Below are 111,511 nucleotides of genomic sequence, written 5' to 3'. Positions count from 1 at the left end.
CGAAGGTCAGCTGCGAGAGCCGCGGCCGGGTCGTGGTGTGGACGTTCGGGATCAGGCTCTGGACCAGTGGCAGCACGGTCGCGGAGCCGATCAGCAGGGTCTCTTCCCGGCCGCGGACGTAGAGCAGCCGATCGGTGAAGACGTGGCCGCGGTCCATGTCGGCGGCGAGTTGGATCTCGTCGATGGCCACGAAGGCCACGTCGAGGTCGCGGGGCATCGCCTCGATGGTGCAGATCCAGTAGCGCGGCCGGTCCGGCTTGATCTTCTCCTCGCCCGTGACCAGCGCGACCTTCTCGGGGCCGACCTTGGCGACGACGCGCAGGTAGACCTCCCGGGCGAGGAGCCGCAGGGGCAGCCCGATCATCCCGGTCGGGTGCGCGAGCATCCGTTCGATCGCGAGATGCGTCTTGCCGGTGTTTGTTGGCCCGAGGACCGCCGTGACGCCGCGGGCGCGGACGTCACGGGGCAGCGAGCGGCTGGGCGTGGGGCGGAGCAGCGCGTCGATGGTCGGCGGTTCCTTCGGACGGGAAGGCCGTCGCGGCGCCGTCGCGGCGCGGGCGGGAGGAGGCTGGGTCGGCCGGTCGCGTCAGGGACGATAGGGCCGAAGCGGTCCGCCTTCATATGGGATGCCGCCGCCGCCAGGTCCAACCTGCGGCACGATCTGCGGATAGATGTCGATCTGCGTCGTGGGCGTCCCCGGCTGGGGTGCGACATCGGCGCAGAGCGTATCGGGAATCGCCACGAGGGGGCCGCGGCGCGGTGCGCGGTGCTCGACGACCTCGGCCGACGAGAAGGCGTCGCCGCCGCAGCTCGACCCTGCCGTGCCGGCGGTCAGCGGCTGCGCGGCGGCCGCTCCCGGGAGCGCAACCGAGGCAAGGGCGATTCGGAGAAGAAACTGGCGCATCGGCGCATTATCGCCCGGACCATGAAGATTCTTGAAAACCCATGAGGGTTCACGTCCGGGACCGCGGCAGACCGAGATAGCCGAACACCGCCTGCAGGACGCGGTTCGCCAGGGCATCGCCATCCCGCTCGCCGCGCTCGCCCGCGGCATCGACCATGCCCCGCACGAGCGCGAAGAGGTCGCCCGCGGCCGTCTCGGGGTCCGTCGGCGGATCGGCGCGGAGGCGCGTCGGCAGCACCCGCAGCGTGGCCGTCAGGTCCCGGGCGACGTCGCCCAGGATGTCGGCGAGCTGGAGCCGACTCTCCTCGCGGTCGAGCAACAGCGCGAGACGCGGCCGCGCCAACTGGTGGGCGACGCAGGCCCGGACGATCCGGGAAAGCCCGTCCTCCGAGGTCGGTGCGCCCTGCGCGGCCCGCACGGCCTCGATCAGCAGGCGGGTCTCCCGCGCCACCAGGGCCGCGGTCAGGGCCTCCTTGCTGGGGAAGTACTGGTAGACCGAGCCGATCGATACGCCCGCCCGCTCGGCGACGGCGTTGGTCGTGTACCCGTCGAGGCCGCGCTCCTCCAGAACGCGAGCCGCGCCCTCCAGGATGGTCCGAACCGTCTCGGCGGAGCGCGATTGCCCCGGACTTTTCCGGGGCTTGAGCACCGGCCGGCGCGCCCGCGACGCCGTCATGAATGCGAGTTCACCGCCGCCCCGGCCAGCGGCACCATGGCGGCGTTCCGACAGACCCATGGAGCGTAGAACCCCATGTCCGACACGACCTTCGACACCAAGCTCACCGTCTTCATGCTGGTGAAGACATCCCCTGACTGGCTCGCCATGCCGATCGACGATCGCTTCGCGCGGTTGCGCGAGGCTTTCGAGCCGATCCTGCGCCGTCACGCCGACGCCGTGCGGCTCCGCTTCTACGACGCCGAGTTCTACACCGCCCGGCTGACCGACCTCTGGGTCTGGGAGGCCGCCGACCACCACGCCTACGAACTCGTCGTCGAGGCCCTGCGCGAGACGGCGTTCTGGGACCGCTGGTTCTCGATCGTCGAGATCATACCGGCGGTGGAGAACGCTTACGCAACGCATTACGGTCAGGCCCCGCTGGCGGCCTGACCAGCCGACGCGGGTGACTCAGTCCACCCCCTCGACCAGGACCACCTCGCCGATGCCCGCCGGCCGGCGCTTCTCGATCGCCGCCTGATACTCTGGCGAGAAATAATAGGCCCGCGCCGCCTCGTAGGACTCGAACTCCAGGACGACGTTGCGCGGCCGGGCCTCGCCTTCCAGCGCCTCGCTGCGCCCGCCGCGCACGAGGGGCGTGCAGCCGTACTTGCGCATGGCCTCGGAGGCCATGGCGGCGTACGCCTTGTATGTGTCCGGGTCGGTGACCGTCATCCGGACGATGATGTAGCCCTTCGGCACTGGCTGACCTCCCTGGCGCGGCTGCCGCGCCGGGCGGGAGTGCCGGGAAAAAGGCTTCCGGTCAAAGGCCTCTATTGCTCGGGCAGGCTTGCCTGCGCGACGTTCGCGGAACCGGCTCCCGCCGTCCCCACCGTGCTGCCCTGGGTCCAGCGCGTCGCCTCGATGATGTTGGTGCCGATCGTGGTGAGCACCGAGATGCGGAGCGGGATCAGGACACGCGTCCCCTCGACGGGTGCGAGCCAGACCGACATCTCGCGGTTCTCCTCCATGAACTTCACCCCCGGCCGGTCCGGGCGGTGGCCGGCCACCGCCTGGTAGCGGGCCGTGCAGACGAGGACCGGGCCGGCATAGCCCGGCTTCTGCACCGGGCGGGTTTCGGCGTAGCTCAGTACCACGTTGAAGCGGGTCGCGCCGTCGAAGACCGGAAGGGTCCGGTTGCAGTTCTCCGGGTCCAGCGGCTCGCCGCGCCCCTGGGTGGGCATCAGCAGGGCGCTGACCGGATCGATGATGCCGCGCTTGTTGGCGGCCGTGACCGGCACGCGGTCCTGCATGTCGACGAGGGGCGGGGTGATCTCGGCCTGCACCACGTTCCCACGCGCCAGCGCCATGCGCACGGCGATCCCGGAACTCGCGGTGTGCGTCGCGATGGAGAAAGCACCCGGCTGCGGCGCCGCCGCGAAGGTTCCGGAGGCCCGGGCCGAGCCCTTGCCGCCGGTGATCGCGCCGACGAGCCCGGTGAGCACCGCCGACACGTCCATCACGTAGCGGTCGCGCTCGAAGGCCCCGGCCAGGCGCGCGGTGCCGATCGGCAGGCCCGCGAGGTTGATGCCGTAATCGACCGCGACAGTCGCGGGCGCCGCCGCCGCCGACTTCGAACGCGGCCGGCGCGTGCCGGCATCGGCCGGTCCCGCGAGAGCGGCGACGGCGAGGAGGCTGCCGGCGAGGCGCCCGATCCCGGGCTTCGTCACAGGCTTGATCATCCGACGGACGGGCGTGGCGCTCATGATCCGGATCGCATCCCAGGACAGGCGGTCCAAGATACCCTCTCGAACGCGCCCTCTCGAACACACCCGCTCGGCGGCATCCCCTCGACGCCCGAAGCAGGGAGAGGCACCTTCCTGCGGGTGAAAGAAGGCTATATCCCGGCATCGTGGTTAACAGACCGTTGGGCGGCCGGGCGGCGCGTCCGTCGGCCGGCACCTTGACGGGGCACGCCTCCGTCGCCTATAGGCTCGCGCCTTCAACAGGACTCCGCCGGACCTGGAACACGCACTGGGCGTTGCCCGATGCGACGATGATCGCGCCGGTCGCGACCAGGTCCTCCTTGAGCGGAACGAGACGGGATCGTAAGTCATCATGGCGCGCCGCTGCGAACTCACCGGCAAGGCCGTTCAGGTCGGCCACCTCGTGAGCCACTCGAACCACAAGACCAAGTGCCGGTTCCTGCCGAACCTGTGCAACGTCACCCTGCAGTCCGACGCGCTGGGCAAGCGCGTCCGCCTGCGGGTCACCGCGCACGCCCTGCGCTCGGTGGAGCACCGCGGCGGCCTCGACGCCTTCCTGATCAAGGCCGGCGAGGGCGACCTGTCTCAGACCGCCCGCCTCCTGAAGCGCGAGATCCACAAGAAGCTCGCCGAGACCCCGGCCGTCGCGGCCTGAGTCTTCGCGCTTCACCGTTCTTGACCGGATGGTTTCAACCGCCGTGGCCATGAAGGCCGCGGCGGTTTTACGCGCGTATGCGGCAGACATGCCAGTCCAGGCAATCCAAAGCTCGGCCGCAGGCTGCCGTCAATTTCCGGCTGATGTCCCTGCGTCGTCTTTGCGAGCGGAGCGAAGCAATCCAGGCGGCGCCACGCTGACAAGCCCCGCGCTGCCCTGGGTCACTTCGCTGCGCTCGTGATGACGGAGGGGGCTTCGACGTCCAAGCTGCGAACACGGATCGTCTATTGCGCGCGGCAGAGCGGGACCTGATTACCGCCGCCCGCTCGCCCCGCGCAGCATCCGGCCCGTCGGGGCCGCGTCGCCGTTCTCCTCGAACAGTTCGGCCAGCTTCTCGGTCATCGCCCCGCCGAGTTCCTCGGCGTCGATGATCGTCACGGCGCGGCGGTAATACCGCGTCACGTCGTGGCCGATCCCGATGGCGAGGAGTTCCACCGGCGAGCGGGTCTCGATCTCCTCGATCATCCAGCGCAGGTGCCGCTCCAGGTAGTTGCCGGCATTCACCGACAGGGTCGAATCGTCCACCGGGGCGCCGTCCGAGATCACCATCAGGATCTTGCGCTGCTCCGGCCGCCCGAGCAGGCGCTTGTGCGCCCAGTCCAGCGCCTCGCCGTCGATGTTCTCCTTGAGCAGTCCCTCGCGCATCATCAGCCCGAGATTCTTCCGCGCCCGCCGCCAGGGGGCGTCCGCCGACTTGTAGACGATGTGGCGCAGGTCGTTCAGGCGACCCGGATTCGGCGGCTTGCCGGCGGCGAGCCACGCCTCGCGGCTCTGGCCCCCCTTCCAGGCCCGGGTGGTGAAGCCCAGGATCTCCACCTTCACGCCGCAGCGCTCCAGCGTCCGCGCCAGGATGTCGGCGCAGGTCGCCGCCACGGTGATCGGCCGGCCGCGCATCGAGCCCGAATTGTCGAGGAGCAGCGTGACGACCGTGTCGCGGAAGTTCGTGTCCTTCTCCTGCTTGAAGGAGAGGGGCTGGTAGGGGTCGATGACCACGCGGACCAACCGGGCCGGATCGAGCTGGCCCTCTTCCAGGTCGAAATCCCAGGCGCGATTCTGCTGGGCGAGTAGGCGCCGCTGCAGCCGGTTGGCGAGGCGGCCGACCACGCCCTGCAGATGGGAGAGCTGCTTGTCGAGGTAGGAGCGAAGGCGCGACAGCTCCTCGGCGTCGCACAATTCCTCGGCGTGGATCACCTCGTCGAACCGGCCGTTGAAGACCTTGTACTCCGGCCCGCGCGCTTCGTTGCCCTGCTTCTGCGGCGGGCGCGACGCTTCCGAAGCCTCCTCGGATTCCGCATCCTCGGCCTCTTCCGGCAATTCGCCCGACGGCGCGTCGGCGGATTCCTGTGCGCCCTCCTCGATCTCGTCGGAGGCCTCCTCGGAGGTCTCGATCTCGGCGCGCTCGCCCTGGCTCTTCTCCTCCGAATCGCCTTCGCTCGGGTTCTGCTCGTCGTCCTGGGCGTCGTTCTCGTCGTCGTTCTCGTCGTCCTCGGCGTCGAACGGCGTCTCGTCCGACATGTCCAGCGACGTGAGCAGCTCGCGCACCGAGCGGGCGAACTTGCGCTGGTCCTCGATCGAGCCGATCAGCCCGTCGAGGTTCTTGCCGGCCTTGGCCTCGATATGCTCGCGCCACAGCTCGACGATCTTGGTGGCGGCCTCGGGCGGCTTCTGACCGGTCAGGCGCTCACGCACCATCAGGGCGACGGCGTCCTCCATCGGGGCGTCGGCCCGGTCGGTGATGGTCTCGTACTTGCCGCCGCGGTGGTAGCGGTCCTCCAGCATCGCCGTGATGTTGCTGGCGACGCCCGCCATCCGGCGGGAGCCGATCGCCTCGACCCGGGCCTGCTCGACTGCGTCGTAGACCGCGCGGGCGGGGGCGTTCTCGGGGGCGAGGCGGCGGTGGACGGCGACGTCGTGGCAGCCGAGGCGCAGCGCCATGGCGTCGGCGTTGCCGCGCAGCACCGCGACGTCCTGCGCCGACAGCTTGCGTGGGGGCTCGGGCAGGCGAGCCTTGTCGCCGGTGAGCGCCGGCCGGTCGGTCGCGTAGGTGACCTCGACCTCGGAACGCCGGGCGATGGCGCGCAGGCACCCGGCCACGGAGCGCTTGAGGGGCTCGGCCACGGGTTCGCGGCGCTCGCCGGGCTTGCGGTTGGAGATGGACATCAGCGCTACCGGTCGTCCTCGAACGCGAAGGGGCGGTTCAGGATCTCGTCCCAGCTGTAGGGACAGTCCGCGGGCAGGGTTTTGGGCGACGGCTTCATCTGCCGGGCCGCTCCGAGGCGGCTGAGACGGAACGCGTCGTGCCGGATCTCGTCGAGGCTCGCCTTCAAGCCCGGACTCTTCCGCATCTGTATGAGGGCGCGCTCCCGATGCTCGGCGATGCTGAGAGCCCAGCTGCGGCTCCGCCGCGCCGGTTGATGATCCCATTTCAGCATGTGCAGAAGGATGATCTCGACTGCGCTCTGGAGCCGGTAAGACTCGCTCAGGCCCACGTCGCTCAGCTCCTCGGCGATATTGTCGAGGTCGAGGGCGTCCACCCGGCCGGCGCGGAGCAGCGCCACCTGCTCCTGGACCCAGGTGTAGAGATCGTCCGCATAGCGCGTCCGCACCCGTGCGTGCGCAGGCGCCTGAGCGTCCTCGCGCGTCGGGGTCGGATGCGCCATCGCGTCCTCCATGCGGGTCAGCTCAGCGCGACGTTCACCGCGCTCTCGGGCAGTTCCTTGCCGAAGGCGCGCTGGTAGAATTCGGCCACCAGCGTCCGCTCCAGCTCGTCGCACTTGTTGAGGAAGGTCACCCGGAAGGCGAACCCGATATCCTTGAAGATGTCGGCGTTCTCGGCCCAGGTGATCACCGTGCGCGGGCTCATGACGGTGGAGAGGTCGCCGTTCATGAAGGCGTTGCGGGTGAGATCCGCCACGCGCACCATCCGGTTGACGATGTCGCGGCCCTGGTCGCCCCGGTAATGGATCGCCTTGGACAGCACGATGTCGACCTCGCGGTCGTGCGGCAGGTAGTTCAGGGTCGTGACGATCGACCAGCGATCCATCTGGCCCTGGTTGATCTGCTGGGTGCCGTGATAGAGGCCCGACGTGTCGCCCAGCCCCACCGTGTTGGCGGTGGCGAACAGCCGGAAGGCCGGGTGCGGGCGGATCACGCGCTTCTGGTCCAGCAGCGTCAGGCGGCCCGACAGCTCCAGCACCCGCTGGATCACGAACATCACGTCCGGCCGGCCGGCATCGTATTCGTCGAAGACGAGGGCCACGTTGTTCTGCAGCGCCCAGGGCAGGATGCCGTCCTGGAAGGCCGTCACCTGCTTGCCGTCCCGCAGGACGATGGCGTCCTTGCCGACCAGGTCGATGCGGGAGACGTGGCTGTCGAGGTTGATGCGGATGCACGGCCAGTTCAGCCGGGCGGCGACCTGCTCGATATGGGTCGACTTGCCGGTGCCGTGATAGCCGGTGACCATCACGCGGCGGTTGCGGGCGAAGCCGGCCAGGATGGCCAACGTCGTCTCCCGGTCGAAGATGTAGTCCGGATCGAGATCGGGAACGTGTTCCTCGGGTTCGGCATAGGCCGGGACCTGAAGGTCGAGATCGATGCCGAAGACCTCGCGGACGGAAACGGTGCGGTCGGGCAGCGCGGCGGGCGTATCGTCAGAGAGCATTCGGAACCTCGTGAGGCGCGGGCGCTCCACTTCCAAGAGTGAAGCATCCGCGCGGAAGAACGTCGAGCCGGGCCTCCGCGGCGGGGCGGCGCCATCCTTAAACGGCCGGGCGCCGGGGCGCCACCGACAGGCACAGCCTCCATATAGGGTGTCGCCGCGCGGTTTCCCCTATCCTGATACCAGTCCGGCCTGCATCCTTCGTGCCGTTCAGCAGAGGCCGGCCCCGCGCAGCACGTCGTGGGCGCGGATGATGTCGCGCAGCCGCTCCTCGAACGAGCGGTCGCCCCCATTGGCGTCGGGGTGGAAGCGCTTCACCAGCGCCTTGTACTGCGCCTTGATGGCGGCCGTGTCCGCGCCGTCCTCCAGCCCCATGACGTCGAGGGCGCGGCGCACCGCGGCCGAGTGTCGAGGCTTCTGCGGCTCCGGCTGGCGGGCACGCCGGCGCGCGTCGCCCACGCCCTCGCCGCGCAGGATGCCCAGCGGGTCGACATAGGCCCAGTCCCGCGGCGGCTCGTCGGCCGGCTTGGCCTCGCCCGCCCGGTTCACGCCCATCGCCCAGGTCGGCCGGTGCCCGATGATCGCGTCCTTCTGGTAGGCCTGCACGGCGGCATCGTTCATGCCGTCGAAGTAATTGTAGGTGGCGTTGTAGGCGCGGACATGGTCGATGCAGAAGCGCCAGTACTGACCTTCCGCCTTCCGGCCCTTCGGCGCCCGATGCAGGCCCGGCTGGGTGCAGCCCGGGCTCTCGCAGACCGCCTCGGCCGCAGCCGAGGCCTTCGGCTCGTCGCAGGATGGTTTGATCCGGATGCTGTCGAACAGGCGCGAGTTGAGATCCATGACGGGCCGATTATGAGGGGGCGGACCTGAGACACAAGGGCACTGGGCCTGATGACGCATGCGCGAGATCGGGCTTGACGGATGGCAGGGATGCGACGCGATGGCTGACGGTGCAAACGGGAACGGCACGCTCCGGGATTGGATGGAAGCGCGATTGCGGGAGCAGCTCGCGCCGGCGCGCCTCGACGTGATCGACGAGTCGCATCTGCATGCCGGACATGCCGGGGCACGGCCGGGCGGCGAGACCCATTACCGGCTCGACATCGTCGCGGCGGCGTTCGAGGGCAAGAGCCGCGTGGAGCGGCACCGGCTGGTGAACGCGTTGCTCGATGACGCGTTCAAGCGGGGACTTCACGCCCTCGCCCTGCGCGCGCGCACACCCGCCGAGGCCGCCTGAACCGCGAACGCCGCGTCGGCGGGGAGGCGGTCCGGGTCTTGGTCCGGAAGAGGGTTCGGGAGGCGTCGCCGGCCCTGCGCGCAGGCAGCACCGTGGGCGGCGGCGTACGCAAGCGCGTTGCTCGCCACCGGGTCGCCCGATCGCGCTTGTGGGGACTTGGCGGGTCGGCGGCCCGCGCCAGGCGCGGAGACAGGAACCGGGATATGGCCATGGGGACCCCGATCTGCATCCGCCTGACCGCCGGCCTCGTGCCGGATGGGCGGACACGCCCTGTGCACACCACCGGGGTCGGGAGGCCGCCATGTCCCTGCGGGTGACGCCGCGCATCGCCATCGACGAGGCCGAGATCGACCTGTCCTTCATGCGCGCCTCGGGCGCGGGCGGCCAGAACGTCAACAAGGTCGAGACGGCGGTTCAGCTCCGCTGGGCCGTGCTCGCGTCGGCGTCCGTGGATGACCGGGTCAAGGCGAATCTGGTGCGGCTCGCCGGGCGGCGGATGACCAAGGACGGCGTCCTGGTGCTCAGCGGGCAGCGGCACCGGACCCAGGAGCGCAATCGCGCCGACGTCCTCCAGCGCCTCGTCGACCTCGTTGCCGAGGCCGCCAAGCCGCCCCCGCCGATCCGCCGCCCGACGAAGCCCACGCGGGGTTCGCAGGAGCGGCGCATCGGCGCCAAGAAGAACCGCGCCACGATCAAGCAGGGCCGCGGCAGCATCCGGGATTCCGACGGCTGACCCGGGCGGTCGAAGCGGTCGCTCAGTGGATCGCGTCGATGATCGCGGCCTTCGGGCTGGCATCCGGGGCCGGCGAGGAGCCCGCCACGAGGGTGCTGCCGGGCTTGGCGATCGTCAGCACGATCGCGATCAGGGCCAGGATGGCGGCCAGCGCCGCGGGAAACAGGAAGGCCGATTCGCCGTAGCGGATGTCCAGCAGACCGCCCACTACCGCGCCGGTGGTGAGCCCGGCCCAGAGGGGCGCCTGGATCCAGAACGACGGGGCGACCGTGCCGAGCAGAAGGTTGGCGCAGCCGGTGCCGAAACGGACGACCGCACCGGTGACGTAGGTCAGAGCGAGGGAGCGGCCGCCGTCGTCCTGCAGTGTCGCGTTCTGGAGCCCCAGGGCCAGGACGATCGGGTAGGCGTGCAGCGGATAGGCGAAGGTGCCCCAGGGCATCAGCAGGCCGCCCGCGAGCAGCAGCGCCTGGAGCGTCAGCAGGACGGCGAGGCGCCAGCGGCCGACCCAGGCGGCGATCAGCGTGCCCAGGAAGGCGCCGAAGCAGAAGATGCTGATGGTGCTGGCAACCCGGGTGACATTCTCCCAGTCGCCATTGGACACCGCGACGCCGAAGCGCGTGGTGTTGCCGGACATGAACGACATGAACAGCTGCGAGAATTCCAGGAACCCGATGGAATCGGCGCAGCCCGCGAGTGCGGCCAGTGCGATCGCGAAGGGGATTCGGGTTCGGGGATCGGCCGGGAACGACTTGTCGGCAGGCGGTTCGGGCTTCCGCTCCGACGCCCCGCCGCCCGTCCTGTTGCCGTAATCCGCCATGCTGATCCCCCGATCGAGCGGCCACGCCTGTCGCGGCCGACTGACAATGGACGAACAGCCCAGCGGTTTCATGCCGCTGTGCGGCGCAACACAACGACGCGGCCCGGCACAGGCCGGCCGGCCTCGCGCCGGACTGACGCGGGTTGCAGGGTCAGGACGTCCAGTCCGGAGCGCGCGGCGGTCGCGGCGATGTACCCGTCCGCGTGGGCGTAGCGTCCGTCCTCACCGAGGATCGACCCGACGCCGTCGTGGGACTGTACCGTGACGGCGGCGAGTCCGCCGGGCCGCAGGACCCGGCCGATCTCCCCCAGAAGGGGACCGAGATCCGCCACGTAGATCAGGACGTCGGCGGCGAGGCAGAGATCGGCGGAGCCTGCAGGGATCTCGGACAGGACGTGCGTGAGATCGCCCGCGATCAGGCGGTCGTAGAGCGGGCGGCCCTGCCAGGATTTGGCCCGCGCCAGCGCCAGCATCCCGGGCGACAGATCGATCCCGACGAGATGGTCGATCCGGTCCCGCAGGGCGGCGCCCATCAGGCCGGTGCCGCATCCGAGGTCGAGGGCGACCGTGAAGCTCGGCGGGACCGGCGGCAGGGCGTCGCGGACGAGCCGCGGGCCGACATAGCCCAGGCCGTCCACGAGATGACGCTCGAAGCGCGGTGCGTAGCCGTCGAACAGAGCCCTGACATGGGCAGCCGAGAGGGCCGGGAGGCCGTCGCTGACGCCCAGGCGGACGAGGTGGGGGCGCACGCCCAGCGTGTCGTCGGGGTCGCAGTCGAGGGCGCGGGCGTAGGCGCGCGCCGCGGCACCCAGGGCCGCCGGATCGGCGCCGGCTGCGGCCAGCCCCTCCCGCGCCCGGCCCAGGAGCAGCCAGGCCGGTGCGTAGCGCGGGGCGATCTCCAGGGCCTGCTCCGCGAGGTCGGCGGCCACGGCATGGTCGCCCTCGGCCAGACAGGCCTCCGCGTATCGGTAGCGGCGGTCGGCGAGGAGGTCGCCGGAACTGAGCTGCGAGGCCATGCGTCTGCCGGATCGGGGGCGCCTATATACCGGGGCCACCGGCGGATTCCACCGGCAGCACGGACCCGATGCCGATACGAGCCAGCGATCTCCTCACCCTGACCCGCGAGGGTCTCTACTGCCCTCTCGGCCGATTCCACGTCGATCCGACCTGGCCGGTGGAGCGCGCGCTGATCACGCACGGCCATGCCGATCATGCCCGGTCGGGCCACGGCCACGTCCTGGCGACCCCCGAGACCCTGCGGATCATGGCGGTGCGCTACGGCGCGGATTTCTGCCGCCAGCGGCAGGAAGCACAACTCGGCGAGCCGATCCGCATCGGTGACGTCACCGTCCGCTTCGCGCCCGCCGGCCACGTCCTCGGCTCGGCGCAGATCGCCATCGAGCGGGAGGGCGTACGCGTGGTCGTCTCGGGCGACTACAAGCGCGCGCCGGATCCGACCTGTCTGCCCTTCGAGGTGGTGCCCTGCGACGTGTTCATCACCGAAGCGACCTTCGGGCTTCCAGTCTTCACGCATCCCGACACGCGGGGCGAGGTCCGCAAGCTCCTCGACTCGGTGTCACTGTTCCCGGAGCGGGCGCACATCGTCGGCGCCTACGCCCTCGGCAAGGCGCAGCGGGTGATGGCGCTGCTGCGCGAGGAGGGCTGGGACCGGCCGATCCACCTGCACGGGGCGATGGAGAAGCTGACCGCCCTCTACAAGGACGAGGGCCTGCCCCTCGGCGACACGCCGAAGGTGGTGGCCGCCGAGCGCAAGGACCTGCACGGGGCGATCGTGATCTGCCCGCCCTCGTCGATCCAGGACCTGTGGTCGCGGAAATTTCCCGATCCCGTGACCTGCTTCGCCTCGGGCTGGATGCGGGTGCGCGCGCGCGCGCGCCAGAAGGGCGTCGAGCTGCCGCTGGTGATCTCCGACCATTCCGACTGGCCGGACCTGTGCCGCACCATCCGCGACACCGGCGCCGAGGAGGTCTGGGTGACGCACGGGCAGGAGGACGCGCTGGTCCACTGGTGCGGGACGCAGGGCATCAAGGCGAAGCCGCTGCACCTGCTGGGCTATGGCGACGACGGCGAAGCCGAGCCGGGCGCCGCAGAGGCGGGTTCCGGGACGGAGGCGGCGGCGTGAACGACTTCGCCAAGCTCCTCGACCGCCTCGCCTACGAGCCCCGCCGCAACGCCAAGCTGCGGATGCTCCAGGATTTCTTTGCGCGCACGCCCGATCCCGAGAGGGGCTACGCGCTGGGCGCCATGACCGGCACGCTGAGCTTTCGCGAGGCCAAGCCGGCGCTGATCCGCGGGCTGGTGGAGGAGCGGATCGATCCGGTGCTGTTCCGGCTGTCGCACAATTACGTCGGCGACCTCGCCGAGACCACGGCGCTGATCTGGCCGGGGCCGATGGAGGCACCGCGGGAGCCGGGCTCCGGCCACAACAACCCGCCGCCGCATGTCCCGACCCTGGCGGAGGTCGTCGAGACGCTGGCGACCATCCCCAAGCGCGAACTGCCCCGCCATCTCGCGGACTGGCTCGACGCCCTCGACGAGACCGGGCGCTGGGCGCTCCTGAAGCTCGTTACCGGCAACCTGCGGGTCGGTGTCTCGGCGCGGCTCGCCAAGACTGCGGTGGGCGCACTGGGCGGCCACGAGGCCGACGCGGTGGAGGAGGTCTGGCACGGTCTGACGCCGCCCTTCGAGACCCTGTTCGCCTGGGTCGAGGGCCGGGCCGAGCGCCCCGAGACCCTCAACCCCGCCCCGTTCCGACCGCCGATGCTGTCGCATCCGATCGAGGAGGAGGCCGATCTCGAGAAGCTGGAGCCCGACGCCTTCTCGGCCGAGTGGAAGTGGGACGGCATCCGTGTCCAGCTCGTCGGCGGCCGCGACCGGGCGGGGGTGCAGGTCGGAAAGATCTATTCCCGCACCGGCGAGGACATCACCGGGGCGTTCCCGGATCTCGCCGAGGCCATCACCTTCACCGGGTCGCTGGACGGCGAACTGCTGATCCTCCGAGAGCGACGCGTGCAGAGCTTCAACGTGCTCCAGCAGCGCCTGAACCGGAAGGCCGTGACGGGGAAGCTCCTGGAGGAGTTTCCGGCCCACGTGCGGGCCTACGACCTCCTCACGCTGGAGGGCGACGACCTGCGCGTAGAGCCTTTCGCAGCCCGGCGGCAGAAGCTGGAGGCCCTGGTCACGCGCCTCGACCACGCGCGGATCGACATCTCTCCGCTGGTGCCCTTCGCCGACTGGGAGGCGCTGGCGGCCGCCCGGGCGGATCCGGCGTCGGTGGGCGCCGGCGCGGATGCGGACGCCATCGAGGGCGTGATGCTCAAGCGCCTGAACAGCCCCTACCTCCCGGGCAGGCCCAAGGGGCCGTGGTGGAAGTGGAAGCGCGAGCCGCACATCGTCGATGCCGTGATGATGTACGCCCAGCGCGGGCACGGGAAGCGCTCGTCCTTCTACTCGGACTACACGTTCGGGGTCTGGCGGGAGGCCCCCGAGGGCGGGGACGAGCTGGTGCCGGTGGGCAAGGCCTATCACGGCTTCACCGATGCCGAGCTCGCCAAGCTCGACCGCTACGTCCGCAACAACACCACCAAGCGCTTCGGCCCGGTGCGCGAGGTCGCCCACGGCCGCGAGGCCGGCCTCGTGCTGGAGATCGCCTTCGAGGGCGTGCAGCGCTCGACCCGGCACAAATCGGGGGTGGCGATGCGTTTCCCCAGGGTCAGCCGCATCCGCTGGGACAAGCCGCCGTCGGAGGCCGACCGGATCGACGTGCTGGAACGCATCCTCGCCCGGGGCGAGCGCGAGATCGCCCCGGGGACGACGCCGATGGAGACGACCGCATGAGACAGGGCAGGATCGGTCCGGTCGAGGCGCTCGCCTCCGGCGCGGTGGCGCGCCACGCGAGCGGGCGCCTGACCATTGCGACGCCGGGACAGGGATTTACGGATTTCACCGCGGCGGTGGCGGATTTCGTCCGCGGCAGCGGAATCCGGGACGGCCTCGTCACGGTGTTCTGCCGGCACACCTCGGCGTCGCTCACCATCCAGGAAAATGCCGACCCCGACGTCCAGACCGATCTGATGACCGCGCTGGACGGGTTCGCGCCGCGGCATGCCGGTTACGTCCATGGCGTCGAGGGACCGGACGACATGCCGGCCCATATCCGCACCCTGGTCACCGATTCGGCGCTCACCGTCCCGCTGGTCGAAGGCCGCCTCGCGCTCGGCACGTGGCAGGGGATCTATCTGATCGAGCACCGCGACCGGCCGCACCGGCGGGAGATCGTCCTGAGTGCGATCGGCGCGTGACGCCGCCGAAGGCCCGTTCGGCCGACCTCTTGCCATCGACCCGACGGCGCGATCAGCAACATGCGGCTACACACCGCCGGTTAACCATATCGGGCGCTTATGCCTCTCCGTGGGATCGCCTCTCGTGCCGGTCCCGCGGACGGAGACCCCGATGAGCCTTTTCACCGCGCTCTCGAACTCGATATCCGGCGCCTCGGCGCAGTCGCTGGCCCTGAACAACATCTCGGGGAACATCGCCAACACCCAGACGGCGGGCTTCAAGTCCACCGAGACGAGCTTCGCCGACATGCTGGCCCAGACCGAGGGCGGCACCCAGCCGGCCGGCGGTGTGCTGTCGAGCACGCGCAACAGCCTCAACATCCAGGGCACGGTGCAGTCGACCGGCGTGTCGACCAACCTCGCCATCTCGGGCAACGGCTACTTCATCGTCCGGGAGAATAGCGGGACGCCCCAGAGCCCGAGCTTCACTGGTGAGACCGGCTACACCCGGCGCGGCGACTTCGCTCCGGACGCGAACGGCTATCTCACCAATGGCGCGGGCTACTACCTGTTCGCCGGCCCCTCGGCGAGTGCCCCCGTCCAGGTCCCGACCGGCACCAACACCCTGTCGGGCCTCACGGTCTCGCCGGCCGGCACGCTCACGGGCACGGCCGCGGACGGCAGTTCCGTGGCGCTGGGCTCGCTGACGCTGGCGCAGTTCGGCATGCAGGACAACCTCGCCTCCCTCGACGGCGGCACCTACGTGGCCACGGGCAAATCGGGCACGCCGAGCTACGGCCTCAACGGCGCGACCATCGCGGCCGGCTCCGTGGAGCAGTCGAATGCCGGGATCTCGGACCAGTTCTCGAAGATGATCGAGACACAGCAGGCCTACACGGCCAACACCAAGGTCATGAGCACCACCGACCAGATGCTTCAGGACGCCATCGCGATGTACACCTGAGGCGGCGCGAAGCCGTCACAGGAACTTCAGCGGGTCCTTCTCGGGCGGGGGCGGCGCCACGTCGGCGCGGTTCCACCAGCCGCCGCCCAGCGCCACGAACAGCGCCGCCGTGTCGGCGTACTGGGTGGCGCGCGCCGCCGCCGAGGTCACCAGCGCGGAGAGATAGCCCTGCTGGGCGATCAGGACCTGCGAGGAGGTGATCGCCCCGGCCGTGTACTGCTTGCGGATCAGCGCAAGGCTCTGGTTCGTGGCGCTGACCGCCGCGTCGGCCGCGGCCACGGCCTTCGCGTCGGCCTGGAGCGCGCGCAGCGCGTCGGCGACGTTCTGGAAGGCGGTGATCACGGTCGCCTTGTACTGCGCCTGGGCCTGCGTCAGCGATTCCTCAGCGGCGCGCTGGCGCCGGAACAGGGTGCCGGCATCGAAGATCGGGGCCGTCGCCTGCCCGATGATCGTAAAGAACGCCGCCCCCGGATTGGCGACCTGGGCGATCCGCGTGGCGCTGGATCCACCGGTCGCGGTCAGGCTGAACTGCGGCAGCCGGTTGGCCACCGCGACGCCGACACCGGCGCTCGCCTGCTGAACCAGGGCCTCCGCCGCCTTCACGTCGGGGCGCTGCTGCACGAGCCGCGAAGGCAGGCTCACCGGCAGCCTGGTCGGCAGCCGGAGCGCGGAGAGGTCGAAGGTCTCGGGGATCTCGTCCGACGGCAGGCGCCCTGCCAGCGCGGTCAGAAGGTTGCGCTGCTGGGCGAGCTGCTTCTCCAGGGGGGGCAGCAGCTGCTGCGACAGCGCCAGGGCCGCTTGCTGCTGCACCACGTCGGCCCCGGCGATCTGCCCGAGGGAGAGCTGCTTGTTGTAGAGCTGCAGGACCTCGGTCTGCGCCTGGATCACCTTGCGGGTCGCGTCGATCTGCGCCCGGAGCGAAGCCTCCTGGATCGCGGCGGCGACGACGTTGGCCGTGAGGCTGAGATAGGCTGCCTCCAGCTGAAAGCGCTGGTTCTCGGTGGTGGCCTCCAGGGTTTCGATCTGCCGGCGGTTTCCGCCGAACACGTCCGGATTGTAGGAAACCACCGCCTGCGGCGTGGACAGGCTGTAGAGGAACTGGTTCTGGTTGTTGAGGGGCGATTGCAGGTCGAGCCCCGGCGCCAGGGCGCCCTGGATCTGCGGGGTCGCGGTCAGGCTCGGGTAGAGCGTGCCCTTCTGGGCGAGCACGTTCTGCTGCGCCACCCGCAGCGAGGCCTGGGCGGCCTCAAGGTTCGGATTGTTGGCCAACGCCTGCTCGACGAGGCGGTTCAGCGCCTTCGAGTGGAACAGGGTCCACCATTGGCCGGGAATGTCGGCGCCGGAGACGAGGCTCTGATCGGCCGAGCCGCCCTGCCGGGTGCGGATCTTGTCGGCCGCCGAGGGGTTCTGCAGCGGCTCCCGGGTGTAGCGGCCGACCGGCGGATCCTCGGGCGGCACGTAGTTAGGGCCGACCGCGCAGGCCGACAGGGACAGCGAGGCCGCCAGCACAGCGGCTGCCCGTCCGCACCGGTTCGGCGCAAAGCTCACCATACCGCCCTCGAAAACCTGACCCTGGTAGAGCGGGTCGGCGCGCAACCAAGTCAATCCAGCTGTCCCGCGGTTGTGCGCGCGGAGCGGGCGTTGTGGCGGCCCTGCAACGCGCCGGAAGCGTCCCATGAACCGGATCACGCGGCGGCCCGATGCTCGGTGCGCGCCCGTGCGTCCGGGTTCGGCTGGCGCCGGGAGAACAGGGAGATCAGCACCGGGACAACCACCAGGATCAGGTTCGGCGCCAGGATGATGCCGCCGACCACCACGAGAGCCAGCGGCTTCTGCACCTGCGAGCCGATCCCGGTGGAGACGGCGGCCGGCAGAAGGCCGACGCAGGCGGCGACGCAGGTCATCATCACCGGGCGCATCCGCACCACGGCGGCCTGCCAAACCGCCTCCTGGCGCCGCCAGCCCTCCTCGAGGAGCTGGTTGTAGTAGGCGAGCAGGATCACGCCCTCCATGGTCGAGATGCCGAACAGCGCGATGAAGCCGATCGCCGCCGAGATCGAGAAGGGCGTGCCGGTCAGCGCCAGGGCGAAGATGCCGCCGATCATCGCCATCGGGATCACCGACAGGGTCAGCAGCATGTCGGCCACCGAGGAGAAGTTGATGAACAGGAGCAGCGCGATCAGCAGCAGCGTGAGCGGCACGACGAGGCTGAGCCGGGCCGCCGCCTCCTTCAGGTTGGTGAACTGCCCGACCCATTCGAGCCGGTAGCCGGGGGGCAGGTCCACCGCCTCGGCAACCTTCCGCTGCGCCTCGATGACGGCGCTGCCGAGGTCGCGGCCGCGCACCGAGAACTTTACTGGAATGTAGCGCTCCTGGTCCTCGCGGTAGATGAACGAGGCGCCGGAGACGAGGTCGACGTCGGCGATCTCGGAGAGCGGCACCTGGATCACGCCGCCATTCGGATTCTGGGCGCCGACCGCGATGTTGCGGATGCCCGCCAGCGACGAGCGGTACTCCTTGGCGAGCCGCACCCGCATGGGGAAGTGGCGATCCGAGCCGTACTCGTAGAGGTCGCCCGCGGTCTGGCCGCCGATCGCAGCCTGGATCGTGGTGTTCACGTCGCCGATCGACAGGCCGTAGCGCGCGGCCTTGTGGCGGTCGACGTCGATCCGCACCGTCGGCTGGCCCAGCGACTCGAACACCGAGAGGTCGGTGATGCCCTGGACCGAGCCCAAGGCCGCCTTCACGGCGTTGGCGGTCTTGGTGAGCTGGGCGAGGTCGTTGCCGTAGATCTTGACCGAGTTCTCGCCCTTCACGCCGGAGGCGGCCTCCTGGACGTTGTCCTCGATATACTGAGAGAAGTTGAACTCGATGCCGGGGAACTCTGATGCGAGCTGCTTGCTCAGGTTCTGGATCAGCGTGTCCTTGTCGAGCCCCTTCCGCCACTGGTCGATGGGCTTGAGCGGCGCCAGGATCTCGACGTTGAAGAAGCCGGTGGCGTCGGTGCCGTCGTTCGGCCGGCCCTGGTGCGACAGGACGGTGGTGACCTCCGGGACCTCCTGGAAGATCTTGCGCATGCGCTGGACGTAGGCGTTGCCGGCCTCCAGCGAGATCGAGGACGGCATCGTGCCGCGCACGTAGAGGTTGCCTTCCTCGAGCCGCGGCAGGAACTCGAGGCCGAGGTTGCGCGCCACGAGTCCCGAGACGAGCAGGATCGCCAGCATCACGGCGAGCGACAGGATCCGGTTGCGCAGGCCGAAAGCCAGGATGCGCTCGTGGCCGATGCGCAGGAGCCGGACGATCAGGGTGTCGCGCTCCTCCAATTTCTTCGGCAGGATCAGCGCGGAGAGGGCGGGCGAGACCGTGAAGGTCGCGAGCAGGCCGCCGAGCAGCGCGTACGCGTAGGTCTTGGCCATCGGGCCGAAGATGTGGCCCTCGACGCCGGTCATCGTGAACAGCGGCAGGAAGCCGACGATGATGATCGTTGCCGAGAAGAAGATCGCGCGGTTCACCTCGTGGCCGGCGATCGCGATGGTGCCGAGCCGGCCCGTCAGCCCGGCGGGCGGCGCCTCGCCCTTCACGTGGTCGGGCTCGGCGATGTGGCGGAACACGTTCTCGACCATGATCACGGTGGCGTCGACGATCAGGCCGAAATCGATGGCGCCCAGCGACAGGAGGTTCGCCGAATCGCCGCGCACCACCAGGATCAGGATCGCGAAGCCGAGCGCGAACGGGATCGTCGCCGCCACGATGATCGCGCTGGTGAGCGAGCCGAGGAACAGCCACTGCACCACGAAGACCAGAACCACGCCGAAGACGAGGTTGTGCATCACCGTGTGCGTCGTGGTGTGGATCAGGCCCGACCGGTCGTAGATCCGCTCGATCTTCACGTCCGGCGGCAGGACCGTGGAGCTGTTGATCTTGTCGATCTCGGCCTCGACCCGCTCCAGGGTCGGCAGGCTCTTGCCGCCGCGGGACATCAGCACGATGCCCTCCACGATGTCGGGCTGATCGTCGTGACCGACGATGCCGAGCCGCGGCGCGTTCGACACGCGCACCTCCGCCACGTCCCGCACCAGCACCGGGGTGCCGTTGACGAGGCTGATCATCGTGTCCTTGATGTCGTCCATGTCGCGGATCAGGCCGATGCCGCGCACCACTGCCGATTGCTGGCCGACGTTGAGGGTCTGGCCGCCGACGTTGATCGAGGCGTTGTTCAGCGCCGTGGTCAGCTGGACCAGGGTCAGGCCCTGGGCCTGGAGACGGTTCAGGTCGACCGCAACCTCGTACTCCTTGGCCTTTCCGCCGAAGGCCGTGACGTCGACGACGCCGGGGATCGCCTTGAACCGGCGCTGCAGCACCCAGTCCTGCAGGGTCTTCATGTCCATGGGCGAGTAGCCCGCCGGACCGACGAGCTTGTAGCGCATGATCTCGCCCACCGGGCTCGTCGGCGAGATCTGCGGCGTGGCGCCGTTGGGCAGGGTCGGCGCCTGCGACAGGCGGTTGAGCACCCGCTGCAGCGCTTCCTCGTACGTGTACTCGTAGTTGAACTGGACCTTCACGTCGGACAGGCCGAACAGGGAGATCGTCCGGACCACCTGGGCGTTCGGGATGCCGGCGAGCGCCACCTCCAGGGGGATGGTGATGTAGCGCTCGATCTCGTCGGCGGACTGACCCGGGTTCTGGGTGATCACGTCGACGAGGGGCGGGACCGGATCGGGATAGGCCTCGATGTTGAGCTGCGTGTAGGCGCCGTAGCCGATGCCGAGCATCACGACGAACAGCAGCACTACCAGCACGCGCTGGCGCAGGGAGAAGGCGATCAGGGCGTTCATCGGACCGGATCCCCGCTCAGGATGCCTTGTCGCCCGTGGCCGCCCGGTCGATGAACAGGGCGCCCCGGGTGACGACCTGCTCGCCCGCGCGCAGGCCCTGGACGACCTGGGCGTTGTCGCCGTTGATCAGACCGAGCTTGATGTCGCGGGCCTCCACGGCTCCGTCCGGCCGGGCCACCCAGACATGGGTGCGGTCGCCCTCGTACACGATCGCCGCCACCGGCACGCTCGGGCTCGGCTCGCCCTTGCCGGTGATGATCGTGTAGGTGGCGAACATTTCCGGGCGCAGAACCCGGTCCGGGTTGTCGACCTCGCTGCGCACCGCGAGCCGCCGCGTGGCCGGATCGAGGCTGGAGGCCATATAGTTCACCCGGGCCTTGAACACCCGCGCGCCGAAGCCCGCCACCTTCGCCTCGACCTCCTGGCCGATGCGGATCTTGGGGATCTCGCTCTCGCGGACGTTGGCGACGAGCCAGACCGTCGAGAGGTCGCCGATCACGAAGACCGGGTCGCTCGAGGCCGAGAGGTACTGCCCCGTCCCGACCTTGCGCTGCACGATGGTGCCGGCGATCGGCGCCCGGATCTGCGTCTCCGAACTCAGGGTGCCCTTCTTTTCGTAGGCGGCGATCTCGGCGTCGGTCTTGCCCAGCAGACGCAGGCGGTTCTTCACCGCGTCGAGGGCGGCCTCTGCGGTCTTCAGGTCACTCTGGGCGGCGATCACGTCGTTCTGCGCCGACTGGTAGTCCTTGAGCGCCGTGGCATGGGCCTGGAACAGTTCCTGCTGGCGCTGCGCGATGGTCTGGTCGAGCTTCAGCAGGGCCTGCTGCTTCTGGAGATTGTTCAGGGCCGCCTGATAATCGTTCTGCGCCTGGACCATGTCGGTGGCCTCGAGCGTCAGCAGCACGTCGCCGGCCTTTACGTCGTCGCCGGCCCGGACCAGCACCTTCGTCACCCGGCCCGCATAGGGCGAGACCACCGGCACGTTGTCGTCCTCGTTGAGGGCGATCCGTCCCTCGGCGGACCCCTCGGGTCGGAACACCAAATTGGCGACCGGCAGGATCTCGAAGGCGGCGCGCTGCTCCTTGGAGGGCCGGAACACGCGCTCGACCGGGCCGGCCTTCTCCGCGTCGATGCCCGGGTCGGGATTGCCTGCCGCGAACAGCCCGGTCAGCGCGCCGACGAGGTTCGAGGCCGTCTCGCGAACCCGGTCGGGGAACGCGAAGGCGAGACCCGCTGCGGCCGCGAGGATGACGGCGACGACCAGGAACCCAGGCCACCGGCGCTTGCGCGCGGGCACGGTGACGGCCTCGTCCTGGTCCAGCGGATTTCGGGCGTCCATGCGGATGATCTTCTAGGTCCGGGCCAAGAGACCGGGCGGATTGACGAGGGTACGATTCGTGCCGGGACGACGCCTACATCAATGCGAGCGCTGGTGCTTTTCTATGGCGTGCCGCGTGGAAGAGCCCGCGCGGCACGCCGTGCGTAGAGCAAAGCTTGTCAGACAGGCAATCAATCCGGCGCCCCAGTCGCGAAACCGTGTGACCCCGTCTTCCTTTGACGGGATTTGTTACAATATGACAACGCTCCTGGGCTCAGACCCGGCCGACCCCGCCTCAGTCATCGAAGAAGCCGTCATGTCCGACACGAGCAACGCTCCCGCCCCAGCCGCCGGCAAGATCCCGGTCACCGTGCTCACCGGCTACCTCGGCGCTGGCAAGACCACGCTCCTCAACCGGATCCTCACCGAGAATCACGGCAAGCGCTACGCCGTGATCGTCAACGAGTTCGGCGAGATCGGCATCGACAACGACCTCGTCGTCGGCGCCGATGAGGAAGTGTTCGAGATGAACAACGGCTGCGTCTGCTGCACCGTGCGCGGCGACCTGATCCGCATCATGGACGGTCTGGTGAAGCGCCGGGGCAAGTTCGACGCGATCATCGTCGAGACGACCGGCCTCGCCGACCCGGCCCCCGTCGCGCAGACCTTCTTCGTCGACCAGGACGTGGGCGAGGCCGCTCGGCTCGATGCCGTCGTGACGGTGGCCGACGCCAAGTGGTTGTCCGATCGTCTGAAGGATGCCCCCGAGGCCCGCAACCAGATCGCCTTCGCGGACGTGATCCTGCTCAACAAGAGCGACCTCGTCGCGCCGGCCGATCTCGACCGCGTCGAGGCCGAGATCCGCACCATCAACCCGCTCGCCAAGCTGCACCGCACGCAGAACTGCGCGGTCCCCCTCGATGCCGTGCTGGAGCGCAACGCCTTCGACCTCGACCGGATTCTCGACGTGGAGCCCGACTTCTTGGAGGAGGGGCACCACCACCATCACGATTCCGACATCAAGTCGATCTCGGCGAAGATCGATGGCGAAGTCGATCCGGAAAAGTTCATGCCCTGGATCTCCAACCTCACCCAAGTCCAGGGGCCGGACATCCTGCGCTGCAAGGGGATCGTGGCCTTCCCGAACGAGCCGAAGCGCTTCGTCTTCCAGGGCGTGCACATGATCCTCGACGGCGACGTCCAGGGCGACTGGCGGGCGGACGAGCCGCGGGTCTCGCGGGTGGTGTTCATCGGTCGCAACCTCGATCCGGTGGCGATCAGGGAGGAATTCGAGGCCTGCCGGGCCTGACCGCCCGGGCCGGCGCCGCGGCCGAAACACCGCGCCCGCCGCCGCGAAGGCGATTCTCAACCATTGGATGGCATCACGGGGCGTGCGGGCCAGCGTAACCGGCCCGTGGAGCCCGCGTATCCATGGCCCATACCGCTGCGCCCGCAGCCCCGGCCCCGTCCGGGTTCGCGGGCGGATTGCCGCTCATCAGAGCCGTCGAGGGGCTGGCCAAAGCGCTGTTCGCGGCGTTCATCTTCTTCGCCTGCTTCGCCTTCTCCGAGACCTCCCCCTACGACGCGGTGGCGATCCCCACGATCCTGCTCTGGCTCTGCCTCGGCGTGCGGCTGCACCGGGGGGCGCTACCGCTCGTCGTTCTTCTCCTGCTCTACCTCACGGCGATCGTCACGGCCCTGCTGCCCTACCTGAACGAGGAGTTCCCGGTCACCTGGACGGTGCAGCTGCTTTACCTCTCGCTCACCTGCATCTTCTTCGCGATGTTCTTCGCGGACGACACGCAGGCCCGGATGGAGCTGGCGCTCAAGGCCTACACGGCGAGCTGCGTGTTCTCGGCGGCGCTGGGCATCGTCGGCTACCTGCAATGGCTGGGGATCGAGGACCTGTTCTACAAGTACGACCGGGCATCGGGCACCTTCCAGGACCCGAACGTGTTCGGCTCGTTCCTGACGCTCGGCGCCCTCTACCTGATGCACGGCCTGCTCACCGGTTCGGCCAGGCGGCCGCTGGTGTCCCTTGTCGGCCTGCTGATCATCGTGGCCGGCATCTTCCTGTCGTTCTCGCGCGGCTCGTGGGGCGGGAGCGTCGTCGCGGTGCTGTTGATGGTCGGATCCGTCTATGCCGGCAGCGCGTCGCCGCGCCTGCGCCGCCGCATCGTGCTCCTGACCCTCGCGACGGTCGTCCTGGGCACCGTCGCGGTGATCGGGCTGCTCTCGGTCGATCACGTGCACAAGATGTTCGAGACCCGAGCGGCCCTGACCCAGGATTACGATCAGGGCGAGACCGGCCGGTTCGGCAACCAGATCCGCGGCTTCGCCATGCTGCTGGAGCGGCCGTTCGGAATGGGGCCGATGCACTGGCGCCTGACCTTCGGGCTCGAGCCGCACAATTCCTATATCGGCTCCTTCGCCAACGGCGGCTGGCTCGGGGGCGCGGTGTTCATCGGCCTCGTCGTGACCACCGGACTCGTCGGGTTCCGGCTCCTGGCGCGGCCGTCGCCGGTCCGGGCGCACGCCCAGATCGTCTGGCCGGCGCTGCTGATGTTCTTCCTGCAGGCCTTTCAGATCGATATCGAGAAGTGGCGCCATGTCTACATGATGCTGGGCATGGTCTGGGCGCTCGAGGCCGCGCGGCTGCGCGCGGGCACGCCGCAGGCGGGCGCGCTTGAAACGGGGCGCTAGGCGCGGCATCGCTCGGCTCCGGCCGATCCGCCGGTCCGCGCCGGGAGTCCGTCCGTGAACACACAGCTGGACCCTGAAGGCGAGCGGCTCGCGGCCCTCGAGGCCCTCGCGATCGTCGGCACGCCGTCAGAGCCGCATTTCGAGGCCGTCTGCCGAACCGCCCGCCGCCTGTTCGGTGTGCGCAGCGCGTTCGTGGCCTTCCTCGGGGACACGGAGCAGTGGCTGAAGACACCCTGCGCGGACGTCCCGACCACGGTACGGCGGGACCAGAGCTTCTGCCAGCACACGATCCGCGGCGACGCGCTGCTCGTCGTGCCGGATGCCCGGCTCGATCCGCGCTTTCGCGACCTGCCCGTCGCCGCCGCCCCGGGCGGGATCCGGTTCTACGCGGGCATCCCGCTGAGCCTCCAACCCGGCCTGCGTATCGGCACCTTCTGTCTCGCCGACCCGGAGCCCCGGGAAGGCCTTTCGCCCGCGGAAGCGGCCGCCTTCCACGACCTCGCCGAGATCGTCGTGGCGCATCTGAGGCTGACGGAGGCCAATGTCAGGCGCGACCGCGAGATCGCGCAGGCCGCGATCCGTGAGGCGGTGATCCGCGAGCAGCATCGCGAGATCAACGCGCGGGCGCGCGCCCAGGAGGCGGCCAACCATCAGCTCCAGATGGCCGAGCAGCTCGCCAGCGTCGGAAACTGGCGCGTCGAGCTCGCGGACGGCCAGCCCCTCTGGTCGGCCAGCCTCTACGCCATCGCCGGCCGGGACCCCGCGATGCCGGCACCGCGCCTCGACGCCTTCTCGCAGATCTACCATCCCGACGACCGCGCGCGGCTCGAGGCGATCGTCACCGACGCCATCGCCCGCAGGGCGCCGTTCGATTTCGAGGCGCGGCTGCTCCGGCCCGACGGCGAGCTGCGCGACGTGGTCGTCCGCGGCATGTGCCGGGGGGAGGGCCAGAGCGCCGGCCTCGTCGGTGTGCTCATCGACGTGACCGAGCGCCGGCGGGCCGAGGACGAGGTCCGCCGCAGCGAGTTGCGCTATCGCGGCCTCGCCGAGGCGCTGCCGCTCCTGGTCTGGACCATGCGGGTCGGGGACGGGCGGGCGACCTACGCTAACGCGCAGTTCCAGTCCTATTACGGCCCGATCGGACCGGAGCGCGCGGAGCGCGTCGGGCGGAACCATCCGGAGGATGCCGCCGCCATGGAGGTGGCCTGGACCCGGGCCGTCGAGAGCGGGACAGCCTTCAGCGGCCAGTGGCGGATCCGGCGTCACGATGGCGTCTACCGGTGGCACACGCTCTCGCTGATCCCGATCCGCCTCGATCCGGCGAACGGCGCGGTGGCGGAGTGGCTCGGGACGGCGCTCGATGTCGACGACATCATCACGGCCCGCCTCGCCGTCGAGGAGGCCCGAGGCCTTCTGGGAATTGCCCTGGATGCCGCGGAGGCCGGCGCCTGGGACTGGGACATGCGCACCGGGCTCGCTACCCTGAGCCCGGAGAGCGCCCGGATGCATGGGCTGCCGGAGACCGGCGAGCCGCATACGATGACGGCCTCCGCGTGGACGAGCCTGATCCATCCCGACGATGTCACCGATGTCTGGAACGAGATCCGCCGCGCGGTCGAATCCGGCACGCCCTACGCGGCGGAGTTCCGGGTCGGGAACCGCTGGCTCTACGCGCGCGGGCGCACGCTCTGCGGCGCAGGCGGGCATCCGCAGCGGATGGTCGGCCTCCACCTCGACATCACCGAGCGCAAGGCGGTCGAGGCCGCCCTGCGCACCGCCACGCGGGACGCCGAGGCGGCCCGCACCGAGGCGGAGCGCGCAAGCGCGGCCAAGAGCGAGTTCCTGGCCGCCATGAGCCACGAGATCCGCACGCCGCTCAACGGCATTCTTGGCTACGCCGACCTGCTCCTCGATGGTTCCACGATCCAGAACGAGGACCGCCGCCGCTTGGAGCTGATCCAGAGTTCCGGCGCGGCGCTGCTCACCGTCGTCAACGACATCCTCGACTTCTCGAAGATCGAGGCGGGCGAACTGACCCTCGACCCGGTGCCCTTCCCGCTGATCTCGATCGTCGACGGCACGGTGTCGATCGTGCGCGGCAGCGCGCTCCGCAGCAGCCTCGCCATCGAGGCCCGGATCGATCCGGCCCTGCCGGCCTTCGTGGTCGGCGATCCGGGACGCCTGCGGCAGGTACTGCTCAACCTCTTGAACAACGCCGTGAAGTTCACCCCGGAGGGCTCCGTCACGGTGATCGTGGAGCGGGAGGGCGCGGGCCGCGCCCCGGACGGCCGCCCGGGCGACGCGGTGCGATTCGCCGTGACCGATACCGGGATCGGCATCGCGCCCGCGCAGCAGGACCGGCTGTTCAAGCGTTTCAGCCAGGTCGACGGGTCGATCAGCCGACGCTTCGGCGGGACGGGCCTGGGCCTGGCGATCTCCCGGCATCTCGTGACGCTCATGGGCGGCGAGATCGGCGTCGAGAGCCGCGAGGGGGAGGGTTCGACCTTCTGGTTCCGTCTGGTCCTGCCCCGCGGTGAACAGGGGATCGAGCCGGGCGCGGGTTCGACGCTGCTGCGGCCGCTGCCCGCGACCGTCCCGGCCTCCGGGGCCGGTCCGGGCGTGCCGCTGCGGCTGCTCCTCGTCGAGGATGTGCCGCTCAATCAGGAACTCGCCTGCGCGGTGCTGGAGTCGCAGGGCTACACGGTGGACGTGGCCGGGGACGGGGCCGAGGCGATCACGGCGGTCGGGTCGTCCGTGGCGTCGGGCCAGGGCTACAATCTCGTGCTGATGGACGTTCAGATGCCCCGCGTCGACGGGCTCACGGCCACCCGCCGGATCCGCGCGCTGGCGCCTCCGGCCTGCGACATCCCGATCGTGGCCATGACCGCCAACATCCTGCCCGAACAGATCGACGAGCTGCGCGCGGCCGGGATGGACGACTATGTCGGCAAGCCGTTCCGCCGGGCCGATCTGTTCGCCACGATCAGCCGCTGGACGACCCCCGGGGCGCGCCGAGCGTCGGGGACCGACGAGCCGCGTCGCGTGCCCGAGGTGGATTCCACCGTCCTCGACGCCGCGGTGCTGTCCGAGATGGAGGCGAGCTTCGGCTCGGACCGGGTGGGGGCGCTGCTCGATCTGCTGGCCAACGAGCTGTCCGAGCGGTTCCGGCCGAGCGAGACCGACCGCCTCCAGATCGCCCACGACGCGCACGCTCTGGTGGCGGCCGCCGGGCTGCTCGGCTTCGTCGGCCTGTCGAGCCTCTGCCGCGAGGTCGAGGCCGCCGCCCATGCGGGCGCCGATCTGATGCCGCTGATCCGGCGCCTGGAGATCCAGCGGGCGACGGCGCTCCGGGCCATCCGGCAGCTGCGCGCAGCCTGAACCGATGCGACGCCCCGAGGGGCGCCGCATCGCGCTCGGTGGAATCCTACGCGTCGTCCCCGTCGGGCAGCGGGTCGGCGGTCCAGGTCGTCGCGAAGGCGGCGAGTTCCCGCGCGTCGGCGAAGGCCGCCACGGTGACCTCGCGCTCGGCCGGCGCCGCACCGGGGTAGGGCGCGAGCAGGATCCGCACCCGGGCCAGCCGGCCGCTGGGCGCCCGGTCGGCGATCCAGGCCTCCGCCTCCGGCGTGAAGCGCTCCGGGCCGTCGAGAGCGCGGGCATCGCTGCGCAGCACGACCACGTAGGTGCCGAGGCTGCGATCGGCCTCCTGAACCGCCTTGACGATGTCGATCACGGGTTTTCCGCGAAATCGTTGATCTGGACCTGGGCCTGCGCCGCGGTGAAGTTCGGGATGTCGGCGAAGATCTCTTCGCCGTGGGCGGCCGCGGCCTTCTTGAACGCGTCGACCGATTCGAAGGTCAGCAGCGCCATCACCTGGAACGGCGCCGGGCCGCCGTCCGGCGTGCCGGCGCCCTTGACGACCTTCGCGTCGTGGAGGCCGAGGGACGACCAGCGCTCGCGCACCAGCGGCATGTGGTGTCCGAGATAGTAGCCCATGTCGAAGCTCGGGCCGGCCGGATACATCACGCTTACCAGGATCATGGGGGTTCCTTCCCGTGTCGCGCCCGGTCCGCCCGGGCGCCGTTTCGGTTCGTATCGCGACGGTCAGTGCAGCTTGACCCGCGGCTCGGTGCGACGGGTGAGGGCGCGCGCCAGGGTATCGAGGACCGTCTTGGCGGTCCCGTGGAGCGCCCGCTCGTGCATCTTGTAGAGCGAGCGGTACATCATCCGGGCGAACAGGCCGGCGATCAGCATGTTCTTGCCGCGCACGAAGCCCATCAGGCTGCCCACGGTCGAGTACTCGCCGAGGGAGACCAGCGAGCCGAAATCCTTGTACTTGAACGGCTTCAGGGGCTTGCCGTCGATCTTGGCCTGAATCTGGCCGATGAGGTGGCTCGCCTGCTGGTGCGCCGCCTGGGCGCGGGGCGGCACCGGCGTGTCGGAGCCGGCCTCCACCAGGTAGGCGCAGTCGCCGACGGCGAAGATGTCGGGGTCGCGGGTCGTCTGGAGCGTCGGGGTCACCACGAGCTGGTTGGTCCGCGTCGTCTCCAGGCCGCCGATGCCCTGGAGGAACGGGGGGGCCTTAACGCCCGCCGCCCAGACCACCAGCTCCGACGGAATGAAGGTCCCGTCGGCGAGCTGCACGCCGTCGGCCCGCACCTCCGTCACCCGCGCCTTCACCCGGACGTCGACGCCGATCTTGTGCAGCAGCTGCATCACCTCGGCCGAGAGGCGCTGCGGCACCGCCGGCAGGATCCGGTCGGCGGCCTCGACCAGGGTGATGCGGATGTCCTTGCCCGGGTCGATCCTGTCGAGGCCGGTGGAGACCACGTGGCGCAGGGTCCGGTGCAGCTCGGCGGCGAGTTCGGTCCCGGTGGCGCCCGCGCCGATCACCGTGACGTGGAGCTGGCCGGGGCGGACCGGGCCGGCCTGCGTGTGCGCCCGCAGCGACGCGTTCACGAGGCGCTGGTGGAAGCGCACCGCCTGGTCCTGGGTGTCGAGGGCGATGGCGTGCTCGGCCACGCCCGGGGTGCCGAAATCGTTGGTGGTGGAGCCCACGGCCATCACCAGAGTGTCGTACGGGACGGAGCGCTCCGGCGTCACCTCCCGCCCTTCCGAGTCGTGGCTCGCCGCGAGCTGGATGGTGCGCGCCTGCCGGTCGAGCCCGGTCATGCGCCCGATCCGGTAGCGGAAGCCGTGCATGTGGGCGTGGTGCAGGTAGTCGACCGCGTGGTGGCCGACATCGAGGCTGCCGGCCGCCACCTCGTGGAGCAGCGGCTTCCAGATATGCGTCCGAGCCCGGTCCACGAGGGTGATGTGCGCGCGCTTGCCGCGCCCGAGCTTGTCGCCGAGCTTCGTCACCAGCTGGAGCCCCGCGGCGCCGCCGCCGACCACGACGACGCGATGCAGGCCGGACTCGTTCTCGACGGATGCCATCGACACTCTTTCTTCCCCCGGACCGGGATTCAACGCCGGCCTGCTTACACCCCTTGGGTTGCCGATTTCCACATCCGCCTCATGCGGCCCGCGTCACGAACGCGCGTTCGCCCCCATCACGCCGACGGGGCGCCCGGCTGGCGCAACGGGTGAGCCTCCGCGACAGCGGGGAGCGCGAGGCAGGCCTCGGCGATCCGCGCCACCGTCGGGTAGGCCGCCGTCTCGATGCCGAAGATTCCGGTCCCGACCCACAGGCTGACCAGGCAGAGGTCGGCATGGCTCACCGAATCACCCTGGCAGAAACGGCCGGTCCCGGCCTCGGTGCCGAGCCGCGTCTCCAGGGTCCGCAGGCCGGTCTCGAAGGCGTTGCGCAGGAAATCCAGCATTCGCTCCCGGGGCAGGCCGTAATGCTCCATCAGGAACGTGCGCACCCGGGGCACGTAGAGCGGATGGGTGTCGCAGGCGACGACCTGCGCCAGGGAGCGGGCCCGCGCCCGCGCCCGGGGTTCCTCGGGCAGGAGCCGTACGCCGTCCCGCGTCTCCTCCAGGTAGTCGAGGATCGCCAGCGACTGGGTGAGGGGCGGGCCGTCGCCGTCGAACAGCGCCGGCACCGCGCCCTGGGGGTTGATCGACCGGAATTCCGCCTTGTGCTGGTCGCCCGCGTCGAGGTCGATGAAGGTCTCCTCGTAGGCGATGCCCTTCATCTTCAGGGCGATCCGCACCCGGAAGGCGGCGGCCGACCGCCAGTTGCCGTACATGTGCATGTCTGTGGGGTCTCCGACCGGGCCTGGGGAGCACAGCCGACTTTGCGCCGGGCCGCAAGGGGCGGACCGGGACGGACGGGGGCGACAACGGGATCGGGCCGGCCCATATCGGGCGCCTGTGTCCGGAGATTTCCCAAGATGGCCGATCAGTCCGAGGCTCGCCGCTTCATCCCCCTGAACATCGCGGTGCTCACCGTCTCCGATACGCGCCGGCCGGAGGACGACCGCTCCGGCGATACGCTGAGTCAGCGCCTCGCTGAGGCGGGCCACCGGCTGGCCGACCGGGCCATCGTGCCGGACGAGATCCCGGCGATCCGGAGCCGGGTCGAGGCCTGGCTGCGCGACCCGGGGGTCGACGTGGTGATCACCACCGGAGGCACCGGCTTCACCGGCCGCGACGTGACACCGGAAGCCCTGGAGCCGTTGTTCGAAAAGCGGATGGACGGCTTCTCGGCGGTGTTCCACCGGATCTCCTACGACAAGATCGGCACCTCGACCCTGCAGTCCCGCGCCACCGCGGGAGTCGCGCGGGCGACCTACGTCTTCGTCCTGCCGGGCTCACCGGGCGCCTGCCGGGATGCCTGGGACGGGATCCTGGCCCAGCAGCTCGACTACCGGCACCGCCCCTGCAACTTCGTGGAGATCATGCCGCGGCTCGACGAGCACCTGCGGCGCGGGTCGAGCATCGCGGTTTGAGAGGCACCGGATGGCGCCTAGAGCCGTTCCCACCTATGTTGCGACGGCCAAGTCGTCTTCGTATCCGGCTGCGGTGAGGCAGTTGCGGCACTCGTCTGGGGTGAAGCGTGTGAAGGTTTCGCGGATGGCGACCCAGAGGTCGGGCACGGTGCGAGCGGTTGCGCTGCGCAGCAGGTGCTTCAGCTTGGCGAAGATCTGCTCGATGGGATTGAACTCGGGACTGTAGGCCGGCAGGTACAAGACCCGCGCGCCCACTGCCGCGATGGCCTCGCGCACGCCGGCGACCTTGTGGGCTTGCAGGTTGTCGAGGATCACGGTGTCGCCGGCTCGCAGAACTGGGACGAGGCGGTCGGCGACGTAGGTGCGGAAGCGCGCGCCGTTGGTGGCGTCGTCGATGAGGCTGAGTGCGCACAGGCCGATTGTGCGCAGGGCGGCGGTGACGGTGGTGGTCTTGTAGTGGCCCTGCGGCACGAGGAGCCGGCATCGGGACCCGCGCGGGGCGCGACCGTAGCGGCGGGCCATGTTGGTGGCGGCTGCGGTCTCGTCGAGGAAGACGAGGGTGTCAGGATCGAGGTCGGGCATGGCCTCGAACCAGGCTTGGCGGGCCGCCTTCACGTCCGGCCGTTCCTGCTCAGCCGCGTAGACAGCCCCTTTTTACGGGTGATGTCGTGCCGGGCGAAGAACCGCGACAGCCCGCTCGTGCTGGTCTGCACACCCTGGGCGGCCAGGGCGTCACGCAACTCGCGCAGGAAGAACTCGGGCCGGGCTTCGTAGGTGGAGAGGATCTGATCGGCCTGCGCCTCAAGGGCCGGGAGACGGTTGTCGCCCCGCGTCGGCTTGGGCGCGACGTGGCCGTCCTGCGCGAACCGCGCCGACCACCGGCTGGCACTCGACACGCTCACACCGAACCGGGCTGCCGCCCGATGGAAAGAGGCGCCCTCGGCCACGGCCGCCACGACGCGCTCGCGCAGATCGACAGACAACGGTGAAGGCATCGCTGGCTCCTTCACCACTCAACGCCGCAATCGCTAACCCGTCGCAACGCCCGCGGGAACGGCTCTAGGCGGCATTCCCCTCCTTGCGGCGCAGCACCGAGTGCTTGCGGCCGTAGAAGAAGTAGACGACGAGCCCCATCGCCATCCAGATCACCAGGCGCAGCCACGTGTCGAGGGGCAGGCCGATCATCAGGAGCAGGCAGAACAGGATCCCGAGGATCGGCACGATCGGCACGGCGGGCGCCCGGAACGGTCGCTTCATGTGGCGGTCCGTGCGGCGCAGGTAGATCACCGAGCCGCAGACCAGGATGAAGGCGGCGAGCGTCCCGATGCTCACCATCTCGCCCAGGATGTTGATCGGCACCAGGGCCGCCACGCAGGCCACCAGAGCCCCGATGAGCATCTGGCTGCGATAGGGTGTCTGGTAGGTCGGGTGGACGTGGGAGAACATCTTCGGCAGCAGGCCGTCCTGGGCCATGGTGAAGAAGATCCGGCTCTGGCCGTAGAGCAGGACGAGGATCACCGTGGTCAGGCCGGTCAGCGCTCCGAGCTTGATCAGTAGGGCGAACCAGCCGATGCCGATCACGTCGACGCCCTTGGCGATCGGGTCGGGGACGTTGAGGTCCTTGTAGGGAACGAGCCCGGTCAGGACGGCGGCGACCAGAACGTACAGGATCGTGCACACGGCGAGGGAGCCGAGGATGCCGATGGGCATATCCTTCTGGGGCTTGCGCGCTTCCTGGGCGGCCGTCGAGACCGCGTCGAAGCCGATGAAGGCGAAGAACACCACGCCCGCGCCGCGCAGGATGCCGCTGTAGCCGTAATGCCCGAAGGTGCCGTCGTTCGGCGGGATCAGGGGGCTCCAGTGCGCCGTGTCGACATGCCCCCAGCCGAGCGCGATGAAGGCCACCACCACGGTGAGCTTCACCGCGACCATGATGTTGTTGAAGCGGGCCGATTCCTTGGTCCCGCGCACCAGCAGGAGCGTGATCAGCGCCACGACCAGCACGGCCGGCAGGTTGAACAGGGCGGTCCCGCCGCTGTCGATCGGCGTCCCGGGCGCATGCGCGAACTGGGCCGGGATCACGATCCCGACATCCTTCAGGATGCTCGTGACGTAGCCCGACCAGCCCACCGCCACGGTGGCGGCGCCCATGGCGTATTCCAGGATCAGGTCCCAGCCGATCAGCCAGGCGAAGAACTCGCCGAGCGTCGCATAGGTGTAGGTGTAGCTCGACCCGGCGACCGGGATCAGTGCCGCCATCTCGGAGTAGCACAGGCCGACGAAGGCGCAGGCGATGCCGCCGAGCACGAAGGAGAGCATGATCCCCGGCCCGGCATACTGGGCCGCGGCCGTGCCGGTGAGGACGAAGATGCCGGCGCCGATGATCGCGCCGATGCCCATCGCGGTGATCGACAGGGCGCCCAAGGATTTCGAGAGCTGCTGCTCGCCCTCGCCGCTTTCCAGGATGTCGTCGACCGATTTGCGCCCCATCAGGCCCGACGAATCCATTGCACCATCCTTCCAGGGCGGGAGCCGGCCGGCACTCTCCCGCGGATGGAGAGACGGCAAATCTTCTTACCCGAGAGGTTGTAGAGGAGGATCGACGGACAACAACGAGGCGCAGAGCAAGATTCTGTCGATCAGGCCCGTTCGATCCGCGCGATCAGCGGCCTCACCTTGAGACGCGGCGCGAACACGGCCGCGGTCCTCAGCACGTCCCGGCGCACGACGTCCCCGGCCCGGGCCTGCCGGGCGCCCGCCAGAGCCTCCACCCGGTTCCGGACGGTCCCGAGCCAGCCAGCGGCTGGGCGATGCAGGCGGCCGAGCCCGGTCTCCGGACGAGCCGTCCCGACGAAGCGGTCGAGGGTGCGGATCCAGCCCTCGGCCGGAACGTCGCCGGCCTCCAGGCACAGAACCCAGTCCCGCCGGGCCGCGGCGGCGCCGACGGCGTAGGGATTGCCGCTCCCCTGGAGCACCAGCGTCGCGCCGGTGGCCTCCGCGACGGCCGCGACGGCCTCGCTCGCGCGGCCCGACACGATCACCGCGTCGCCCACGAGGCCGCCCGCTACGCCGGACACGAGCACGCTGAGCGTGTCGGCCAGACGATCGATCGCGTCCGGATCGGCTGGGTCGGCCAGATAGGTCACCGCGGAGAGCATGTGCGCGCCCATAGACGATTCTGCGGCGCCGTAAACTGCCTGCGGGCGCGCGGGCAAAGCTGCCGCAGTCCGGAACGGCGGCAAAGCCAAGTTTGCCTGAAAATAAGGCGTTCCGCCAGGTCGTGTTCGCGCTATGTTCTATTCGCAACGGACAGAGGCGAGTCGTCATGGCGGAGTGGTCCGAGGGAGCCCGATCGCAAACCGCGCGCCGCCTCGAACCGAGCGCCGCGCCGCGGGACGCGCGGCGCGGCCGGGGCGCCACGGCCAATCCTTCGGGGCGCTACGAGCCGGCCCGGCGCGAGGTGTTCAGCGACGGGAGCTGGACAGCGGACACGCCGGCCGTCCTGCGCACGCAGGTCCTGCCGGAGCGCGCGGCCCGGATCATCGCCCGCAACACCTCCCCCGACATTCCCTTCGACAGGTCGATCAACCCCTATCGGGGTTGCGAGCACGGCTGCATCTACTGCTATGCGCGCCCGACCCATGCGTGGCTCGGCCTGTCGCCGGGGCTCGATTTCGAGTCGCGGATCTTCGCCAAGCCGGAGGCCGCCCGCCTCCTCGCCCGGGAGATCGCCGCGCCGGGCTACCGGCCGGAGACGATCGCCCTCGGCACCGCCACGGATCCCTATCAGCCGGTCGAGCGCGAGCACCGCATCACCCGTGCGGTGCTGGAGGTGCTGCGGGAGGCCCGCCACCCCGTCAGCATCACCACCAAGTCCGACCTCGTGCTGCGCGACCTCGACATCCTGGCCGAGATGGCGGCCGACAATCTCGTGCTGGCGGCGATCTCGCTTCCGACGCTGGACCCGGTCCTCGCCCGCCGCCTCGACCCGCGGGCGCCCCGGCCGGACAAGCGGCTCGCGGCGATGCGGGCGCTGAGCGCGGCGGGGGTGCCGGTGATGGTCAACGTCTCGCCGATCATCCCGGGCCTGACCGACCACGAGATCGAGGCGATCCTGGCCAGCGCACGGGGGCACGGCGCGAGCCGGATCGGCCACGCGCTTCTGCGGCTTCCAGGGGAGGTCGCCGACCTCGTCGCGGACTGGTTCGCGGAACATTACCCGGAACGCAGCGCGCGGGCCTTTGCCCTCCTGCGGGAGGCCCGGGGCGGCCGTGAGAACGATCCGCGCTTCGGCCACCGCTTCCGCGGCGAGGGGGCCTACGCGGTCATGATCGGCCAGCGCGTACGGCTCGCCGGCAAGCGGCTTGGCTTCGCCTTCGGCAGAGTCACGTTGAACCGCGACGCCTTCCGCAAGCCGGGGGCGCAACTGACGCTGTTCTGACTCTGGGCATGCGGGCTGGCCGGGCAACCCGGCGCCCGGTCTGAGCCAGCCAATGGACAAGCCGCAGGATCGTCGCCAACAACAATTCTGACTGAATAAAGATATCTTGGTTACAGATATCGTGTTGCGACCCAAATATTATCGAATATTTGTAAGAACAATTTTTCCAAAATGATTTCGAAAAAACGAAAAATCAAAGTTGACAGAGGGATCGCTAAGGTTTCAAATCCGCATCATAAGATCGTTTTTCAGCACGAAAGATTGCTGGATCCAATAAATATTCCAACCTATGATTGTTCGATCGAGCATTTATACTGTGTCTCACCTGAGATGGCGTCTCGGCACGCAATGTCGGATGCCGACAGTTGCGCGATCGGTGCCGTGTCACGCACTGCGACGCCGCGGGATGCTACGCGACGGATGCGGCGGGTTCAGCGTGCAGTGATCCTGACGATCGCGGACCGGATCTCGCTTCGTCCGGTGGCCGCCGCGCGCGCAGCGAGGCAGGGGAGGTCCAGGCTGTCCGGAGCCCGATCGCCGATGCCGACACGGCGGACTTCCGGGGCGGATCAGGGCACGCGAATCGACCGCGAGCCGGCACTCAGGATGGGCGCCGACCGTCCGGGTCGACCGGTTTCCCGCCGCGCGTCCGGCCACCGGGCGGCCGACCTCACGACTCGATGCACTGCAGGGAAGAATAAGGCTTGCCATGGTCCGGCTTCCACGTCTGTCGATCGGTACAAGTTTGTGCGCGATCCTCGTTTCGCTCAGTGCAATGCTGCTCGTCTCGGGCGCGCGGACGGCGCTGGACGCCCAGATGCAGGAGAACCGGAGTCGCCATGTGGTCGCCCTGACCGAAGCCAGCCGCCATCTGCTCAAGCTTCTCCTCGCGGCGCGTCTGGAGCGGGCTCGGACCCTGCAGGCCCTCGTCGCGCCGGACCGGATCCCGCCCTCGGACGCGGCCCTGATCGCCGCGCAGCGCGCCGCGAGAGCCGATGAACTCGACAGCTTCCTGGCGCGCATCCGCGACACGGATGCCGAAACGGTGCTGCGGATGGTCGACCCGCTGCGGCGCGCCCATGAGGCCCTGATCGACCTCTCGTCGCCGATCGACCGGGCTCTCTCGCTCCCGATCCCGGAGCGCCCCGCCGCGACTGCGGAAGCCGCCGCGCGGGCGTTCCAGGCCCTCCTTGATGCGCTCGCGGCGGCCGATGGCGCCGTCGACGCCGCCATCCCGCGTCGGGATGCGACACTGGCCCGCGCGCTCGAGATCAAGCGCGCGGCCTGGATCACGCGCGTCGCGATCGGCGGTCACGTGGCGCGGGGCGAGACGGCCCTGGCGCGGGGAATGGGCTGGTCGGAGGCGGAGCGCCTCGCCGAGGCCGAGGAACGCGGCCGGGTCGCGGCGGACTGGGCGATCCTCGTCGACCACGTGGACGACGCGGTGCCGGAGGCGATCCAGACCGCCTTTCGAACGGCCCGTGCCAACAACTTCGAGGGCGAGGTCGCGGCGCGTCGGCAAGCCTTGCGGGCGGCGCTGAGCCAGGGCAAGCCGCCCGGAATCGCGATCGAGGATCTGCGCAACCGCAATACGCGGGAGGTCAACACGATCGCCGATCTGGCCGATGCAGCCCTGAACGCGATGGTCGAGCGCGCGCAAACGCTGGCCGCACAGGCGCGGGCGAGCCTGCGCGATACGAGCCTGTTCCTGGCCGCCTCGCTGCTGCTCGCCGGCCTCGGGACCGTCGTGGTCTTCCGTGGCGTGCTGCGGCCCCTCCGGTCCATGATTCAGGCGATGAGGGTGCTCGCCGCCGGTGACGTCGCGGTGGCGATCCCGGCCCGGCAGCGGCGGGACGAGATCGGCGCGATGGCGGCCGCCGTGCAGGTCTTCAGGGACAACCTCATCCGCACCCGCACCCTCGAGGCTGAAGCGGCCGAGGCCGCGCGCATCGCGGAGGTACAGCGTCGGAGCATGACGCTCACGATGGCGCAGGGCTTCGAGGCGGCGGTGGCCGGCATCGTCGGCGAGGTCTCCGCTGCCGCCGAGTTGCAGACCACGGCCTGGCAGATGACCACGACCGCCCAGCAGACCGCCAGCCAGTCCGATACCGTGGCCGCCGCCGCCGAGGAAGCATCCGCGGGCGTCCGGACCGTGGCGGCCGCGATGGAGGAATTCGGCAACTCCGTTCAGGAGATCGGGCGACAGGTCCAGGGCTCCTCCGAGCTTGCGCGGGCTGCGGTCGGCGAGGCCGACCAGACGGCCGGCTTGGTGGCCGCGCTCAACACGGCGGTCACCCGGGTCGACGCGGTGGTCGCGCTGATTGCCGGCGTCGCCGCTCAGACGAACCTGCTGGCGCTCAATGCGACGATCGAGGCGGCGCGCGCCGGCGAGGCGGGGCGCGGCTTCGCGGTGGTCGCCACGGAGGTGAAGGAACTCGCCGCGCAGACAGGCCGCGCCACCGAGGAGATCGGCCTCCAGATCGGCGAGATCCGGACCGTGACCGGTCAGGCGGTGGAGGCGATCGGCACGATCACCGGCCGGATCGGCGCGATCAGCACCGTGGCCGCCGCGATCGCGGCGGCGGTGGAGCAGCAGGGGGCGGCCACCCAGGAGATCGTCCGCAACGTCACCCAGGCCAATGCGGGGACGCAGGAGGTGACCGGCAACATCGCCGGTGTGGCGCAGGCGGCCGACCAGACGGGGCGCGCGGCCGATCACGTGCTCGCAGCCGCCACCGCGCTCACGCGGCAGTCGGAGCAACTCGCCGTCGAGGTCGATCGCTTCCTGGAAGGCGTCCGGGCCGCGTGATCGATCCGGTCCGGCTCAGTCGAAGCCGCGGGTGAAGCTGAGACGGTGATGCGGGCTGCGGCCGAGCTGTGCGAGGCCGGCGCGGTGAACGGCCGTGCCGTAGCCGACATTGCGCTCCCAGCCGTAGCCAGGATGGCGCCGGGCGAGGCGCCGCATCAGCCCGTCGCGGAACACTTTGGCGACGATCGAGGCGGCGGCGATCTGGGGCACCAACCGGTCGCCGCCGATCACGGCGCGGCCTGGAAGGCCGGGTAGGGCGTCGCGCCCGTCCACCAGCACGGGTGCGGCGAGGCCGAGCCTGGCGACCGCCCGCGCCATGGCGTCGAGGGTCGCGGCGCGGATGTTGATCCGGTCGATCAGCGCCCGGGAGCCCGCCGCCACCGCGACCCGGGCATGGGCCTGGATCAGGGGCGCCAGCCGTTGCCGCACCGCCTGGGGAACGCGCTTGCTGTCGTCGAGGGCGGCGAGCAGGTCGGCCGGGAACGCGGCCGGGTCGAACCAGACCGCGGCCACCACCACCGGGCCGCAGAGCGCGCCGCGCCCGACCTCGTCGCAGCCGATCGCCGTCGGGTAGGTGGCGGCGCGGGCTGGATCGAAGGGTGGCCGGGCGGCCGGACGTTTCGCGAGGGGCGTGGCCAGGGGTTTGGCGAGAGGCTTGGCGAAGGGCATGGCGCCTCCTGCCATCCCGGACGGGCGCCGTCACGCGTCAGGCGGCATCCCGGGCACTCCGCGCGCCGCCATGCGCCTCGATGATGTTGACGAAGAACTGCCGCGCGCTCACCTCCCACCCGCAGCGGAGGGCCTCGGCCCGGCACGCGGCACGGGACAGGCCCAGTGCCGCCAGCGCGGCGGCGCGCAGATCCCGATCGAGGATCCCCACCTCCGTCCCGCCGACGACGTCGTTGGGACCCGGTACCGGGAAGGCCGCCACCGGCAGGCCGCTGGCCAGGGCCTCCAAGAGCACGATGCCGAACGTATCGGTCAGGCTCGGAAACACGAACGCGTCGCAGGCCGCGTAGACCGCCGAGAGGTCCGCGCCGGTGCGGGTGCCCAGGAAGCGCGCCCCGGGCGCCAGGGCCTGGAGCCGCGCCCGGTCCGGCCCATCGCCGACTACGACCTTCGTCCCCGGCAGGTCGAGGCCGAGGAAGGCCGCGACGTTCTTCTCCACCGCCAGCCGCCCGACATAGAGGAAAAGCGGCCGGGGCAGGCCGGCGAGGTCCGCGGGCGGCGGATCCTTGGGTTCGGCGGGGCGGAAGCGCCCGGTATCGACGCCCCGGGTCCAGCGCATCAGCCGGGGGAAGCCCCGGGCCGACAATTCGTCCTGGAGCGAGGCGGTACTGACCATCGTGCCCCGGGCGACACTGTGGAACCGGCGCAGGTAGGCGTAGGACCACGCCTCCGGCACCGGCGCACGGGCGGCTAGGTATTCCGGAAACCGCGTGTGGTAGCTCGTGGTGAAGGGCAGGTCGTGGGTTAGGCAGTGCCGCCGGGCCGCGAGGCCGACCGGCCCTTCCGTGGCGATGTGCACGTGGGTCGGCCGCTCCGCCCGCCAGCGTGCCGCCACCCGCTCGCGGCCCGCGTAAGCGAGGCGGATCTCGGGGTAGCCCGGCAGCGGCAGCGAGCGGAAATCCGCCACCGAGAGCAGCGCCGTCTCGAAGCCGTGGTCCGGGGCGCGGCGGACCATCTGCTCCAGGGAGCGCACGACGCCGTTCACCTGGGGATGCCACGCGTCGCTGGCGATCAGAAGCTTCACGGCGGTGTCCTCAAGCCACGGCGCGCCGGCCCGGCAGAGTCTGGGGCACGGCCTCGGCCGTCCGCGCCCGCAGGAGGCTCGGATAGTGCAGGACCTCGATGCGGCCGTCGTAGTGCTCTACGAGCCCCGTGCAGGATTCCACCCAGTCCCCGGTGTTGAGGTAGCGCAATGCGCCGATGGGCCGGTCCGCCGCGTGGTGGATGTGGCCGCAGATCACGCCGTCGGCACCCTGGCGACGCGCCTCCTCGGCGAGGATCGTCTCGAACCGGCCGATGAAGCTCACCGCGTTCTTCACCCGCAGCTTCGCCCAGGCCGACAGCGACCAGTAGGACAGGCCCAGCCGCCGCCGCACCTTGTTGATCAGGGTGTTGAGGGTCAGCGCCAGGGTGTAGGCGCCGTCCCCGAGATGGGCGAGCCAGGGCGAATGGCGCACCACCATGTCGAACTGGTCCCCGTGGATCACGAGGTAGCGCTTGCCGTCCGCGGCCTCGTGGATCGCGGTCTCGGCCAGCTCGATGCCCCCGAAATTCGTGCCGACGTAGTCCCGCAGGAACTCGTCGTGGTTGCCCGGCAGGTAGACGATCCGCGCGCCCTTGCGGACCTTGCGCAGGAACTTCTGCACGACGTCGTTGTGCTCCTGCGGCCAGTACCAGCCGGAGCGCAACTGCCAGCCGTCCACGATGTCGCCCACGAGGTAGATCGTGTCGGCGTCGTAATCCTTCAGGAACGACAGCAGCAGGCCCGCTTGGCATCCGCGCGTGCCGAGATGCAGGTCGGACAGGAACAGCGTCCGCACGCGAACCGGCATCTCCTCAACCTCGGCCACGGCACCCTCTCCCGGCGGCTGTACGGTGCCGGAAACCTGACCGGGATCACGTCTCAGTTTGATGACGCGGGTTGTGCGCGCGGCGGTCGCGCCGAACCTCCGTCGCCTCAGGGGCTCTCAACCCAGGATCGGCTTCGTTGCGACGCACAAAAAATTTTTTTGCCAAGTTCCGGAAGTTTTTCCGGTTTTCCTTTCCGGCTCCACCGCCTCATAATACCAGGAACCGGCGGCTCGACACGAGTTCGGCCGGACATTGACAGGAAGGCGGCGAGGACGGCCCTGGGGCCGTCGGACGGGACGGCATTTCGGAGGCGACCGGTGCGCGGGGGCGTGCCGCGACGCGAGCGGCGTGAGGCCGCCTGCCGCTCCGCTGCGCCCCCCGACTTACGGCAGAGGAAGGCGTTCGAGGGGGCGCGGCGCAAGCCGGCTCCGGTGCGCCGGACCGACTCCCGAGGACACTTGAACAACCCGGCGCGGGTTCACGCCCGCGCGCAATGAACTTTTCGGAGGAAACATCATGGCCGCAACCCGGCGCCCCGGTCGCAACCACCTTTTCATTCCCGGCCCCACGAACATCCCGGACCGCGTCCTGCGCGCCATGCACGTGCCGTCGGAGGATCACCGGTCGCCGAGCTTCCCCGAGCTCGTGAAGCCGCTCCTGCAGGACTCCAAGATGGTGTTCGGCTCGACCAACGGGACGGTGATCCTGTTCCCGTCCTCGGGGACCGGCATCTGGGAGTCGGCCCTGTCCAACACCCTCTGCCGCGGCGACACGGTGCTGACCTCCCGTTACGGCCAGTTCAGCCATCTCTGGGTCGACATGGCTCAGCGCCTCGGCCTCGACGTCGTCGTCCAGGAGGAGGAGTGGGGCACCGGCGCCGATCCGCAGAAGATCGAGGAGGCCCTGCGCGCCGACAAGGACCATAAGATCAAGGCCGTCATGGTCGTCCACAACGAGACCGCCACGGGCGTCACCAGCGACATCGGCGCGGTGCGCAAGGCGATCGACGCCGCCGGCCACCCGGCGCTGCTGTTCGTGGATGGCATCTCGTCGATCGGCTCGCTGCCGTTCGAGATGGACGCCTGGAAGGTGGATTGCGCCATCGCGGGCTCGCAGAAGGGCTTCATGCTGCCGGCCGGCCTCGGCCTGATCTGCATCAGCCCGAAGGCACTCAAGATCGCCGAGGGCGGCACCGGCCGCAACGACCGGCTCGGCCACGCCTACTTCGCCTGGAAGGACCAGCTGGCCGCCAACGCCACCGGCTATTTCCCCTACACCCCCGTCCTTCCGCTGCTCTACGGCCTGCGCGAGGCTCTGCAGGTCGTGAAGGAGGAGGGGCTGGAGAACGTCTACCACCGCCATCACGTGCTCGCCGAGGCGACCCGCCAGGCGGTGGCGGCCTGGGGCCTCAAGCCCTGTGCCAAGGAGCCGAAGTGGAACTCCGACACGGTCACGGCGATCGTGGTGCCGGAGGGCGCCGACGCCGCCAAGGTGATCACCCACGCCTACGAGCGCTACAACCTCTCGCTGGGCGCCGGCCTGTCGAAAGTCGCCGGCAAGGTGTTCCGCATCGGTCACCTTGGCGATCTGAACGAACTGTCGCTGCTGGGCGCCATCGCGGGCGCCGAGATGGCCATGATCGATTGCGGCATCAAGGTCACGCCGGGCTCGGGCGTCGCGGCCGCTTCCAGCTACCTGCGCGAGAATCCGCTGCATAAGGCGTAATCGGCGCACGCGATCGGGGCGGGACCGGGTTGCCGGACCCGCCCCGACGCGCAAGTAAGAACAAGACTATCGAGGAAACTGCCCGTCGTCCGAGAGGGGTCCTATGACCAAGAAGATCGTATTCCTGGACCGTGAATCCCTCGACGCCAGGGTTCGACCGTTCAACTTCCCGCACGAATACGTCGAGCACGACTCGACCTGGACGCCGGAGGACACCGTCTCCCGCCTCCAGGGGGCGGAGATCGCGCTGATCAACAAGGTCCCGATGCGGGCCGAGACCCTGAAGCAGCTCCCCGACCTGAAGCTGATCGCGGTCGCCGCCACCGGCACGGACGTGGTCGACAAGGCCCAGGCCAAGGCCCAGGGCATCACGGTCGTCAACATCCGCAACTACGCCTTCAACACCGTGCCGGAGCACGTGGTCGGGCTGATGTTCGCCCTGCGCCGGGCGATCGTGCCCTACGCGAACTCGGTGCGGCGCGGCGACTGGGCGAAGTCGACGCAGTTCTGCTACTTCGATTATCCGATCTACGACATCGCCGGTTCGACCCTCGGCATCGTGGGCTACGGAGCGCTCGGCAAGTCCATCGCCAAGCGGGCCGAGGCGCTGGGCATGAAGGTTCTCGCCTACGACGTCTTCCCGCAGGACGGGCTCGTCGACTTCGAGACGATCCTGACGCAGTCCGACGTGATCACGCTGCACGTGCCGCTGACCCCCGACACCAAGGGGATGATCGGCGCCGCCGAACTCAAGAAGATGAAGAAGAGCGCCATCCTCATCAACACGGCGCGGGGCGGGCTCGTGGACGAGGCGGCGCTGCTCGCGGCGCTCAAGGACGGCACCATTGCGGGCGCCGGCTTCGACGTGGTGGTGCAGGAGCCGCCCAAGGACGGCAACATCCTGTGCGAGGCCGACCTGCCGAACCTGATCGTCACGCCGCACGTGGCCTGGGCGAGCAAGGAGGCGATGCAGATCCTGGCCGATCAGCTCGTCGACAACGTCGAGGCGTTCGTGGCGGGCAAGCCGCAGAACGTGGTCGAGGCCTAACCTCAGGATCTATGGCGGGCGTTCCCCTCCCCCATGCGGGTAGGGGTAGGGGTGGGGTGGCGCAGCGAGCGCCGCGCCGCTCGATCCTGAACCACCCCCACCTCCGGCTCCTCCCCCGCAAGGGCGAGGAGAGGGGCCGCGTCCCCGTATCGACCCAACCAAGATTCAGCGACAGCGCCGCGCAGGCGCGACGGAAAGGTCCGAAACGAGATGACGAAGAAGCTGCTGTTCCTGTTCGACACCGATGCCGTGCCGAACGTGTTCGACACGGTCGTCGGCTACGACGGCGGCGCCGACCACATCACCGGCTACGGCGGCGTGAACCCCGACAATGTCGGCGCGCTGGTGGACGGCACGATCTACACCCGCGGCGGCTCCGAGAAGAAGTCGACCGCAATCTTCGTCGGCGGCGGCAGCATGGCGGCCGGCGAGGCGCTGTTCACCGCGGTCAAGAAGCGCTTCTTCGGCCCGTTCCGCGTTTCGGTCATGCTCGACTCCAACGGCTCGAACACCACGGCCGCCGCGGGCGTCGCCCTGGTGGCCAAGGCCGCGGGCTCGCTCCAGGGCAAGAAGGCCGTCGTGCTGGCCGGCACCGGACCGGTCGGCATGCGCTCGGCGGCGCTGCTCGCCAGCGAAGGCGCCGAGGTCACGATCGCGGGCCGCGCCCTCGACAAGACTCAGGCCGCCGCCGACCAGATCAACACGCGCTTCAAGGTCAACGTGAAGGCCGCCGCCACGCCCGACGAGGCGTCCCGCATCGCGCTGGTGAAGGGCACGAACCTCGTGTTCACCGCCGGTGCGATCGGTGTCGAGCTGCTGCCGGAGGCCGCCTGGGCGCAGGAATCGTCCATCGAGTTCGTCGCCGACTACAACGCCCAGCCCCCGACCGGCATCGGCGGCATCGACGTGATGGACAAGGGCAAGGAGCGCAACGGCAAGCACGCCTTCGGCGCCCTCGGGATCGGCGGCCTGAAGCTCAAGCTGCACCGGGCCTGCGTCGGCCAGCTCTTCGAGAGCACCGATCAGGTGCTCGACGCCGAGGAGATCTACGCTCTCGCCAAGAAGATGGCCTGACCGGAGGGGCGCCCATGTCGGACACACAGCAGCCAGAGAACGCGACGATCCAGACCTTCCTGACGGAGCTCGCGAGCGCCGCCCCGACCCCCGGCGGCGGCGGCGCGGCCGCGATCTCCGGCGCCATGGGCGCGGCCCTGGTGTCGATGGTCTGCAACCTCACCATCGGCAAGAAGAAATACGTCGAGGTCGAGGCCGAGCTGAAGGACGTGCTGGCCAAATCGGAGGGGCTGCGGGTCGTGCTCACCGGCATGATCGGCGAGGACGTCCAGGCGTTTGACGCCGTGATGGGCGCCTACGGCCTGCCCAAGGCCACCGACGACGAGAAGGTCGCGCGTGCGGAAAAAATCCAGGCGGCGCTCAAGACCGCCTGCGACGTGCCGCTCGCCTGCTGCCGGGCCTGCCGCGCGGTGATCGACCTCGCAGCGATCACCGCCGACAAGGGAAACCTCAACGTGGTGTCGGATGCCGGCGTGGCGGTGCTCTCCGCCTATGCCGGCCTGCGCAGCGCGGCCCTTAACGTCTACGTCAACGCCAAGGGGCTCGAGGACCGGGACTTCGCCGACGAGCGGCTGAAAGAGCTCGAGGGCCTGCTTTCCGAGGCGGGCGCCCTGACCGAGAAGATCTACGAGGTGGTGAAGGCGAAGGTGAACTGAGCGGTCGCCCGGTTCTCCCGCCCCAGCAGAGGGGGGGAGGGCGGGCGCGTGTCCGTTGAAGCCGTTCCAAATTCAACGGCGCCTTCGAACCCAATCCGACATCGGATCGACAGTCGAGGCCGGGTGCATCATGCCCCGGCCTCGTTGTTTTTCTGTATGCTGCATTGCAGCATCGAATACGATCCGTGCTGCGATTGCGAAAAAGTCGTCGTCAAGCCCGAGATCAAAAAATTTGACGGGCGTAATCTTTCGACTCAACTAAAGTAGTGAGCGTCAACGGCGGCAACGAACCGCGGAGGAGACGCCGAATGGACGTCCACGAGTATCAGGCCAAGGAGCTTCTCGCGAGCTTCGGCGTGGCCGTTCCCAAAGGGGCCATCGCGTTCAGCCCCGACCAAGCGGTCTACGCGGCGACCGAGTTGGGCGGCTCGTTCTGGGCCGTGAAGGCGCAGATCCACGCGGGCGCCCGCGGCAAGGCAGGCGGCATCAAGCTATGCCGGACCTACAACGAGGTCCGCGACGCCGCCAAGGACCTCCTCGGCAAGCGCCTCGTCACGCACCAGACCGGACCCGAGGGCAAGCCGGTGCAGCGGGTCTACGTCGAGACCGCCGACCCGTTCGAGCGCGAGCTCTACCTCGGCTACGTGCTGGACCGGAAGGCCGAGCGCGTACGGGTCATCGCCAGCCAGCGCGGCGGCATGGACATCGAGGAGATCGCCGCCAAGGAGCCCGACTCCCTCATCCAGGTGGTGGTCGAGCCGGCGGTCGGCCTGCAGCAGTTCCAGGCGCGTGAGATCGCCTTCCAGCTCGGGCTCAACATCAAGCAGGTCTCGGCCGCGGTGAAGACGATCATGAACGCCTACCGGGCGTTCCGCGACTGCGACGGCACCATGCTGGAGATCAACCCGCTCGTCGTCACCAAGGACGACCGGGTGCTGGCGCTCGACGCCAAGATGAGCTTCGACGACAACGCCATGTTCCGCCGGCCGGGCATCGCCGACATGCACGACCCGTCCCAGGGCGACCCCCGGGAGGCGCAGGCCGCCGAGCACAACCTCAGCTATATCGGCCTCGAGGGTGAGATCGGCTGCATCGTCAACGGCGCCGGCCTCGCCATGGCCACCATGGACATGATCAAGCACGCGGGCGGCGAGCCGGCGAACTTCCTGGACGTGGGCGGCGGCGCCTCTCCGGAGCGCGTGGCCACGGCCTTCCGGCTCGTGCTCTCCGACCGCAATGTGAAGGCAATCCTGGTCAACATCTTCGCGGGCATCAACCGCTGCGACTGGGTCGCCGAAGGCGTGATCCAGGCCGCCCGGGAGGTGAAGATCGACGTGCCGCTCGTGGTGCGCCTCGCCGGCACGAACGTGGAGGCCGGCAAGAAGATCCTGGCCGAGAGCGGCCTCGACCTGATCACCGCCGACACCCTGGCGGACGCGGCCAAGAAGGCGGTCGACGCCTGCGCCGCCGCCAAGGGCCACAACGACACGACGCAGCACTGAGGGGAGACCGCGCCATGAGCATCCTCATCGACGAGACCACCCCGATCATCGTCCAGGGCATCACGGGCGACAAGGGTACCTTCCACGCCAAGGAGATGCTGGATTACGGCTCGAACGTCGTCGGCGGCGTCACCCCGGGCAAGGGCGGGCGCACCCACCTCGGCCTGCCGGTGTTCAACACCGTCAAGGAGGCGGTGGCGGCCACCGGCGCCACGACCTCGATCACCTTCGTGGCGCCGCCCTTCGCGGCCGACGCCATCATGGAGGCGGCCGATGCCGGCCTGCGGCTGGTCTGCTCGATCACCGACGGCATCCCGGCCCAGGACATGATGCGGGTGAAGCGCTACCTCTACCGCTACCCCAAGGAGCGGCGGACCATGGTGGTCGGCCCGAACTGCGCCGGCATCATCTCCCCCGGCAAGGCGATGCTCGGCATCATGCCTGGCCACATCTACCTCCCGGGCAATGTCGGCGTGATCTCCCGCTCCGGGACGCTGGGCTACGAGGCCGCCTCGCAGCTCAAGGAACTCGGCCTCGGGATCTCGACCTCGGTGGGGATCGGCGGCGATCCGATCAACGGCTCGTCTTTCCTCGACCACCTCGCTCTGTTCGAGACCGACCCGGACACCGACGCGGTGCTGATGATCGGCGAGATCGGCGGCCCGCAGGAGGCCGAGGCCTCGGCCTGGATCCGCGAGAACATGTCGAAGCCGGTGATCGGTTTCGTCGCGGGCCTGACCGCGCCGAAGGGCCGGCGGATGGGCCATGCCGGGGCGATCATCTCGGCCGCCGGCGACAGCGCCGCCGAGAAGGCCGAAATCATGCGCTCCTACGGTCTCACCGTGGCGCCGGATCCGGGTTCGTTCGGCCAGACGGTGGCCGACGTGCTGGCCCGGGCGGCGTAGCCGCATCACGACCCTCCCCCCTCTGCGGGGGCGGGTGCCCCGCCGAGGCGCGGCGGGAGAGGGGACGCGCGACGGTGCGGGCTTCGGCTCCCGTCGCGACCTCTCCGGAACGGGCGCTCCCCACTCCCGGCCACCGCTGACGCGGTGGTCACCGTCTCCCGCGGAGGGGGGAGGGGACGTCGCGCTTGATCGCACACGCTGCGCCACGAGGTGGCCCCATGACCCGCACCCTTCACGCAACACCCGGCCTCGCCGATGCGACCGCCTTCGCGCCGCCGGTGATCGTCGGCACGTCGTCGGAGCAGGCCCTCGACATCCTGTTCCAGGCGCTCCTCGACGTCGCCCGGCGGCACGACCCCGACCTGGAGGCGGTGCTGCACGGGACGGCCGACATCTCGCGCTTCTCGCCGCAGATGCTGGCGCGCGCGCTCCAGGTGCAGGGCATCTGGTTCCAGCTGATCTCCATCGCCGAGCAGAATGCCGCGATGCGCCGCCGCCGCCACGTCGAACGGACCGAGGGGCGGGCCGCGCTGGGCGGCTCCTTCGCCAAGGTGTTCGCCGATGCGCGCGCCCAAGGTGTTCCCCCGGAGAAGATCCAGGCGCTGCTCAGCGACCTGCGCATCCGGCCGACGCTCACCGCCCATCCGACCGAGGGCAAGCGGGTCACGGTCCTCGAAAAATTCCGGCGGATCTACCTCGTGCTGCGCGAACTGGAGATGCCGCGCTGGACCGATCGCGAGCGCAATGGGCTCATGAACGAGCTGCGCGACCAGATCGAGCTGGTGTGGATGACCGGCGAGCTGCACCTGGAGAAGGCCACGGTCGAGCGGGAGGTGGCCTGGGGGCTGCACTTCTTCGACGAGACCCTGTTCGAGATGTTGCCCGAGACCCTGGAGACCCTGGAGGAAACCCTCGCCGAGACCTATCCCGGCACGACCTTCAAGGTGCCGCCTTTCTTCCAGTTCGGCTCGTGGATCGGCGGCGACCGAGACGGCAACCCCTACGTCACGGCGGCGGTCACCCGGCAGACCCTGCACCGCAACGCGCTGGCCTCGCTCACCCGCTACCGTGACGGCGTGCGCGAGCTGGGGCGCACCCTGTCGCTCACCGAACGCTCGCTGCCCCTGCCTGAGAGCTTCCGCGCGGAACTCGACCGGCAGCTCGCCGAGAGCGGCCAAGCCCGGGCGATCACGCGGCGCAACCCGGGCGAGCCCTATCGCCAGTATCTGTCCTGCGTCCTGCGCAAGGTCGAGGCGACGATCGCCCGCAACGAAGGCGAGCACCCGTCCGGTCCCGACTATGCCAGCGCGGACGGGTTGATCGAGGACCTGCGCGTGCTGGAGCGCGGCCTCGATGACGCCAAGTGCGGGGCGCTGGCCCGCGACCTCGTCCGCCCGGTGCGGCGGATGGTGGAGATCTTCCGCTTCTCGACCGTCCGGCTCGACCTGCGCGAGAACACCACCCGGACCACCGACACGCTCCACGCCCTCTGGCGCCAGCGCAACGGCGACGCCGAGCCGCCAGCCCTCGGCTCCTCCGCGTGGCGGCAATGGCTCGACACCGAACTCGCCCGGCCGCGCGATCCCGAGCGCTCCTTCGAGGATCTGCCGGATGCCGCCCGGGAGACGCTCGCCACCTTCGCCCTCGTCGCCGAGATGCGCGAGGCCCTGGACCGTGAGGCCTTCGGCGCCTTCGTGCTGTCGATGACCCGCTCGGTGGAGGACGTGCTCGGCGCCTACCTGCTCGCCAAGGAGGCGGGGGTGTTCCTCGACGCGGCCGGCACCGAGATCTGCCCGCTGCCGATCGTGCCCCTGTTCGAGACCATCGACGACCTGCGTGCCGCCCCGGCGATCATGCGGGCGCTCCTCGGCACGCCCGTGGTGCGCCGCTCGACCCGGTGGCAGGGCGGGGTGCAGGAGGTGATGATCGGCTACTCAGACTCCAACAAGGACGGCGGCTTCATCGCCGCCAACTGGGAGTTGTACAAGGCGCAGAGCAAGCTGACCCGGCTCGGTCAGGAACTCGGCGTGGGCATCGCCTTCTTCCACGGCCGCGGCGGCTCGGTGAGCCGCGGCGGCGTGCCGACCCACCGGGGCATCATGGCCCAGCCGCCGGGCTCGATCCGCGGCCGGTTCCGCACCACCGAGCAGGGCGAGGTCGTCTCGTTCAAGTATGCCAACCGCGGCACCGCCGCCTACCAGATGGAGTTGCTGGCGGCCTCGGTCTTCGAGCACGCTCTGGCCGGCGACGGCGAGCGGTCGGGTCCCGGCCATGACGACGCCCTGGAGGCTTTGGCCGGCGCGTCCCGGGCGGCCTATGTCCAGCTCCTTCAGACCGACGGCCTCGTCGACTATTTCCAGGCCGCGAGCCCCTTGGACGAGATCGCGTTGCTCAATATCGGCTCCCGCCCGGCGCGCCGGTTCGGCGCCCGCTCGCTCTCGGACCTGCGGGCGATCCCCTGGGTGTTCGCGTGGTCCCAGAACCGGCACGTCATCACCGGCTGGTACGGCGTCGGCTCGGGGCTCGCGAGCTTCATCGACGTGCGCGGCCGCGAGGGCGAGGCGGCGCTGAAGCGCCTGTTCCAGGAATCCCGCGTGCTGCGCCTTGTCCTGGACGAGGTCGAGAAGACGCTGATGATGGTCGATCTCGACATCGCCCGGGCCTATGCGGGGCTCGTCCCGGATGCGGGCGTCCGCGACCGGATCTTCTCCATGATCGAGGCCGAATACGCCCTGACCCGAGATATGGTCCTGCGGGTGAGCGGCGGCACGGAGCTGGCCGAGCGCTTCCCGCTGTTCCGCGACCGGTTGAAGGGCCGGCTGCCCACCATCAACCAGGTCGGCCGGGAGCAGGTGGAACTCCTCGCCCGCTATCGCGCCGAGACCGATGAGGACCGTCGCGAGGCGGTGAAATCGGCCCTGCTGCTCTCGATCAACTGCATCGCAGTCGGCTTCGGGGCGACCGGATAGGGCAGGGTCCAACCTGCTCCCTCTCCCGCACGGGAGAGGGAACCCGGGCTTCGATCCCATACCGGGAAACCGGTCCATTCGTGCAGCCGCGCCCTGTCAGCGACCACTGCGCGCGCCATTTGCCGCCGATGACCGGGACCACATCCCGCAACGGCATCAGAACCGTCACCAAGAGAGAGGAACACCCATGAGCTTCACCCTGATCCCGCAGGCCAAGGCCCGCCTGCACCGGTCCGAGCTGGCCGTGCCGGGCTCGAACCCGACCTTCATGGAGAAGTCGGCCTCCTCGTCCGCCGACGTGATCTTCCTCGACCTGGAAGACGCGGTCGCCCCCGACGACAAGGAGAAGGCCCGCACCAACATCATCCAGGCGCTCAACGACCTGGATTGGGGCACCAAGACCATGATGATCCGCATCAACGGTCTCGACACCCACTACATGTACCGCGACGTGGTCGACATCGTCGAAGCCTGTCCGCGCCTCGACATGGTGCTGATCCCCAAGGTCGGCGTTCCGGCGGACGTCTACGCCATCGACGTGCTGGTCACCCAGATCGAGCAGGCCAAGAAGCGCGAGAAGCAGATCGGCTTCGAGGTGCTGATCGAGACCGCGCTCGGCATGGCCAATGTCGAGGCGATCGCCCAGTCCTCGAAGCGCCTGGAGGCGATGTCGTTCGGCGTGGCGGATTACGCCGCCTCGACCCGCGCCCGTTCCACGGTGATCGGCGGCGTCAACCCGGACTTCTCGGTGCTCACCGACAAGGACGAAAGCGGCAACCGCCAGACCCATTGGCAGGACCCGTGGCTCTTCGCCCAGAACCGGATGCTGATCGCCTGCCGGGCCTACGGCCTGCGTCCGATCGACGGTCCGTTCGGCGACTTCTCGGATCCGGACGGCTACACCTCGGCGGCCCGTCGCTGCGCGGCGCTCGGCTTCGAGGGCAAGTGGGCGATCCACCCGAGCCAGATCGACCTCGCCAACCAGGTCTTCACGCCGTCCGAGGCCGAGGTCACCAAGGCCCGCCGCATCCTGGAGGCCATGGAAGAGGCCGCCAAGGCCGGACGCGGTGCCGTCTCGCTGGACGGCCGCCTCATCGACATCGCCTCGATCCGCATGGCCGAGGCGCTGATCGAGAAGGCCGATGCCATGAAGGCGTGATGAGCCTGGCCTGACGGCCTCAGCCCTGTGATGCGTCGCGCCCGGCCGGGCGCGACGCATTCCGACTCGCAGGCGATCGAAGCGGGCCTGCCTCCGACGGTCGGGACGGTCTCAGAACGGCCGCTCGTCCGGCAGACGCGCGGCCGCCATCTCCTCCCGCGTCGGATCGCGGCGCACGACGATCCCGTTCGACCGGTCCGCCGCGATCAGCCCGAGGCGGGCGAACCCGTCGAGCCAGCCGTCCATCGGCCAGAAGCCGTGACGGACGTGGAAGCGGTCGGCGTTGGCCACGATGTCGCGGAAGTGCTGGAGCGGCGGATCGTAGCCCGGATGATGCTGGTGGTAGGCCCGCGGGCCGCCCAGGAACAGGATCGGCACGCCGGCTTTGTCGGCCCGGAACGCCAGATCGGTGTCCTCCGCGCCGTAACCGGAAAACGCCTCGTCGAACCCGCCGAGCCGGTCGTAGGTCGCGGCGCGCACCGCGAAGGCGAGCGACCAGAACAGGCCAGGCTGCGGGGCGGGCGCCACCGTGCCGGGCGGCGGGAAGGCCCGCACCGGGTGCGGATGCCCGAGGCGCGCCAGGTCGGCCTCGCGCCAGCCGTCCACCACCGCGCCGGCCGGCAGGTAGCCGATCTCGCAGCAGACCAACCCGTCCTGCTCGTCCACCGCCCGCGACAGGCCGGCCACGAGATCCGCCGAGGGGATGCAATCCACGTCGAGGAAGATCAGCGTATCGGCCCGGGCGGCCCGGCGGCCGGCATTGCGCGCCGCCGCCAGCGGCAGGCCCGCATGCGGGAACGGCACCCGCTCGACCGGGAAGGGCAGAGGCGGGAATGCGGCGTCGTCGCCGTCGATCTCCACCACGATGCACGCATCCGGGGGCGTGCCGCGGCCGAGACCTTCGAGGAGGCGCACGAGATGGGTGCGCCGGCCCTTGTTGAGGGTGATGACCGCGGTGCTCATCCCGCCACGCTGCCCGCTTGCAGGACGTCGATGCGGTAATCGGCCGTCCGGAGCTGAGCGAGGAGCCCGGCGAAGGGCGCGGCCAGCCCGATGAAGCCGTCCGCGGCCTCGTCCCCCGAATGGGGATAATCGGTCTCCCCGAGCCAATGGACCAGCACGATGTCGCCGCCCGGTTCGATCGCCTGCCCGGCCCGGCGCACCAACTCGGCGAGATCCGCCGGCGCCAGGAAATACAGGAATTCCGACAGCACGATCAGATCGAATCGACCCTCTGGCCAGTCGGCCGGCACGGCGCCCTGGCGGATCTCGACGTTGGGACGGTCGGCACACCGGGACCGGGCGGCCTGCACGGCCGCCGCGACCAGGTCCGCGGCGAGCAGGCGGTCGCAGCGCTCGGACAGGGCGCGGGTGAAGACGCCGATCGAGCAGGCTGGTTCGAAGGCGCTCCGGTAGCGCGGCCGCGGCAGGGCCGCGAGCGTCGCCGCGTACTTGTCGCGCTCATAGGGCGAGGTCGCGAAGCGCCAGGGATCGGAATCGCTGGCATAGATGCCGGCGAAATAATCGTCCGGCAGGGTCTGCTTGCGCCGGGTCATGCCGGCACCGCCACGAAGCGCTCGTAGGGGCCGCAGAGCCGGTCGATCATCGCGGGTTCCAGCCGGAACCCCTGCGGATCGTCCGCGATGAGGTCGGTGGTCTGCGATTCGTGCGCCGCCACCGCCAGGGCCTTGGTCTGGCGGTGCGCGGAGACGTCCAGGCGCAGGCCTGAGGGCGCCGGGCCGACCTCGGTCTCGGGCGGCAAGGTCCAACCCCAGACCGGATATTCGTAGATCCGCACCCCCGGCATCCGCGGCCGGGCCAGCGCGACGATGAGCGCCGCAGCCTTGTGGTCGCAATGGGGGTCGTGCCGCCACGTCACGAACACCGCGCCGGCGCCGCAGGCGGCGGCTGCCCGGGCGACCGTTTCGGCGGCCGCCTCGGCCGCCGGGCCTTCGCTCGGCACATGGGCGTCGGGCAGGCGCAGGAACGTGACCGCCTCGGCCGCGAGACCCAGGACCGCCACGGCCCGAAGCGTCTCGGCCTCGCGCAGGGCGCGCAGCGTCTCCGCCCGGTAGAGGCGGGAATGGGTGTGCGAGCCGCAGCCGTCGCTGATCACGACGAGGTGCACGGGCCGGCCGGCGGCCCGCGCGGCCGCGATCAGGCCGCCGCAGCCGAGGCTCTCGTCGTCGGGATGGGGGGCGACGACGACGAGCCCCCCGCTTCCCACGAGGGTGTCGAGGGTCGCCAGAGGCAACGCCTCGGCGGCCGCCAGGAAGGCATCGGCGCGCATCAGCGGGCCTCCGTCCCGCTCGGTGTGGCGACGGAAGGCGGGTGGTGCCGCGCGGGGCCGCTGACGGGATCGGTCACGGTACGCTCCAGAGCGATGCGTGGGTTCGGACCCCCTAGCTATCGTCTCGGATGGCTGAACGCGCCATGAGCGGCGCGTTCGGACAGTCCCGGCCGACGCTAGCGGTCGTTCTCGGTGGTGAGGTCGTCGGCGCGGGTGCCCTCGTCGACGCCCGGCCGGGCCGCGAGGTGGACGCCGAGCGTCGGCGCCTCCGAGAAGACCGCTCCGGCCGCGCAGAGGGCGCTCCGCAGGGCCTCGATCTGTCCGTTCGGCGGATCGCCGTAGCCACCCTCGAAGTCGCGCACGAACTGCGTGTCTAGGCCGACCCTGGCCGCGAGGTCGGCCTCCGACCAGCCGAGCAGCCCCCGGGCCGCCCGCGACTGAGCCGGGCTCATGGCGGGGGCCTGGGTTCCGCTCTGGCCGCCCTCGTCCGATCCTGCCAAGTCCGCTCTCCCGCTCCGCGATCATCAACAACGATCACGCTGGCCGATCGTTTCCGGTCGGTCTCGGGAGCGTGCGACCATAATTGTGCTGAAATCCTGTCGCATCCGACAGGAGCAAAGATTCGGAACGGTCTCGCGTGGGGCCGATCTGCGCGGCCTGCGCGGCGCTTCCGAACCGGGATGGCCTGTGCGCGCGGTGCGCGCGAAATGGGGACTGGACGATGAGAGGGCTGCTGATCGCGAGCTTGGCGTGTGCCGTGCTGGCCATGGACCTGTCCGCAGCGACGCAGGCGCAGGCCCAGATGGGCGGCTCGCCCACGGGCTTCGGGCGGGGGAACCGCCGCCCCGGAGGTGAAGAGGAAAAGAAGCCGCAATACGTGCCGGGGAACAAGGCCAGCGAGAAGATCTTCCCGCTCGACTCGACCTGGACGGCCGTGAGCATCAACGGCAAGCCGTTCGCCGGCGGCGACCGGCCGAGCTTCATCATCGACAAGCAGTACCGCGCCCGCGGCTACGGCGGCTGCAACACCTTCGCGGCCACCGCGTTCCCGCTCAAGGAGCAGCACATCGCCGTGGGTCCGCTCGCGCTGACCAAGAAGAGCTGCGACAAGGGGCTGGCCGCGGCCGAACAGGCCTTCTTCGTCGCCCTGCGCACCGCGGCGGTGTGGGATCTCGTCGGCTCGCAGCTCGTGCTCAAGAGCCCGAACGGCGAGCTGAAGTTCGACCGCGCCCTTTAAGGACCGGTTCACCACGCCGCACGAAGCCGGACGCCGATTCAGGAGCCTTTGACGGCCGTCGGGGCTCACTCCTCGTGTGTCGGGGAGGCCACGGATGCCAGTCGGGATCGGTATCGGACGCGGGGATCCTCCGCGTCGTGCAACGGCGAGGATCGGGCGCTTCTCGGGACCCGCGGGCTTCCATCCCGGCGCCCTGTGGCTTGCCACCGCAGCGCCGGCTCTGGCGACGCTTCTCCTTCTCGCGCGGCTGGCATCCTAGGCGGGCGTCGGCGCTGCGGATTACCGGATGCCGCCCCTGTCTCGAGACCGGCCAGCCTCTTCGGGATCGCGCGGGTCCGCGGCAGCCGGCGCCCGCGACGCCACCGGCGGAAACAGGGCCGCCAGGCCTGCAGCCACGCCATACAGGACGGGGTCGGCATTCAGACCCGCCTCGGGCGGACGAAGATCGCTTGTCAGCCGGCTGCGCCGGCGGGCATCGCGCGCATCTGCGAGCATCTGTCCGCGTCCTGGTCGTTCAACTGTTCGAGAACGGTCAATGCCGCGCGCCGCGTTTCGTTGCCGCAGAGGCCGGAATTTTATCCCGGGCTCCGTCGCGACCGCGACCGTGTCCGGAGGGAAGCCTAGCCGCGCCGCCGGAGAACCGTGACGGTTCGGGCCTCGGGCAACCGGCAGGCGGCCGGGACGACGCTGAGGATCGCCGCGCTGGGACATTGCGCCCGGCAGCCCTGGGCCGCCGCGATCTGGTCGCCGCCACAGGCATCGGCGAAGCAGAAGGTCCCGAGATCCTCGCAGGTGGCACGAAATGCGCCGCGCGGCGCAACCGCCCGCAGATCTGCCGCCCCGGCAGCGTGCGTGAGCAGGAGGACCGTCAGACCGATCAGGGCCGGGAGCCGCGCCATCGCTGTTTCCAATCCCGGCCTTCGCCGCTTGCGGAGACTGCCTAGCATTGGCAGCCTGGATGCGCCGTACCATTCCCGCGACAGGCGATGGTCGTCGTCTGTTGTGATCCCGGCCGGAACGCGCGGCCGTGAAGCCCGCCCCCGATCCCTCGTGAAAGGCCAGCATGCCACTCTACGCCCTCAACGATCACGTCCCCGATCTCGCCGACCCCGACCGGGTCTGGATCGCGCCCGACGCGCAGGTGGTCGGCCGCGTGCATCTCGGCCTCGATGTCGGGATCTGGTTCGGCGCGGCCCTGCGCGGCGACAACGAGCCGATCCGCATCGGCGACCGCACCAATGTCCAGGAGGGCGTGATCATGCACGTCGATCCCGGCTTTCCCCTCACGATCGGGAGCGATGTCACGATCGGCCACGGCGCGATCGTGCATGGCTGCACCATCGGCGAAGGCAGCCTCGTCGGCATGGGGGCGACGGTCCTGAACGGAGCCCGGATCGGCCGCGGCTGCCTCATCGGCGCTAACGCGCTGGTCACCGAGGGCAAGGAATTTCCGGATCACAGCCTGATCGTCGGGGCGCCGGCCAAGGCCGTGCGCACCCTCGACGAGGCCGCGGTGGAGGGGCTGCGGCAGGCGGCCCTGCGCTACGTGGAGAATGCCCGGCGCTACAGGGCCGGGCTACGCCGCATCGACGGCTGAGCGCGATCGGCCGCGCCCCGGCGGGGGCGGCCGGGCCGCTTACTTCTTGGCCTTGCCGCGCTCGATCGCCTCTTCGATCAGCCGGTGGGCCTCTTCCTTGTCGCCCCAGCGGACGAACTTGACCCACTTGCCGGGCTCCAAGTCCTTGTAGTGCTCGAAGAAGTGCTGGATCTGCTGGATCGTGATATCGGGCAGGTCAGTGTAGTTCTCGACCCGGTCGTAGCGCTTGGTCAGGTGGCGGGAGGGAACCGCGATGATCTTCTCGTCCTCGCCGCCCTCGTCCTGCATCACCATCACGCCGACGGGACGCGCACTGATGATCGCCCCCGGCAGAACGGCGCGGGTGTTGGCCACCAGCACGTCGCAGGGATCACCGTCGCCCGACAGGGTATGGGGAATGAAGCCGTAATTGCCGGGGTAGAACATCGGCGTGTAGAGGAACCGGTCGACGACGAGGGCGCCGGATTCCTTGTCCATCTCGTACTTGATCGGCTCGCCGCCGAGCGGCACCTCGACGATCACGTTGACGTCGTGCGGCGGCTTCTTGCCGAGCGGGATGGCGTCGATCTTCATGGCGTATCGCTTCCGGAATGCGGTCTCGTCCGCTTCCCGGATCTCTTAGAGGCGCGGCTACGCAAAGCAAATCGGGCGACGTTGCGGCCTGGCAACGAGTGCCGAAAAACGTCAGCCGAACAGGTAGCCGACCTTGGGCAGCGGCACCCCGGCCGCGCGGTCCAGCGCCCGTGGTCCGGCCAGCCCGCCCAGCCCTGCGTAGAAGGCGCCGGCCCGGTCGTTGTCCTCCAGGGTCCAGACGCCGAGCCGGGCGAGGCCGTGATCCGCGAGATCGTTGCGCACCGCCCGGAACAGGCGCCGACCAAGGCCGACGCCCTGGTACTCCGGCTGCAGATAGAGTTCGTCGATCTCGGCCTCGGTGCCGAGCGCCCGGCTGCGCGTCCGACCGTAGGCGGCGTATCCGACCACGAGGTCGCCGGTCTCGACCACGGCGATCGGCCGGCCGCGACGCAGGGCGCCCTGCCACCAGGCCCGGTCGCGGGTGGCGATCAGCCGCTCCAGGGCGACGCCCGGGATGATCCCGCGATAGGCCTCGCGCCACGACGCATCGAACACCTTGGACAAGCCGCCGAGATCGGCCTCGCGGGCTCGACGGATGCTCGTGGTGCGCGTGCTCATGGGCTTCGGGCCTCCCGTCGTCCGACCGGCGGATAACCCGCGCGGTTCGCCCAGGTTCGATGCCGATCCAGGCAGAGTGAAGGCAAGAACGGCGCCGCCCGCGCGCAGCCGCCGCCGGCCCGCGAATTGCCGGCCTGTCGGGCGGCTGATAGAGCCCGGGCTCGTTCCCTCGGCAGTACGGCTTTGTTCAACCGCTTCCTCAAGCCCGAGACGCGCTACGCGCGGCGCATGGCCCGCATCGCCCGCTTCGAGCGGCCGATCTCCGGTCCCGGCGATCGGCTGAGGGCCTGGGCCAACATGCTGCTGATCGACCACGGCGTCTTCCGCCTCGCCTATCTCAACCGGCACCGCGTCGGCTCGGGCGGGCTCTGGCGCTCGGCGCAGCCCGGCCCGCACCAGCTCGCTCGCTTCCGCGCCGAGGGCGTCCGCACCGTCATCTCGCTGCGCGGCGGGCGGGAGCACGGGTCGTGGCCACTGCAGCGCGAGGCCTGCGAGCGTCACGGACTCACGCTCGTGGAGTTCGTGCTCCGCTCCCGGGAGGCGCCGGACCGGGCCACCATCCTCGGTGCGAAGGCGTTCTTCGCCGGGATCGAGTACCCGGCGGTGATGCACTGCAAGTCGGGCGCCGACCGGGCCGGCCTCGCCTCGGCCCTCTACCTGATCCTGCATGAGGGGCGCCCGGTGGCCGAGGCGGCCCGTCAGCTCTCGGCCCGCTACGGCCATCTCCGCTTCGCCAAGACCGGGATCCTCGACGCGTTCTTCGCCCGATACCGCGTCGAGGGCGAGGCGAAGGGCCTCGACTTCCTGACCTGGGTCGAGACCGTCTACGATCCCGAGGCGCTCAAGCGCGACTTCCGACCGGGCTTCTGGTCGGACCTGGCGGTGGACCGGGTGCTGCGGCGGGAGTGATGGCCTACTCGGCCGCCGGGCGCGCCACCTCGCGGAAGGGATGGGCCGGGTAGGTGCCGATCACCCGCAATTCGCGCGAGAAGTAGCCGAGTTCGTCCAGCGCCCGGCTGAGGCCCGGATCGTCCGGATGGCCGTCGACCTCGGCGTAGAACTGCGTGGCGGTGAATTCGCCGTCGACCATGTAGCTCTCGAGCTTGGACATGTTGACGCCGTTGGTCGCGAAGCCGCCGAGCGCCTTGTAGAGGGCGGCGGGGATGTTGCGCACGCGGAACACGAAGCTCGTGACGCACGGCCCCGTCCCGGCGGCGACCGGATCGGGCTCGGGGGAGAACACCACGAAGCGCGTGGTGTTGTGCGCCTCGTCCTCGACATCGCGCTCCAGGATGTCGAGGCCGTAGACCCCGGCGGCGAGCGCCGGCGCCAGCGCCGCGCGGCTCGGGTCGCCGATCTCCGCGATCTCGCGGGCGGCCCCGGCGGTGTCGCCGGCGACCACCGCCTTCAGGCCCAGCCGGCGGATGATCCGGCGGCACTGGCCGAGGGCGTGGACGTGGCTGTGGACGCTCTTCAGCGCCTCGATGCCCGTGCCCGGCAGGACCATCAGCTGGAAGTGGATCGGCAGGAAGTGCTCGGCCACGATGTGCAGCGGCGAGATCGGGATCAGGTGGTGGATGTCGGCGACCCGGCCCGCGATCGAGTTCTCGATCGGGATCATCGCCCGCTGCGCCCGGCCCTCTGTGACGGCCGCGAAGGCGTCCTCGAAGGTCGGGCAGGGCAGCGGCGTCCAGTCCGGATACGCCTCCGCGCAGATGATGTGCGAGTTGGCCCCGGGCTCCCCCTGATAGGCGATGGTGCGGTCGGTCATGGCGGTCAGGATTCGTTCGTCGTGTCAGTTGAGGCGCCGGCTCTGGAGCAGCGCGCGGGCGCGCTCCAGGTCGGCGGGGGTGTCGACGCCCAGCGGTAGGTCGTCGACGATGGCGGCGTCGATGCGCATGCCGGCCTCGAGCGCCCGCAGCTGCTCGAGCTTCTCGCGCACCTCCAGCTCGCCGGGCGGCAGGGCCACGAACCGGCTGAGGGCCGTGCGCCGGTAGGCGTAGAGGCCGATATGGTGCCAGAGCGGTCCCTCGCCCCAGGGGGCGCGGGCGCGGGTGAAATACAGGGCGCGCAGACGCCCGGGGCCGACCCTGTGGCCGACGAGCTTGACCACGTTGGGGTTGTCGGCCTCGTGCGGGTCGGTGATCGGCGCGCAGAGAGTGACGATGTCGACGGTGCGGTCGGCGAGCGGCAGGACGGAGGCGCCGATGATCGCCGGGTCGATGGTCGGCAGGTCGCCCTGGACGTTGACGACCACGTCGTGGCGCCCCTCCGGATCGACGATGTCGAGCGCCTCAGCGAGGCGGTCGGAGCCCGACGGGTGATCGGCGCGGGTCATCACCGCCAGGCCGCCCGCGGCCTCGACCGTCCGGGCGATCTCGGCGGTATCGGTGGCCACCACCACGGGGCCGATCCCGGCCTCCACGGCCCGGCGCCAGACATGGACGATCATCGCCTCGCCGGCGATGTCGGCCAGCGGTTTGTTCGGCAGGCGGGTCGCGGCGAGGCGGGCCGGGATCAGGACCAGGGGATCAGACATCGAGATTCGGATCCGGATGCGCGGATCGGACGGCCGCGGCAGGAGGCGGGCGGCTGCTTAACAGGCCCGCTCCCGGTTGTCGTCCCCCGGGACAGGCGGGACCGCGGTGGAGAAACGCTGCCAGCCGGTGACAAGCTGGGCCATTCGGTGGAACAATCCTGCGCCGGAGCGACGCGGATCGCGCCGGCGGCATTGTCAGGAGCGGCCCGGAACCGCTAAGGCAACCTCGAAATCTTCCAATGTCCGGTGTCCGAGCCCGCTCGCCCGTGTCAGGCGCGCGTTCGGCACGGCCGAGTTGCGAGAAGCGCATGAACTCGTTCGAGGTGAACAAAGTCCTGGGCGCCGTCCTTGGCGCCCTGCTGTTCGCGGCCGGATCGGGTTTCGTCGCCGAATTGATCTACCATCCGAAGCCGGCGGGCAAAGCCGGCTACGACCTTCCCGAGCCGGAGCCGGTGGCCGCCGCCGCGGCCCCCGAGGCCAAGGTCGAGCCGATCGCGGTCCGGCTGGCCAGCGCCAATGTCGAGAAGGGCGAGGCCGGCACCAAGGCCTGCCATGCCTGCCACAACTTCGAGAAGGGCGGCCCGAACAAGGTCGGCCCCGATCTGTACGGGGTCGTGGAGCGGCCGAAGGGTTCGCATCCGGGTTTCGAGTATTCGGCCGCCATGAAGGAGAAGGGCGGCGCCTGGACGTATGCCGACCTCGACGAGTTCCTCACAAACCCGAAGGGCTACGTGAAGGGCACCAAGATGTCCTTCGCCGGCATCGCTTCGCCCCAGGAGCGGGCCAACGTCATCGGCTACCTGCGCACGCTCGCCGAGACGCCCAAGCCGCTGCCGGCCGTCGAGAAGGGTGACGCCCCGGCGGCCGCGCCTGCGGCGGCCAAGCCGGAAGACAAGCCGGCGGCCGCGCCCGCACCGGAGAAGCCTTCCGCCGACAAGCCGGCCGCCAACACGGCGTCCGAGGGTAAGGCCAGCCCGGCGAAGCCCGCCGATACCGGCACCGCCAAGCCGGCCGAGGAGAAATCCCCCGGCAGCCCGCGGGCGACCGGCGAATCGAGCGACCGCAATGCGCCGGCGCCGCCCGCCAATGCCCACGACAGCGACCAGAAGGGTGCGCCGTCGAGCCTGATTCCCGCCGAGCCGACCGCGCCCAGCGCTCCGGCTGCCAAGGAACCCCCGGCACAGGCCAATCCCGAGGCGGTCGATCGGGCGAAGGATCTGGAGGTCGGTAGCCCGACCAAGGATCTGAACGCGCCGCTGCCGACCCCGCAGCCGCTGCCGAAGGAGTAAGCGGCACGGCCGGGTGCGGGGGCTGAGGACGGTCCCGCCCCCCGCGTGTCAGGCGCGTTGCGCCGGCATGGCTCCGGGTGCGGCCCTTGCTCTATGGCGGCCGCATCCCGGCATCCTGCCGGATTGAGAACCGCGTAGGATTCCTTGGCTGACCGAAGTCCCGATGTGGTGGAGCGGCGGGCGCCCCTGCCGCTGCTCGTCGCCGTGACCATGACCGGAACGGTGGCGCTGCACATCTTCGTGCCGGCCCTGGCGGCGGCGGCCATGGACCTCGGCACCAACGCCGCCGGCGCGCAGCTGACGATCACCGTCTACCTGATCGGGCTCGCGGGCGGTCAGCTGCTCTACGGCCCGCTCTCGGACCGGTACGGCCGGCGCCCGATCCTGATCGGTGGCCTCGGGCTCTATCTCGCCGGGCTGCTCCTCGCGATCCCGGCGCCGAATATCGGAGTCCTGATCGTCGCGCGCATCCTGCAGTCGCTCGGTGCCTGCGGCTCGCTGGTGATCGGCCGGGCGATGGTTCGCGACGTCTCGACCCGGGAGGACGCCGCCCGGAAGCTCGCGATCCTTACCACCGCGATGACGCTGACGCCGGCGCTGGCTCCGGCGGTCGGCGGCGTGGTGAGCGAGGCCTTCGGCTGGCGCGCGGTGTTCGTGGTGCTGGCCGGACTCGTCGCCGTGCTGGGGACCTTGGTGGTGTTCACGCTGCCCGAGACCAACCGCCACAAGGTGGCGCTGCCGGGTTTCGTCGCCGTGCTCGCGGGCTACCTCCGGCTGGTGCGGATCCCGGTGTTCCGCGCCTACCTGGTGGCGGGGGCCTGCGGCGGGACGAGCCTCTACGCCTTCCTGGCGGTGGCGCCGTTCCTGCTCGTGGACCGGCTCGGGCGCTCGTCGCAGGAGGTCGGGTTCGACTGCCTGATCGTGGTGTTCGGCATGGTCGGGGGCGCGGTGCTGGCGAGCCGCCTCGCGGCCCGGGTCCCGATCCGCAAGGCCGCACGGAGCGGCAACCTCCTCTGCATCGCGGCGGCGCTCACACTGCTGATCGTGGACCGTACCGGGATGCTCGGCGTCGTCAGCCTGATCGTGCCGCTCTTCGCCTACGCGGTGGGCGTCGGTCTGCTCAGCCCCAACGCGGTGGCTGGGCTGATGAACGTCGATCCGCACGCGGCCGGCACAGCCTCCAGCCTTTACGGCTTCACTCAGATGACCTTCGGGGCGCTGTTCACGGTCGCCGCCTCGGCCTGGCCCGCGACCTCGGCGACGCCCGTCGCGCTGGCGCTCCTCTCGGCCGGGCTGATCGCGGCCTTCGCGCTCCGGCGGGCCTGATCCGGAGACCGGTCGCTACGCGCGCACCGTCTCCACCGGGCCGGCGATGCCTTCGTGAAACCCGGAGACGAGGTCCAGCCACAGCAGGCGCGCGGGATCGACCGGTCCCGGCAGGGTGAGCCGCCCCGGCGGCACGGGGGTGAAGCCGAACCGGCTGTAGTAGGGCGCGTCGCCCACCAGGATCACCAAGCCTTCCCCCGCCGCCCGCGCCGCTTCGATCGCCGCGCGGGTCAGGGCCGCACCGATGCCGCGGCCCTCGAAACTCGGATCCACCGCCAGCGGACCCAGCATCACGAAGGGCATCGTCCCGGTTCGCACCGGACCCATGCGCACCGAGCCGACGAGGAAGCTGCCCACCGAGGCGGTGACGCCGAGATCGATGCGCTCGGCCGCACCTTCGCGGAGACGGTAGGCCGTGCGGGCGTAGCGACCGGGGCCGAAGGCTCTGGCGTGGAGGCGCTCGATAGCGGGGGCATCCTCCGGCCGTTCCGGCCGGATGACGAGGGACAGGTCGGTCACGGCATGCTCGCGGGTCGGACGGCCGCCGCGTAGCAGCGTCGGGCGCGACCCGCAAACCGCCGGCTACTCGGCGGCTGCCAGCGCGGGTCGTCCGCCGCCCTGGGTCAGCTTCAGGAAGCCGAGGGCCGAGAGCCAGATCACCGCGCCGCAGGCCGAGGCGACGCCGAGGACCAGCGCGAAGCCGCCGCGGTCGTGCAGGACGGCGATCGCCGGTACCACGAAGCCGCTCGCCGTGAACCCCACGAAGTAGCGCACGCTGTATGCCCGAGCCCGGTAGGCGGGCGGGACGTAGCGGGCGATCATCGCGTCGTTGATCACCACCTGCCCGTAGATCGCGGTCATGCCGAGGACGAGCCCGGCGAGCAGCGGCAGGCCGGTTGAGAGGGCGGCGATCCCGAGCCCCAGCGGCTGAAGCACCGACAGGGCCACGAAGAGGGACGGCAGGCTGTAGCGGTCGATGAGGCGGCCCATGGCCAGCTGCATCAGGGCTCCGAACAGGAACACGCCGGTGGCGAGCGATCCGGTCAGCGCCAGCGGCAGGCTCTGCCCGATGCCCTCGTCGATCACCTTGGGCAGACTGATCGTCGTGAGGTTGAAGGTCAGTCCGCCCGCGAAGATCGACAGGGCGAACATGGCCATCAGCGCCCAGGGCCGCGTCACCGGGATCACGGCGGCTCCCCCGGTCTTCCGGCCGGCGGTCTCGCCGTCGCCCGGCACGAGGGCCAGGAAGGCGATCCCGCAGGCGAGGCAGACGAGGCCGGGCACCACGAAGGCCACCCGCCAGCTGATGGCGGCGGCCAGCAGCGCCGTGAGGCCGGAGGCCGAGGCCGCGCCGAAATTGCCCCAGACGCCGTTGATGCCGAGGTCGCGCCCGAGCCGGCGGGCATGGGTCACCAGCATGGCCGAGCCGACCGGATGGTAGATCGCCGAGGCGACCCCCAGCACGCACAGCCAAAGGGCGAAGCCGAGCGGGGTGGAGGCGCTCGCCACGCCGAGGCAGGACAGGCCGTACCCGAAGAAGAACACCGCCAGCATGGTGCGCCGCCCGAACCGGTCGGCGAGGGAACCCATCGGCAGGGAGCAGAGGCCGAATGCCACGAAGGCGCCGGTGGCAAGCCCGATCAGCTCCCCGTAGCCGAGCCCCGTCTGGGCCGCGATGGCGATGACCGCGGTCGGGTAGATCAGCAGGACGAAATGATCGAGGGCGTGCGCGACGTTCACGAAGCGCAGGGTGCGGCGGGACAGCGTATCCGAATCCATCGCGGCGTATCCTCCGGGACGGCCTCCTGATAGCCTGACCCGATGGCGATGTTGGGTCGGATATGTATGCGAACGGGCCATTGTTGACGGCGGGGCGCGCCGCGGCGGGCCGGTCGACCGATGCGGTCGATTACCAGGACGTGCCCCGCCCGGTGGCGGTGATGCCCAAGACCTACGCGGCCGGCATGCATCTCGCCCGGCACTTCCATCCCCGCGCGCAACTGCTCTATGCCACGGCCGGCCTGATGATGGCCTTCGCGGACGACGGCACCTGGGTCGTGCCCGAGGGGCACGCCCTCTGGATCCCGCCGCGCCTCCCGCACGCGGTCGCCACCCACGGCGCCGTCTCGATGTGCTCGGCCTATCTCGATCCGGCCGCCGTCCGATCCTTCCCGGCGAGCTGCCGGGTGATCGCGGTGTCCCCGTTGCTCGCATCCGCGCTCACGGCCCTGGCGGAGGAGCCCGTCCTCTACGCGGTCGATGGCCGGGGCGGCCACCTCGCCGCCCTGGTGCTCGACGAGATCGGCCGAGCCCCCGCGACGCCGCTGGCTCTGCCGCTCCCGCGCGATCCGCGCCTGCGCCGGGTCTGCCTCGGGCTGATCGATGATCCGGCTTCGGACGAGGACCTCGACGCCTGGGCCGGCCGCGCTGGGGCCAGCCGGCGCACGCTGACGCGGGGGTTCCGGACCGAGACGGGTCTGAGCTTCGGCGACTGGCGGGCTCGGGCTCGGGTGATCCGGGCGCTGGCCCTTGCGGCCGAGGGACGGCCGCCGCGGACGGTTGCGGCGGCCGTGGGCTATCGGAGCGCGCAGGCCCTGCGGATGACCATGGCGCGGGTGCTCGGTCCGGCGCGCCCACTCCGTGGCGAGGGTGCCGACTGATCGCCGTCTAGTGCATCGATCCAAACGAACGCGTCAGAGAAGTTTGGAGAAATTGATGCACCAACAAAGCCTAGGGCTCATGCGCGGGAACGAAGTGACGGCGTCTGAGCACTAGGCGGCCTGCCGGGGTTCCTCGAACAGCTCGTCGGCAGGCCCGAAGAACTCGAACTTCACCCGTTCGGCCGGGACGCCGTGGCGCATCAGCCCGGTGACCAGATCCCGCAGAAACGGCTTGGGACCACAGAGGTAGTAGGTCGCGCGGGCGTGCGGGGTGTGCTGCACGAGCCAATCCGCCGTGATCAGGCCCTGGACATCGTAGTCTTCGCCCTGCCGGTCCCCGGCCTCGGGCTCGGCATAGAAGGTCGCGACCTGCGTGTTCCGCGCGCGGGTCGCCAAGCCTCGGGCATGGTCGCGTAGGGCGTGGACGCGGCCATACAGGGCAGCGTGGATGTACCAGGTCGGTCGGTCAGGGCTCTCCGCCGCGATGGTCTCCAGCATGCTCATCATCGGCGTCAGCCCGACGCCCCCGCTGACCAGCACCACGGGTTCGTCGGTCTGGACATCAAGGGCGAAGTCACCCGCGGGCGCGGCGACCTTCAGCACGGCGCCGGTCCGGACGTGGTCGTGCAGCCAGTTCGAGGCGATGCCGGCCGGCCGACCCGCCGCGGCCTCCCGCTTGACGGTGATGCGATAGGCCCGGTCGTTCGGCGCGCAGGACACCGAATAGTTCCGCTTCAGAACGCCGCGCCCCGGCAGGTCCAGGAGGAAACCGAGATATTGGCCCGCCTGATGCCGCAGCACCGGACCGCCGTCGGCGGGGACCAGCACGAAGGAGCGGATCGTCTTGCTCTCCTGCGTCACGCTCTCGACGACGAAGTCGCGCCACCCGTTCCAGCCGCCCGGCTTGCCGGCGTGGTCGCGATAGATCGCGGCCTCCCGGCCGATCAGCAATTCCGCCAGGAACCAGTAGGCCTCGCCCCAGGCCGTGGCGATCTCGGGCGTGGCGGCCTCACCCAGGACATCCCCGATCGCGCCCAGCAGGGCATCGGCCACGTGGGGATAGTGCTCCGGCAGGATGTTCAGGGCGACGTGCTTCTGCGCGATGCGCTCCACCGCCCCCGCCAGGACACCGAGATTGTCGATGTTGCGGGCGTAGGCGAGCACAGCCTGCGCCAGGGCCTTCGGCTGCGCGCCGCTGTCACCATGATGGGACTGGTTGAAGAGGTCGCGCATCTCCGCATCCGCGAAGAGGCGCTCGTACATGCGCTTCGTGATCGTGAGGCCGTGGGCCTCCAGGGCCGGCACGGTGGCCTTTATGAGGGCGATGGTGGCGGGGGAGAGGGGAGCAGGCATGGTCCGGCCCTAAAGATATATTCAACATATTCCTTTTAGCGCGCCCCTCGAAAAGGCGCAAACAGAATATACCTTATAGGACGAATATTTTTCGCCGCCCGAGAGGTGGAGCCCGGCTGCCGCGCGGCATACGCACCCGACCGGCGCCTCACGCCGCGACGCCCGGCGGCGCGGATCGTCTTCTGGAGTTGAGATGCGGCTGACCCGCTACACGGACTACGCCCTGCGGACTTTGATCTACGTCGGCCTTCATGAGCCCGAGCAGAGTTCGATCGCGGCGATCGCGCGTGCCTACGGCATCTCGGAGAACCACCTCAACAAGGTGGTTCATCAACTGGGACGGCTAGGCCTGATCCGGACGATCCGCGGTCGTGGGGGCGGTCTCCGGCTGGCAAAGCCGCCGGGGGAGATCGTCGTCGGGGCGGTCGTGCGTCAGACCGAGGATGATCTGGCGCTGGTCGAGTGCTTCGGCGGCGGGGCCTGCGCCATCACGGCGCCGTGCCGGCTCCGGCGCGTGCTGGGGGAGGCCCTGGCGGCCTTCCTCGCCGTCCTCGATCGCTACACCCTGGCGGATCTCCTCGGCTCGCCGGACGGGGATGCGATCGCAGCGCTCCTGGGCTTGACCGGTCCGACGCGCGGCGAGCCGCCGACGGGGGCCGCTGCGGAGAGCCTTTCGGACGGCTGACGACCGCAAGCGGTCGTATCATACCTAGGTGCGCTGATCCCAACCCATGGTCGGGCTCAGCGCGTCCGGCGGACGCCCGCCGCCGCGCCGTCGCGCGGGCAGCCGACGATAAGTCCGGCTCATCGTCGGCTGGTATCAGGTCGCCCGCGCCGAGAAATCGATGCGCGGGTCGATCCACACGTAGATCAGGTCCGAGAGCAGGTTCACCGCGAGCCCGAGCAGCGAGAAGATGTAGAGCGTGGCGAACACCACCGGATAGTCGCGCCCGACGATCGCCCGGAACGACAACTCGCCCAGACCGTCCAGCGAGAAGATCGTCTCGATCAGGAGCGAGCCGGTGAAGAAGGCCGAGATGAAGGCGCCCGGGAAGCCCGCGATCACGATCAGCATGGCGTTGCGGAAGACGTGCCCGTAGAGGACACGCCGCTCGGACAGGCCCTTCATCCGCGCGGTCAGCACGTATTGCTTGCGGATCTCGTCGAGGAAGGAGTTCTTGGTGAGCAGGGTCGAGGTCGCGAAGGCGCCGATCACCAGGGCGGTCAGCGGCAGCACCATGTGCCACGCGTAGTCGGTGACCTTGTGCCAGGTCGAGAACCCGTCCCAGCCCTCGCTGGTCAGGCCGCGGAGCGGAAACCACTGGTAGAACGAGCCGCCGGCGAACAGGATGATCAGCATCAGCCCGAACATGAAGCCCGGGATCGCGTAGCCGATGATCACCACGAAGGAGGTGGCGCGGTCGAACCGCTCACCGTCCGTTACGGCCTTGCGGATGCCCAGCGGGATCGAGATCGCGTAGGACAGGAGCGTCATCCACAGGCCGAGCGAGATCGAGACCGGAAGGCGCTCCTTGATCAGCTGGATGACGGTGACGTCGCGAAAATAACTGCGCCCGAAATCGAAGCGGACGTAGTCCCAGAGCATCTTGGCGAAGCGCTCGGGCGCCGGCCTGTCGAAGCCGAACTGCTTCTCCAGCTTGGCGATGAATTCCGGGCTCAATCCCTGTGCCCCGCGGTAGCGCGAACTGGCCTCGCCACCGCCCCCGGCGGACGGCCGACTGGCGCCCCCCAGGTCTCCGGAGCCGCCGGTCACGCGGGACATCGCCCCGTCGCGCTGGCCCTGCAACTGCGACAGCACCCGCTCGACCGGACCGCCGGGGGCGAACTGCACGATGGTGAAGGTGATCAGCATGATCCCGAACAGGGTCGGGATCATCAGGCCGAGGCGGCGCAGGATGTAGGCGAGCATGGTCTCAGTCCCGCCCGATCCGCTTGGCCTTGTCGGCCTCGAACCACCACGTGGCCGGCGCGCCGAGGTCGTATTTCGGCGGGCTGGCCGGGCGGCCGTACACGTCCCAGAGGGCGAGGCGATGGGTCGAGGCGTACCACATCGGCACCCAGTAGCGCCCGGCTCGGAGCACCCGGTCGAGGGCGCGGCTGGCGGTGGTCAGTTCCGCCCGGGACTTGGCGTCGGCGATGGCGGTGAGCAGCGCATCGATTGCCGGGCTCGCGATCCCCGAGAGATTGTTGGACCCCGCGGTGCCGGCCGAGCGGGACCCGTAGGTCTCGCGCAGCTCCGCGCCGGGCGTCACGCCGCTGCTGTAGCGACGCGGCGTGACGTCGAAGTCGAAATCCTTGAGCCGGGCCTGGTACTGCGACGGGTCGACCGTGCGCAGGCTCGCCTTGATCCCGAGAAGCCCCAGGTTGCGGATGAACGGCTGGGTGACCGCCTGGAAGACCGGATCCTCGTCGAGGAATTCGAGGGTCAGGGGCTGGCCGCCGGGCAGCATGAGGCTGCCGCCGGAGCGGGTGCAGCCGGCCTCCCGCAGCAGGGCGTCGGCCCGCTTCAGCAAGGCCCGGTCCTGGCCGGACCCGTCCGAGACCGGCGGCATCCAGGCCTCGCCGAACACCTCCGGCGGCAGGTCGGCCAGGGGCTCCAGCAGGGCGATTTCTTCCGCCGAGGGCTTGCCGGTGGCCTTGAGGTCGGAATTCTCGAAGAACGAGGCCGTGCGCGTGTAGGCCCCGTACATCAGGTTCCGGTTCGACCATTCGAAGTCGAAGCACAGGCCGATCGCCTCGCGGATCCGCGGGTCCCGGAATGCCGCCCGGCGGGTGTTGATCCACCAGCCCTGCGTGCCGCTGGGCCGCGCATCCGGCACCGTCTCGCGGACCACGCGCCCCTCGGCCATCGCCGGGAAGTCGTATCCGGTCGCCCAGACCCGGGCGGTGAACTCCTCGCGGAACGTGAAGGCACCGCTCTTGAACGCCTCGAAGGCCACGGTGCGGTCGCGGAAATACTCGTAGCGGATCGCGTCGAAGTTGTTCTGGCCGACATTCACCGGCAGCTCGGCGGCCCAGTAATCCGGGACGCGCTCCAGACCGATGGAGCGACCGGGATCGACCGTGCCGACCCGGTAGGGGCCGGAACCCAGGGGCGTCTCCAGGGTCGAGGCCTCGAAGTCGCGGGCGCCGTAATAGGCCGCCGAGAAGATCGGCAGTTGCGCCACGAACAGCGGCAGATCCCGGGCGCGGCCCGGCGCGAAGGTGACAACCAGCCGCTCGTCGCCCTCCGCCTGGGCATCGGCCATGTCGCGGATCACTTCGGCGATCTCCGGGTGACCCTTCTCGCGCAGGAGCTTGAGACTGAAGGCCGCGTCCCGTGCGGTGAGCCGCGAGCCGTCGTGGAACCGGGCCTGCGGGCGCAGGGCGAACGCATAGGTCAGTCCGTCCGCGCTCACCGTGACGGAGCGCGCCACCAGCCCGTAGAGCGCGTCCGGCTCGTCGAGGGCGCGGACCATCAGGCTGTCGAAGGTCAGGTTCATGCCGGCGGCCCCGTCGCCGCGCAGCACGTAGATGTTGAGCGTGTTGAAGGTGTTGAGCGACTGGTTTCCGGTCGTCCCCGCGAGCTGCGCCGAGAAGCGCCCGCCGCGCGGCGCCATCGGGTTCACGTAGTCGAACCGCTCGAAATCGGGGCCGTATTTCAGCTCGCCGAAACTGGACAGGCCGTGGCGCACGTCGTCCGCCGCGAAGGCCGGCCGGACCGCCGCGAGGGCGCCGGCCCCGAGGATCAGTCCGCGCCGCGTCGAAGTCCAGGGGGTGCCCGTCAAGCCGGCGCCCTTCAACGCGGCGCCCCGGTCTTGGCGGCGCGGGCCTCGTCGTACCACCACGTCGTCGGGAAGCCGGAACTGGCGTAGAGCGGCAGGATCGCCGGGTGGTTGAACCGGTTCCAGCGCAGGGTCCGCTGCTGATCGGAGGACCATTGGGGCACCACGTAATCGTGGGCGAGCAGGACCCGGTCGAGCGCCCGGGTCGCCGCGATCACGCTCGGCCGGTCCTTGGCGAAGATCACCTTCTCGATGAGCGCGTCGATGCCGGGATCCTTGATCCCAATCAGGTTGCGCGAGCCGGGCTTGTCGGCCGCCGCCGAGCCCCAATACTCGCGCTGCTCGTTGCCGGGCGAGAGCGATTCGCCCCAGTTGGTCGTGGTGACGTCGAAGTCGAAGTTGCGAATGCGGTTCTGGTACTGTCCCTGGTCGATCACCCGCAGGGTGGCGTCGATGCCGATCAGCTTGAGCTGCGCAGAGAACGGCAGGATCACCCGCTCGAAGGTGTTCTGGAATTCCAGGAACTCGACGGTCAGCGGCGCGCCGGTCGCCTTGTCGACCATCTTGCCGCCGCGCAGCTCGTAGCCCGCCTCGCGCAAGAGGCCGACGGCCTCGCGCAGGTTCTTGCGCACGGCCTCGGGACTGTCGTTGACCGGGTTGGCGTACGGCGTCGTGAAGACGGAGGGCGGGACCTTGTCCTTGACGGTTTCCAGGATCGCCTTCTCGTCGCCCTGCGGCAGGCCCGAGGAGGCCAGTTCCGAGCCGAAAAAGTAAGAGTTGATCCGCTTGTACAGGCCGTAGAACAGCGCCTTGTTCATCTCCTCGTAGTTCATCGCGAGGTTGAAGGCCCGGCGGACGCGCGGATCCTTGAACTTGTCCCGGCGGGTGTTGAACACGAAGGCCTGCATGAGGCCCATGCCGCGGTCGGGGAACGCCTCCTTGATCAGGCGCCCCTCCTTCACGGCCGGGAAGTCGTCGTAGGCGGTGGCCCAGTTCCGGGCGATGTTCTCGATGCGGAAATCGTATAGGTCGCCCTTCAGCGCCTCGACCAGCACGGTGCCGTCGCGGAAATACTCGTAGCGCTCGGTGTCGAAGTTGTAGCGCCCGGCATTCACCGGCAGGTCCTTGCCCCAGTAGTCGGGCACGCGGGTGTAGGTGGCGGTGCGGCCGGGCTCGAACTTGGCGAGTCGGTAGGGGCCGGAGCCAAGCGGCGGCTCCAGGGTCGTCTCGGTGACACTGCGTTGCTTGCCGTTGGCGTCCTTGGCGGTCCACCAGTGCTTGGGCAGGATGCGGAGCTGCCCGATCACCTGCGGCAGCTCGCGGTTGCCGGTCTCCGTGAAGGTGAAGGTCACCTCGTGCGCCCCGGTCACCTCGGCCCTGGCGACGGTCTGGTAATAGGCGGCGTAGAACGGGCTGTTGGCCTTCAGTACGTCGAAGGACCAGACCACGTCCTCGGGGGTGATCGGCTTTCCGTCGTGCCAGCGGGCGTTCTCGCGCAGGCGGTACGAGACCGAGCCGAGATCGGGGGCGATCCGCACCGCCTCGGCGAGCAGGCCGTAGGAGGTGAACGGCTCGTCCGAGGATTCGGTCATCAGCGAATCGTAGATCTGCTGGACGCCGCCTTCGAGGTCGCCCTTCAGGCCCGCGACGACGATGTTGAAGTTGTCGAACCCGCCCTGCGCGCCGAAGCGCACCATCCCGCCCTTGGGGGCGGTCGGTTCGGCATAGTCGAAGTGCTTGAAGTCGGGGCCGTATTTCGGCTGGCCCATCAGCGTGATCGCGTGGGTCCACTGGCCGTTGGCGGCCGGAAGGGTGGTCGGCGTCGACGGCATCGCCGCCGGTTCCTGCGCGCGGGCCGGGGCGAGCTGGAGGCATGCGACGAGGAGCGTCGCGGCGAGGAGGCGTCCGGTCGCGGTCTGCGCTGTCACGGGCAGGCTGTCTCCGTTGTGTCGGACCGCGCGTGGCGCGGGTCTCGCGATCTTAACCAGGGTTGCTCATAGGGCGGGAGCGTCAGGCCGTCGACCGTGCGCGCCGGCGCAAGGCGGTGGGCGCCCTGCGGGCGGTGGTGCCGCTCACGCCGCCCGCCCCCGGCGTCCCTCGACCAGCCACATGGCGAGCAGGGCGGCCGCCAGCGCCGCCAGGGCGGCGAGCCCCAGCGCCAGCGGATAGACCTCGACGCCGCGGATGTTGGCGCTGTCGCTGGGCCGGAACCCGATCCAGTCCGCCCCCGACAGGCGTCCGCCCCGCACGGTGGCGAGGCGCGGCACCTGCGTCGCGCCCCCGGCATCCGCGATGCGGCGGATCGAACCGCCCGAACCCTCGGCCACGGCCTTCAGGCGCTCGGTGTCGCTGAAGACGTCGGCGAGTTCGCGCGGATTGGCCGGGCCGACACTGACGAAGGCCACGAGGTTGCCCGAGCGCAGGGTGTGCAGCCCCAGCGTTTCGGCGTCGAACGTCGCGGTGAACAGGCCGGGCTCGCCGGGCTTCAGCGTCAGCGTCGTCACCTTGCCGGTGGGACCCGTGACGGTGACGGGCTCGGCCTGGTCCGCCATGGTCTGGCGCTCGACCCGGACCTCGCGGCCGCGGCCGGTGGTCTGGGCGCGCAGCGCCTCCTCCTCGAGGGCCGGCTCCTTCATGAGCCAGTGGCCGAGGCGGCGCAGGAGGTCGAGATAGGGGCCGCCCTCCTGGTAGCCCCGCGCCCAGAGCCAGGCGTGGTCGGACAGGAGCAGGGCGACGCGGCCTTTGTCCTCCCGCGACAGGGCGAGCAGCGGCAGCCCCTCGGCGCCCGACAGGATCGGCTGGATGCCGGCGCGGGTGCGCGCCTCCACGATGCGCAGCCAGTCGCCCCAGGCGGGCGGGTTCGCATCGGACCCCGGCAGGGCGCGGGTCACCGGGTGGCGCTGGCCGACCTGCGTCGGCGTCGCCTTATAGGGCTTCTCGACCACGCGCCCGTCCGGGTCGCCCGGCAGGATGCCGGCGAGCCGGGTGCGGGCGAGGCTCGCCGGCCCGGCGAATTCGGGGCCGGCCGCGATGAGGAGGGCGCCGCCCTCGCGCACGTAGCGGACGATGTTGTCGAAATAGGCCTGCGGCAGCACGCTCTGGTTGGCGTAGCGGTCGAAGATGATGAGGTCGAAATCCTTGATCTTCTGGACGAACAGCTCGCGGGTCGGGAAGGCGATCAGGGAGAGTTCCGAGATCGGCGTGCCGTCCTGCTTCTCCGGCGGGCGCAGGATGGTGAAGTGGACGAGGTCGACGTTGGCGTCCGACTTCAGCAGGTTGCGCCACGTCCGCTCGCCCTGGTGCGGCTCGCCGGAGACGAGGAGCACCCGGAGCTTCTCGCGGATGCCCTCGATCGGCAGAACCGCGCGGTTGTTCACCGTGGTGAGTTCGCCCGGCAGGGGCTCGACCTCGATCTCCACCACGTTTGGACCGCCATGCTCGATCCGGGTGGTCAACGCGAACGGCTTGTCGGTGGCGACGTCCCGCCGGCCGATCTCCTCGCCGTCGCGGCGCACGGTGACGACCGCGTGGCCGGTGCCGCCGCGTTCCATAACCTCGGCGCGGATCGTCAGGTCCTTGCCGACGATGCCGAATCGCGGCGCCTCCAGGAGCTTGATCTGCCGGTCGCGCTCGTCCAGATGGCCGGTGACCAGCACGTGCAGCGGGGCCTTGATCCCGAGCTGGGCCATCGCGCTCGGGATGTCGTGGACCACCCCGTCGGTGAGCATCACGACCCCGGCGAGCCGCTCCGGCGGCACGTCGGCCAGCGCCTGGCCGAGGGCAGTGAAGAGCTTGGTGCCGTCGTCCCCGTCCTTGGAATCGGGCACGTCGATGAAGCGGGGCTCGATGTTGGTCAGCGCGCCGAAGCGGCGCTGCAGCTCGGCGCGGACCGCGTCGGTCATCTGCGGCCGGTCTCCGAGCTGCTGGGAGCCGGACCGGTCGACCACGATGGCCGCCACGTCCTTCACGGGTTCGCGGTCCTCGCGCACCAGCGCGGGGTTGGTGAGCGCCGCCAGCACCAGGGCGAGGACGAGGACGCGCAGCAGCGCGGTCCGGCCCCGCGCCAGGACGGCGAACACCGCCAGCACGGCGACGATCACGCCTAAGGCGGCGAGGGCCGGCCACGGGAGGAGGGGTGTGAAGCTGAGGCTCAGCATGGGGCGGAGCACTCCGGATCCGTGAGGCGACGCCGCGCTTCGTTCCGGGCACCGCTCTGTTCACACGACGACTCGGACAAGCGCGACGTGCTCCCTCTCCCGTGCGGGAGAGGGTTGGGGTGAGGGATGAGAAGGTCCAGGATCGAGCACGCCGTCGATGTGCCGACAGCGCGCGCTATGGTCGGAGAGGTCTCACCCCTCACCCTGTCCCTCTCCCGCACGGGAGAGGGGACCCACGCCCTGTCCTGCTGCCGCATCGCCGCGCGCCCGCTTCGGATCTGCAGACGCGCAGAGGCGGGAGAGGATGCGGCCTCGCGCCGTGTGTCCGGACCCATCACTGCCCCAGCCGCTCCAGCAGCGCAGGCACGTGGACCTGATCCGCCTTGTAGTTGCCGGTGAGCGTGTACATCACGATGTTGACGCCCCCGCGGAAGGCCATCTCCCGCTGGCGCTGGTCGCCGCCGACCACCGGGTAGAGCGGCTCGCCGCCGCGCCCCACTGCCCAGGCGGCCGCGAGGTCGTTGCCCGTGATGATGATCGGACTCACCCCGTCGCCGGCCCGGGCCGGACGGCGCTCGGCACCCTCCGCGGCGGGGGGCAGGGCCTCCACCCAGGTCTGGCCGGTGGCGTAGCGGCCCGGGAAGCTGTCCACGAGGTAGAACGCCTTGGTCAGCACGTGGTCCAGGGGCACCGGCTCCAGTTCCGGCACCTCGAGCGTCGCGAGCATCTTCCGGAGATAGGCCCCCTCCGGTGAGGGCGGCCCCCCCGGCCGGGCGGTGAGCCCGTCGCGGGTGTCGAACAGGACCGTGCCGCCGTTGCGCATGAACGCGTCGATCTTGCGGATCGCGACGTCCGAGGGTTGCGGCCGGTTCGGTGCGATCGGCCAGTAGATCAGCGGGTAGAAGGCCAGCTCGTCCTTGGCCGGATCGATTCCGGCGGGCTCGCCCGGCTCCAGGGCGGTGCGCGCGGCGAGCATCTGGGTCAGGCCGGTCAGCCCGGTCCGGCTCGCCTCGTCGACCGCCGAATCGCCCGTGATCACGTAGGCGAGCCGGGTGACCAGCGCGGATTCGATTCCGTTCGGCCGGTTGGCTGGGGGCTCCTCGGCATGCGGCGACCGGACCGGCAGGGCAGCGACCAGCATGAGCCCTGCGACCGCCAGGATCGCCGGGCGTCCGCGCAGGCGGCTCGCCAATCCTCCGCGGCGCAGGAAGCCGCCGAGCCACAGGCCCGCCAGGGTGTCGAGGGCGAGCAGCAGCAGCGCCAGGGTGAACAGGGTCGGGCGCAGGTCGAGGGTCTCCGCCCCGGCGAGGGAGCCGAAGCGGGCGCCTTCGAGCGCCACGGTGTCCAGGGGCTTCAGACGGTCGTCCGGCTTCAGGGCGTTCACGCTGATGCCTCCGTCGGGAGGGCCGTAGAAGCCCGGGGGATGCTCGGGCGTCGCCCGGTCGGCGTAATCGGCCGACACCGCCGTGGCCGAGGGGGGGGGCGAGCCCAGGGCGCCGAAGCCGTCGAGGGTCACCCGCGGGGCGAGCACGGGGGCGGCGGCCCGCGGCGTGTCGCCCTGGACGGGCGCCGCGGCACCGGCCAGCCCCACGACACGCCGGAGCATGTCGATGAACAGGCCCGAGAGCGGCAGGTTCGACCACGTGGTGTCGGCGGTGACGTGGAACAGCACGATCGTGCCCTGCCCGCGCTTCTGCGCGGTGACGATCGGCGTGCCGTCCTGGAGCGACGCCCAGGTCCGGTTCGGCAGGTCGCCGTCCGGCTCGGCCAGGATCTGGCGGCGCACGCCGATATCGGCCGGCGGCGTCAGGCCGGCGAAGGGACTCTCGGGCGGGAAGGGCGCGATCGTCTTCGGGCTGTCCCAGGAGAGGGTGCCGCCGAGCGTCCGGCCGCCCCGGCGCAGCCGCACCGGAACGAGGGGATCGTTGCCGGCGGCGAGCCGCGGGCCGGCGAAGCGCAGGAGCATCCCGCCCTCCTTCACGAAGGCCTCGATCCGGGCGGTGGTCTTGTCGTCGAGGGCGCCGACGTCGGCGAGCACCAGGACCGAGACCTGGTTGTCGAGGAGCTGATTGATCGATTCCGCGATCCCCTTGGCGCCCCGCGGTTCCTGCACGTCGGCGAAGGGCTGGAGCGCCCGGGCGAGGTAGTAGGTCGGCGCCAGGAGGGGCTGTGCCTGATCGAGGGTGCCGCCGAAGACCAGGCCGACGCGACGGCGCTTGCCGCGCTCGTCCTGCAGCACCACGGCGCCCGCGGAACGCTCGCCCGCGATCTCCAGGCGGCTGATGCTGTTGCGCAGTTCCACCGGCATCTCGAAGGTGGCGTCCGCCTCGGTGGCGTCGGCCGCGAAGGCGAAGTCGCGTTCGGCGAGGGGCAGTCCCTTCTGGTCGAGGGCGCGGATCACCCCGGCATCGCGCCCGTTCGGCGCCGCCCGCAGGGCGTGGGTGACGAGCTTGCCGCCATTCTCGGTGGCGGTGAGCGCCAGGGCCGGTGGGCGGTCGGCCCGCAGGATCGTCAGCGCGGCGCCGCTGCCGCCGACGAGATCGGCCAATCCCTTGGTGAAGCGCGTGTCCTCGGCTCCGGCCACGCCGTCGCTGATCCAGACCAGTCCGGCGCCCCGGTTCTTGTCGAGGAAGGTTTCTATCGTCGCGAGATGCGAGTCGCGGGCGGGGAGGATAGGCCGCGGCGCCAGGGCGCGCAGGCGCTCCAGGGCGGCGGCGGGCGTCTTCGCCTCGAAGGCCGCGGGGGCGTCGGCCAGACCGATCACCGCCACCGGGCGGCCGTCGCGGGCGGCACCCTCGACGGCGTCGGTGGCGACGCGCAGCCGGTCGCGCCAGTCGTGGGCGGACGGGAAGCCGTTGTCGAGCAGCACGAGCAGGGCGCTGCGGCCGCCGCCGGCCCCGACGCCCCCGGCGTTCCACACCGGACCGGCCACCGCCAGGATCAGGGCGGCGGCGATCAGGAGACGCAGGATCAGCAGCCAGGGCGGCGTGCGCGCCGGGGTCTGCCGCTGCGGGATCAGGTCGGCCACGAGCTTCAGCGGCGGGAAGTTGATCCGCCGCGGGCGCGGCGGCGTCACCCGCAGCAGGAACCACAGGGCGGGCAGGCCGATCAGGGCGGCGAGCGCCAGCGGGGCGGCGAAGGTCAGACCCAGCATGGCGGCCTCACTCCGTGCCGCGGGCGGCGATGAGCGTGGCGAGCCGCAGGGCCGCCTCGCTCGCCGGCCGGTCCGTGCGGTGGATCGTCAGCGTCCAGCCCTGTCCGCGGGCGATGGCGGCGAGCGCCGCCCGGTGCTCGGCGATCCGGGCGCGATAGCGCGCGCCCCAGGCATCGGCGTCGCCGATATCGAGGCTGAGGCTGCCCTCGAGGTCGTGCAGCACGGCCTGCCCGGTGAACGGGAAGGTCTCCTCGATCGGGTCGACGATCATCAAAAGATGCCCGCGGCTGCCGCGGCCGGCGAGGCTCTGCACCGAGGCGGCGATCCGGTCGGGCTCGGCGAGGAAATCGCCGATCAGCACCACCTCGTCGAAGCGGGCCGGGCTCGCCCGGGGCGGCAGGTCCTGGGCGAGACCCGCCGCGTCGGCCACGAGGGCCTGCGCCAGCCGCTCGACGATTCCCCGGGATGCGCTGGCCCGGGTCAGCCCGAGAAGGCCGACTCGCTCGCCGCCCTCCACGAAGGCGTCGGCCAGCGCCAGCCCGAGGATCAGCGCGCGCTCGATCTTGGAGGCCGATGCCAGGTCCGAGGCGAAGCCCATGGAGGCCGAGCGGTCGATCCACAGCCAGATATTGTGGGCCGCCTCCCATTCGCGCTCGCGCACGTAGAGCCGGTCGTCCCGGGCCGAGCGGCGCCAGTCGACCCGGGCGGCGGCTTCGCCGGTGACGAAGGGACGGAACTGCCAGAAGCTCTCGCCCGGCCCGGCCCGCCGTCGGCCGTGAAGGCCGTGGGCCAGCAGGCTCGACACGCGCCGCGCCTCCAGGACGAGGCGGGGCATCTTGTCCGACAGGGCGGTCGCGCCCTCGCTTTCGCGCCGGCCGGGTACGCGCCTGCCCGCGTCGAGGATGTTCGTCGCGACCATCGTCAGCGCCGCCCGTCTGCACGGCTGCGCGCCGGCGATGGTTCGAACCTGCGCATGGTCTTCACGTCAGCCGGCATCCACCCAACTCGAAAATGCGTCCGGATCAGATCTTCTCCGCGAGCTTGGCGATCAGACCCTCGATGGTCTCCCCGTCGGCGCGGGCGGTGTAGCTCAGCGCCATCCGGTGCTTGAGCACCGGCTCGGCGAGCGCCTTCACGTCGGCCACTGAGGGCGCGACCCGGCCCTCGATCAGCGCCCGGGCGCGGGCGGCGAGGGTCAGCGCCTGGCTGGCCCGGGGACCGGGACCCCAGAGGAGCTTGTCCTTGACCAGGGCGTCCCCGCCATCCGGCCGGGCGGCGCGCACGAGGTCGAGGATCGCCTCGACCACGGCCTCGCCGACGGGGAGGCGGCGCACGAGGCGCTGGGCGGTCAGCAACTGCTCGGTGGACATCACGGCGCGGGGGCGCACCTCGTCGACGCCGGTGGTCTCGATCAGGATCCGGCGCTCGGCGGCGCGGTCGGGATAGCCGACGTCGATCTCCAGGAGGAACCGGTCGAGCTGCGCCTCCGGCAGCGGGTAGGTGCCCTCCTGCTCGATCGGGTTCTGCGTCGCCAGCACGTGGAACGGGCGCGGCAGGTCGTGACGGGCGCCGGCCACCGAGACGTGGCCCTCCTGCATGGCCTGGAGCAGAGCCGATTGGGTCCGCGGGCTCGCCCGGTTGATCTCGTCGGCCATCAGGAGCTGGGTGAAGACCGGCCCCTGCACGAACCGGAAGGCGCGGCGACGCTCGGCATCCTCCTCCAGGATCTCGGTGCCGAGGATGTCGGAGGGCATCAGGTCCGGGGTGAACTGCACGCGCCGCGCGTCGAGGCCCAGCACGGTGCCGAGCGTCTCCACGAGCTTGGTCTTGGCCAGCCCCGGCAGGCCGACCAGCAGGCCGTGGCCCCCCGCCAGGATCGTCACGAGGGCGAGATCGACGACCCTCTCCTGACCGAAGATCACCCCGTGGATCGCGTCTCGCGCCGCGCCGACGGCGGCGAGGCAGCTCTCCGCGGTCGCCACGATGCCGTCGTCGAGGGTCGTGGCCGGGCTGGTCCCCTGCGTCATGCCGATATCCATCTCCTGCGCGGATCCTCGAAAGGGCCTGCCGGTCAATCCTGCAAGTGTGGGGCGGATGATACCGGGCTGGCAAGGTCGGGATCGCCGCACGCTGTTCCCGGACGCTTTTCCCCCGGCGCTGCCGGGGTTTGCAGCCGCCGCTGTCCCAGACGGGAGCGGCAGGGTGGACCCCGGTCCGGGACGGAACGGCGCGCGGGCTGCGGGAGCGGCGTCCCGATCAGCGGGACCCCGCGCACCGGCGGTCGCAACGGGCAGTGTGGACCGGGCCTTCTTGGACCGGGCCTTGGCGCAGGCGGCCGACACCTTTAGGAAGGCGCCCAAGCCGGCGCAGTCCCGTCCGCGACCGTCGAGCCGGCCGAACCCCCTGATGTCTCTCGCGGATCGCGGCGTGGGCAGCGTTGCGGGCTTCCCGTCTATCCGGACCTGACCATGCGCCTTCGAGATGTGTTCGTTGCCGGATCGTCGGAGAAAGCCGGCCTCGCCGGAGCGGCGCAATCCCTCGCGCGCCCGCTGGCCCGCCGCTTCAAGCGGCGCCGCCACGGCGAACCTCGGCAGGCGGACCTCGTTCGTGCGGTCAAGGAATCCGGCCTGTTCGACCCGGCTTGGTACGCGCGGCGCTATCCCGACGTCGTCGGCGAGGGGCTCGATCCCGCGCTCCACTACGCGGTCCATGGCGGCCGCGAGGGGCGCTGGCCGCATCCGCTGTTCCACGGCGACCTCTACCTCGATTCCGTTCCGGGGCTGCGGGCCGAAGGCATCAATCCGCTGCTCCACTACGTCGACCGCGGCGCCGCGGCGGGCATCCGGCCCAACCCGCTGTTCGATCCGGACTGGTACGCCACGCGCTATCTCGGCGGCGCCGAGAACCGCGGCCGGGCGTTCTTCGATTTCCTGAGCCGGACCGACACCGACCCGTCGCCGCTGTTTGACACCGCCTGGTACCTGTCCCGCTACCCGGATGCCCGCGCCGCAGGCGGCAACGCCCTGAGCCACTTCTACGAGACCGGCCGGAAGCAGGGCTACCTGCGCAATCCGGAGGAATTCGCCGGCCTGTCCCGGCACGTCGACCTGATCCGCCGGTCGGGCCTGTTCGATCCCGAATTCTACCGCGGGCGCTGCCCGGAGGCGGAGACCAGCGGTCTCGAGCCACTGGAGCATTACGTGATGGCCGGCGGCTACCGCCGCTACGCCCCCCATCCGCTGTTCGATCCGGACTGGTACGCCGCGCAGGCCCCCGCGGTGCGGGCCGACAGTCTCAACCCCCTGGTCCACTACCTGGAACACGGCGCCGAAGAGGGGCTCGACCCCGGTCCCTGGTTCGACACGCGCTGGTACCGCGCGACATACCTCGCCGACGACGAGGCTGGGCTGAACCCGCTCGTCCACTACCTCACCGATGGCGGGCGCGGCACCAGCCCGTCGCCGCGCTTCGACGCCCCCTGGTATCTCGCCCGCTACCCGAAGGTGGCAGCCCTCGGCCTGAACCCGCTCATCGACTACGTCACCACCGGCCTGGAGGCGGGGCGCCTGACCCGCCGCGTTCCCGGCGCCGCGGTGCCGGAGGCCTCCGACGCGCGCCTGTCCTGCCTGAAGCGCACGCCCCGCCGGCACGGCCGCACGGCGCTGTTCATCACCCACTGCCCCGAAGGGCGGATCCGCGGCCATGTCGAGCCCTACCTGAAGGCCTTCGCGGAGAACGGCGCCGACATCGTCCTGATCATCGCCGCCGACCAGCAGAAGAACGCCGTGCCGCAGGCGATCCTGGATCTCTGCGCCTCCGTCTACCTGCGCGACAACCGCGGGTTCGATTTCGCGGCCTGGGCGCATGTCCTGCTGGAGGACACCGACCTCCTGGATTCCGACACCCTCTATCTCGCCAATGACAGCCTCGTCGGCCCCCTCGACCGGGACGACTTCGCCGGGCTGCTCGCCAAGATCGACGCCTTCCCGGAGGCGGTGATCGGGCTCGCCGACAACTTCTACTACAGCCACCATCTGCAGAGCTTCTTCCTGGCCCTGAAGAAGCGCTGCCTGTCGTCCTACGCGTTCAGCCAGTTCCTCCTGTCGGTGGCGAACTGGCCGGACAAGAATTCGGTGATCACCGAGTACGAGCTGACCTTCTCCGGGCGGATGCGCGCCGCCGGCCTCGGCATGCGCAGCCTGTTCTCGGCCCAGAACAAGCACATGTCGCTGGTCAACGACCCCCGCAACAACCGCACCCTGTTCGACTGGGAGAACATGCTCAGCCAGGGCTTCCCGTTCGTGAAGCGCTCGCTGCTGGGCGAGCACGCCGCGATCGGCGGGGCGGCGGTGCGGGAGGCGATTGCCGAGCGCGGCTTCGACCTCGACCGGCTCGACGTGACCTACACCTATCCGGGCGGGCGGATCTGGGCGGACCTGCGCAGGCCCCAGGCGCCGGAGCGCCCGCTGCGCGTCGCCTACGTCTCGCCGATGAACTACGCCAACGGCCTCGGCGTCGCGGCCCGCAGCTACGCCCGCGCCCTGCACCGCGCGCCCTTCGCACTGAACGTCCACCCGATGGAGCGGCCGTTCCACGTCCACGCCCGGGTCGCGCCCGCGTGGCAGGCCCGGACGTTCTCGGGGCCGGCGGATGTCGCCCTGGTGCATTTCAACGGCGACAGCTGGCACTCGCTGATGAGCGACCGGCAGCGGGCGATCGCCGCGGAGGCGCGGCTGAAGATCGGGCTGTTCGTCTGGGAGACCTCCCACGTGCCCGGCGGCTGGCTGCCGACCGTCGATGGCCTCGACGCGATCTGGGCGCCCACGGAGTTCTGCGCGGCGATCTTCCGGCAGATCACCGACATCCCGGTCGACGTCGTGCCCTACGTGGTCGAGAACGAGGCCGGCGAGCCGGTGAGCGCCGCCGCCAAGGCGAACCTGCGCAAGGCCTTCGCGATCGACCCGTCCAAGCGGGTGATCCTCTACGCCTTCGACGGCTCGAGCTACCTCGCCCGCAAGAACCCGCACGCGCTGATCCGTGCCTTCCGGGCGGCCGGGCTGGGGCAGGCGGGCTGGCAGCTCGTGCTCAAGACCAAGCACGTCTTCGACCTGCCGGAGGAGGGCAAGAAGCTCCTCGACCTCGTGGGCACGTCGGGCGACGTGGTGGTGATCGATCAGCCCTTGTCCCAGAACGAGCTCGGCGCGCTGTTCGACCTCTGCGCGGTCTACGCCTCGTCGCATTCCTCGGAGGGTTTCGGCCTGACGATCGCCGAGGCGATGGAGATGGGCAAGGTCGTGGTCGCCACCGATTACGGCGGCTGCCGCGACTTCCTCGACGCCACCTGCGGCTTCCCCGTCAAGGCGGAGGTCACGGCCCTCGACCAGACCTACGGCCCGTACCTGCGCGGCGCCGAGTGGGGACAGGTCGACGAGGCGGACCTCACCCGTGCCCTCAACGACGCGGCCCGGGCCGTGACCGGCGGCGACGCGGCCCGGATCGGCGCCGCCGCCCGGGCGCGGATCCGCGCGCGGCTGTCGATCGGCGCGGTGGCCTCCGCCATGGAGGCGAGCCTGACCCGCCTCCTGGCCGCCGAACGGTCCTGATTCCCCGGAGACCCGACCCGTGTTGAAGAAGAAGCCGGCTCCGGCCCCGTCGACCTCCTGGGGCACAATCGCCTGGCCGGACGCGATCCTGCCGCTGCCCCTCGACGCGCAGTTTCGCCCTGTCGACGAGCGTCGGCTCGCCCAGATTGCCGCCGGCCAGCTACCGGCCTGCCGGGCGATCTTCGTCGCCCCCGCGGCCTCCGAGCTGCGCCCCGACCTCGTGGCGCACCTGATGCGCGCGATGGCCGAGCGGCCCGATATCGGCATCTTCTACGGTGACGACGCCGTGGTGGATGGCGCCGGCCAGGTCCGCAGCGTCCACTGCAAGCCGGCCTTCAACCCGGCCCTGCTCATGGCCGATGACTATGTCGGCTTCCCGCTCCTCATCCGGGTCACGGCTCTGGCGAACCTGACGCCGGACTTTCCGCGGCGCCACGGGAGTGCCGCGTGGTTCCGGCTTCTGCTGGGCGCGGTCTCCGCAGGCATCGGGATCGACCGGATCCCGCAGACCCTGATCGCCTCGCCGCTGGAACGCCCGAAGGCGACGCGCACGGCCCGCGCCCACGCCCTCGACCGGTGGTTCGAGACGTCCGGCATGCCGCTACGCGCCGCCCCCGGGCTGACCGCGGACACGCTTGAGATCCGCAGGACCTTCGACGCGCGGCCAGCCGTGACCCTGGTCGTGCCGACCAACCAGAGCCGCCCGAAGGACGATCAGGGCCGCGCCGTCGAGGGCGCCAAGCCCCACGTGATCAACCTGCTCGATAGCCTCGGCCGCAGCACCTACCCGTCCGACAGGATCCGCGTGCTGATCGGCGACGACGTAGCCGACGACGCGATCTATCGCGGCCGCTCCGACCGCTTCGCCGTGACCCGCCTGCTGACGACCCGTGCTCCAGGCGAGCGGTTCAACTACGCGGCCAAGATGAACACCCTCTGGCGCGCGGCCGAGACCGACTGCGTCATCCTGATGAACGACGACCTCGTCATGCGCCGGCCCGGCTGGATCGAGGCGCTCCTGACCTTCGCGCTGGATCGCGGCGTCGGCGGCGTCGGCGGCCGGCTGCTGTTCCCCACCGGCAGGATCCAGCATGCCGGCATGACCGGCGGCATCTTCGACGTGTTCGCCCACCCCTGGTACAACCGGGACGCGGCCGAGCCGACCTACGGCGACTGGGCTCTCGCGCAGCGCGACTGCTCGGCGGTGACCGGGGCGCTGTTCGCCACCCGCAAGGCGGTGCTGGAGGCCGTGAACGGCTTCGACGAGCGCTTCGCCCTCGACTTCAACGACGTCGACCTGTGCCTGAAGATGCGCCAGCTCGGCTACCGCATCGTCTACACGCCCTTCGCCGAGATGGCGCACCACGAGAGCGCTTCGCGGCAGACGAGCTTCGCCCCGGGCTCGCAGATCGCGCGCTTCCTGCGCCGGTGGCACGACGTCCTGGCCGAGGATCCCGCCTACAGCCCGCAGCTGCGCACCGACACCGACGTGGTCGCCCCGCGCGCCGACGCGACGCGGTGGATCACGGAGCGGCTTGCGAACGCGGCGGCGTAGCGCCGGCGGCCTGGAGACATCCTCCGCTCCGGCCTCATCCCGTCGCGGCCGGGGCGCAGGGAGGGCGTTGAACGGTCCCGGTCGCGAATGTTCGACCGCGCGTGGCGAACGCAGGCTTCGGGGGTTTGATTAACGAAATAAACTAAAGACCGTGGGTATATACTGAAATCGAATGGTTCAGGCCGCCGCGCGTTGAAGGAGGACGCGCGGATGATGCCGGCGCCGTTCGAAAGGCCCCCGTGGACCGCGCTCCGGAGCTGACCGTGAAGAAGTTCCTCGTCGCCGCGGCCCTCCTCCTGGCCGGCGCGGGTGTCCATGCGGAGATCCGGCTGCACGAGCAGGCGCGCCCGGTCGCCGGGACCGCGATCCGGCCCGGCTCCGCCGCCTTCAGCCCTTCACCGATCCCGGCGGAGTGGATCGTCGCGGGCAGCCCCGTCACCGAGGTCGCAACGGTGTCGGAGACCCATGACGGCAGCGCGCAGGTCTATCTCTGGCGCACCACGGCGAGCACCTTCCGCTGGACCCATGGCGCCGACGAGATCATCACGATCCTCGACGGCGAGGTCTTCATCACCGAGGCGGATGGCAAGCGGCATCACCTCACCCCGGGCGATGTGGCGCATTTCCCGGTCGGGTCCGTCCAGCTCTGGGACGTGCCCGGGAACCTCCTGAAGTCCGCAATCCTCAAGCATCGCAGCCCCACCCTGGTCGAAGCTTCGATGCGCTGGGTTCGCCGGGTCCGCGCGCTGGTCACGGGCTGAGAGCCACGACCGGTCGGGCGCGGCCGGCGACCTCAGGGGCAGCGCAGGGGGAGGCCGCGAACCCGCCGCGATGCCAAGCTGCCGCCTGGCTGCGTACGCGGCTCGGACCCGAGGCTCACAGCGCCTCCCCCCGCATCAGCCTCGGCCGCGACCCGCGCGCGGCCGAGGCTTCACCGATGAAGAAGCGCTTGAGCCCCGGCAGCCGGTCCACGAGGCCGAGGCCGAGGTCGCGGGCGAGCCGCAGAGGCAGGGCGTCGTTCGAGAACAGGCGATTCAATCCGTCGGTGGCCGCCGCCATGGCGAAGCTGTCGAACCGCCGTGCACGCTCGTAGGCGCGCAGGATGTCGGGACCGCCGGGATCGAGTCCGAGGCGCAGCGCGCCGGTCACGGCTTCAGCGAGCGCTGCGGCATCCGCGAGCCCGAGATTGAGACCCTGGCCGGCGATCGGGTGGATCACGTGGGCGGCGTCGCCGAGCAGGGCGAGGCGTTCGGCCCGGAAGGCCCGGGCGATGCCGAAGGACAGCGGATGCCGGCTCGGGCCGTGTTCCAGAACGAGGTCGCCCAGATCGAGGGTGAACCGCCGCTCGATCTCCCGGAGTACCTCGTCGGGCTCCCCGGAGAGCAGGGCCTCCGCCTCGTCCGCCCGCTCGGTCCAGACGATGGAGGAGCGATGCCCCAGCGCGCCCCCGTCCCGAAGGGGCAGGATCGCGAACGGGCCTGCGGGCAGGAAATGCTCGAAGGCGCGCCCCCCATGCGGCCGCGCGTGACCGATGGTCGCCACGATACCGACCTGCGGGTAGGACCAGCCGACCCAGCCGATCCGCGCCGCCTCGCGCAGCCGCGATCGCGCGCCGTCGGCGGCCACCAGCAGGTCGCCCCGCAAACTGTCGCCGGTCGTCAGCACCGCGTGGATCGCGGCGCCCGCCGGCGTCGCGCGCACCACGGCCGCGTCGACGAACGACACCCCCGCCGCGCGGCAGGCTTCGCCCAGGGCCTCGGCGAGGGGCTCGGCCTCGATCATGTGGGCGTAGGGCTCACCGTCGTCGCGGTCTTCCTCGTGCTCCCCCCCGAAGGTGAGGAAGACGGGCCGCACCGGATCGGCGAGGCGGCTGTCGCTGATCACCATCTGGACGATCGGCTCGGCCGCGCCGACGACACGCGTCCACAGGCCGAGCTGTCCCAGCATCCGCCGGCCGCCCGCCGCGAGGGCGTAGGCGCGGCCGCGATGCCGCCCGGGATCGGCCGCGCCCGGATCGATCACCGTCACGGCGAGCGCCGGGCCGTGGGCCTGTTTGAGGGCCAGCGCCAGGGCGAGGCTGGGGAGGCCGCCGCCGGCGATCAGGAGGCTGCGGCTGCCGGGTCGGGGCGTCTCGGCCGTCATGGCTCGGATCTCCGGTGTGGTTCGCGCGTGCGGGACGCGTGGATTGGTTCGTCTGAAAAGCCTATGTCGCACGCGGACAACGAACGGAAACCCCGCGGGTCATGACCGACGCCAACACCGACGCGATGACGGATGCCGTCGCCGAACTGATCGCCATCCTCGACCTGGAGCGCCTGGAGGTCGACCTGTTCCGGGGGCAGAATCCCAAGACCGGGTGGCGTCGGGTCTTCGGCGGGCAGGTGGTGGCGCAGGCCCTCGTCGCCGCGACCCGGACGGTTCCGGACGATCGCCCGGCCCACTCGCTGCACGCCTACTTCCTGCTGCCGGGCGATCCCCGGACGCCCATCGTCTACGAGGTGGAGCGCATCCGGGATGGGCGCAGCTTCACCACCCGCCGGGTGAAGGCGATCCAGCATGGTCGGGCGATCTTCGCCACGACAGTCTCCTATCAGGTCGTGGAGGACGGCCTCACGCACCAGCCCGCAATGCCGGAAGTGGCGGGGCCGGAGGGGCTCCTCGACGGCAAGGCCCTGGCATCGGCCGGCGGGACCGACATGCCGGAGGCCATCGCGGCCTATTTCGGACGGGAGCGCCCGATCGCGCTCCGTCCGGTCGACCTGAACCGCTATCTCCCCGCCGGAGCGGGCGGCCGCCCGCCCGAGCCGGTCTTCAATGTCTGGCTGCGAGCGGCTTCGGCGCTCCCGGACGACCCGGCACTGCACCGGGCCGTGCTGGCCTATGCCTCTGACATGACCCTGCTCGACGTCTCGCTGATCCCGCATGCGCGCTCGGTGTTCGATCCGACGATCCAGGCCGCGAGCCTCGACCATGCCCTCTGGTTCCATCGCCCCGTCCGGATCGACGACTGGCTCCTGTATGCGCAGGACAGTCCGGTCGCGGGGGGCGCCCGCGGTTTCGCCAGGGGTCAGATCTTCGACCGAAGCGGGAACCTCGTGGCCTCGGTCGCGCAGGAAGGGCTGATCCGCCCCGTCAGGGATTAAAGCGCGATCTCATCCGTGTGTTGCGAACTCGCAACGGCCGGGGATGCACAATTTTTCACCGATTGCCTCATCGTTGTGCGATCGATCCCCGTGGCCTGCCCGGGATCTGGCCCAGACGGGCTAATCCATGGGCAGAATGACGATCGGTGAAAATGTTCCCGGTCAAGCTTGCCTGGCATAGTCCTTGAATAGCGGCTTCCAACCGCGGGCCATCCCGAGCCTGCGGACGATCCGGGCCGGGTCGTCCTGCAAGTCGGGTGACGGCAACGGTTCCCAGGGACTTCGAAGGGGGCGTCGCCCATGAAAATCGTGATGGCCATCATCAAGCCGTTCAAGCTCGAGGAGGTGCGCGACGCGCTCACCGGTATCGGCGTCCATGGCCTGACGGTGACGGAGGTGAAGGGCTATGGCCGGCAGAAGGGCCACACCGAGATCTACCGCGGCGCGGAATACGCGGTCAGCTTCCTGCCCAAGCTGAAGATCGAGGTCGCCGTCGCCTCCGACCTGACATCGAGCGTCATCGACGCCATCGCGGGAGCCGCCCGCACCGGCCAGATCGGCGACGGCAAGATCTTCGTGATGCCGCTGGAGAAGGCGGTGCGCATCCGGACCGGCGAGACCGACGCCGACGCCCTCTGATCCGCGGCCCGGCGCGCCCGGGCCTGCAGAGTCTCAGACCTCCTGAACCAACACGGATTTAAGACCGGGAGCCACGTGCCCATGAAACTTCGTCACGCCCTCATGCTCGGCTTGGGAGGGGCGGCCATCGCCGCCCTCCTGATCGAGCCATCCCTCGCCCAGACGCCGACTCCGGAAGCCGCGTCACCGCCGCCGTCGCCGATCCCCAACAAGGGTGACACGGCCTGGATGCTGATCTCGTCGGCCCTGGTGCTGATGATGAGCATCCCGGGCCTCGCGCTGTTCTACGGCGGCCTCGTGCGCACTAAGAACATGCTGTCGGTGCTCACTCAGGTGTTCGCGATCGTGTCGATCGTCGGCCTGCTCTGGGTGTTCTACGGCTACAGCCTCGCCTTCACCAACGGTGGCGGCCTCAACGACTTCGTGGGCGGCCTCTCGAAGGCGTTCCTGAAGGGCATCGACGCCAATTCGACCGTGGCGACCTTCTCGAACGGCGTCGTGATCCCCGAATACGCCTATCTGTGCTTCCAGATGACGTTCGCCATGATCACGCCCGCGCTGATCGTCGGCGCCTTCGCCGAGCGGATGAAGTTCTCCGCGCTGGTGGTGTTCACGATCCTCTGGGTCACGGTCATCTACTTCCCGATGGCCCACATGGTCTGGTACTGGGCCGGCCCGGATGCCGTCGGCAACGCCGCGAAGGCGCTGGCCGCCGCCACCGACGACGCCTCGAAGGCGACCGCCCAGGCGGCCCTCGACGCGGTCAACAAGGATGCGGGCTTCCTCTTCCAGAAGGGCGCCCTCGACTTCGCGGGCGGCACCGTGGTCCACATCAACGCGGGTATCGCCGGCTTCGTCGGCTGCCTGATCATGGGCAAGCGCATCGGTTACGGCCGCGATCTCCTCGCCCCGCACTCCCTGACCATGACCATGATCGGCGCCTCGCTCCTGTGGGTCGGCTGGTTCGGCTTCAACGCCGGCTCGAACCTCGAGTCCAACGGCACCGCCGCGCTGGCCATGCTCAACACCTTCGTGGCGACCTGCGCCGCCGCGGTGGCGTGGCTGTTCGCCGAGTGGGCGCTCAAGGGCAAGCCGTCGCTGCTCGGCATGCTCTCGGGCGCGGTCGCCGGCCTCGTCGCCGTCACCCCGGCCTCGGGCTTCGCCGGTCCGATGGGCTCGATCGTGCTGGGCCTCGTCGCCGGCGTGGTCTGCTTCGTGATGTGCTCCACCGTGAAGAACGCCCTCGGCTACGACGATTCGCTGGACGTCTTCGGCGTCCACTGCATCGGCGGCATCCTGGGCGCGCTCGCGACCGGCATCTTGGTCGACCCGAACCTCGGCGGCGTCGGCATCCCCGACTACACCTCCAAGCCGGGCGAACTGGCGGTCGGCGCCTACGACATGATGAGCCAGCTCATCATCCAGGCGGAGGCCGTCGGCCTGACGCTCCTGTGGTCGGGCCTCGGCTCGGCGATCCTCTACAAGCTCGTCGACGTGACGATCGGCCTGCGTGTCACGCAGGAGGAGGAGCGCGAGGGCCTCGACATCGCCGATCACGGCGAGCGCGCCTACAACTACTGAGACGGACGGCGCGGCCCTGCGGGGCCGTGCCTCCCGAACGGAAAGACCCCGGCTCCGCGTGGGCCGGGGTCTTTCATGTCTGGGCCTCCGGCGGCGGTGCCGTGCATCAAGATCGCGCGCGACTCTCAGGCCACCGCGCGCTTCTCGATCACGCGCGTCTCCACCACGTCCGCGGGCTCGTAGAACCACCGCCCCATCGCTCCGGCGGTCATCGCCCCGAGGATCGGCGCCAGCCAGAACAGCCAGAGCTGCGTGACGTAGGCGCCGCCCGCGATCAGGGCCGGACCGGTGCTGCGAGCCGGGTTGACCGAGGTGTTGGTCACCGGGATCGAGACGAGGTGGATCAGGACCAGGGCGAAGCCGATGGGGATCCCGGCGAAGCCGACGGCCGCACCCTTCGAGGTCGTGCCAACGATGATGAACACGAAGAAGAACGTCGTCATGAACTCGGTGACGAGGCAGGCCGTGAGGCTGTATTTGCCGGGGCTGAGATCGCCGTACCCGTTCGCCGCGAATCCGTTCGGGATCCAGCCGGCCTTGCCGGCTGCGATCGTGTAGAGCACCCCTGCCGCGAGGATCGCCCCGATCACCTGGGCGGCGATGTAGGGAAGCACGTGCCGGTTCGCGCACCGCTTCGCCGACCAGAGGCCCAGCGTCACCGCCGGATTGAAGTGTCCGCCCGAGATGTGCCCGACCGCGTAGGCCATCGTCAGCACGGTGAGGCCGAACGCGAAGGCCACGCCGAGGAAGCCGATGCCGAGTTCCGGAAAGGCCGCCGACAGGATCGCCGCCCCGCATCCGCCGAAGGTGAGCCAGAAGGTGCCGAACAGCTCGGCGGTCGCCCTGCGCATCGTGTCGTGATCCATGGCGGGACCTCTCGATTTCTGGTTTGGGGGAACGTGTTCCTGATCTCTGGCTCGTAAGAGGCGCTTTCCGCAGCGCGATATTTAATCTTTGCTGTATTGGTTCGATCGATGGGTTTGAATACTGCACGGTTTCGGTGTGGATTCAACCCGTGCGCGTGCACCCGCACGGGCGCTCCGTGCACTGCATCGTGAGCACATTCGACGTCTTGGTCAGGTTGCGCGATGCCGGCAGCGGCAGGTCGTGCCGCGCGTGGGGCACCTCTCGGACCGGAGGGCTGGCCCAGTCAGGGTCCGCCGCCGCGACGGGCGCACCGTGAAGCGGGGCTCCAGGTCCTGTCGCGGATCCTGACGGATCACGGCCGCCGGTTCGTGGATGCGCGGGGCTCGCTTTGGCGCGTCCCGCCGCGATGCGAACCCCGGCCGTCGGGGAAAGGCGTCGCTCTCGACGCCGTCAGGCCCCCGTCACGCCGCCCGCGTCAGAGCCGCCTTCTCTTCCGCGAACGCCCAATCGAGCCAGGGCGTCAGCGCTTCGAGATCCGCCGTCTCGACCGTCGCGCCGCACCAGATCCGCAGCCCGGCCGGCGCGTCGCGATACGCGCCGATGTCGAGGGCGACGCCCTCGCGCTCGAGGCGCTCCACGATCCCCGCCGCGAAGGCCGAGACGGCCGCATCGCCGCGGGTGAGCACGTCCGGGTCGGCGATCACGAGGCAGACGCCGGTGTTCGAATAGGTGGCGGGGTCGACGGCGAGGGGCGCGATCCAAGGGGTACGCGCGACCCAGTCGTAGATCACCCGGGCGTTGGCGTCGGCCCGCGCGTGGAGCGCGCGCAAGCCGCCGATCCGCTCCGCCCAGGCCAGGGTGTCGAGGTAATCCTCGACGGCCAGCATCGAGGGCGTGTTGATCGTGTCGCCCTTGAAGATGCCCTCGATCAGCTTGCCGTCCTTCGTCAGGCGGAAGACCTTCGGCAGCGGCCAGGCCGGCACGTGGCTTTCCAGGCGCGCCACGGCGCGGGGCGAGAGGACCAGCATGCCGTGTGCCGCCTCGCCGCCCATCACCTTCTGCCAGGAGAACGTCACGACATCGAGCTTGTCCCAGGGCAGTGGCTGCGCGAAGGCCGCCGAGGTGGCGTCGCAGATCGTCAGGCCCTCGCGGTCGGACGCGATCCAGTCGCCGTCCGGCACCTTCACCCCGGCCGCCGTGCCGTTCCAGGTGAACACCACGTCGCTGCGCTTCGTGTCGATCGCCGCAAGATCCGGCAGCACGCCGTAGGGAGTCTGGTGGATGCGCGGATCGATCTTGAGTTGCTTGAGGGCGTCGGTCACCCACTCCTTGCCGAACGCTTCCCAGGCCGCGACTTCGACGGGCTTCGGCCCGAGCATCGTCCACATCGCCATCTCGACGGCGCCGGTGTCGGAGGCGGGCACGATGCCGATCCGGTAGTCGGCGGGCACCTGCAGGACCGTGCGCGTCAGGTCGATCGCCCGGCCGAGCTTGGCCTTGCCGAGGGGCGAGCGGTGCGACCGGCCGAGGGCGGCGTCGGCCAGGACGGACGGGGTCCAGCCCGGACGCTTGGCGCAGGGGCCTGAGGAGAAATGGGGCACGCGCGGTCGCTGCGTGGGGCGGCTGGTCATGTCGGATCCATCCTTGCAGATGGGCGCTCCTCGGTGGGGAGGAGTTCCCGGATCCGCGCATGCGCCCAAACCGGCCGGCTTGCAAGCGTCTGTCCCGCAAGCAGTCTTCGCCGCTTGACCCTGCCCGGGACAGCCTGTCCGGAGGCCGGGAACAGTCGATTAATCGCGAGCCGTTACCCTTAATGCTGTACCGTGTTGCGTTTGAGGTACGCTTATGACTCTTCCCAGCGCCGCGATATTGGCGGTTTGGTCCGCGTTGCTTGTGGTTATCGGTGCGTTAACGGCCAGCCTCGCCTTCGCGAGCCGACTCGAACGCCCGGTGCCGCAGCCGCTGCTGCTCGACCCGTTGGATTACGATCTCGACGGCCCGGTGATCGATCTGGAGGCCGCCTGATCGGAGGCTCCGGGCAGATCCGGCCGCCGCTCGGCGGTGAGCCGCTCGGCCTCCGCCCGCCGCCAGCGGGCGATGGCGGCATGGTTGCCCCCCGAGAGCACGTCCGGGATCGGCCGCCCCTCCCAGTCGCGGGGCCGGGTGTAGTGGGGGTATTCGAGGAGCCCGCCCTCGAAGCTCTCCTCGACGCCCGATTGTGCCTTGCCCATCACCCCGGGCAGGAGCCTGACGCAGGCGTCGAGCACCGCGAGGGCGGCGATCTCGCCGCCGGAGAGGACGTAGTCGCCGATCGACACCTCCTCCAGGCCGCGCCCGGCGATCACGCGCTCGTCCACACCCTCGAACCGGCCGCAGACGATCAGCACGCCCGCTCCGTTGGCCAGGGCACGGACCCGCGCCTGGCTCAGCGGCCGGCCGCGGGGGGACATCAGCAGCCGGGGACGCGGGTCGTCGTCCCCCGTCGCGGCGTCTATGGCGGCGGCCAGCACGTCGCAGCGCAGCACCATTCCGGCGCCGCCGCCGGCGGGGGTGTCGTCCACCGAGCGGTGACGGCCGAGCCCGTGCTCGCGGATGTTGCGGGCCTCCAGGCTCCAGTCGCCCCGGGCGAGGGCATCGCCCGAGAGCGACAGGCCGAGGGGTCCCGGAAACATCTCCGGGTACAGGGTGAGGATCGTGGCCCGCCAGGGCGTTTCCGCGCGCGTCATGGCGCTTGATCGCGCGCGGGGTGCGGCACGGTCAACGGTGCGGGCACCGTTCGGCCCCGCGGCGGGTTGTCGGCGATGATCCGGCGCGCACTCCTCCTCACCGCCCTGCTGGCGGGACCGGCCCTGGCGGCGGGGTCTCTGTCACCTCCGGGCGCCCCTGCGGGGGCATTCCCGAAACCCGACCGGCCGGTGGCCGAGATCGTGGCACCGCAATGGTCGTCGGAGGCCGCGCGCGACAAGGCCGGCGAATTCGATGCGGTCGCCCGCGGGATGGGCATCGCCCCCGGCGAGACGGTGGCCGATATCGGCGCCGGCAGCGGCTATTACGTGATGCGCCTGAGTCCCCGGGTCGGACCGGGCGGCAGGGTCCTGGCCGAGGACGTCACCCCCGCCTACCTGACGAGCCTGGAACGGCGGGTGACAGGCCTCGGCAACGTCACCGTGGTGCGGGGCCAGCCGCACGACCCACGCCTGCCCCCGGCTTCCGTAGATGCCGCGATCCTCGTGCACATGTACCACGAAATCGCCCAGCCCTTCGGGCTCCTCCACAATCTCGCCCCGGCGATGCGTCCGGGCGGCCGGATCGGCATCGTCGACGCGGACGACATCCCCTCCCGACACGGCACGCCGCCGGCACTCCTGCGCTGCGAGCTGGCCGCTGCGGGCTACCGGGAGACGGGATTCCAGCCCCTGAACGGGGGCGCCTATCTGGCGGTGTTCGCGGCGCCCGCCCCCGAAGACCGACCGAGCCCGTCCTCGATTCGCCCGTGTCGGGACGCCGCGACGCCGCGCTGAGCGGCTCCGATCCCGGAGCGGGATGCCCCGAGCCGCCTCAGCCAGGATCGTCGGCCGGCTTCTCGCCCGCCGGCGCGAAGAAGTCGTCCGGCAGGACCACGGTCACGCGCGCCTGCGCCAGATCCAGGACCGGCACGAACGCTTTGGTGAATGGCAGGAGGGCGGTCGCGCCGCCGGCGGCGGGGCGCAGTTCGAGCAGGTCGCCGCCGCCGTAATTCGGCACCGCGACGACCGTTCCGACGACGGTCCCGGCCTCGTCCACGGCCGTGGCCCCGAGGAGGTCGGCGGCATAGACCTCGTCGTCATCCTCGGGCTTCGCGAGGCGGTCGCGGGGGACGAACAGCGCGACGCGGTTGAGGGCCTCGGCGGCGTTGCGCGCGCTGACGCTGGTCACCCGGGCGATCAGCATGTCGGGCGACGACCCCGGCGCCGTGCGCACCGTCGACAGCGTGACCGTGCGTCCGTCGGAGGTCAGGAGCGGGCCGTAGCCGGCGATCGCCAACGGGTCGGCGGTATAGGATTTCAGCCGGACTTCGCCGTTGAGCCCGTGAGCCCGCCCGAACTCGCCCAGGAGGACGAGGTTCGGGTCGGAGGCCGCGGGTTGCGGTGCCGGCTTCGGGGCCGGCGCCTTGGGCGATGTCGCGGCGTCGGGCGCGATCGCGCCGATCGCCGCATTCAAGCGGCCACGGCGGCCGCCGTCGCGGGGGGAGGGACCTGCGGGGCGGCGCGCCATGATCGAGGCGCCTTACGCGGCGGCGTCCTCGGCGGGCGCGGTGGCCTTCTCGGCCCGCTTGGCGGCGCGCTCCTTGGCCTTCTCGCCGGGCTCGGCCTTCTGCGGGTTGTTGCGGGTCGGGCGCTTGGCGAGGCCGGCCTGATCCAGGAAGCGCAGGACGCGGTCGGTCGGCTGCGCGCCCTTGGCGAGCCAGCCCTGGATCTTCTCGTTGTCGAGCACGATGCGGGCCGGATCGTCCTTGGCCTTCATCGGGTCGTAGGCGCCGACCTTGTCGATGAAGCGGCCGTCGCGCGGGGCGCGGGCATCGGCGACGACGATACGGTAGTAGGGGCGCTTCTTGGCGCCGCCGCGGGTGAGACGGATCTTGAGGGCCATGACTTAGGACTTTCTCTCGGTGTCGGTCGCCGACTCGTGCGTCGCCGCGATCGACTGGTGGTGCCGGATGACCTCCTTGACCACGAAGGCCAGGAACTTCTCGGCGAAATCGGGGTCGAGATTGGCGTCGACCGCGAGCTTGCGGAGCCGGGCGACCTGACGGGCCTCCCGGTCCGGATCGGAAGGGGGGATCCCCTTTCGGGCCTTCAACTCGCCGACCCGCTGCGTGCAGCGGAAACGCTCGGCGAGGAGATGGATCAGCGCCGCATCGAAATTGTCGATGCTGTCGCGCAGGCGTGCCAGTTCGGGATCTACGGCTTGAGCGGAGAGGAGGCTCATTTCTTCTTCCCCGGCATGAACCCGCCGAGACCCGGAAGCTTCGGACCGCCGAGGCCGGGAAGACCCGGCATCTTGGGCATCCCGCCCCCGCCCAGGCCCGGCGGCATCGGAGGCAGCTTGCCGCCGAACTGCTTCTCGAGCTGCGCGATCTGCTCCGGCGTCGGCTCCGGCATGCCGGGGGGAAGGCCGGGCATGCCGCCCATCCCGCCGCCGCCCAGGCCGAACATCGAGCCGAGCGCCTGCCCGATCCCGCGCTTGCCCTGGCCCATCGCCTTCATCATGTCGGCCATGGTCCGGTGCATCTTCAGGAGCTTGTTGATCTCCGAGACGTCGACCCCCGAGCCCGCCGCGATGCGCTTCTTGCGGCTGTTCTTGAGGAGGTCGGGGTTCTTCCGCTCCTGCGGGGTCATCGACGAGATGATCGCCCGCTGGCGCTTGAACATCTTCTCGTCGAGGTTGGCGCCCTCGACCTGCTTCTTGATGGCGCCCATGCCGGGCAGCATGCCCATCAGGCCGCCGATGCCGCCCATCTTCTCCATCTGGCCGAGCTGCATGGACAGGTCTTCGAGATCGAACTTGCCCTTGCGCATCTTCTCCGCGGTGCGGAGCGCCTGCTCGTGGTCGATGGTCTCGGCCGCCTTCTCGACGAGGGAGACGATGTCGCCCATGCCGAGGATGCGGTTGGCCACGCGGGCCGGGTGGAACTCCTCCAGCGCGTCGACCTTCTCGCCGACGCCGACGAGCTTGATCGGCTTGCCGGTGACGGCGCGCATCGACAGGGCCGCGCCGCCGCGGGAATCGCCGTCCATCCGGGTCAGGACGATGCCGGTGACGCCGAGGCGCTCGTCGAAGGCGCGGGCGGTGTTGACCGCGTCCTGGCCGGTCAGCGCGTCGGCGACCAGCAGCACCTCGTGGGGCCGGGTCGCGGCCTTCACCTCGGCGGCCTCGGCCATCAGGGCCTCGTCCACGGTGGTGCGGCCGGCGGTGTCGAGCATGACCACGTCGAAGCCGCCCAGCCGCGCGGCATCCATGGCGCGCTTGGCGATCTGCACCGCCGACTGTCCGGCGATGATCGGCAGGGACTCGACGCCGACCTGCTTCGCCAGGACCGCGAGCTGCTCCATGGCGGCCGGGCGGCGCGTATCGAGGGAGGCGAGCAGGACCTTGCGCTTCTCGCGGTCGGAGAGGCGCCGCGCGATCTTGGCGGTGGTGGTGGTCTTGCCCGAGCCCTGCAGGCCGACCATCAGGATCGGCACCGGGGCGGGGGCGTTGAGGTCGACCGTCTCGGCATCGGTGCCAAGCATCGCCACGAGCTCGTCGTTGACGATCTTCACGACCATCTGGCCGGGCGTCACCGACTTGAGCACGACGGCGCCGACGGCCTTCTCCTTCACCCGGTCGGTGAAGCCGCGGACCACCTCCAGGGCGACGTCGGCCTCCAGCAGGGCACGGCGCACCTCGCGCATGGCGGCGGTGACGTCGGCCTCGGTGAGCGCGCCGCGGCGCGTCAGTCCCGAGAGGATGCCGGAGAGGCGGTCGGACAGGCCTTCGAACATGATTCTGAAGTCCCGCCGTTACTGTTCGAGGCCGGCGCGCTCGACGCGGCGCGCCTGGAGGGCGGCCTCGAAGCTGCGCAGGGCGCTCGCGAACTTGTCCCGGCAATCCGGGTTGCAGAATCCCACCACGGCGCCGTTGTAGAGGGTCAGCGAATCGGCCGAGATCGGCTTGCCCGACCAGGGGCAGGTCTCGTTGATCGCGTCCTCGATGTTCAACGCTTCTTGCTCTCGCGTCATGCGGATGCCTCGCCCGGCGGGTCCCGTCGCCGCGGATCGGCCCAACGCCCATCGCGCCCGAGGGCGCGGACGCGCTGTCGGGCGTTGACCTCCGGCCTCTGGGGACCGGTCGGCTTGGAACGGGTCGATCTGCAACGGATCGGGAGGGCGGGGCGTAGCCGCACCCGGGCGGAAAGTCAATTTTTCGCCGGGGTGCCGGTCCGCTGCGCGAGCCCGAAGCCCGGAATTGGGTCAGCGGGCGGAGTTAACTTTTACCGATCGTTAAGCATGTTGGGATTGTCTTCGGTCCGTATTCGCTCAGGACGCCCGCCGATGTCGGAACCCGCCCGCTCTCTCACGCCGCCGGAGTCCGGCAACTTTCCTGCGACCGGTCCGCTGCGCGACTGGCTTGCGGCGATGAAGGCCCAGGCGCCGTCGGAGCTGCGCGTCGAGGCGCGGCCCGAGGAGCCCCTGCCGGAACCCAAGCGGGTTCGCGCCGGCGACGCGGCGTGGTCGCCCCGGGTCGTGCAGCCGGCCGAGGCGCCCCGGGCTGCGATCGAGGATCCCGACATCGCCGAGCTGATGGCCGAGAACCTGATGCTCAAGGCCAAGCTCCGGGTCGAGGCCGAGCGCCAGGACGAGCTGCAGGCAATTCTTGCGGATGAGATCCGAATCCTCCGCGAGCACATCCGGGAGGAGATCGGCTCGCTCGAGGATCTGCGGGCCGAGCAGGAGGAGATCCGCATCGAGCGCGACGAGTTCCGCGGCGAGCGGGAGCGGTTCCGGATCGAGCGCGAGGAGATGCGGGCCGAGCGCGACCGGGCGGTCGCAGAGCGCGATGCGCTGCGGTCCGAGCGGCTCGCTCTGGCGGGCGAGCGCGACGTCCTGCGCGAGGAGCGTGACCTGTGGCGCGCCCGGACGGAGGCGCTGGCCCAACCGCTGTTCCAGGCCCAGCGTCGCTGACGGCCGGCCGAAACCGCACCCTGAAATGCCGAAGGGCCACCCGAGAGGGTGGCCCTTCCATTGCCGAACCGTGTCGTCCGGCGGAACCGTCCCGAGATCGGGTCTCTGACGCGTCTTAGAGCGACGCGCCGGAGGCGACGGTCCAGGTCCGATGAGCCGAGACACACGGCTGATGACAATGAGACACTGGATCACCTCCTTTCGTTGGTTGCGGATGACGCGAAGGTAGGTGGCCGCGCCGGGCTTGTGAAGTCCCGGGCCTGCGCCCGTTTGTCCTCCCCCGGCCGGCGCTTTCCCGCTCCTTCCCCGGGGCGTATGACGGGCGTCCCGATGGCAGCCCGAACCGCCTTGACCGCGTCCCTCGCCGATCCGCCGCCTGTCGCCGACGAGGCCGCCCTCGACCCCGATGCGATGCGCCAGCCCCTGGGCAATGCATGGTACTGCGTGGGGCAGTCCCGAAGCCTCGGCCGGTCGGGGGGCCGGCTGGCCGGGACGTCGGGCCTGCGGGCCGTGGCCCTGAACGGGGAGCAGATCGTGCTGGGCCGCGCCCCCGACGGCACGCCCTTCGCGTTGCGCGACCGCTGTCCCCACCGCGGCATGGCCCTGTCGAAGGGCCGCTTCGACGGGGACACGCTCATGTGCCCGTTCCACGGCTGGCGCTTCGGCACCGACGGACGCTGTCGCGACGTGCCGACCCTGTCGGAGCACGATGTCGCCGACTTCTCCCGCATCCAGGTCCAGCGCTTTCCCGTTCGCGAGAGCGCCGGCTTCCTCTGGGTGAACCCGCATCTGGGCTCCGCCGCCGGAGATGTGCCGGCGGTTCCGGAGCTGGATTTCGAGCCGGCCGGGTCCCTCGTCGTCGAACTGGAGGTCGAGGCCTCCTTCGACCTCACGACCCTGAGCCTCGTCGATCCCGGTCACGTCGCCTTCGTCCACGATTCCTGGTGGTTCCGCCCCTCGAAGCAGCTCCGCGAGAAGGTGAAGACCTTTCAGCCGGTGCCGCACGGCTTCGTCATGACGAGCCACGCGACCACGACGAGTTCGCCGGTCTACCGGCTGCTCGGCGGGGTGCCCGAGGTCGAGATCGAGTTCCGCCTGCCGGGGGTGCGCCTGGAGCGCATCCGCGCGGGGGAGAAGTGTGTGGCGAACTACACCTTCGCGACGCCGCTGACGCCGGATCGGACGCTGCTCACGAACGTCCTCTACTGGAGCATGCCGGTCCTGAACCTGCTCAAGCCGATCGCGCGTCCGCTGATGCGCCAGTTCCTGACCCAGGACCAGCAGGTGCTCCAGCACGCCCAGGATGGGCTCGACCGCAAGCCCACCATGGTCCTGTTCGGCCAGGGTGACCTGCCGTCGCAATGGTATTTCCGGCTCAAGCGCGAGGCGCTCGAATCGGCCCGCGACCGGCGTCCCTTTGCCAATCCGCTGGAGCGCCGCGAGCTGCGCTGGCGCTCCTGACCGGAGGCCCGGCGTCACCCTCGGACGCCGAATGTAAGACGTTATTAACCATAGCGAGACCAATCTTCCCGGCAGATTACTTCTCCTTGAGACGCTTCGCGCCGATGCCTCGCTTCTTCATCGACCTGCACGACGGCTCACAGCCGATCCACGATGAGGTCGGGTTCGACCTGCCGGACCTGCCGGCGGCCCGCGCCAAGGTGACCCGGATCATGTCGGCGATCGCCCGCGACATGCTGCCGGATGTCGAGCGGCAGGATTACGTCGCCTGCGTCCGCAACGGAGTCGGCAAGGTGGTCTACCGGGCGCGCCTGTCGCTCGCCGCCGAGCTGGTCGAATAAGCCCGACCGCGTCCCGGCACGCCTGAGGCGCCCCGCCGCGCCGCCCGGGCGCTTGACCGGGACGCGCTTCCTGCCATCTCCGGTCCATGAAACGGCGCAGCCTGCTCACGGTCGCGAGTGCGGCCACGGTGATGACGCTCGGCGGAGTCGGCTATGCCGCGCATCGGCGCGGCCGAAATCCCTATTACCGCGGGCCGACCTCCGATCATTTCGACGGCCTGCGCTTCTTCCTGCCGGATCAGGCCACCGACAAGTCGCTGCCTGACGTGCTGCGCTGGCAGGCCAAGCGGCAGCGCGAAACCTGGCCGAAGAGCGTTCCCAGCCCCTATCCGGCCGATCGTCCGCCCGAGCGCGTCGCCGGCCTGAGGGTCGTGCTGATCGGCCATGCGAGCTACCTCGTGCAGGTCGCCGGCCGCAACATCCTCATCGATCCGGTCTTCGCCAAGCGCGCGAGCCCGGTCCGCTTCGCCGGTCCCAAGCGCGTCAACCCGCCGGGCATCGCCTTCGCCGACCTGCCCCCGATCGATGCGGTCCTGATCACCCACAATCACTACGACCATCTCGACGGGCCGAGCCTTGCCCGGATCTGGCAGGCGCACCAGCCGCTGATCGTCGCGCCGCTCGGCAACGACGCGATCCTGCGCGGCTACGACGACACGATGCACGTGGAGACCCGCGACTGGGGGCAGTCGGTCGATCTCGGCGACGGCCTGCAGGTCCACCTGACGCCGGCGAACCACTGGTCGGCGCGGGGCGTCAACGACCGGCGGATGGCGCTGTGGTGCGCCTTCGTGATCACCTCGCCCCGCGGCGTGCACTACCATGTGGGCGACACCGGCTTCGGCGATGGCGCGCTCTTCCGCGACATCCGAGCCCGTTTCGGCCCGCCCCGGCTCGCGACCCTGCCGATTGGCGCCTATGAGCCGCGCTGGTTCATGCAGGCGCAGCATGTGAACCCGGACGAGGCGGTGGCCGCCTTCGCGCTGCTCGGCGGCGAGCAGGCCCTCGGGCACCATTGGGGCACGTTTCAGCTCACCGACGAGGGCGTCGAGCGTCCCGCGGAGGCGCTGTCGGCCGCGCTCTTCGACGCCGATATCCCGGCCGAACGGTTCGTGGCCCTGAGGCCCGGCCAGGTCTGGCAGGCGTGAACGCCCCGGCCGCCGGGCTCCGGCGGTTGGGCACGATGCGTGCATCATACTGTATGCAGCATGAGGTCACGGCCCGGGCAGCGCCGCGGCGCGCCTGAGGGCGAGGGCGCTCCGTGCAGCGCATCCGCTTTCAGCCGAGAGACATGATGGACCCGATCAAGCCGACACGCCGCTCACTGATGGCCGGGGGCGTCGCCCTGGCCGCGTTCGGGGCGGCGGGCCGGGCCGGCGCGCAGGGCGCGGCCCCCGGCACCCTGACCTACGGCATCTCGATGACCGATCTGCCGCTCACCACAGGCCAGCCGGACCGGGGCGCGGGCGGATACCAATTCACCGGCCTGACCCTCTACGATCCCCTGGTCGCCTGGGAACTTGATGTCTCGGACCGGCCTGGCAAGATGGTGCCCGGTCTCGCCACCGCCTGGGAAGCCGATCCGGCCGATCCGAAGGTCTGGACGTTCCACCTGCGGGAGGGCGTGGCCTTCCACGACGGCTCGGCCTTCGATGCCGACGCGGTGATCTGGAACTTCGACAAGGTGCTGAACAAGGAGGCACCGCATTTCGACCAGCGGCAGGCGGCTCAGGTCCGCCCCCGCCTGCCCGGGGTCGCGAGCTACCGGAAGCTCGACGCCAAGACCATCCAGGTCATCACGAAAAGCCCGGACAGCCTGTTCCCCTACCAGATGCTCTGGTTCCTGATCTCCTCGCCGGCGCAGTACGAGAAAGTCGGCAAGGACTGGGCGAAGTTCGCTTTCGAGCCCTCGGGGACGGGGCCGTTCCGGATGGGACAGCTGGTGCCGCGGGTGCGCCTCGAATTGCTGCCGAACGCCGGTTACTGGAACCCGAAACGCGTCCCGAAGCTCGCGAAGCTGACCCTCACCTGCGTGCCGGAGGATCTCGCCCGGGTGAACGCGCTCCTGTCGGGCAGCGTCGACCTGATCGAGGCGCCGGCGCCCGATGCGGTCCCGCGCCTGAAGGCCGCGGGCATGCGGGTCGTGGGCAACGACACGCCCCATGTCTGGAACTACCACCTGTCGATGCTGGAGGGGTCGCCCTGGCGCGACCTGCGCCTGCGCAAGGCCGCCAACCTCGCCATCGACCGCGCGGGCGTCGTCGAGCTGATGGGCGGCCTCGCGCAGCCGGCGGTTGGGCAGGTCCAGGAATCGAGTCCGTGGTTCGGTAAGCCGGGCTTCAAGATCAAGACCGACGTCGACGCGGCGCGCAAGCTCGTCGAGGAGGCCGGCTTCTCGGTGAAGAACCCCGTGAAGGCTACGATCCTGATCCCGACCGGCGGCACCGGGCAAATGCTGTCGCTGCCGATCAACGAATTCGTGCAGCAGAGCCTGGCGGAGGTCGGCATCCAGGTCGAGTTCAAGACCGTCGAACTGGAAGTGGCCTACACGGCGTGGCGCCAGGGCGCCGCGGATCCGAGCCTCAAGGGCGTGAGCGCCGGCAACATTGCCTATGTCACCTCCGACCCGTTCTACGCGATCCTGCGCTTCTACGATTCGCGGCAGATCGCACCGAACGGGGTGAATTGGAGCCACTACCGCAATCCCGAGGTCGATGCCCTCTGCGACAAGGTGAAGGCGAGCCTCGACGTGACGGAACAGAACAAGCTGCTGGCCCGCATCCACGAGATCGTCGTCGACGACGCCGTGCAGGTCTGGGTGGTCCACGACACCAACCCGCATGCCCTGTCGCCGCGGGTGAAGAACTATGTCCAGGCACAGCACTGGTTTCAGGATCTGGCGACGCTGGCCTGATCCGCTCGGACCCGTCTCGCCCGGAAGTGGGAGACGGACGGGTGAACAAGATGATCGCGAAGACCCGGCCGGGTCTTCGCGCAGGACGGCGAGTCCCGGGCAGCCGGCCAACCGACGCCGTGCGGGCCGCCGATCTTTCCGACGTCCCCCGGGGCCGCCTCCATTGCGATTGCTGCACCGCAGCGAATCGCGTTCGGTCCAGACGGCCAGAGTGCGGGCCTCCGAACCCGCGGCGAGGACGCAGTCCGACGCCGTGGATGCCAGCCTTTCGAACCGATGTGCGGCGTCGCAAGGAGTTGAAGCCACCGACTTGGTATGATCAGGCGGCGCTTGGACACGCTTCCGACGTCCTGCGCGTCGTGTGTCGGCCGGATCTCGCCCGATGATGCCGGTTGGAATTCCTGCCTGCGTGATTCGATGACGACCGCCGATCCATGTGCTGGTGTGGCTTCCGAAAGGCTATCGACGCGCCGTTCGCCCTCCGCCGACAGGGGTACCACCAGCGTCACCGGCCGAGCCCGGTCACCCCGCCCCTGACGCGACAGCCCCAGGACGCACCGAGCCGCCCGCATCGGCTCATTTCGCACTTGCAGCACGCCACCTCGATGACTAGGAAGTTCGGGCAGCATTTTTTAGGAGCATTTGGCAATGACCCTTCGTTTCATCAGTGGGTTCGCGGCAGTGACCCTGGCGGTGTGCGGCCTGTCTGTCCCGGCCGCCCTGGCCAAGCCGGCAAGCGGCACCAGCGCCGTCAAGATGATCGACACCGACAACGACGGCACCGTCGACCTGAAGGAAGTAGAGGCGGTTGCCTCCGCGACCTTCGACCGGCTGGAGAAGGATGCCGACGGCACCCTCGATACCCGCGAGCTGAAAGGTCGCCTCAGCCAGGCTGGTGTGAAGCAGGCCGATCCGGACAGCGACGGCACCCTCGACAAGAAGGAATACCTCGCGGCTGTCGGCGAGCGCTTCAAGCTGGCCGATCCGGACGGCGACGGCACGCTGGATGCCAAGGAGCTGAACTCGAAGGCCGGCAAGTCGCTGCTCGCCCTCATCAAGTAAACCCGACCCGGCGGTCCGTAGGAGCGCGAACGAGCAAGGCCCCCGCGACAACATCGCGGGGGCCTTGTTGCGTATCCGGCGGTCCTCCAGCTCCTCTACAGGCTGCAGATTTCTGGACGCTGCATCTAAAAGTTGAATTTTGATCGCGTCTCGAGCCTGACGGTCCAGGCGTGATCGTTGCCACGCCCCCGTCGCTGCCTTGGCGTGTGGCTTAGGATGGCGACGTCGTGGGGCACCCGACTTCTCGGGCGCCTGTCAGCCGAAATTCACCTGTGTGACGCGCGCTTGGCGGAAGGTCGGGCGTGGTGAACAGGGCGCGAGCTGCGACGCTCGACCGCTCATTCGGGACGTGCTGACGCAGTTGACGGTCCGCAACCTGTGGGTGCAACCTGAGGGAGGTTGAGGGACCGACACGATGCGCAATAACCGATCCGGGGACGGAGCGAATACGATTCAACCGGCAGGTACGAGCGCCATCACCGATGCGTCGCGGGAGACTGGGGCGGGACGGCCGGTGGGTGACGGGCACGGGGCGACGGTCGGTGCCGAGAGCGACGCTCAGGCCGTCGATCCGGATCCCGGTTCGGCGGATCTGCTCGGTGAGATCGGCGACAGTCTGCTGATCGCCTATGGCCTCGCGGCGAAGGACGGTGACCCGCTGACCCTCGCCCTCATCGGCAAGGCCCTGTTGCACACCGGGCGGAGACTGGCGCGCGGGATGTCGCCCGCCGAGGCCGGCATACCCTGTCACTGACGCGTCGGCCGCGCCTCCAGCGCAGCCCGGTCCAGGAAGGCGCGCAGATACCGGCCGACGGCTTCGGCGCGCTCCACGGCCAGCAGATGCGCGGCGCGGGGCAGGACGAGGAGTTCGGCCTGGGCGATGCCGCCGCAGATCTCCTCTGCCATGGCCGGGGGCGTCGAGGGATCGTCGCGGCCGGCGATCACCAGGGTCGGGGCTGCGATGGCAGGCAGGGCCGGCCGTAGATCCATGCGCCCGATCGCGCCGCAGCTCACCGCGTAGCCGACCGGATCGCAGGCGATGAACCGCTCGCGGACGGCCTGGATCGCCGCGGGATTGTTCCGCGCGAAATCCGCCGTGAACCAGCGCCCCAGCGTCGCCTCGACCACGGCCGCGGTCCCCTGAGCGCGGACGGTCGCGGCGCGCTCGTTCCAGCTCTGCGCGCTCGGCATGTAGGCGGCCGTCGCCATCAGAGTCGCGCTGAGCGCGCGACCGGGTTCGGCGCTCGCAAGAGCCTGCACGGTCATGCCGCCCAGCGAGAGACCGACCAGGTGGGCGCGGCCGATTCCGAGGGCGTCGAGCAGGCCCGCGAGGTCTCGGGCCAGGTCCACCACCTCCGTCGGCCGGTCGCGGGTCTCGGAGCCGCCATGGCCGCGCGTGTCGTAGCGCAGCGTGCGGAAGTGCCCGGCGAGCGCGGGGAGAACCCCATCCCACATCTCCAGGGTCGCACCCAGGGAGTTCGAGAACGCGACCACGGGTGCGTCCCCGGGGCCTTCGAGGAGATAGCGGAACCCGATTCCCCCGACATCGATCTGTGGCATGCTGTTCACTCCGGTCCGTGGCTTTCAGGGGTGGGACGCCGGCAGGAAGCAGGTGCCGGCGCGAGTGGGTCTGCGCCAGCGCGTGATCATCACGCGCTCAAACAGGCCGGCCGTCCCGACAGGATCGGCGCCTGCATCCTCGAACTCGGCCCGCTTCGCGCGCCGGATGTCTTGGAGGTGCGCTTGTCGAAGGTTTCGATGATGGAGGGCATCGCGAACTCCCCGACGGCTTCGTCGCTCACGCGCGGCCCAGGGATATGAAGCCCCATCCGCGCTCGTGCAGCTAGTACAGAAGCGTCTTCGTCGCAGTCTCGGTCGAGGCGATCGAGCCGGCGATCAGGACGGTCCCTGTGAATAGATAGGACAGCAGCGTGTCGAGACTTCCGACGACGCGCAAGCTCACGGCTTTGGCGATCGAGCGGACGCGATACTCCCCGGGCGGCGGTCGGCTGTTTCCCGGGGATGGGGCGGCGATGGGCTGACATATCGTCGGCGTGCAGGCGGCCTCCCTCAGATCCATCCGAGACAAACGCGCGGCGGCGCGACCGGTCATGGCCGTCTCGCTGCCTCCGCCCCACCCCGGGATGACGATGCCGCGAGCCGTCCGGCATGGGCGCGGATCGGCGCGCCGGGTCCAACATGGGTCAATGCGCGCGCCGATGAAGCGCTCGACAACGGCGGCTGCAAATCAGGAGGGTACGAGCGATGCACGAACCTTCGATCGACAACGCCGAAATCCGCCCGGCGGAATTCTGGGAGTCGGTTGCCGGGCTGGTGACCGCCAAGGTCGAGCCGGTGATCGGCCGCGGCGACAGGGAGCGGCGCCCGGTGATCGATTACCTGCGCGACCTGGAAGCCCTCGCGCGCCGCGAGTGCGGCAGCCGCGAGACCGTCCAGATCATCGCCTCGGGACGGCGGCTTCTCGGCGACCGCAGTGAGATCGGACCGTCGGATGGTCCGCTCTTGCACGCCTGAGCACGGAAGGCCGGGGCCGAACCCGGCTCGTCCGCACGCTTCAGGGCGGCCCGGGTCTCAGCACCCGAACGGTGGCGGCGCGCGCCGTTCGCGACCGGAACAGGAAGATCAGGCTCGCGACCGCCCAGGCCGCACAGGTCGGGGCCACCCATTGCTGCAGGTTGGGCAGCGACCACCCGTACAGGAACTCGGCGCCGAGATGCGCCTGCACGGCATCCCAGCCGGCATGCTTGATGTCATGCTCCCGCTGGCCGGCCTCGCGGCCGTAATAATAGGTCGACACGACCAGGGCCGCGATACCTTCCGGGCGGGGGCTGCGCAGGAGGATCAGCGCGGCCGCCATGCCGACGGTCTCGAGGATCGCCGTCATGGCATGGCTCATCGCCGGATTCGCGACCATGAAGGCGACGAGCGTTCCGAGCATGGGCGGCGTTTACACCAATCCGGACGCTGCGTCTGCGGCGGCCCGCCCCGGGGGCCGGCGGAGCGCTATCGAGGAAGCGGGACCGGACGATCGGAGCAGCACCATGACCGACGCCTACGACCTCGGACGCTTCGTCGCCGCGCAGGACGGGGTCTACGACCGCGCCCTGGTGGAGCTGAAGGCTGGCGCGAAACGCAGCCACTGGATGTGGTTCGTCTTTCCGCAGATCGCCGGGCTGGGCGCGAGCCCGATGGCGCAGCGTTACGCGATCGGATCCCTGGGGGAGGCCGAGGCCTATGCGGCGCATCCGGTGCTGGGCGCGCGCCTGCGTGCCTGCACGGCGGCGGTCAACGCCGTCGCGGGGCGGTCGGCCCACGCGATCTTCGGATCGCCCGACGACCTGAAGTTCCGCTCCAGCATGACGCTGTTCGCCCGCGCCGTGCCCGGGGAGCCGCTCTTCGCCGAAGCGCTGGCACGCTACTTCGACGGCGCCCCCGATCCGCGGACGCTGGCGAAGCTCGGGGCGGCCTAGCGGCTCACCGCCCCCACAGGCCGACGCGCTCCGCGCGGGCCTGCTCCTCCGCGCCGAGGAGGTCCGGCGGCGCATCCTCCGACGCCCGCGCCCCGCCCGCCGCCAGGATCAGCCCGGCGAGATCGTCGCCCTCGATGCGGCATCGGGCCGTCGCCCCGTCGGCGATCCCCGTGCAGACCACCTCGCGGCGGCGCAGGTAGCTGGCGAGCTGGCGGGCGAGATGCCCGCGCTCACCGACGACGCCGAGAAGGTGGACGACGCGCCCGCGCAGGTTCAGCGTGCCGGTGTCGATCACATCCGGCACGCCGCGGATCTCGCCGGCCGCGACGGGCTCCGCCGCGGGCGTTGGCGCCCGGGCCGGCTCGGCCCGCTCCGCCGAGGGGCGGGGCTTGCCCTTCGCGAGCTTCTCCGCGGCGCGCTGGACGAAGTCGTGGAAGATCCCGGCCGGCATCTCCCCGCCGAACATGCGGTTCATCGGGCTGTCGTCGTCGTTGCCGACCCAGATTCCGACCACGAGGTCGGGGGTCATCCCGACGAACCATGCATCGCGAAAATCCTGGCTCGTCCCGGTCTTGCCGCCGATGATCTGGACCGGCACCCGCGCGGCGCGGCCGGTGCCGGATTCCACCACCGCCTGCAGCGAATCGAGCATCATGGTGCGCGGCCCCTGCGCCAGCGTCGAGCCCGGCGCCGGGTCCGTGCGGACGTAGAGCGGCTGCGGCGCCCCGCCCCGGATCGCCTGGATTCCGTAGGCCTGGAGCGGGGTTCGCCCGGACAGGACCGAGCCGTAGGCACGGGTCATCTCCAAGAGGCTGACCGCGCCGGAGCCGAGGACGAGGCTCGGCACGTTCGGCAGGTCCGACTGGATCCCGAGCCTGCGCGCGGTGGCGATCACCGCCGGAATACCGACTTCCTGTCCGAGCTGGGCGGCGACCGTGTTGATCGAGAGCGCGAAGGCGGTCCGCAGGGGCACCGAGCCGCGGTAGCGCCCGTCGTCGTTCTCGGGCTCCCATTCGCCGATCTGGACCGGGCGATCGACGAGCACCGAGTCCGGCGTGTAACCCTTCTCGTAGGCGGTCAGGTAAACGAGGAGCTTGAACAGCGAGCCGGGTTGCCGCTTGGCCTGGACGGCGCGGTTGAACTGGCTGTCCTCGTAGTCGCGGCCGCCCACCATGGCGAGGATCGCCCCCTCCTTCGACAGGACCACCATGGCGGCCTGGCCGACCTTGCGGCGGGCGCCGTCCTTGTCGAGGCGGCGGGCGACGACACCCTCGGCGAGGCTCTGCAGGTCGAGGTTGAGGGTCGAGCGCACCGTCATGTCGCCGTCGGTGCCGGCGAGGCGCTTCACGTCACCCGCGATCACGTCGAGGAAGTAGTTGGTGCCGGGCGGCGCCTCAGGGGGTGATTTCAGGGTCACGCTCTGCTTGCGCGCCGCATCCGCCTCGGTCTGCGTGATCGCGCCGGACTCGACCATGGCCTGGAGCACCACATCGGCCCGCTCCTTGGCGCCGCCGAGGTTGCGCGTCGGGGCGAGCTGCGAGGGCGCCCGCACCAGCCCGGCGAGCATCGCCGATTCCGGCAGGTTCAGGGCCTTGGCCGGCTTGCCGAAATAGCGTCGCGCCGCCGCGTCGGCCCCGTAGGCGCCGGCGCCGAAATAGGCGGAATCGAGGTAGCCGAGCAGGATCGCGTCCTTGCTCATGGTCGATTCGACCCGCAGCGCCAGGATGGCCTCCTGCACCTTGCGCCAGAGCGTCTTCTCCTGGTTGAGGGAGATCAGCCGGACATATTGCTGGGTGATCGTCGAGCCGCCCTCGCGCACGCCGCCGCCGCGGAAATTGCGCCACGCCGCCCGGACGAGGCCGCGGAGGTCGATGCCCCAGTGGCTGTAGAAGCGCCGGTCCTCGATCGCCACGATCGCCTGGGCGAGGTGCGGCGGCAGGTCGGCGGCGGTGAGCTTCTGGCCGCGGAAGCTGCCGCGGGTGGCGAAGACCCGGCCGTCATCGGCCTCCACGGTGATCGCCCGCTGGCCGGTCTCGACCACGGCGCCGCCGAGCGGCGGCAGGGTCACGAGCGCGGCGATCAGGAACAGCGCGAGCGCCAGGACCGGCAGCAGGATCACGGCGCCGGCGACGAGAAGGGCGGGGCGCCGCCCGAGGCGAGCGAGGGCCGGCGGCCGCCAGCGACGCCGCACCCGCGGCTCGACGGC

103 protein-coding genes (1 of these 103 cut by a window edge) are annotated in these 111,511 nt (G+C 70.3%); 46 read left to right on the top strand and 57 right to left on the bottom strand.

Translation table 11 applies throughout. The features are described 5' to 3' along the window. From AC1DXK_RS03190 to AC1DXK_RS03180, 3 genes are all read right to left on the bottom strand, one after another. On the bottom strand, positions 1-496 hold part of the coding region annotated (locus AC1DXK_RS03190; protein WP_477296792.1) for a helicase-related protein (this coding region is incomplete at its 3' end). The annotated region extends 2,183 nt beyond the left edge of the window; 496 of 2,679 annotated nt are visible. 90 nt (positions 497-586) lie between these two features. Beyond that, positions 587-904, bottom strand: coding sequence for a hypothetical protein (locus AC1DXK_RS03185; protein WP_457104209.1), 318 nt, complete (start codon positions 902-904; stop codon positions 587-589). A 49-nt stretch (positions 905-953) separates the two neighbouring features. Then, on the bottom strand, positions 954-1,580 hold the full coding sequence (locus tag AC1DXK_RS03180; protein WP_457104208.1) for a TetR/AcrR family transcriptional regulator: 627 nt from the start codon (positions 1,578-1,580) through the stop codon (positions 954-956). Positions 1,581-1,655: 75 nt separating this feature from the next. On the opposite strand from AC1DXK_RS03180, the gene AC1DXK_RS03175 reads away from it, so the two are divergent. Further along, positions 1,656-2,012 carry a darcynin family protein gene (locus AC1DXK_RS03175; RefSeq protein ID WP_457104207.1) on the top strand — a complete coding sequence of 119 codons (357 nt, stop codon included), beginning with the start codon at positions 1,656-1,658 and terminating at the stop codon, positions 2,010-2,012. A gap of 18 nt (positions 2,013-2,030) precedes the next feature. On the opposite strand, the gene AC1DXK_RS03170 is transcribed toward AC1DXK_RS03175, so the two are convergent. Together AC1DXK_RS03170 and AC1DXK_RS03165 are read right to left on the bottom strand one after the other, a co-directional pair. Then, positions 2,031-2,321 (bottom strand): DUF1330 domain-containing protein, encoded by a 291-nt coding sequence (locus AC1DXK_RS03170; protein ID WP_457104206.1) that lies wholly within the window; start codon positions 2,319-2,321, stop codon positions 2,031-2,033. Positions 2,322-2,392: 71 nt separating this feature from the next. Next, positions 2,393-3,301, bottom strand: coding sequence for a DUF3108 domain-containing protein (locus AC1DXK_RS03165; RefSeq protein WP_457104242.1), 909 nt, complete (start codon positions 3,299-3,301; stop codon positions 2,393-2,395). Between the two features lie 376 nt (positions 3,302-3,677). Here AC1DXK_RS03165 and rpmB point away from each other — a divergent pair, with 376 nt between their 5' ends. After that, complete coding sequence (rpmB, locus tag AC1DXK_RS03160) at positions 3,678-3,980, top strand: 50S ribosomal protein L28 (RefSeq protein ID WP_058190906.1); 303 nt, start codon at positions 3,678-3,680, stop codon at positions 3,978-3,980. 312 nt (positions 3,981-4,292) lie between these two features. Here the strand turns inward: rpmB and cobT are convergent, their stop codons facing one another. From cobT to AC1DXK_RS03140, 4 genes are all read right to left on the bottom strand, one after another. Continuing rightward, a complete protein-coding gene (gene cobT / locus AC1DXK_RS03155) occupies positions 4,293-6,200 on the bottom strand; it encodes a cobaltochelatase subunit CobT (RefSeq protein WP_457104205.1) in 1,908 nt (635 codons plus the stop codon). A gap of 5 nt (positions 6,201-6,205) precedes the next feature. Beyond that, positions 6,206-6,700: a DUF29 domain-containing protein gene (locus AC1DXK_RS03150; RefSeq protein ID WP_457104204.1), complete on the bottom strand. Its 495-nt coding sequence runs from the start codon at positions 6,698-6,700 to the stop codon at positions 6,206-6,208. A gap of 17 nt (positions 6,701-6,717) precedes the next feature. Next, positions 6,718-7,701, bottom strand: a complete 984-nt coding sequence (gene cobS / locus AC1DXK_RS03145) for a cobaltochelatase subunit CobS (RefSeq protein WP_457104203.1) — start codon at positions 7,699-7,701, stop codon at positions 6,718-6,720. 207 nt (positions 7,702-7,908) lie between these two features. Next, the gene (locus tag AC1DXK_RS03140; protein ID WP_457104202.1) at positions 7,909-8,538 is read right to left on the bottom strand and encodes a J domain-containing protein; all 630 of its coding nucleotides are present in this window, start codon (positions 8,536-8,538) and stop codon (positions 7,909-7,911) included. 100 nt (positions 8,539-8,638) lie between these two features. On the opposite strand from AC1DXK_RS03140, the gene AC1DXK_RS03135 reads away from it, so the two are divergent. Together AC1DXK_RS03135 and arfB are read left to right on the top strand one after the other, a co-directional pair. Continuing rightward, a complete protein-coding gene (locus tag AC1DXK_RS03135; RefSeq protein WP_457104201.1) occupies positions 8,639-8,935 on the top strand; it encodes a BolA family protein in 297 nt (98 codons plus the stop codon). A 301-nt stretch (positions 8,936-9,236) separates the two neighbouring features. Continuing rightward, entirely contained in the window at positions 9,237-9,668 is a 432-nt protein-coding gene (arfB, locus tag AC1DXK_RS03130) for an alternative ribosome rescue aminoacyl-tRNA hydrolase ArfB (RefSeq protein WP_457104200.1), read from the top strand. A gap of 22 nt (positions 9,669-9,690) precedes the next feature. On the opposite strand, the gene AC1DXK_RS03125 is transcribed toward arfB, so the two are convergent. Together AC1DXK_RS03125 and AC1DXK_RS03120 are read right to left on the bottom strand one after the other, a co-directional pair. Continuing rightward, complete coding sequence (locus AC1DXK_RS03125; protein ID WP_457104199.1) at positions 9,691-10,485, bottom strand: YoaK family protein; 795 nt, start codon at positions 10,483-10,485, stop codon at positions 9,691-9,693. A gap of 68 nt (positions 10,486-10,553) precedes the next feature. Beyond that, a complete protein-coding gene (locus AC1DXK_RS03120; RefSeq protein ID WP_477296784.1) occupies positions 10,554-11,501 on the bottom strand; it encodes a class I SAM-dependent DNA methyltransferase in 948 nt (315 codons plus the stop codon). A gap of 68 nt (positions 11,502-11,569) precedes the next feature. Between AC1DXK_RS03120 and AC1DXK_RS03115 the strand changes: the two genes are divergently transcribed. The 4 genes from AC1DXK_RS03115 (at position 11,570) to AC1DXK_RS03100 (ending at position 15,750) form a co-directional block, all read left to right on the top strand. Then, positions 11,570-12,628, top strand: a complete 1,059-nt coding sequence (locus AC1DXK_RS03115) for a ligase-associated DNA damage response exonuclease (protein ID WP_457104197.1) — start codon at positions 11,570-11,572, stop codon at positions 12,626-12,628. After that, positions 12,625-14,343 (top strand): cisplatin damage response ATP-dependent DNA ligase, encoded by a 1,719-nt coding sequence (locus tag AC1DXK_RS03110; protein WP_457104196.1) that lies wholly within the window; start codon positions 12,625-12,627, stop codon positions 14,341-14,343. Before AC1DXK_RS03115 ends, AC1DXK_RS03110 begins: the two co-directional genes overlap by 4 nt. Then, positions 14,340-14,807: a secondary thiamine-phosphate synthase enzyme YjbQ gene (locus tag AC1DXK_RS03105; protein WP_457104195.1), complete on the top strand. Its 468-nt coding sequence runs from the start codon at positions 14,340-14,342 to the stop codon at positions 14,805-14,807. Before AC1DXK_RS03110 ends, AC1DXK_RS03105 begins: the two co-directional genes overlap by 4 nt. A gap of 151 nt (positions 14,808-14,958) precedes the next feature. Further along, complete coding sequence (locus tag AC1DXK_RS03100) at positions 14,959-15,750, top strand: flagellar hook basal-body protein (RefSeq protein WP_457104194.1); 792 nt, start codon at positions 14,959-14,961, stop codon at positions 15,748-15,750. Between the two features lie 15 nt (positions 15,751-15,765). Here AC1DXK_RS03100 and AC1DXK_RS03095 read toward each other — a convergent pair whose 3' ends face one another. The 3 genes from AC1DXK_RS03095 to AC1DXK_RS03085 all read right to left on the bottom strand — a co-directional run bounded on the left by AC1DXK_RS03095 (position 15,766) and on the right by AC1DXK_RS03085 (position 21,924). Then, the gene (locus AC1DXK_RS03095; protein ID WP_457104241.1) at positions 15,766-17,301 is read right to left on the bottom strand and encodes an efflux transporter outer membrane subunit; all 1,536 of its coding nucleotides are present in this window, start codon (positions 17,299-17,301) and stop codon (positions 15,766-15,768) included. A 134-nt stretch (positions 17,302-17,435) separates the two neighbouring features. Beyond that, positions 17,436-20,585, bottom strand: coding sequence for an efflux RND transporter permease subunit (locus AC1DXK_RS03090; protein ID WP_457104193.1), 3,150 nt, complete (start codon positions 20,583-20,585; stop codon positions 17,436-17,438). Between the two features lie 16 nt (positions 20,586-20,601). Then, positions 20,602-21,924 carry an efflux RND transporter periplasmic adaptor subunit gene (locus tag AC1DXK_RS03085; protein WP_457104192.1) on the bottom strand — a complete coding sequence of 441 codons (1,323 nt, stop codon included), beginning with the start codon at positions 21,922-21,924 and terminating at the stop codon, positions 20,602-20,604. A 295-nt stretch (positions 21,925-22,219) separates the two neighbouring features. On the opposite strand from AC1DXK_RS03085, the gene AC1DXK_RS03080 reads away from it, so the two are divergent. The 3 genes from AC1DXK_RS03080 to AC1DXK_RS03070 all read left to right on the top strand — a co-directional run bounded on the left by AC1DXK_RS03080 (position 22,220) and on the right by AC1DXK_RS03070 (position 27,984). Beyond that, positions 22,220-23,212 (top strand): CobW family GTP-binding protein, encoded by a 993-nt coding sequence (locus AC1DXK_RS03080; RefSeq protein ID WP_457104191.1) that lies wholly within the window; start codon positions 22,220-22,222, stop codon positions 23,210-23,212. A gap of 122 nt (positions 23,213-23,334) precedes the next feature. Continuing rightward, positions 23,335-24,606 carry an O-antigen ligase family protein gene (locus tag AC1DXK_RS03075; RefSeq protein WP_457104190.1) on the top strand — a complete coding sequence of 424 codons (1,272 nt, stop codon included), beginning with the start codon at positions 23,335-23,337 and terminating at the stop codon, positions 24,604-24,606. Between the two features lie 54 nt (positions 24,607-24,660). Then, positions 24,661-27,984: an ATP-binding protein gene (locus AC1DXK_RS03070; protein WP_457104189.1), complete on the top strand. Its 3,324-nt coding sequence runs from the start codon at positions 24,661-24,663 to the stop codon at positions 27,982-27,984. Between the two features lie 46 nt (positions 27,985-28,030). On the opposite strand, the gene AC1DXK_RS03065 is transcribed toward AC1DXK_RS03070, so the two are convergent. The 4 genes from AC1DXK_RS03065 to maiA form a co-directional block, all read right to left on the bottom strand. Further along, a complete protein-coding gene (locus tag AC1DXK_RS03065; protein WP_457104188.1) occupies positions 28,031-28,336 on the bottom strand; it encodes a hypothetical protein in 306 nt (101 codons plus the stop codon). Further along, positions 28,333-28,644, bottom strand: a complete 312-nt coding sequence (locus tag AC1DXK_RS03060; protein ID WP_457104187.1) for an EthD family reductase — start codon at positions 28,642-28,644, stop codon at positions 28,333-28,335. Before AC1DXK_RS03060 ends, AC1DXK_RS03065 begins: the two co-directional genes overlap by 4 nt. Positions 28,645-28,707: 63 nt before the next feature. Next, a complete protein-coding gene (locus AC1DXK_RS03055; RefSeq protein WP_457104186.1) occupies positions 28,708-30,039 on the bottom strand; it encodes an NAD(P)/FAD-dependent oxidoreductase in 1,332 nt (443 codons plus the stop codon). A gap of 116 nt (positions 30,040-30,155) precedes the next feature. Continuing rightward, on the bottom strand, positions 30,156-30,803 hold the full coding sequence (gene maiA, locus AC1DXK_RS03050; protein ID WP_457104185.1) for a maleylacetoacetate isomerase: 648 nt from the start codon (positions 30,801-30,803) through the stop codon (positions 30,156-30,158). A 138-nt stretch (positions 30,804-30,941) separates the two neighbouring features. On the opposite strand from maiA, the gene moaB reads away from it, so the two are divergent. Then, complete coding sequence (gene moaB, locus AC1DXK_RS03045; RefSeq protein ID WP_457104184.1) at positions 30,942-31,499, top strand: molybdenum cofactor biosynthesis protein B; 558 nt, start codon at positions 30,942-30,944, stop codon at positions 31,497-31,499. Positions 31,500-31,532: 33 nt separating this feature from the next. Here the strand turns inward: moaB and AC1DXK_RS03040 are convergent. From AC1DXK_RS03040 to AC1DXK_RS03030, 3 genes are all read right to left on the bottom strand, one after another. Further along, a protein-coding gene (locus AC1DXK_RS03040; RefSeq protein WP_477296778.1) for an IS630 family transposase occupies positions 31,533-32,494 on the bottom strand; the annotation gives its coding sequence in 2 pieces (ribosomal slippage) (positions 31,533-32,143 and positions 32,143-32,494; 963 coding nt in all). 64 nt (positions 32,495-32,558) lie between these two features. Then, a complete protein-coding gene (locus AC1DXK_RS03035) occupies positions 32,559-34,007 on the bottom strand; it encodes an amino acid permease (RefSeq protein WP_457104182.1) in 1,449 nt (482 codons plus the stop codon). Positions 34,008-34,138: 131 nt separating this feature from the next. Continuing rightward, complete coding sequence (locus AC1DXK_RS03030) at positions 34,139-34,669, bottom strand: hypothetical protein (RefSeq protein WP_457104181.1); 531 nt, start codon at positions 34,667-34,669, stop codon at positions 34,139-34,141. Positions 34,670-34,824: 155 nt separating this feature from the next. Here AC1DXK_RS03030 and AC1DXK_RS03025 point away from each other — a divergent pair, with 155 nt between their 5' ends. Continuing rightward, the gene (locus tag AC1DXK_RS03025; RefSeq protein WP_457104180.1) at positions 34,825-35,940 is read left to right on the top strand and encodes a PA0069 family radical SAM protein; all 1,116 of its coding nucleotides are present in this window, start codon (positions 34,825-34,827) and stop codon (positions 35,938-35,940) included. Positions 35,941-36,649: 709 nt separating this feature from the next. Next, entirely contained in the window at positions 36,650-38,749 is a 2,100-nt protein-coding gene (locus AC1DXK_RS03020; protein ID WP_477296775.1) for a methyl-accepting chemotaxis protein, read from the top strand. A 15-nt stretch (positions 38,750-38,764) separates the two neighbouring features. Here AC1DXK_RS03020 and AC1DXK_RS03015 read toward each other — a convergent pair whose 3' ends face one another. From AC1DXK_RS03015 to AC1DXK_RS03005, 3 genes are read right to left on the bottom strand one after another with little or no spacing between them, the layout of a single operon-like run. Next, positions 38,765-39,418, bottom strand: a complete 654-nt coding sequence (locus tag AC1DXK_RS03015; protein ID WP_457104178.1) for a ribonuclease HII — start codon at positions 39,416-39,418, stop codon at positions 38,765-38,767. A 37-nt stretch (positions 39,419-39,455) separates the two neighbouring features. Then, the gene (locus tag AC1DXK_RS03010) at positions 39,456-40,502 is read right to left on the bottom strand and encodes a glycosyltransferase family 4 protein (protein WP_457104177.1); all 1,047 of its coding nucleotides are present in this window, start codon (positions 40,500-40,502) and stop codon (positions 39,456-39,458) included. A 10-nt stretch (positions 40,503-40,512) separates the two neighbouring features. After that, positions 40,513-41,328, bottom strand: a complete 816-nt coding sequence (locus AC1DXK_RS03005) for a UDP-2,3-diacylglucosamine diphosphatase (protein ID WP_457104176.1) — start codon at positions 41,326-41,328, stop codon at positions 40,513-40,515. A gap of 517 nt (positions 41,329-41,845) precedes the next feature. Here AC1DXK_RS03005 and AC1DXK_RS03000 point away from each other — a divergent pair. The 8 genes from AC1DXK_RS03000 to AC1DXK_RS02965 all read left to right on the top strand — a co-directional run bounded on the left by AC1DXK_RS03000 (position 41,846) and on the right by AC1DXK_RS02965 (position 52,367). Next, positions 41,846-43,054 (top strand): aminotransferase class V-fold PLP-dependent enzyme, encoded by a 1,209-nt coding sequence (locus AC1DXK_RS03000; protein ID WP_457104175.1) that lies wholly within the window; start codon positions 41,846-41,848, stop codon positions 43,052-43,054. Between the two features lie 103 nt (positions 43,055-43,157). After that, positions 43,158-44,102 carry a D-2-hydroxyacid dehydrogenase gene (locus AC1DXK_RS02995; RefSeq protein ID WP_457104174.1) on the top strand — a complete coding sequence of 315 codons (945 nt, stop codon included), beginning with the start codon at positions 43,158-43,160 and terminating at the stop codon, positions 44,100-44,102. A 210-nt stretch (positions 44,103-44,312) separates the two neighbouring features. Then, positions 44,313-45,176 (top strand): NADP-dependent methylenetetrahydromethanopterin/methylenetetrahydrofolate dehydrogenase, encoded by an 864-nt coding sequence (locus tag AC1DXK_RS02990; protein ID WP_457104173.1) that lies wholly within the window; start codon positions 44,313-44,315, stop codon positions 45,174-45,176. A gap of 14 nt (positions 45,177-45,190) precedes the next feature. After that, positions 45,191-45,832, top strand: coding sequence for a methenyltetrahydrofolate cyclohydrolase (gene fchA / locus AC1DXK_RS02985; RefSeq protein ID WP_457104172.1), 642 nt, complete (start codon positions 45,191-45,193; stop codon positions 45,830-45,832). Positions 45,833-46,140: 308 nt separating this feature from the next. After that, on the top strand, positions 46,141-47,334 hold the full coding sequence (locus AC1DXK_RS02980) for a malate--CoA ligase subunit beta (RefSeq protein WP_457104171.1): 1,194 nt from the start codon (positions 46,141-46,143) through the stop codon (positions 47,332-47,334). 14 nt (positions 47,335-47,348) lie between these two features. Beyond that, a complete protein-coding gene (sucD, locus tag AC1DXK_RS02975; protein ID WP_457104170.1) occupies positions 47,349-48,239 on the top strand; it encodes a succinate--CoA ligase subunit alpha in 891 nt (296 codons plus the stop codon). Positions 48,240-48,457: 218 nt separating this feature from the next. Then, entirely contained in the window at positions 48,458-51,208 is a 2,751-nt protein-coding gene (locus tag AC1DXK_RS02970) for a phosphoenolpyruvate carboxylase (protein WP_457104169.1), read from the top strand. A gap of 187 nt (positions 51,209-51,395) precedes the next feature. Next, positions 51,396-52,367, top strand: a complete 972-nt coding sequence (locus AC1DXK_RS02965; protein WP_457104168.1) for an HpcH/HpaI aldolase/citrate lyase family protein — start codon at positions 51,396-51,398, stop codon at positions 52,365-52,367. Between the two features lie 111 nt (positions 52,368-52,478). Here AC1DXK_RS02965 and AC1DXK_RS02960 read toward each other — a convergent pair whose 3' ends face one another. The 4 genes from AC1DXK_RS02960 to AC1DXK_RS02945 all read right to left on the bottom strand — a co-directional run bounded on the left by AC1DXK_RS02960 (position 52,479) and on the right by AC1DXK_RS02945 (position 55,157). Further along, positions 52,479-53,330, bottom strand: coding sequence for a glycosyltransferase family 2 protein (locus tag AC1DXK_RS02960; protein WP_457104167.1), 852 nt, complete (start codon positions 53,328-53,330; stop codon positions 52,479-52,481). Next, positions 53,327-53,923: an SAM-dependent methyltransferase gene (locus tag AC1DXK_RS02955; RefSeq protein ID WP_457104166.1), complete on the bottom strand. Its 597-nt coding sequence runs from the start codon at positions 53,921-53,923 to the stop codon at positions 53,327-53,329. The genes AC1DXK_RS02960 and AC1DXK_RS02955 overlap by 4 nt, the downstream gene beginning before the upstream one ends. Then, complete coding sequence (locus AC1DXK_RS02950; RefSeq protein WP_457104165.1) at positions 53,920-54,657, bottom strand: PIG-L deacetylase family protein; 738 nt, start codon at positions 54,655-54,657, stop codon at positions 53,920-53,922. The genes AC1DXK_RS02955 and AC1DXK_RS02950 overlap by 4 nt, the downstream gene beginning before the upstream one ends. Before the next feature lie 176 nt (positions 54,658-54,833). After that, complete coding sequence (locus AC1DXK_RS02945; RefSeq protein ID WP_457104164.1) at positions 54,834-55,157, bottom strand: helix-turn-helix domain-containing protein; 324 nt, start codon at positions 55,155-55,157, stop codon at positions 54,834-54,836. A 221-nt stretch (positions 55,158-55,378) separates the two neighbouring features. On the opposite strand from AC1DXK_RS02945, the gene AC1DXK_RS02940 reads away from it, so the two are divergent. Beyond that, positions 55,379-55,894 carry an META domain-containing protein gene (locus tag AC1DXK_RS02940; protein WP_457104163.1) on the top strand — a complete coding sequence of 172 codons (516 nt, stop codon included), beginning with the start codon at positions 55,379-55,381 and terminating at the stop codon, positions 55,892-55,894. A gap of 620 nt (positions 55,895-56,514) precedes the next feature. Here the strand turns inward: AC1DXK_RS02940 and AC1DXK_RS02935 are convergent. After that, positions 56,515-56,793 carry a hypothetical protein gene (locus AC1DXK_RS02935; RefSeq protein ID WP_457104162.1) on the bottom strand — a complete coding sequence of 93 codons (279 nt, stop codon included), beginning with the start codon at positions 56,791-56,793 and terminating at the stop codon, positions 56,515-56,517. 164 nt (positions 56,794-56,957) lie between these two features. On the opposite strand from AC1DXK_RS02935, the gene AC1DXK_RS02930 reads away from it, so the two are divergent. Further along, positions 56,958-57,491, top strand: a complete 534-nt coding sequence (locus AC1DXK_RS02930; protein WP_457104161.1) for a gamma carbonic anhydrase family protein — start codon at positions 56,958-56,960, stop codon at positions 57,489-57,491. Between the two features lie 39 nt (positions 57,492-57,530). Here AC1DXK_RS02930 and ppa read toward each other — a convergent pair whose 3' ends face one another. Further along, on the bottom strand, positions 57,531-58,064 hold the full coding sequence (ppa, locus tag AC1DXK_RS02925) for an inorganic diphosphatase (RefSeq protein ID WP_020092642.1): 534 nt from the start codon (positions 58,062-58,064) through the stop codon (positions 57,531-57,533). Between the two features lie 111 nt (positions 58,065-58,175). Then, complete coding sequence (locus AC1DXK_RS02920) at positions 58,176-58,682, bottom strand: GNAT family N-acetyltransferase (protein WP_457104160.1); 507 nt, start codon at positions 58,680-58,682, stop codon at positions 58,176-58,178. Positions 58,683-58,865: 183 nt separating this feature from the next. Here AC1DXK_RS02920 and AC1DXK_RS02915 point away from each other — a divergent pair, with 183 nt between their 5' ends. Continuing rightward, the gene (locus AC1DXK_RS02915; RefSeq protein ID WP_457104159.1) at positions 58,866-59,591 is read left to right on the top strand and encodes a tyrosine-protein phosphatase; all 726 of its coding nucleotides are present in this window, start codon (positions 58,866-58,868) and stop codon (positions 59,589-59,591) included. Between the two features lie 4 nt (positions 59,592-59,595). Here AC1DXK_RS02915 and AC1DXK_RS02910 read toward each other — a convergent pair whose 3' ends face one another. Further along, positions 59,596-60,453, bottom strand: coding sequence for a prephenate dehydratase (locus tag AC1DXK_RS02910; protein ID WP_457104158.1), 858 nt, complete (start codon positions 60,451-60,453; stop codon positions 59,596-59,598). A gap of 24 nt (positions 60,454-60,477) precedes the next feature. After that, entirely contained in the window at positions 60,478-61,221 is a 744-nt protein-coding gene (locus AC1DXK_RS02905) for a 3-deoxy-manno-octulosonate cytidylyltransferase (protein ID WP_457104157.1), read from the bottom strand. A 308-nt stretch (positions 61,222-61,529) separates the two neighbouring features. Between AC1DXK_RS02905 and AC1DXK_RS02900 the strand changes: the two genes are divergently transcribed. After that, the gene (locus tag AC1DXK_RS02900; RefSeq protein ID WP_457104156.1) at positions 61,530-62,510 is read left to right on the top strand and encodes a c-type cytochrome; all 981 of its coding nucleotides are present in this window, start codon (positions 61,530-61,532) and stop codon (positions 62,508-62,510) included. 210 nt (positions 62,511-62,720) lie between these two features. Further along, the gene (locus AC1DXK_RS02895; RefSeq protein WP_457104240.1) at positions 62,721-63,836 is read left to right on the top strand and encodes a multidrug effflux MFS transporter; all 1,116 of its coding nucleotides are present in this window, start codon (positions 62,721-62,723) and stop codon (positions 63,834-63,836) included. Positions 63,837-63,851: 15 nt separating this feature from the next. Here AC1DXK_RS02895 and AC1DXK_RS02890 read toward each other — a convergent pair whose 3' ends face one another. Further along, positions 63,852-64,355 (bottom strand): GNAT family N-acetyltransferase, encoded by a 504-nt coding sequence (locus AC1DXK_RS02890; RefSeq protein WP_457104155.1) that lies wholly within the window; start codon positions 64,353-64,355, stop codon positions 63,852-63,854. A 63-nt stretch (positions 64,356-64,418) separates the two neighbouring features. Beyond that, positions 64,419-65,615, bottom strand: coding sequence for an MFS transporter (locus AC1DXK_RS02885; RefSeq protein WP_457104154.1), 1,197 nt, complete (start codon positions 65,613-65,615; stop codon positions 64,419-64,421). A 62-nt stretch (positions 65,616-65,677) separates the two neighbouring features. Between AC1DXK_RS02885 and AC1DXK_RS02880 the strand changes: the two genes are divergently transcribed. Beyond that, entirely contained in the window at positions 65,678-66,496 is an 819-nt protein-coding gene (locus AC1DXK_RS02880) for an AraC family transcriptional regulator (RefSeq protein WP_457104153.1), read from the top strand. Positions 66,497-66,607: 111 nt separating this feature from the next. On the opposite strand, the gene hmpA is transcribed toward AC1DXK_RS02880, so the two are convergent. Then, entirely contained in the window at positions 66,608-67,849 is a 1,242-nt protein-coding gene (hmpA, locus tag AC1DXK_RS02875) for an NO-inducible flavohemoprotein (RefSeq protein WP_457104152.1), read from the bottom strand. 193 nt (positions 67,850-68,042) lie between these two features. Between hmpA and AC1DXK_RS02870 the strand changes: the two genes are divergently transcribed. After that, positions 68,043-68,534, top strand: a complete 492-nt coding sequence (locus tag AC1DXK_RS02870; protein ID WP_457104151.1) for an Rrf2 family transcriptional regulator — start codon at positions 68,043-68,045, stop codon at positions 68,532-68,534. A gap of 135 nt (positions 68,535-68,669) precedes the next feature. Here the strand turns inward: AC1DXK_RS02870 and AC1DXK_RS02865 are convergent, their stop codons facing one another. From AC1DXK_RS02865 to AC1DXK_RS02835, 7 genes are all read right to left on the bottom strand, one after another. Then, positions 68,670-69,779, bottom strand: coding sequence for a microcin C ABC transporter permease YejB (locus tag AC1DXK_RS02865; RefSeq protein WP_457104150.1), 1,110 nt, complete (start codon positions 69,777-69,779; stop codon positions 68,670-68,672). 4 nt (positions 69,780-69,783) lie between these two features. Then, positions 69,784-71,637: an extracellular solute-binding protein gene (locus AC1DXK_RS02860; protein ID WP_457104149.1), complete on the bottom strand. Its 1,854-nt coding sequence runs from the start codon at positions 71,635-71,637 to the stop codon at positions 69,784-69,786. A gap of 11 nt (positions 71,638-71,648) precedes the next feature. After that, positions 71,649-73,562 (bottom strand): extracellular solute-binding protein, encoded by a 1,914-nt coding sequence (locus AC1DXK_RS02855; protein ID WP_457104148.1) that lies wholly within the window; start codon positions 73,560-73,562, stop codon positions 71,649-71,651. A gap of 144 nt (positions 73,563-73,706) precedes the next feature. Then, a complete protein-coding gene (locus AC1DXK_RS02850; RefSeq protein WP_457104147.1) occupies positions 73,707-75,791 on the bottom strand; it encodes a hypothetical protein in 2,085 nt (694 codons plus the stop codon). Between the two features lie 334 nt (positions 75,792-76,125). Further along, positions 76,126-78,945: a DUF4159 domain-containing protein gene (locus AC1DXK_RS02845; protein WP_457104146.1), complete on the bottom strand. Its 2,820-nt coding sequence runs from the start codon at positions 78,943-78,945 to the stop codon at positions 76,126-76,128. A 7-nt stretch (positions 78,946-78,952) separates the two neighbouring features. Next, a complete protein-coding gene (locus AC1DXK_RS02840) occupies positions 78,953-79,864 on the bottom strand; it encodes a DUF58 domain-containing protein (RefSeq protein WP_457104145.1) in 912 nt (303 codons plus the stop codon). Between the two features lie 103 nt (positions 79,865-79,967). Next, entirely contained in the window at positions 79,968-80,972 is a 1,005-nt protein-coding gene (locus AC1DXK_RS02835; RefSeq protein ID WP_457104144.1) for an AAA family ATPase, read from the bottom strand. 441 nt (positions 80,973-81,413) lie between these two features. On the opposite strand from AC1DXK_RS02835, the gene AC1DXK_RS02830 reads away from it, so the two are divergent. The 3 genes from AC1DXK_RS02830 (at position 81,414) to AC1DXK_RS02820 (ending at position 86,864) form a co-directional block, all read left to right on the top strand. After that, positions 81,414-84,548, top strand: a complete 3,135-nt coding sequence (locus tag AC1DXK_RS02830; protein WP_457104143.1) for a rhamnan synthesis F family protein — start codon at positions 81,414-81,416, stop codon at positions 84,546-84,548. Between the two features lie 19 nt (positions 84,549-84,567). Continuing rightward, positions 84,568-86,103: a glycosyltransferase family 2 protein gene (locus tag AC1DXK_RS02825; RefSeq protein WP_477296763.1), complete on the top strand. Its 1,536-nt coding sequence runs from the start codon at positions 84,568-84,570 to the stop codon at positions 86,101-86,103. Positions 86,104-86,342: 239 nt separating this feature from the next. Next, on the top strand, positions 86,343-86,864 hold the full coding sequence (locus tag AC1DXK_RS02820) for a cupin domain-containing protein (protein ID WP_457104141.1): 522 nt from the start codon (positions 86,343-86,345) through the stop codon (positions 86,862-86,864). Positions 86,865-86,979: 115 nt separating this feature from the next. On the opposite strand, the gene AC1DXK_RS02815 is transcribed toward AC1DXK_RS02820, so the two are convergent. Continuing rightward, positions 86,980-88,245, bottom strand: coding sequence for an FAD-dependent monooxygenase (locus tag AC1DXK_RS02815; RefSeq protein WP_457104140.1), 1,266 nt, complete (start codon positions 88,243-88,245; stop codon positions 86,980-86,982). 101 nt (positions 88,246-88,346) lie between these two features. Here AC1DXK_RS02815 and tesB point away from each other — a divergent pair, with 101 nt between their 5' ends. From tesB to AC1DXK_RS02800, 3 genes are all read left to right on the top strand, one after another. After that, positions 88,347-89,246, top strand: coding sequence for an acyl-CoA thioesterase II (gene tesB / locus AC1DXK_RS02810; RefSeq protein WP_457104139.1), 900 nt, complete (start codon positions 88,347-88,349; stop codon positions 89,244-89,246). A gap of 300 nt (positions 89,247-89,546) precedes the next feature. Next, positions 89,547-89,885: a P-II family nitrogen regulator gene (locus tag AC1DXK_RS02805; RefSeq protein WP_010683623.1), complete on the top strand. Its 339-nt coding sequence runs from the start codon at positions 89,547-89,549 to the stop codon at positions 89,883-89,885. 81 nt (positions 89,886-89,966) lie between these two features. After that, positions 89,967-91,466, top strand: coding sequence for an ammonium transporter (locus AC1DXK_RS02800; protein WP_457104138.1), 1,500 nt, complete (start codon positions 89,967-89,969; stop codon positions 91,464-91,466). 125 nt (positions 91,467-91,591) lie between these two features. On the opposite strand, the gene aqpZ is transcribed toward AC1DXK_RS02800, so the two are convergent. Together aqpZ and AC1DXK_RS02790 are read right to left on the bottom strand one after the other, a co-directional pair. Beyond that, entirely contained in the window at positions 91,592-92,332 is a 741-nt protein-coding gene (gene aqpZ, locus AC1DXK_RS02795; RefSeq protein ID WP_457104137.1) for an aquaporin Z, read from the bottom strand. 462 nt (positions 92,333-92,794) lie between these two features. Next, on the bottom strand, positions 92,795-93,964 hold the full coding sequence (locus AC1DXK_RS02790; RefSeq protein ID WP_477296757.1) for a phosphoserine transaminase: 1,170 nt from the start codon (positions 93,962-93,964) through the stop codon (positions 92,795-92,797). A gap of 214 nt (positions 93,965-94,178) precedes the next feature. On the opposite strand from AC1DXK_RS02790, the gene AC1DXK_RS02785 reads away from it, so the two are divergent. Further along, positions 94,179-94,358 (top strand): hypothetical protein, encoded by a 180-nt coding sequence (locus tag AC1DXK_RS02785; protein ID WP_457104135.1) that lies wholly within the window; start codon positions 94,179-94,181, stop codon positions 94,356-94,358. On the opposite strand, the gene trmD is transcribed toward AC1DXK_RS02785, so the two are convergent. Continuing rightward, positions 94,316-95,059, bottom strand: a complete 744-nt coding sequence (trmD, locus tag AC1DXK_RS02780) for a tRNA (guanosine(37)-N1)-methyltransferase TrmD (RefSeq protein ID WP_457104134.1) — start codon at positions 95,057-95,059, stop codon at positions 94,316-94,318. The two genes, AC1DXK_RS02785 and trmD, sit on opposite strands and share 43 nt — an antisense overlap. A gap of 75 nt (positions 95,060-95,134) precedes the next feature. Between trmD and AC1DXK_RS02775 the strand changes: the two genes are divergently transcribed. After that, positions 95,135-95,854, top strand: a complete 720-nt coding sequence (locus tag AC1DXK_RS02775) for a class I SAM-dependent methyltransferase (RefSeq protein ID WP_457104133.1) — start codon at positions 95,135-95,137, stop codon at positions 95,852-95,854. 37 nt (positions 95,855-95,891) lie between these two features. Here AC1DXK_RS02775 and rimM read toward each other — a convergent pair whose 3' ends face one another. The 5 genes from rimM to AC1DXK_RS02750 are packed head-to-tail and all read right to left on the bottom strand — an operon-like array spanning position 95,892 to position 99,094. After that, positions 95,892-96,587, bottom strand: a complete 696-nt coding sequence (rimM, locus tag AC1DXK_RS02770) for a ribosome maturation factor RimM (protein ID WP_477296754.1) — start codon at positions 96,585-96,587, stop codon at positions 95,892-95,894. A 12-nt stretch (positions 96,588-96,599) separates the two neighbouring features. Next, on the bottom strand, positions 96,600-96,962 hold the full coding sequence (gene rpsP, locus AC1DXK_RS02765; protein WP_457104131.1) for a 30S ribosomal protein S16: 363 nt from the start codon (positions 96,960-96,962) through the stop codon (positions 96,600-96,602). Between the two features lie 3 nt (positions 96,963-96,965). Beyond that, positions 96,966-97,301 (bottom strand): chorismate mutase, encoded by a 336-nt coding sequence (locus AC1DXK_RS02760; RefSeq protein ID WP_457104130.1) that lies wholly within the window; start codon positions 97,299-97,301, stop codon positions 96,966-96,968. Then, positions 97,298-98,857, bottom strand: a complete 1,560-nt coding sequence (gene ffh, locus AC1DXK_RS02755) for a signal recognition particle protein (protein ID WP_457104129.1) — start codon at positions 98,855-98,857, stop codon at positions 97,298-97,300. Before ffh ends, AC1DXK_RS02760 begins: the two co-directional genes overlap by 4 nt. An 18-nt stretch (positions 98,858-98,875) precedes the next feature. Further along, positions 98,876-99,094 carry a glutathione S-transferase gene (locus tag AC1DXK_RS02750; protein ID WP_457104128.1) on the bottom strand — a complete coding sequence of 73 codons (219 nt, stop codon included), beginning with the start codon at positions 99,092-99,094 and terminating at the stop codon, positions 98,876-98,878. A gap of 312 nt (positions 99,095-99,406) precedes the next feature. Here AC1DXK_RS02750 and AC1DXK_RS02745 point away from each other — a divergent pair, with 312 nt between their 5' ends. The 7 genes from AC1DXK_RS02745 to AC1DXK_RS02715 all read left to right on the top strand — a co-directional run bounded on the left by AC1DXK_RS02745 (position 99,407) and on the right by AC1DXK_RS02715 (position 106,568). Further along, on the top strand, positions 99,407-100,036 hold the full coding sequence (locus tag AC1DXK_RS02745) for an ATPase (protein ID WP_457104127.1): 630 nt from the start codon (positions 99,407-99,409) through the stop codon (positions 100,034-100,036). A 330-nt stretch (positions 100,037-100,366) separates the two neighbouring features. Further along, positions 100,367-101,497: a Rieske 2Fe-2S domain-containing protein gene (locus AC1DXK_RS02740; RefSeq protein WP_457104126.1), complete on the top strand. Its 1,131-nt coding sequence runs from the start codon at positions 100,367-100,369 to the stop codon at positions 101,495-101,497. 104 nt (positions 101,498-101,601) lie between these two features. Further along, positions 101,602-101,838, top strand: a complete 237-nt coding sequence (locus AC1DXK_RS02735; protein WP_457104125.1) for a DUF6894 family protein — start codon at positions 101,602-101,604, stop codon at positions 101,836-101,838. Positions 101,839-101,924: 86 nt separating this feature from the next. Then, positions 101,925-102,986, top strand: coding sequence for an MBL fold metallo-hydrolase (locus AC1DXK_RS02730; RefSeq protein WP_457104124.1), 1,062 nt, complete (start codon positions 101,925-101,927; stop codon positions 102,984-102,986). A 146-nt stretch (positions 102,987-103,132) separates the two neighbouring features. After that, entirely contained in the window at positions 103,133-104,752 is a 1,620-nt protein-coding gene (locus AC1DXK_RS02725) for an ABC transporter substrate-binding protein (RefSeq protein WP_457104239.1), read from the top strand. 648 nt (positions 104,753-105,400) lie between these two features. Next, positions 105,401-105,814 (top strand): CREC-EF hand family protein, encoded by a 414-nt coding sequence (locus AC1DXK_RS02720; RefSeq protein WP_457104123.1) that lies wholly within the window; start codon positions 105,401-105,403, stop codon positions 105,812-105,814. A gap of 514 nt (positions 105,815-106,328) precedes the next feature. Beyond that, the gene (locus tag AC1DXK_RS02715; protein WP_457104122.1) at positions 106,329-106,568 is read left to right on the top strand and encodes a hypothetical protein; all 240 of its coding nucleotides are present in this window, start codon (positions 106,329-106,331) and stop codon (positions 106,566-106,568) included. On the opposite strand, the gene pcaD is transcribed toward AC1DXK_RS02715, so the two are convergent. From pcaD to AC1DXK_RS02700, 3 genes are all read right to left on the bottom strand, one after another. Then, positions 106,562-107,374 carry a 3-oxoadipate enol-lactonase gene (pcaD, locus tag AC1DXK_RS02710; RefSeq protein WP_457104121.1) on the bottom strand — a complete coding sequence of 271 codons (813 nt, stop codon included), beginning with the start codon at positions 107,372-107,374 and terminating at the stop codon, positions 106,562-106,564. The two genes, AC1DXK_RS02715 and pcaD, sit on opposite strands and share 7 nt — an antisense overlap. Positions 107,375-107,463: 89 nt before the next feature. Next, positions 107,464-107,586, bottom strand: a complete 123-nt coding sequence (locus tag AC1DXK_RS02705; protein WP_457104120.1) for a hypothetical protein — start codon at positions 107,584-107,586, stop codon at positions 107,464-107,466. Between the two features lie 71 nt (positions 107,587-107,657). After that, entirely contained in the window at positions 107,658-107,927 is a 270-nt protein-coding gene (locus AC1DXK_RS02700; RefSeq protein WP_457104119.1) for a DUF2061 domain-containing protein, read from the bottom strand. A 152-nt stretch (positions 107,928-108,079) separates the two neighbouring features. On the opposite strand from AC1DXK_RS02700, the gene AC1DXK_RS02695 reads away from it, so the two are divergent. Beyond that, the gene (locus AC1DXK_RS02695; protein WP_457104118.1) at positions 108,080-108,349 is read left to right on the top strand and encodes a hypothetical protein; all 270 of its coding nucleotides are present in this window, start codon (positions 108,080-108,082) and stop codon (positions 108,347-108,349) included. Between the two features lie 40 nt (positions 108,350-108,389). Here AC1DXK_RS02695 and AC1DXK_RS02690 read toward each other — a convergent pair whose 3' ends face one another. Then, the gene (locus tag AC1DXK_RS02690; protein WP_457104117.1) at positions 108,390-108,773 is read right to left on the bottom strand and encodes a hypothetical protein; all 384 of its coding nucleotides are present in this window, start codon (positions 108,771-108,773) and stop codon (positions 108,390-108,392) included. A 103-nt stretch (positions 108,774-108,876) separates the two neighbouring features. Here AC1DXK_RS02690 and AC1DXK_RS02685 point away from each other — a divergent pair, with 103 nt between their 5' ends. After that, positions 108,877-109,305 carry a DUF1810 domain-containing protein gene (locus AC1DXK_RS02685; RefSeq protein ID WP_457104116.1) on the top strand — a complete coding sequence of 143 codons (429 nt, stop codon included), beginning with the start codon at positions 108,877-108,879 and terminating at the stop codon, positions 109,303-109,305. 4 nt (positions 109,306-109,309) lie between these two features. Here the strand turns inward: AC1DXK_RS02685 and AC1DXK_RS02680 are convergent. Further along, a partial coding sequence (locus AC1DXK_RS02680) for a PBP1A family penicillin-binding protein (RefSeq protein WP_477296747.1) occupies positions 109,310-111,511 on the bottom strand: 2,202 nt, incomplete at its 5' end.

The sequence above is a fragment of the Methylobacterium sp. P3_A11 genome, from assembly GCF_056403155.1.
This window is presented reverse-complemented; position numbering and strand designations above follow the sequence as displayed.

Bases quoted from the DNA above. Each gene is read 5' to 3' on its own strand.
- AC1DXK_RS03025 (WP_457104180.1), top strand. From the start codon at position 34,825: ATGGCGGAGTGGTCCGAGGGAGCCCGATCGCAAACCGCGCGCCGCCTC.
- AC1DXK_RS03185 (WP_457104209.1), bottom strand. From the start codon at position 904: ATGCGCCAGTTTCTTCTCCGAATCGCCCTTGCCTCGGTTGCGCTCCCG.
- AC1DXK_RS03095 (WP_457104241.1), bottom strand. From the start codon at position 17,301: ATGGTGAGCTTTGCGCCGAACCGGTGCGGACGGGCAGCCGCTGTGCTG.
- ppa (WP_020092642.1), bottom strand. From the start codon at position 58,064: ATGAAGATCGACGCCATCCCGCTCGGCAAGAAGCCGCCGCACGACGTC.
- AC1DXK_RS03090 (WP_457104193.1), bottom strand. From the start codon at position 20,585: ATGAACGCCCTGATCGCCTTCTCCCTGCGCCAGCGCGTGCTGGTAGTG.
- AC1DXK_RS02905 (WP_457104157.1), bottom strand. From the start codon at position 61,221: ATGTCTGATCCCCTGGTCCTGATCCCGGCCCGCCTCGCCGCGACCCGC.
- AC1DXK_RS02885 (WP_457104154.1), bottom strand. From the start codon at position 65,615: ATGGATTCGGATACGCTGTCCCGCCGCACCCTGCGCTTCGTGAACGTC.
- AC1DXK_RS02930 (WP_457104161.1), top strand. From the start codon at position 56,958: ATGCCACTCTACGCCCTCAACGATCACGTCCCCGATCTCGCCGACCCC.
- ffh (WP_457104129.1), bottom strand. From the start codon at position 98,857: ATGTTCGAAGGCCTGTCCGACCGCCTCTCCGGCATCCTCTCGGGACTG.
- AC1DXK_RS02685 (WP_457104116.1), top strand. From the start codon at position 108,877: ATGACCGACGCCTACGACCTCGGACGCTTCGTCGCCGCGCAGGACGGG.
- AC1DXK_RS02980 (WP_457104171.1), top strand. From the start codon at position 46,141: ATGGACGTCCACGAGTATCAGGCCAAGGAGCTTCTCGCGAGCTTCGGC.
- AC1DXK_RS03115 (WP_457104197.1), top strand. From the start codon at position 11,570: ATGCCGATACGAGCCAGCGATCTCCTCACCCTGACCCGCGAGGGTCTC.
- AC1DXK_RS02690 (WP_457104117.1), bottom strand. From the start codon at position 108,773: ATGCTCGGAACGCTCGTCGCCTTCATGGTCGCGAATCCGGCGATGAGC.
- AC1DXK_RS03080 (WP_457104191.1), top strand. From the start codon at position 22,220: ATGTCCGACACGAGCAACGCTCCCGCCCCAGCCGCCGGCAAGATCCCG.
- AC1DXK_RS02865 (WP_457104150.1), bottom strand. From the start codon at position 69,779: ATGCTCGCCTACATCCTGCGCCGCCTCGGCCTGATGATCCCGACCCTG.
- AC1DXK_RS02870 (WP_457104151.1), top strand. From the start codon at position 68,043: ATGCGGCTGACCCGCTACACGGACTACGCCCTGCGGACTTTGATCTAC.
- AC1DXK_RS03035 (WP_457104182.1), bottom strand. From the start codon at position 34,007: ATGGATTCGTCGGGCCTGATGGGGCGCAAATCGGTCGACGACATCCTG.
- AC1DXK_RS02750 (WP_457104128.1), bottom strand. From the start codon at position 99,094: ATGACGCGAGAGCAAGAAGCGTTGAACATCGAGGACGCGATCAACGAG.
- AC1DXK_RS02760 (WP_457104130.1), bottom strand. From the start codon at position 97,301: ATGAGCCTCCTCTCCGCTCAAGCCGTAGATCCCGAACTGGCACGCCTG.
- rimM (WP_477296754.1), bottom strand. From the start codon at position 96,587: ATGGCGCGCCGCCCCGCAGGTCCCTCCCCCCGCGACGGCGGCCGCCGT.
- AC1DXK_RS03135 (WP_457104201.1), top strand. From the start codon at position 8,639: ATGGCTGACGGTGCAAACGGGAACGGCACGCTCCGGGATTGGATGGAA.
- AC1DXK_RS02815 (WP_457104140.1), bottom strand. From the start codon at position 88,245: ATGACGGCCGAGACGCCCCGACCCGGCAGCCGCAGCCTCCTGATCGCC.
- AC1DXK_RS03120 (WP_477296784.1), bottom strand. From the start codon at position 11,501: ATGGCCTCGCAGCTCAGTTCCGGCGACCTCCTCGCCGACCGCCGCTAC.
- AC1DXK_RS02920 (WP_457104160.1), bottom strand. From the start codon at position 58,682: ATGAGCACGCGCACCACGAGCATCCGTCGAGCCCGCGAGGCCGATCTC.
- trmD (WP_457104134.1), bottom strand. From the start codon at position 95,059: ATGACGCGCGCGGAAACGCCCTGGCGGGCCACGATCCTCACCCTGTAC.
- AC1DXK_RS03075 (WP_457104190.1), top strand. From the start codon at position 23,335: ATGGCCCATACCGCTGCGCCCGCAGCCCCGGCCCCGTCCGGGTTCGCG.
- AC1DXK_RS03030 (WP_457104181.1), bottom strand. From the start codon at position 34,669: ATGGGCGCGCACATGCTCTCCGCGGTGACCTATCTGGCCGACCCAGCC.
- hmpA (WP_457104152.1), bottom strand. From the start codon at position 67,849: ATGCCTGCTCCCCTCTCCCCCGCCACCATCGCCCTCATAAAGGCCACC.
- AC1DXK_RS03125 (WP_457104199.1), bottom strand. From the start codon at position 10,485: ATGGCGGATTACGGCAACAGGACGGGCGGCGGGGCGTCGGAGCGGAAG.
- AC1DXK_RS02800 (WP_457104138.1), top strand. From the start codon at position 89,967: ATGAAACTTCGTCACGCCCTCATGCTCGGCTTGGGAGGGGCGGCCATC.
- AC1DXK_RS02745 (WP_457104127.1), top strand. From the start codon at position 99,407: ATGTCGGAACCCGCCCGCTCTCTCACGCCGCCGGAGTCCGGCAACTTT.
- arfB (WP_457104200.1), top strand. From the start codon at position 9,237: ATGTCCCTGCGGGTGACGCCGCGCATCGCCATCGACGAGGCCGAGATC.
- AC1DXK_RS02705 (WP_457104120.1), bottom strand. From the start codon at position 107,586: ATGCCCTCCATCATCGAAACCTTCGACAAGCGCACCTCCAAGACATCC.
- AC1DXK_RS02935 (WP_457104162.1), bottom strand. From the start codon at position 56,793: ATGGCGCGGCTCCCGGCCCTGATCGGTCTGACGGTCCTCCTGCTCACG.
- cobS (WP_457104203.1), bottom strand. From the start codon at position 7,701: ATGCTCTCTGACGATACGCCCGCCGCGCTGCCCGACCGCACCGTTTCC.
- pcaD (WP_457104121.1), bottom strand. From the start codon at position 107,374: ATGCCACAGATCGATGTCGGGGGAATCGGGTTCCGCTATCTCCTCGAA.
- AC1DXK_RS02730 (WP_457104124.1), top strand. From the start codon at position 101,925: ATGAAACGGCGCAGCCTGCTCACGGTCGCGAGTGCGGCCACGGTGATG.
- AC1DXK_RS02695 (WP_457104118.1), top strand. From the start codon at position 108,080: ATGCACGAACCTTCGATCGACAACGCCGAAATCCGCCCGGCGGAATTC.
- AC1DXK_RS02880 (WP_457104153.1), top strand. From the start codon at position 65,678: ATGTATGCGAACGGGCCATTGTTGACGGCGGGGCGCGCCGCGGCGGGC.
- AC1DXK_RS02995 (WP_457104174.1), top strand. From the start codon at position 43,158: ATGACCAAGAAGATCGTATTCCTGGACCGTGAATCCCTCGACGCCAGG.
- AC1DXK_RS03150 (WP_457104204.1), bottom strand. From the start codon at position 6,700: ATGGCGCATCCGACCCCGACGCGCGAGGACGCTCAGGCGCCTGCGCAC.
- AC1DXK_RS02785 (WP_457104135.1), top strand. From the start codon at position 94,179: ATGACTCTTCCCAGCGCCGCGATATTGGCGGTTTGGTCCGCGTTGCTT.
- AC1DXK_RS02790 (WP_477296757.1), bottom strand. From the start codon at position 93,964: ATGACCAGCCGCCCCACGCAGCGACCGCGCGTGCCCCATTTCTCCTCA.
- AC1DXK_RS03055 (WP_457104186.1), bottom strand. From the start codon at position 30,039: ATGGCATCCGTCGAGAACGAGTCCGGCCTGCATCGCGTCGTCGTGGTC.
- AC1DXK_RS03105 (WP_457104195.1), top strand. From the start codon at position 14,340: ATGAGACAGGGCAGGATCGGTCCGGTCGAGGCGCTCGCCTCCGGCGCG.
- aqpZ (WP_457104137.1), bottom strand. From the start codon at position 92,332: ATGGATCACGACACGATGCGCAGGGCGACCGCCGAGCTGTTCGGCACC.
- AC1DXK_RS02970 (WP_457104169.1), top strand. From the start codon at position 48,458: ATGACCCGCACCCTTCACGCAACACCCGGCCTCGCCGATGCGACCGCC.
- fchA (WP_457104172.1), top strand. From the start codon at position 45,191: ATGTCGGACACACAGCAGCCAGAGAACGCGACGATCCAGACCTTCCTG.
- AC1DXK_RS02735 (WP_457104125.1), top strand. From the start codon at position 101,602: ATGCCTCGCTTCTTCATCGACCTGCACGACGGCTCACAGCCGATCCAC.
- AC1DXK_RS02700 (WP_457104119.1), bottom strand. From the start codon at position 107,927: ATGACCGGTCGCGCCGCCGCGCGTTTGTCTCGGATGGATCTGAGGGAG.
- AC1DXK_RS02740 (WP_457104126.1), top strand. From the start codon at position 100,367: ATGGCAGCCCGAACCGCCTTGACCGCGTCCCTCGCCGATCCGCCGCCT.
- AC1DXK_RS02840 (WP_457104145.1), bottom strand. From the start codon at position 79,864: ATGGTCGCGACGAACATCCTCGACGCGGGCAGGCGCGTACCCGGCCGG.
- AC1DXK_RS02910 (WP_457104158.1), bottom strand. From the start codon at position 60,453: ATGACCGACCGCACCATCGCCTATCAGGGGGAGCCCGGGGCCAACTCG.
- AC1DXK_RS02845 (WP_457104146.1), bottom strand. From the start codon at position 78,945: ATGCTGGGTCTGACCTTCGCCGCCCCGCTGGCGCTCGCCGCCCTGATC.
- AC1DXK_RS03020 (WP_477296775.1), top strand. From the start codon at position 36,650: ATGGTCCGGCTTCCACGTCTGTCGATCGGTACAAGTTTGTGCGCGATC.
- tesB (WP_457104139.1), top strand. From the start codon at position 88,347: ATGACCGACGCCAACACCGACGCGATGACGGATGCCGTCGCCGAACTG.
- AC1DXK_RS02835 (WP_457104144.1), bottom strand. From the start codon at position 80,972: ATGACGCAGGGGACCAGCCCGGCCACGACCCTCGACGACGGCATCGTG.
- AC1DXK_RS02940 (WP_457104163.1), top strand. From the start codon at position 55,379: ATGAGAGGGCTGCTGATCGCGAGCTTGGCGTGTGCCGTGCTGGCCATG.
- rpsP (WP_457104131.1), bottom strand. From the start codon at position 96,962: ATGGCCCTCAAGATCCGTCTCACCCGCGGCGGCGCCAAGAAGCGCCCC.
- AC1DXK_RS02960 (WP_457104167.1), bottom strand. From the start codon at position 53,330: ATGAGCACCGCGGTCATCACCCTCAACAAGGGCCGGCGCACCCATCTC.
- AC1DXK_RS02990 (WP_457104173.1), top strand. From the start codon at position 44,313: ATGACGAAGAAGCTGCTGTTCCTGTTCGACACCGATGCCGTGCCGAAC.
- AC1DXK_RS03000 (WP_457104175.1), top strand. From the start codon at position 41,846: ATGGCCGCAACCCGGCGCCCCGGTCGCAACCACCTTTTCATTCCCGGC.
- moaB (WP_457104184.1), top strand. From the start codon at position 30,942: ATGGCCGATCAGTCCGAGGCTCGCCGCTTCATCCCCCTGAACATCGCG.
- AC1DXK_RS02720 (WP_457104123.1), top strand. From the start codon at position 105,401: ATGACCCTTCGTTTCATCAGTGGGTTCGCGGCAGTGACCCTGGCGGTG.
- AC1DXK_RS02955 (WP_457104166.1), bottom strand. From the start codon at position 53,923: ATGACCCGGCGCAAGCAGACCCTGCCGGACGATTATTTCGCCGGCATC.
- AC1DXK_RS02725 (WP_457104239.1), top strand. From the start codon at position 103,133: ATGGACCCGATCAAGCCGACACGCCGCTCACTGATGGCCGGGGGCGTC.
- AC1DXK_RS02805 (WP_010683623.1), top strand. From the start codon at position 89,547: ATGAAAATCGTGATGGCCATCATCAAGCCGTTCAAGCTCGAGGAGGTG.
- AC1DXK_RS02830 (WP_457104143.1), top strand. From the start codon at position 81,414: ATGCGCCTTCGAGATGTGTTCGTTGCCGGATCGTCGGAGAAAGCCGGC.
- AC1DXK_RS03060 (WP_457104187.1), bottom strand. From the start codon at position 28,644: ATGATCCTGGTAAGCGTGATGTATCCGGCCGGCCCGAGCTTCGACATG.
- AC1DXK_RS02850 (WP_457104147.1), bottom strand. From the start codon at position 75,791: ATGCTGAGCCTCAGCTTCACACCCCTCCTCCCGTGGCCGGCCCTCGCC.
- AC1DXK_RS03015 (WP_457104178.1), bottom strand. From the start codon at position 39,418: ATGCCCTTCGCCAAGCCTCTCGCCAAACCCCTGGCCACGCCCCTCGCG.
- AC1DXK_RS03100 (WP_457104194.1), top strand. From the start codon at position 14,959: ATGAGCCTTTTCACCGCGCTCTCGAACTCGATATCCGGCGCCTCGGCG.
- AC1DXK_RS03085 (WP_457104192.1), bottom strand. From the start codon at position 21,924: ATGGACGCCCGAAATCCGCTGGACCAGGACGAGGCCGTCACCGTGCCC.
- AC1DXK_RS02775 (WP_457104133.1), top strand. From the start codon at position 95,135: ATGATCCGGCGCGCACTCCTCCTCACCGCCCTGCTGGCGGGACCGGCC.
- AC1DXK_RS02965 (WP_457104168.1), top strand. From the start codon at position 51,396: ATGAGCTTCACCCTGATCCCGCAGGCCAAGGCCCGCCTGCACCGGTCC.
- AC1DXK_RS02895 (WP_457104240.1), top strand. From the start codon at position 62,721: ATGACCGGAACGGTGGCGCTGCACATCTTCGTGCCGGCCCTGGCGGCG.
- AC1DXK_RS02900 (WP_457104156.1), top strand. From the start codon at position 61,530: ATGAACTCGTTCGAGGTGAACAAAGTCCTGGGCGCCGTCCTTGGCGCC.
- AC1DXK_RS02950 (WP_457104165.1), bottom strand. From the start codon at position 54,657: ATGCGCGCCGATGCCTTCCTGGCGGCCGCCGAGGCGTTGCCTCTGGCG.
- rpmB (WP_058190906.1), top strand. From the start codon at position 3,678: ATGGCGCGCCGCTGCGAACTCACCGGCAAGGCCGTTCAGGTCGGCCAC.
- AC1DXK_RS03180 (WP_457104208.1), bottom strand. From the start codon at position 1,580: ATGACGGCGTCGCGGGCGCGCCGGCCGGTGCTCAAGCCCCGGAAAAGT.
- sucD (WP_457104170.1), top strand. From the start codon at position 47,349: ATGAGCATCCTCATCGACGAGACCACCCCGATCATCGTCCAGGGCATC.
- AC1DXK_RS03175 (WP_457104207.1), top strand. From the start codon at position 1,656: ATGTCCGACACGACCTTCGACACCAAGCTCACCGTCTTCATGCTGGTG.
- AC1DXK_RS03165 (WP_457104242.1), bottom strand. From the start codon at position 3,301: ATGATCAAGCCTGTGACGAAGCCCGGGATCGGGCGCCTCGCCGGCAGC.
- maiA (WP_457104185.1), bottom strand. From the start codon at position 30,803: ATGCACATGTACGGCAACTGGCGGTCGGCCGCCGCCTTCCGGGTGCGG.
- AC1DXK_RS03140 (WP_457104202.1), bottom strand. From the start codon at position 8,538: ATGGATCTCAACTCGCGCCTGTTCGACAGCATCCGGATCAAACCATCC.
- cobT (WP_457104205.1), bottom strand. From the start codon at position 6,200: ATGTCCATCTCCAACCGCAAGCCCGGCGAGCGCCGCGAACCCGTGGCC.